This is a genomic window from Rhizobium sp. P2_G9, from assembly GCF_056403475.1.
Window position 1 is genome coordinate 1 of the sequence record NZ_JBFUFK010000019.1, and the last position, 114,488, is coordinate 114,488.

Annotated in this window: 104 protein-coding genes, 1 tRNA gene, 1 pseudogene and 1 riboswitch; of the genes and pseudogenes, 44 read left to right on the top strand and 62 right to left on the bottom strand. The window is 60.4% G+C overall.

Features of this window, described 5'->3' with window-relative positions:
• The first annotated feature begins 262 nt into the window (after positions 1-262).
• Together AC1DYF_RS17160 and AC1DYF_RS17165 are read left to right on the top strand one after the other, a co-directional pair.
• Entirely contained in the window at positions 263-700 is a 438-nt protein-coding gene (locus tag AC1DYF_RS17160; RefSeq protein WP_477877957.1) for a BON domain-containing protein, read from the top strand.
• Positions 701-746: 46 nt separating this feature from the next.
• A complete protein-coding gene (locus tag AC1DYF_RS17165) occupies positions 747-980 on the top strand; it encodes a DUF6894 family protein (protein ID WP_477877958.1) in 234 nt (77 codons plus the stop codon).
• Positions 981-1,188: 208 nt separating this feature from the next.
• Here the strand turns inward: AC1DYF_RS17165 and AC1DYF_RS17170 are convergent, their stop codons facing one another.
• The 3 genes from AC1DYF_RS17170 to AC1DYF_RS17180 all read right to left on the bottom strand — a co-directional run bounded on the left by AC1DYF_RS17170 (position 1,189) and on the right by AC1DYF_RS17180 (position 5,288).
• Positions 1,189-2,484: a glycoside hydrolase family 130 protein gene (locus tag AC1DYF_RS17170; RefSeq protein WP_477877959.1), complete on the bottom strand. Its 1,296-nt coding sequence runs from the start codon at positions 2,482-2,484 to the stop codon at positions 1,189-1,191.
• Positions 2,481-4,808, bottom strand: a complete 2,328-nt coding sequence (locus tag AC1DYF_RS17175) for a glycosyltransferase family 4 protein (RefSeq protein ID WP_477877960.1) — start codon at positions 4,806-4,808, stop codon at positions 2,481-2,483. The genes AC1DYF_RS17170 and AC1DYF_RS17175 overlap by 4 nt, the downstream gene beginning before the upstream one ends.
• A 126-nt stretch (positions 4,809-4,934) precedes the next feature.
• A complete protein-coding gene (locus AC1DYF_RS17180; RefSeq protein WP_477877961.1) occupies positions 4,935-5,288 on the bottom strand; it encodes a hypothetical protein in 354 nt (117 codons plus the stop codon).
• Between the two features lie 561 nt (positions 5,289-5,849).
• On the opposite strand from AC1DYF_RS17180, the gene AC1DYF_RS17185 reads away from it, so the two are divergent.
• Positions 5,850-6,143, top strand: coding sequence for an ElaB/YgaM/YqjD family protein (locus tag AC1DYF_RS17185; RefSeq protein WP_477877962.1), 294 nt, complete (start codon positions 5,850-5,852; stop codon positions 6,141-6,143).
• Positions 6,144-6,438: 295 nt separating this feature from the next.
• Here AC1DYF_RS17185 and AC1DYF_RS17190 read toward each other — a convergent pair whose 3' ends face one another.
• Entirely contained in the window at positions 6,439-7,218 is a 780-nt protein-coding gene (locus tag AC1DYF_RS17190; protein WP_477877963.1) for a LuxR C-terminal-related transcriptional regulator, read from the bottom strand.
• A 1,330-nt stretch (positions 7,219-8,548) separates the two neighbouring features.
• Between AC1DYF_RS17190 and AC1DYF_RS17195 the strand changes: the two genes are divergently transcribed.
• From AC1DYF_RS17195 to AC1DYF_RS17205, 3 genes are all read left to right on the top strand, one after another.
• Positions 8,549-9,670, top strand: a complete 1,122-nt coding sequence (locus AC1DYF_RS17195) for an AI-2E family transporter (RefSeq protein WP_477877964.1) — start codon at positions 8,549-8,551, stop codon at positions 9,668-9,670.
• Between the two features lie 357 nt (positions 9,671-10,027).
• Entirely contained in the window at positions 10,028-10,576 is a 549-nt protein-coding gene (locus AC1DYF_RS17200; RefSeq protein WP_477877965.1) for a sigma-70 family RNA polymerase sigma factor, read from the top strand.
• A gap of 32 nt (positions 10,577-10,608) precedes the next feature.
• Positions 10,609-10,896, top strand: a complete 288-nt coding sequence (locus tag AC1DYF_RS17205; protein WP_477877966.1) for a hypothetical protein — start codon at positions 10,609-10,611, stop codon at positions 10,894-10,896.
• A 699-nt stretch (positions 10,897-11,595) separates the two neighbouring features.
• Here AC1DYF_RS17205 and AC1DYF_RS17210 read toward each other — a convergent pair.
• The 4 genes and pseudogenes from AC1DYF_RS17210 to AC1DYF_RS17225 all read right to left on the bottom strand — a co-directional run bounded on the left by AC1DYF_RS17210 (position 11,596) and on the right by AC1DYF_RS17225 (position 14,830).
• Complete coding sequence (locus AC1DYF_RS17210) at positions 11,596-12,309, bottom strand: Crp/Fnr family transcriptional regulator (protein WP_477877967.1); 714 nt, start codon at positions 12,307-12,309, stop codon at positions 11,596-11,598.
• Positions 12,310-12,612: 303 nt separating this feature from the next.
• Positions 12,613-12,870: a hypothetical protein gene (locus tag AC1DYF_RS17215; protein ID WP_477877968.1), complete on the bottom strand. Its 258-nt coding sequence runs from the start codon at positions 12,868-12,870 to the stop codon at positions 12,613-12,615.
• A 230-nt stretch (positions 12,871-13,100) separates the two neighbouring features.
• Positions 13,101-13,751: a glutathione S-transferase family protein gene (locus tag AC1DYF_RS17220; RefSeq protein ID WP_477877969.1), complete on the bottom strand. Its 651-nt coding sequence runs from the start codon at positions 13,749-13,751 to the stop codon at positions 13,101-13,103.
• Between the two features lie 189 nt (positions 13,752-13,940).
• Positions 13,941-14,830: pseudogene (locus AC1DYF_RS17225) on the bottom strand (LysR family transcriptional regulator).
• 175 nt (positions 14,831-15,005) lie between these two features.
• Here AC1DYF_RS17225 and AC1DYF_RS17230 point away from each other — a divergent pair.
• Complete coding sequence (locus AC1DYF_RS17230) at positions 15,006-15,902, top strand: DMT family transporter (RefSeq protein ID WP_477877970.1); 897 nt, start codon at positions 15,006-15,008, stop codon at positions 15,900-15,902.
• 97 nt (positions 15,903-15,999) lie between these two features.
• Here AC1DYF_RS17230 and AC1DYF_RS17235 read toward each other — a convergent pair whose 3' ends face one another.
• Positions 16,000-17,301 (bottom strand): MFS transporter, encoded by a 1,302-nt coding sequence (locus AC1DYF_RS17235; protein WP_477878062.1) that lies wholly within the window; start codon positions 17,299-17,301, stop codon positions 16,000-16,002.
• 189 nt (positions 17,302-17,490) lie between these two features.
• Between AC1DYF_RS17235 and AC1DYF_RS17240 the strand changes: the two genes are divergently transcribed.
• Positions 17,491-18,390, top strand: a complete 900-nt coding sequence (locus AC1DYF_RS17240) for a LysR family transcriptional regulator (protein ID WP_477877971.1) — start codon at positions 17,491-17,493, stop codon at positions 18,388-18,390.
• A 59-nt stretch (positions 18,391-18,449) separates the two neighbouring features.
• On the opposite strand, the gene AC1DYF_RS17245 is transcribed toward AC1DYF_RS17240, so the two are convergent.
• From AC1DYF_RS17245 to AC1DYF_RS17265, 5 genes are all read right to left on the bottom strand, one after another.
• Positions 18,450-18,653: a hypothetical protein gene (locus tag AC1DYF_RS17245; RefSeq protein ID WP_477877972.1), complete on the bottom strand. Its 204-nt coding sequence runs from the start codon at positions 18,651-18,653 to the stop codon at positions 18,450-18,452.
• Positions 18,654-18,816: 163 nt separating this feature from the next.
• Positions 18,817-19,836 carry a LacI family DNA-binding transcriptional regulator gene (locus AC1DYF_RS17250; RefSeq protein WP_477878063.1) on the bottom strand — a complete coding sequence of 340 codons (1,020 nt, stop codon included), beginning with the start codon at positions 19,834-19,836 and terminating at the stop codon, positions 18,817-18,819.
• Between the two features lie 100 nt (positions 19,837-19,936).
• Positions 19,937-20,941, bottom strand: coding sequence for an alcohol dehydrogenase catalytic domain-containing protein (locus AC1DYF_RS17255; protein ID WP_477877973.1), 1,005 nt, complete (start codon positions 20,939-20,941; stop codon positions 19,937-19,939).
• Between the two features lie 13 nt (positions 20,942-20,954).
• Positions 20,955-21,728: an L-iditol 2-dehydrogenase gene (locus tag AC1DYF_RS17260; protein ID WP_477878064.1), complete on the bottom strand. Its 774-nt coding sequence runs from the start codon at positions 21,726-21,728 to the stop codon at positions 20,955-20,957.
• A gap of 137 nt (positions 21,729-21,865) precedes the next feature.
• Positions 21,866-23,179 (bottom strand): ABC transporter substrate-binding protein, encoded by a 1,314-nt coding sequence (locus tag AC1DYF_RS17265; protein WP_477877974.1) that lies wholly within the window; start codon positions 23,177-23,179, stop codon positions 21,866-21,868.
• Positions 23,180-23,491: 312 nt separating this feature from the next.
• Here AC1DYF_RS17265 and AC1DYF_RS17270 point away from each other — a divergent pair, with 312 nt between their 5' ends.
• The 5 genes from AC1DYF_RS17270 (at position 23,492) to AC1DYF_RS17290 (ending at position 28,586) form a co-directional block, all read left to right on the top strand.
• Positions 23,492-24,478, top strand: a complete 987-nt coding sequence (locus AC1DYF_RS17270) for a tagatose kinase (protein ID WP_477877975.1) — start codon at positions 23,492-23,494, stop codon at positions 24,476-24,478.
• Positions 24,479-24,480: 2 nt separating this feature from the next.
• Positions 24,481-25,755, top strand: a complete 1,275-nt coding sequence (locus tag AC1DYF_RS17275; protein ID WP_477877976.1) for a D-tagatose-bisphosphate aldolase, class II, non-catalytic subunit — start codon at positions 24,481-24,483, stop codon at positions 25,753-25,755.
• 93 nt (positions 25,756-25,848) lie between these two features.
• Positions 25,849-26,721, top strand: coding sequence for a carbohydrate ABC transporter permease (locus tag AC1DYF_RS17280; RefSeq protein WP_477877977.1), 873 nt, complete (start codon positions 25,849-25,851; stop codon positions 26,719-26,721).
• An 11-nt stretch (positions 26,722-26,732) separates the two neighbouring features.
• A complete protein-coding gene (locus AC1DYF_RS17285; protein ID WP_477877978.1) occupies positions 26,733-27,557 on the top strand; it encodes a carbohydrate ABC transporter permease in 825 nt (274 codons plus the stop codon).
• A 21-nt stretch (positions 27,558-27,578) separates the two neighbouring features.
• Positions 27,579-28,586 (top strand): ABC transporter ATP-binding protein, encoded by a 1,008-nt coding sequence (locus AC1DYF_RS17290; protein ID WP_477877979.1) that lies wholly within the window; start codon positions 27,579-27,581, stop codon positions 28,584-28,586.
• A 124-nt stretch (positions 28,587-28,710) separates the two neighbouring features.
• Here the strand turns inward: AC1DYF_RS17290 and AC1DYF_RS17295 are convergent, their stop codons facing one another.
• Both AC1DYF_RS17295 and AC1DYF_RS17300 read right to left on the bottom strand, forming a co-directional pair.
• Positions 28,711-29,349: a septation protein IspZ gene (locus AC1DYF_RS17295; protein WP_477877980.1), complete on the bottom strand. Its 639-nt coding sequence runs from the start codon at positions 29,347-29,349 to the stop codon at positions 28,711-28,713.
• A gap of 125 nt (positions 29,350-29,474) precedes the next feature.
• A complete protein-coding gene (locus AC1DYF_RS17300; RefSeq protein WP_477877981.1) occupies positions 29,475-30,650 on the bottom strand; it encodes a nickel/cobalt efflux transporter in 1,176 nt (391 codons plus the stop codon).
• A gap of 153 nt (positions 30,651-30,803) precedes the next feature.
• Between AC1DYF_RS17300 and AC1DYF_RS17305 the strand changes: the two genes are divergently transcribed.
• Positions 30,804-31,079: a metal/formaldehyde-sensitive transcriptional repressor gene (locus AC1DYF_RS17305; protein ID WP_477877982.1), complete on the top strand. Its 276-nt coding sequence runs from the start codon at positions 30,804-30,806 to the stop codon at positions 31,077-31,079.
• On the opposite strand, the gene AC1DYF_RS17310 is transcribed toward AC1DYF_RS17305, so the two are convergent.
• Positions 31,072-31,467: a YkvA family protein gene (locus tag AC1DYF_RS17310; protein ID WP_477877983.1), complete on the bottom strand. Its 396-nt coding sequence runs from the start codon at positions 31,465-31,467 to the stop codon at positions 31,072-31,074. The genes AC1DYF_RS17305 and AC1DYF_RS17310 overlap by 8 nt on opposite strands.
• 126 nt (positions 31,468-31,593) lie before the next feature.
• Between AC1DYF_RS17310 and AC1DYF_RS17315 the strand changes: the two genes are divergently transcribed.
• From AC1DYF_RS17315 to AC1DYF_RS17325, 3 genes are all read left to right on the top strand, one after another.
• Positions 31,594-31,956, top strand: a complete 363-nt coding sequence (locus AC1DYF_RS17315; RefSeq protein ID WP_477877984.1) for a hypothetical protein — start codon at positions 31,594-31,596, stop codon at positions 31,954-31,956.
• A 398-nt stretch (positions 31,957-32,354) separates the two neighbouring features.
• A complete protein-coding gene (locus tag AC1DYF_RS17320) occupies positions 32,355-32,672 on the top strand; it encodes a hypothetical protein (protein ID WP_477877985.1) in 318 nt (105 codons plus the stop codon).
• Positions 32,673-32,995: 323 nt separating this feature from the next.
• Positions 32,996-34,063, top strand: a complete 1,068-nt coding sequence (locus AC1DYF_RS17325) for a hypothetical protein (protein WP_477877986.1) — start codon at positions 32,996-32,998, stop codon at positions 34,061-34,063.
• A 99-nt stretch (positions 34,064-34,162) separates the two neighbouring features.
• On the opposite strand, the gene AC1DYF_RS17330 is transcribed toward AC1DYF_RS17325, so the two are convergent.
• A complete protein-coding gene (locus AC1DYF_RS17330; RefSeq protein WP_477877987.1) occupies positions 34,163-36,181 on the bottom strand; it encodes a beta strand repeat-containing protein in 2,019 nt (672 codons plus the stop codon).
• A 322-nt stretch (positions 36,182-36,503) separates the two neighbouring features.
• On the opposite strand from AC1DYF_RS17330, the gene AC1DYF_RS17335 reads away from it, so the two are divergent.
• The 3 genes from AC1DYF_RS17335 (at position 36,504) to AC1DYF_RS17345 (ending at position 38,183) form a co-directional block, all read left to right on the top strand.
• Positions 36,504-36,773: a hypothetical protein gene (locus tag AC1DYF_RS17335; RefSeq protein WP_477877988.1), complete on the top strand. Its 270-nt coding sequence runs from the start codon at positions 36,504-36,506 to the stop codon at positions 36,771-36,773.
• Between the two features lie 150 nt (positions 36,774-36,923).
• Positions 36,924-37,403, top strand: a complete 480-nt coding sequence (locus AC1DYF_RS17340) for a hypothetical protein (protein ID WP_477877989.1) — start codon at positions 36,924-36,926, stop codon at positions 37,401-37,403.
• 324 nt (positions 37,404-37,727) lie between these two features.
• Positions 37,728-38,183, top strand: coding sequence for an NUDIX hydrolase (locus tag AC1DYF_RS17345; protein ID WP_477877990.1), 456 nt, complete (start codon positions 37,728-37,730; stop codon positions 38,181-38,183).
• Positions 38,184-38,634: 451 nt separating this feature from the next.
• Here AC1DYF_RS17345 and AC1DYF_RS17350 read toward each other — a convergent pair whose 3' ends face one another.
• The 5 genes from AC1DYF_RS17350 to AC1DYF_RS17370 form a co-directional block, all read right to left on the bottom strand.
• The gene (locus AC1DYF_RS17350; RefSeq protein ID WP_477877991.1) at positions 38,635-39,036 is read right to left on the bottom strand and encodes a response regulator; all 402 of its coding nucleotides are present in this window, start codon (positions 39,034-39,036) and stop codon (positions 38,635-38,637) included.
• Between the two features lie 18 nt (positions 39,037-39,054).
• Positions 39,055-41,070: a sensor histidine kinase gene (locus AC1DYF_RS17355; RefSeq protein WP_477877992.1), complete on the bottom strand. Its 2,016-nt coding sequence runs from the start codon at positions 41,068-41,070 to the stop codon at positions 39,055-39,057.
• Between the two features lie 231 nt (positions 41,071-41,301).
• A complete protein-coding gene (locus AC1DYF_RS17360) occupies positions 41,302-43,701 on the bottom strand; it encodes a PAS-domain containing protein (protein ID WP_477877993.1) in 2,400 nt (799 codons plus the stop codon).
• Between the two features lie 542 nt (positions 43,702-44,243).
• The gene (locus AC1DYF_RS17365) at positions 44,244-44,576 is read right to left on the bottom strand and encodes a hypothetical protein (protein ID WP_477877994.1); all 333 of its coding nucleotides are present in this window, start codon (positions 44,574-44,576) and stop codon (positions 44,244-44,246) included.
• A 205-nt stretch (positions 44,577-44,781) separates the two neighbouring features.
• Entirely contained in the window at positions 44,782-45,006 is a 225-nt protein-coding gene (locus AC1DYF_RS17370; protein ID WP_477877995.1) for a hypothetical protein, read from the bottom strand.
• A gap of 581 nt (positions 45,007-45,587) precedes the next feature.
• Here AC1DYF_RS17370 and AC1DYF_RS17375 point away from each other — a divergent pair.
• Positions 45,588-45,664 (top strand) — tRNA-Pro (locus AC1DYF_RS17375).
• Between the two features lie 214 nt (positions 45,665-45,878).
• Here AC1DYF_RS17375 and AC1DYF_RS17380 read toward each other — a convergent pair.
• The 5 genes from AC1DYF_RS17380 to AC1DYF_RS17400 form a co-directional block, all read right to left on the bottom strand.
• A complete protein-coding gene (locus AC1DYF_RS17380) occupies positions 45,879-47,024 on the bottom strand; it encodes a glycosyltransferase family 4 protein (protein ID WP_477877996.1) in 1,146 nt (381 codons plus the stop codon).
• Positions 47,021-48,271, bottom strand: a complete 1,251-nt coding sequence (locus AC1DYF_RS17385; protein WP_477877997.1) for an O-antigen ligase family protein — start codon at positions 48,269-48,271, stop codon at positions 47,021-47,023. Before AC1DYF_RS17385 ends, AC1DYF_RS17380 begins: the two co-directional genes overlap by 4 nt.
• Complete coding sequence (locus AC1DYF_RS17390; protein ID WP_477877998.1) at positions 48,268-49,836, bottom strand: undecaprenyl-phosphate glucose phosphotransferase; 1,569 nt, start codon at positions 49,834-49,836, stop codon at positions 48,268-48,270. Before AC1DYF_RS17390 ends, AC1DYF_RS17385 begins: the two co-directional genes overlap by 4 nt.
• A gap of 133 nt (positions 49,837-49,969) precedes the next feature.
• A complete protein-coding gene (locus AC1DYF_RS17395) occupies positions 49,970-51,109 on the bottom strand; it encodes a glycosyltransferase family 4 protein (RefSeq protein ID WP_477877999.1) in 1,140 nt (379 codons plus the stop codon).
• Between the two features lie 9 nt (positions 51,110-51,118).
• Complete coding sequence (locus tag AC1DYF_RS17400; protein WP_477878000.1) at positions 51,119-51,709, bottom strand: polysaccharide biosynthesis/export family protein; 591 nt, start codon at positions 51,707-51,709, stop codon at positions 51,119-51,121.
• A gap of 232 nt (positions 51,710-51,941) precedes the next feature.
• On the opposite strand from AC1DYF_RS17400, the gene AC1DYF_RS17405 reads away from it, so the two are divergent.
• Genes AC1DYF_RS17405 through AC1DYF_RS17415 form a run of 3 tightly spaced genes read left to right on the top strand, consistent with a single transcriptional unit; the run spans position 51,942 to position 55,120 of the window.
• Positions 51,942-54,179 (top strand): GumC family protein, encoded by a 2,238-nt coding sequence (locus tag AC1DYF_RS17405; RefSeq protein ID WP_477878001.1) that lies wholly within the window; start codon positions 51,942-51,944, stop codon positions 54,177-54,179.
• Between the two features lie 60 nt (positions 54,180-54,239).
• Entirely contained in the window at positions 54,240-54,614 is a 375-nt protein-coding gene (locus AC1DYF_RS17410; RefSeq protein ID WP_477878002.1) for a nucleotidyltransferase family protein, read from the top strand.
• On the top strand, positions 54,611-55,120 hold the full coding sequence (locus AC1DYF_RS17415; protein ID WP_477878003.1) for a HEPN domain-containing protein: 510 nt from the start codon (positions 54,611-54,613) through the stop codon (positions 55,118-55,120). Before AC1DYF_RS17410 ends, AC1DYF_RS17415 begins: the two co-directional genes overlap by 4 nt.
• Positions 55,121-55,125: 5 nt before the next feature.
• Here the strand turns inward: AC1DYF_RS17415 and AC1DYF_RS17420 are convergent, their stop codons facing one another.
• Both AC1DYF_RS17420 and AC1DYF_RS17425 read right to left on the bottom strand, forming a co-directional pair.
• Complete coding sequence (locus tag AC1DYF_RS17420; RefSeq protein ID WP_477878004.1) at positions 55,126-56,379, bottom strand: GNAT family N-acetyltransferase; 1,254 nt, start codon at positions 56,377-56,379, stop codon at positions 55,126-55,128.
• Between the two features lie 133 nt (positions 56,380-56,512).
• The gene (locus AC1DYF_RS17425) at positions 56,513-56,734 is read right to left on the bottom strand and encodes a DUF2842 domain-containing protein (RefSeq protein WP_477679433.1); all 222 of its coding nucleotides are present in this window, start codon (positions 56,732-56,734) and stop codon (positions 56,513-56,515) included.
• 76 nt (positions 56,735-56,810) lie between these two features.
• Between AC1DYF_RS17425 and AC1DYF_RS17430 the strand changes: the two genes are divergently transcribed.
• Entirely contained in the window at positions 56,811-57,932 is a 1,122-nt protein-coding gene (locus tag AC1DYF_RS17430; RefSeq protein ID WP_477878005.1) for a COX15/CtaA family protein, read from the top strand.
• Positions 57,933-57,942: 10 nt separating this feature from the next.
• On the opposite strand, the gene AC1DYF_RS17435 is transcribed toward AC1DYF_RS17430, so the two are convergent.
• From AC1DYF_RS17435 to speB, 5 genes are all read right to left on the bottom strand, one after another.
• Positions 57,943-58,422, bottom strand: coding sequence for a hypothetical protein (locus tag AC1DYF_RS17435; protein WP_477878006.1), 480 nt, complete (start codon positions 58,420-58,422; stop codon positions 57,943-57,945).
• Between the two features lie 274 nt (positions 58,423-58,696).
• The gene (locus AC1DYF_RS17440; RefSeq protein WP_477878007.1) at positions 58,697-59,440 is read right to left on the bottom strand and encodes an acyl-homoserine-lactone synthase; all 744 of its coding nucleotides are present in this window, start codon (positions 59,438-59,440) and stop codon (positions 58,697-58,699) included.
• Positions 59,441-59,524: 84 nt separating this feature from the next.
• Complete coding sequence (locus AC1DYF_RS17445) at positions 59,525-60,259, bottom strand: LuxR family transcriptional regulator (RefSeq protein WP_477878008.1); 735 nt, start codon at positions 60,257-60,259, stop codon at positions 59,525-59,527.
• 207 nt (positions 60,260-60,466) lie between these two features.
• A complete protein-coding gene (gene argC, locus AC1DYF_RS17450; protein ID WP_477878009.1) occupies positions 60,467-61,399 on the bottom strand; it encodes an N-acetyl-gamma-glutamyl-phosphate reductase in 933 nt (310 codons plus the stop codon).
• Positions 61,400-61,484: 85 nt separating this feature from the next.
• Positions 61,485-62,438 carry an agmatinase gene (speB, locus tag AC1DYF_RS17455; protein WP_477878010.1) on the bottom strand — a complete coding sequence of 318 codons (954 nt, stop codon included), beginning with the start codon at positions 62,436-62,438 and terminating at the stop codon, positions 61,485-61,487.
• A gap of 236 nt (positions 62,439-62,674) precedes the next feature.
• Between speB and metH the strand changes: the two genes are divergently transcribed.
• From metH to AC1DYF_RS17475, 4 genes are all read left to right on the top strand, one after another.
• A complete protein-coding gene (metH, locus tag AC1DYF_RS17460) occupies positions 62,675-66,439 on the top strand; it encodes a methionine synthase (RefSeq protein ID WP_477878011.1) in 3,765 nt (1,254 codons plus the stop codon).
• Positions 66,440-66,509: 70 nt separating this feature from the next.
• A riboswitch (cobalamin riboswitch) is annotated at positions 66,510-66,713 on the top strand.
• Positions 66,714-66,840: 127 nt separating this feature from the next.
• Positions 66,841-68,088 carry an aromatic ring-hydroxylating oxygenase subunit alpha gene (locus AC1DYF_RS17465; protein ID WP_477878012.1) on the top strand — a complete coding sequence of 416 codons (1,248 nt, stop codon included), beginning with the start codon at positions 66,841-66,843 and terminating at the stop codon, positions 68,086-68,088.
• 13 nt (positions 68,089-68,101) lie between these two features.
• Positions 68,102-69,208 (top strand): FAD-binding oxidoreductase, encoded by a 1,107-nt coding sequence (locus tag AC1DYF_RS17470; protein ID WP_477878013.1) that lies wholly within the window; start codon positions 68,102-68,104, stop codon positions 69,206-69,208.
• 2 nt (positions 69,209-69,210) lie between these two features.
• Positions 69,211-69,438 (top strand): hypothetical protein, encoded by a 228-nt coding sequence (locus AC1DYF_RS17475; protein ID WP_477878014.1) that lies wholly within the window; start codon positions 69,211-69,213, stop codon positions 69,436-69,438.
• 78 nt (positions 69,439-69,516) lie between these two features.
• On the opposite strand, the gene AC1DYF_RS17480 is transcribed toward AC1DYF_RS17475, so the two are convergent.
• From AC1DYF_RS17480 to AC1DYF_RS17505, 6 genes are all read right to left on the bottom strand, one after another.
• Positions 69,517-70,062: a DUF3299 domain-containing protein gene (locus AC1DYF_RS17480; RefSeq protein ID WP_477878015.1), complete on the bottom strand. Its 546-nt coding sequence runs from the start codon at positions 70,060-70,062 to the stop codon at positions 69,517-69,519.
• A gap of 189 nt (positions 70,063-70,251) precedes the next feature.
• Entirely contained in the window at positions 70,252-71,727 is a 1,476-nt protein-coding gene (locus AC1DYF_RS17485; RefSeq protein WP_477878016.1) for a DHA2 family efflux MFS transporter permease subunit, read from the bottom strand.
• 174 nt (positions 71,728-71,901) lie between these two features.
• Positions 71,902-75,372, bottom strand: coding sequence for an AAA family ATPase (locus AC1DYF_RS17490; RefSeq protein ID WP_477878017.1), 3,471 nt, complete (start codon positions 75,370-75,372; stop codon positions 71,902-71,904).
• Positions 75,372-76,640, bottom strand: coding sequence for a metallophosphoesterase family protein (locus AC1DYF_RS17495; RefSeq protein WP_477878018.1), 1,269 nt, complete (start codon positions 76,638-76,640; stop codon positions 75,372-75,374). The genes AC1DYF_RS17490 and AC1DYF_RS17495 overlap by 1 nt, the downstream gene beginning before the upstream one ends.
• A gap of 258 nt (positions 76,641-76,898) precedes the next feature.
• Positions 76,899-77,729: a hypothetical protein gene (locus AC1DYF_RS17500; protein WP_477878019.1), complete on the bottom strand. Its 831-nt coding sequence runs from the start codon at positions 77,727-77,729 to the stop codon at positions 76,899-76,901.
• A gap of 81 nt (positions 77,730-77,810) precedes the next feature.
• Complete coding sequence (locus tag AC1DYF_RS17505; RefSeq protein ID WP_477878020.1) at positions 77,811-78,197, bottom strand: NUDIX hydrolase; 387 nt, start codon at positions 78,195-78,197, stop codon at positions 77,811-77,813.
• Positions 78,198-78,517: 320 nt separating this feature from the next.
• Here AC1DYF_RS17505 and AC1DYF_RS17510 point away from each other — a divergent pair, with 320 nt between their 5' ends.
• Positions 78,518-78,823 carry a DUF982 domain-containing protein gene (locus AC1DYF_RS17510; RefSeq protein WP_477878021.1) on the top strand — a complete coding sequence of 102 codons (306 nt, stop codon included), beginning with the start codon at positions 78,518-78,520 and terminating at the stop codon, positions 78,821-78,823.
• A 72-nt stretch (positions 78,824-78,895) separates the two neighbouring features.
• On the opposite strand, the gene rpsI is transcribed toward AC1DYF_RS17510, so the two are convergent.
• The 3 genes from rpsI to AC1DYF_RS17525 all read right to left on the bottom strand — a co-directional run bounded on the left by rpsI (position 78,896) and on the right by AC1DYF_RS17525 (position 80,901).
• Positions 78,896-79,363: a 30S ribosomal protein S9 gene (gene rpsI / locus AC1DYF_RS17515; RefSeq protein WP_477878022.1), complete on the bottom strand. Its 468-nt coding sequence runs from the start codon at positions 79,361-79,363 to the stop codon at positions 78,896-78,898.
• A gap of 2 nt (positions 79,364-79,365) precedes the next feature.
• Entirely contained in the window at positions 79,366-79,830 is a 465-nt protein-coding gene (rplM, locus tag AC1DYF_RS17520; protein ID WP_477878023.1) for a 50S ribosomal protein L13, read from the bottom strand.
• Between the two features lie 234 nt (positions 79,831-80,064).
• Entirely contained in the window at positions 80,065-80,901 is an 837-nt protein-coding gene (locus AC1DYF_RS17525; protein WP_477878065.1) for an EamA family transporter, read from the bottom strand.
• Positions 80,902-81,137: 236 nt separating this feature from the next.
• Here AC1DYF_RS17525 and AC1DYF_RS17530 point away from each other — a divergent pair, with 236 nt between their 5' ends.
• Positions 81,138-81,569 carry a VOC family protein gene (locus AC1DYF_RS17530; protein ID WP_477878024.1) on the top strand — a complete coding sequence of 144 codons (432 nt, stop codon included), beginning with the start codon at positions 81,138-81,140 and terminating at the stop codon, positions 81,567-81,569.
• On the opposite strand, the gene AC1DYF_RS17535 is transcribed toward AC1DYF_RS17530, so the two are convergent.
• Positions 81,558-81,878 carry a hypothetical protein gene (locus AC1DYF_RS17535; protein ID WP_477878025.1) on the bottom strand — a complete coding sequence of 107 codons (321 nt, stop codon included), beginning with the start codon at positions 81,876-81,878 and terminating at the stop codon, positions 81,558-81,560. The two genes, AC1DYF_RS17530 and AC1DYF_RS17535, sit on opposite strands and share 12 nt — an antisense overlap.
• 92 nt (positions 81,879-81,970) lie before the next feature.
• Here AC1DYF_RS17535 and AC1DYF_RS17540 point away from each other — a divergent pair, with 92 nt between their 5' ends.
• Positions 81,971-82,402, top strand: coding sequence for a CoA-binding protein (locus AC1DYF_RS17540; protein WP_477878026.1), 432 nt, complete (start codon positions 81,971-81,973; stop codon positions 82,400-82,402).
• Here AC1DYF_RS17540 and AC1DYF_RS17545 read toward each other — a convergent pair whose 3' ends face one another.
• From AC1DYF_RS17545 to AC1DYF_RS17565, 5 genes are all read right to left on the bottom strand, one after another.
• On the bottom strand, positions 82,403-82,588 hold the full coding sequence (locus AC1DYF_RS17545) for a hypothetical protein (protein ID WP_477878027.1): 186 nt from the start codon (positions 82,586-82,588) through the stop codon (positions 82,403-82,405).
• A gap of 123 nt (positions 82,589-82,711) precedes the next feature.
• Positions 82,712-83,134, bottom strand: coding sequence for a DUF6455 family protein (locus AC1DYF_RS17550; RefSeq protein ID WP_477878028.1), 423 nt, complete (start codon positions 83,132-83,134; stop codon positions 82,712-82,714).
• Between the two features lie 85 nt (positions 83,135-83,219).
• On the bottom strand, positions 83,220-84,134 hold the full coding sequence (locus AC1DYF_RS17555) for a ribokinase (RefSeq protein WP_477878029.1): 915 nt from the start codon (positions 84,132-84,134) through the stop codon (positions 83,220-83,222).
• A gap of 3 nt (positions 84,135-84,137) precedes the next feature.
• Positions 84,138-85,130: a sugar phosphate isomerase/epimerase family protein gene (locus AC1DYF_RS17560; protein WP_477878030.1), complete on the bottom strand. Its 993-nt coding sequence runs from the start codon at positions 85,128-85,130 to the stop codon at positions 84,138-84,140.
• 16 nt (positions 85,131-85,146) lie between these two features.
• Positions 85,147-87,087 (bottom strand): hypothetical protein, encoded by a 1,941-nt coding sequence (locus AC1DYF_RS17565; protein ID WP_477878031.1) that lies wholly within the window; start codon positions 87,085-87,087, stop codon positions 85,147-85,149.
• 285 nt (positions 87,088-87,372) lie between these two features.
• Here AC1DYF_RS17565 and cckA point away from each other — a divergent pair, with 285 nt between their 5' ends.
• From cckA to AC1DYF_RS17580, 3 genes are all read left to right on the top strand, one after another.
• Entirely contained in the window at positions 87,373-89,964 is a 2,592-nt protein-coding gene (gene cckA / locus AC1DYF_RS17570; protein WP_477878032.1) for a cell cycle histidine kinase CckA, read from the top strand.
• Positions 89,965-90,097: 133 nt separating this feature from the next.
• Positions 90,098-90,655, top strand: coding sequence for a DUF924 family protein (locus AC1DYF_RS17575; protein ID WP_477878033.1), 558 nt, complete (start codon positions 90,098-90,100; stop codon positions 90,653-90,655).
• 121 nt (positions 90,656-90,776) lie between these two features.
• Entirely contained in the window at positions 90,777-91,043 is a 267-nt protein-coding gene (locus tag AC1DYF_RS17580) for a ribbon-helix-helix domain-containing protein (protein WP_477878034.1), read from the top strand.
• Positions 91,044-91,053: 10 nt separating this feature from the next.
• Here the strand turns inward: AC1DYF_RS17580 and AC1DYF_RS17585 are convergent, their stop codons facing one another.
• Positions 91,054-91,986, bottom strand: coding sequence for a pseudouridine-5'-phosphate glycosidase (locus tag AC1DYF_RS17585; RefSeq protein WP_477878035.1), 933 nt, complete (start codon positions 91,984-91,986; stop codon positions 91,054-91,056).
• Positions 91,987-92,019: 33 nt separating this feature from the next.
• Positions 92,020-92,961 (bottom strand): carbohydrate kinase family protein, encoded by a 942-nt coding sequence (locus tag AC1DYF_RS17590; protein ID WP_477878036.1) that lies wholly within the window; start codon positions 92,959-92,961, stop codon positions 92,020-92,022.
• A 233-nt stretch (positions 92,962-93,194) separates the two neighbouring features.
• Between AC1DYF_RS17590 and recA the strand changes: the two genes are divergently transcribed.
• The 3 genes from recA (at position 93,195) to AC1DYF_RS17605 (ending at position 98,474) form a co-directional block, all read left to right on the top strand.
• On the top strand, positions 93,195-94,283 hold the full coding sequence (recA, locus tag AC1DYF_RS17595) for a recombinase RecA (protein ID WP_477878037.1): 1,089 nt from the start codon (positions 93,195-93,197) through the stop codon (positions 94,281-94,283).
• Between the two features lie 156 nt (positions 94,284-94,439).
• Complete coding sequence (gene alaS / locus AC1DYF_RS17600; RefSeq protein WP_477878038.1) at positions 94,440-97,094, top strand: alanine--tRNA ligase; 2,655 nt, start codon at positions 94,440-94,442, stop codon at positions 97,092-97,094.
• A gap of 117 nt (positions 97,095-97,211) precedes the next feature.
• The gene (locus AC1DYF_RS17605; protein ID WP_477878039.1) at positions 97,212-98,474 is read left to right on the top strand and encodes a GGDEF domain-containing protein; all 1,263 of its coding nucleotides are present in this window, start codon (positions 97,212-97,214) and stop codon (positions 98,472-98,474) included.
• Here AC1DYF_RS17605 and AC1DYF_RS17610 read toward each other — a convergent pair.
• Positions 98,445-100,124, bottom strand: coding sequence for a SulP family inorganic anion transporter (locus tag AC1DYF_RS17610; protein ID WP_477878040.1), 1,680 nt, complete (start codon positions 100,122-100,124; stop codon positions 98,445-98,447). The genes AC1DYF_RS17605 and AC1DYF_RS17610 overlap by 30 nt on opposite strands.
• Here AC1DYF_RS17610 and AC1DYF_RS17615 point away from each other — a divergent pair.
• Positions 100,108-100,344 carry a hypothetical protein gene (locus AC1DYF_RS17615; RefSeq protein ID WP_477878041.1) on the top strand — a complete coding sequence of 79 codons (237 nt, stop codon included), beginning with the start codon at positions 100,108-100,110 and terminating at the stop codon, positions 100,342-100,344. The genes AC1DYF_RS17610 and AC1DYF_RS17615 overlap by 17 nt on opposite strands.
• Before the next feature lie 4 nt (positions 100,345-100,348).
• Here AC1DYF_RS17615 and murI read toward each other — a convergent pair whose 3' ends face one another.
• The 5 genes from murI to AC1DYF_RS17640 form a co-directional block, all read right to left on the bottom strand.
• Positions 100,349-101,143, bottom strand: a complete 795-nt coding sequence (gene murI / locus AC1DYF_RS17620; protein WP_477878042.1) for a glutamate racemase — start codon at positions 101,141-101,143, stop codon at positions 100,349-100,351.
• Positions 101,130-101,942, bottom strand: coding sequence for an RNA methyltransferase (locus AC1DYF_RS17625; RefSeq protein ID WP_477878043.1), 813 nt, complete (start codon positions 101,940-101,942; stop codon positions 101,130-101,132). Before AC1DYF_RS17625 ends, murI begins: the two co-directional genes overlap by 14 nt.
• Before the next feature lie 66 nt (positions 101,943-102,008).
• Positions 102,009-102,554 (bottom strand): hypothetical protein, encoded by a 546-nt coding sequence (locus AC1DYF_RS17630; RefSeq protein ID WP_477878044.1) that lies wholly within the window; start codon positions 102,552-102,554, stop codon positions 102,009-102,011.
• A complete protein-coding gene (locus tag AC1DYF_RS17635; protein WP_477878045.1) occupies positions 102,555-103,076 on the bottom strand; it encodes a hypothetical protein in 522 nt (173 codons plus the stop codon).
• Positions 103,076-103,696, bottom strand: a complete 621-nt coding sequence (locus AC1DYF_RS17640; protein WP_477878046.1) for a hypothetical protein — start codon at positions 103,694-103,696, stop codon at positions 103,076-103,078. Before AC1DYF_RS17640 ends, AC1DYF_RS17635 begins: the two co-directional genes overlap by 1 nt.
• A 181-nt stretch (positions 103,697-103,877) precedes the next feature.
• Between AC1DYF_RS17640 and AC1DYF_RS17645 the strand changes: the two genes are divergently transcribed.
• Positions 103,878-105,092 (top strand): NADP-dependent isocitrate dehydrogenase, encoded by a 1,215-nt coding sequence (locus tag AC1DYF_RS17645; protein ID WP_477878047.1) that lies wholly within the window; start codon positions 103,878-103,880, stop codon positions 105,090-105,092.
• A gap of 161 nt (positions 105,093-105,253) precedes the next feature.
• Here AC1DYF_RS17645 and AC1DYF_RS17650 read toward each other — a convergent pair whose 3' ends face one another.
• On the bottom strand, positions 105,254-106,207 hold the full coding sequence (locus AC1DYF_RS17650; RefSeq protein WP_477878048.1) for a flagellin N-terminal helical domain-containing protein: 954 nt from the start codon (positions 106,205-106,207) through the stop codon (positions 105,254-105,256).
• A 284-nt stretch (positions 106,208-106,491) separates the two neighbouring features.
• Between AC1DYF_RS17650 and AC1DYF_RS17655 the strand changes: the two genes are divergently transcribed.
• Positions 106,492-107,448 carry an ADP-ribosylglycohydrolase family protein gene (locus AC1DYF_RS17655; RefSeq protein WP_477878049.1) on the top strand — a complete coding sequence of 319 codons (957 nt, stop codon included), beginning with the start codon at positions 106,492-106,494 and terminating at the stop codon, positions 107,446-107,448.
• A gap of 11 nt (positions 107,449-107,459) precedes the next feature.
• Positions 107,460-109,184: an SDR family oxidoreductase gene (locus AC1DYF_RS17660; RefSeq protein ID WP_477878050.1), complete on the top strand. Its 1,725-nt coding sequence runs from the start codon at positions 107,460-107,462 to the stop codon at positions 109,182-109,184.
• A gap of 167 nt (positions 109,185-109,351) precedes the next feature.
• Here the strand turns inward: AC1DYF_RS17660 and AC1DYF_RS17665 are convergent, their stop codons facing one another.
• Positions 109,352-109,927 carry a flavodoxin domain-containing protein gene (locus AC1DYF_RS17665; RefSeq protein WP_477878051.1) on the bottom strand — a complete coding sequence of 192 codons (576 nt, stop codon included), beginning with the start codon at positions 109,925-109,927 and terminating at the stop codon, positions 109,352-109,354.
• A gap of 227 nt (positions 109,928-110,154) precedes the next feature.
• Between AC1DYF_RS17665 and AC1DYF_RS17670 the strand changes: the two genes are divergently transcribed.
• Both AC1DYF_RS17670 and AC1DYF_RS17675 read left to right on the top strand, forming a co-directional pair.
• The gene (locus AC1DYF_RS17670) at positions 110,155-111,663 is read left to right on the top strand and encodes an AAA family ATPase (protein WP_477878052.1); all 1,509 of its coding nucleotides are present in this window, start codon (positions 110,155-110,157) and stop codon (positions 111,661-111,663) included.
• A gap of 339 nt (positions 111,664-112,002) precedes the next feature.
• Positions 112,003-112,608, top strand: coding sequence for a PadR family transcriptional regulator (locus AC1DYF_RS17675; RefSeq protein ID WP_477878053.1), 606 nt, complete (start codon positions 112,003-112,005; stop codon positions 112,606-112,608).
• 87 nt (positions 112,609-112,695) lie between these two features.
• Here the strand turns inward: AC1DYF_RS17675 and AC1DYF_RS17680 are convergent, their stop codons facing one another.
• Together AC1DYF_RS17680 and AC1DYF_RS17685 are read right to left on the bottom strand one after the other, a co-directional pair.
• Positions 112,696-113,061, bottom strand: a complete 366-nt coding sequence (locus tag AC1DYF_RS17680) for an MmcQ/YjbR family DNA-binding protein (protein ID WP_477878054.1) — start codon at positions 113,059-113,061, stop codon at positions 112,696-112,698.
• Positions 113,062-113,133: 72 nt separating this feature from the next.
• Positions 113,134-114,114 (bottom strand): TerC family protein, encoded by a 981-nt coding sequence (locus tag AC1DYF_RS17685; protein WP_477878055.1) that lies wholly within the window; start codon positions 114,112-114,114, stop codon positions 113,134-113,136.
• Positions 114,115-114,488 lie beyond the last annotated feature (374 nt).

The window sequence follows — 114,488 nt, forward strand, 5'->3', positions numbered from 1 at the left end:
CGCCCATCGCGAAGAATGTTCGGCCTCATGTTCCGACACCATTCGAACGGCGCGGGCGCGGACTTCAGGGGAAAATTTGTTCGTCGTCTTGCTTGTCATAGACCCTACTTCTCACGAGTTGGGGTCTCCGGCAAAGCCGGGGCGGTTCATAGCCTTATGGAGACCACATTGGCATGACAAAATCACGCTATCGGTGGTCACTTTTACGGGCGCTACCGGCCGGGGCGATTCAGGTTGCCCAGCCCCAATCAAAGGAGGACTCATGTCTTCCCAGCACTCCCAGAAATGTCGATCAGCCGCATCGTCCAAAATCCTCGATGGCATTCTCGAGGATGCAGGTATGAAGAATTTCCGGAACGAAGCCCAGCAAACGATGAGAATGCAGGCGGCTGCCGTGCTTATCGGGCAGTTCCAGGAATATGGTCCTCACCCGAACGCGCCAGGTGACCGCCTCGAGCCACTTGATTTGGCCGGTTACCCTGCCGCCCCCGAGGCTGGAGATATCGTCTCCGCGGTGGAGAATGCATTCGCCCGTTCGGGCGAGTTGGACAGCAGCTACATATTCGTGTCGGCGTCCGGCCTTGACATCACGTTGGCGGGCTGGGCTTCATCGAAAGCCGAGATCTCTTGCTCTAACGCGATTGCCGCCGGTGTGAAGGGCGTCGAAGCCATTCGCAACGAGCTTTCCACGGCTCTTTAGCCGAGCCAATAGGCCCGGCCGCACCTCACTTACAGGAACCCTGCCCATGCCCAACTACTTTTTCAGTATAACGGATGGTGAGACCGTAACCCACGACATCAGCGGCACGGAGCAGGTCGATCTCGCCGCAGCGCGCCAGTGTGCCGAAGCCGCCGCCAGAAGCATGCTGGCTCAGCAGATCGAAGCGCGCGAAGATCTTAGTCGTGCAAGATTTGAAATCCATGATGCCAAAGGCGCTCTGGTTGACGCTTTTCCCGTGACGGACGCGCTGAAGGCTTGAGGCCGTGAAGAAGGCTCATGAGCAGACCGTCTGCTGGTGAAAAGCGCCGTGGCGGTTGTCGAGCCGGGACTGCTGTTGATGCTGCTGGCTGCATGAAGCCATCAATTTTTCTGCTCAGGATGGAACAGAAGCTTGAGCACGAGCGCCAGGACAATCGGCAGCCCGACCTCGTCGGCGGGGCTTGGCCATCGAGACCCGGCGCGGCTCTCTATACCCCCTCCATGCTGGCCAGAAGCGCCTTGATATCGGTAGTGGCGAAATTGGAAAACGTATCGGATACCGCATAGGGTAGCACGACGAGATCATTGTGACGTATGGCGCCGCAGGTGTAGACGACATTGGGGACATAACCCTCCCGCTCGGTAGGTTCCGGCCGTACCAGCGGCTGCACCGAACGCGCGAGAATCTTTGACGGATCATGCTTGTCGAGCAGGGTTGCGCCGATGGAATAGCGGCGTACGGGTCCGACGCCATGTGTCAAAAGCAGCCAGCCTTCGTCGAGTTCGATCGGCGAGCCGCAATTGCCGATCTGCACGAATTCCCAAGGATATTTCGGCGACATGAGGATGCTCCCGCCATCCCATGTATAGAGATCGTCGGAATAGACGAGATAGAGATTCTCGTTGTCCTGCCGGGCGATCATGGCGAATTTTCCGCCGATCTTGCGGGGAAACAGAGCCATGCCTTTGTTGCGCGCCGCGCTGCCCTTGAGCGGCGTCATGCGGAAGGAAAGGAAATCCGAGGTTTCGAGCAGTTCCGAGCGGATGGCAAGGCCGCTATAGGCGGTATAGGTCGCGTAATATGTCTTTTTCCCCTCATCTTTGAATTCGACGAAGCGCGCATCCTCGATGCCGTTGGATTGGGATGGCGTTATCGGAAAGATAACCCGTTCGCTGATGTCGCTGTCTTGTTCGAATGTCAGGCGGGTGGCATCGTCGTCGGCTAAGGCATCACTGACGGCCGGCAGCGATGCGAGGCGCGCAGGGGTATCGATACGGACAGCGCCGCTCGCGGCGATTTCGCCCGAACGGAAGGTCAGGGACGATATGTGCCCCTCGCCAACCGCCCGCAGGCTGAGGATGAACCGTTGCGCGCCCTCTGAAACGCCTGTCTGGTCTGGATGCATGACGATGCTTGGGTTGAAAAGGGCCGCCGCCTCGAACGAATATTCGTTCATGAAGTAGGCGCCGATCAGTTGTCTTTGCTGCTGGCTGAAGGCGACATGCCCGGAAAACGCCTCTTCCATCGACAGGGCTCGGGCCTCGAAGATGCGTAACAGGTTACGATGCCGCCCCTCGAAATTCTCCAGGACATCGGTAAGCTGGTTCTTTGTTTCACCGGGGTCGAGAGCCAGCACCCGTTCGACGATGTGGTCGGCCCGCGTCTTGTCGGTAGGGTTGAGGTCGCGTGGTTCGGTGGCAGGTTTGAAAGGGCGCACGATCACGCGTGCGGGATCGGGGCGCAGGTAAAGCGCCTGTCGGTTCAGGAATGCCGGATAGGTCAAGAATGCCTCGATGTCGCCTGGACGACGTTGCTTTTGATTGGGGATACCGCGGCGACAGGGATCAGGTTGCCTTGCCATTCATTCTTGCGACTGCGGTAAAGGTGGCGGATCTCGGAGCAGCTGATGAGATAGCAGAGGACGGATTCAGCCCCTCGGTTCTCGTTTGCCCGGTCATTATGCAATCCGTCGCGGCAGCTCCCGGTTTCCGCGTCGACCAGCGAAATTGAAAGGTCGTTGTCACCCGTGAACCAGCCGTATGTCCGAAACGCGGTCTCGCGCCAGTGGTTGTCCCCCGTGACATTCCATGCGGCGAGGCAGGCGGAAATCGTCGCTGTTGCCTCGAGCGGTTGCTGATCGAACGGGCGAGGGGATTTGCCGATATCGAAGAAGCCGTCAGTACCGACCGGCCTGAAATGTCCCCGCGGCGCAGTCTGCTGGGTCATGAGCCATGCCAGCGACCGCAGGCCGGCGTCGACACAATCGGATCTGCCGGTTGCCATGCCCGTTAGGATCAGTGCCTGCGGCAGGCGCGCATTATCGTAAGTAAGGCCTTCCTCGAACCACGGCCTGTCTTTCGTTTCGATCTGGGAGAGCCGTGAAAGCAGCCGGTTTGCAAGCCGGACGCGGAAATCGGCGGCGAAACTGTCCTGCGGTGCGGCTGCGCAATAGGGATCGAGGCCGAGCAGGGTGAAAGCCCATGCGCGGGGTGAGGTGAAGCCCGCGACCGCTGTCAGCGCCTGCGAGAACAGAGCGGCTGCCCAGCGCCGCCGGGCCGCGTCGGTGTCGTTGGATGCACAGGCGCCGAGCGCCCACAACGTCCGTCCGTGACTGTCTTCAGACCCCTGGTCTTCGAGCCATTGCCTGCCGAAACTCATGAAATTGCGGAATCGTCCCGTGTCCGGGTTCCAGGCATGTTGCACGAAGGCGGCGAAACGAGCGGTCATGATATCAGGCATGGGTTTCTCACCGCTCAGGCCCAGGGTGCAGGCCAGCAGAAGGGCGCGGGCGTTGTCATCGACGCAATAACCGTGGGTCCGATCCGGCACGGAATGGACGGCATGCTGCAAAATCCCGGTATCGTCGCACATGGACAGAAAATAGCCCATCTTCACGTCCGGCCTGACGGCGGATGTTTCCCGCAGATTTCCCCTGGGCGCCGATATCCACTGCCTGGATTGGCCGCGCAGGATCGAATTGAAAGTCGCAAGGTATTTTCCCGCAGTCCTCTCCCATGTCATCGACCGGCTGCTTTCATAAGCGCGCTCACGCATGTCCTGGCGCAGCGATGGGTCGCCGAGAACGCGGGCGATCGCCGCGCCGGTGGCGGCCGGGTCGGCGAAGGGAACGAGGATTCCCAATCCGTCGTCGAGCAGTTCACGAGCGTGCCAGTAGGGTGTGGAGACCACCGCTTTGCCGAGGCCGAAACTGTAGGCCAGCGTACCGGAGGTCATCTGCATCTCGTTCAGATAAGGCGTGACGTAGACGTCGCACATCGCAATGAAGACAAGCAGCCGTGCCTGGTCGACGAATTCGTTGAGAAAAATAACCTGGCGATCGACGCCGAGCGCTTTCGCCCTGGCTTGAAGACTCTCGCGGTAGGCTTCTCCTTCATCGCGCATCAGATTGGGATGCGTCGCGCCCAGAACCACATAGACCGCATCGGGGCAGGTCCGCAGGATCGCCGGCATGGCGTCGATCACCACTTCGATGCCCTTGTTGGGAGACAAGAGCCCGAAGGTAAGAATGACCGATTTCCCGCTGAAGCCGAGCTTCGCCTTCGCATCGTCCGGTTGGCTGAAAGCGACATCCGGAATGCCATGGGCGATGACATCGATCTTCGACGCCGGCACCTGGTAAACCGTCTGCAACAATTCGCGTCCCTTTTCCGCCATGACGACGACACGGGAGGAGGCAGTGGCAATCTGCTCCATCACCATGCGCTGCATCGCATCCGGCTTCGACAGAACGGTGTGGAACGTCGTGACGATCGGCATCCGCAAGTGGGATAAAAGTGCCATGACATGGCTGCCGGCCTGGCCGCCGAAGATGCCGAATTCGTGTTGCAGCGACACGATGTCGTACCTGCCCGCATTGAGGTGATCGGCGGCCCGCTCGTAGTCATCGACAATATTGTCGCGGATTTCGAATTTAACCTCGGGCGGCCAGGAATAGATGCGATCGCCATCCCTCATGGCGACGATGCCTGTTTCAATCCTGTCGGGAGACAGGGAAATCGCCCGGCTGAGATCACTCGTGAAGGTGGCGATGCCGCAGCGGCGCGGCAGGGAGTTGCCGATAAAGCCTATGCGCTGAATCATGTTCATAACCGTTTCTCCATATCGGAAATCATGCATCGCTCTCACTTGAGGCGAGAGCGATGCATGATTTCCCTGGCGCTCTTCGCTGGATAAGCGGACGCGCTTTCGCTGTTCAAAAAAATAATGATCGTGTCAGAATGCTTCGCCCGCACACTGCAATTTGCTGACGAAAGTGTCCCTCCGATGCGCGAATCCGGATGCGAACCGCGTGCTGTTTTTTTGAGGGAGAACCCTGACCTTGGTCCGACGAGAATTGGGAATGGAGGAGGGGTCGAGAACGGCCACGCTCCGGATAAGCGCTATGAACAATTCATTTTCTGTAGCAATCCCTTCCTGGAAGCGATCAATCAAAAAGCGAGCGCCGTTCTCCCGTTGTCTGTTGTGCCATGCGGTGGCGACATCGTACATGCCGGCAGTGTCAAGCACGCGGGCGAGCATGTTCAGGTCTTTGGATGTGAGATATTGTCGAATAGGTGCGGAAGACATCGTGTCCTCCTTCGGTTGGGGCTAGGGTTTCAACCCTAAAAAGCAGCGCCCGCTTCAAATGCTGCTAACAACCAACAATGCGCTTACGCGCGGAGATAAGCAAGGAATCATTGTCGTAAACGTGAGTTGCGCTTTCCTTTGGCGTCGGCAGGAAGGGTTTTATCGTGGTCGCCCACAGCGCAACTCTTTGACGTTCCATGTCCTGGCTGGACGTTTATGCGCGAGCGTTTGACGGCCGGTCTCGCATCAACTGGTGGTCGTTGCATCGCCGAACCAGGGGAGGTAGGCGGTCATTGTGCCGCGCTGCCCGGATCCGCAACAAGCCTTGGCACGCCTGGATGACCTGCGACAATAGACATCCCCTTGGATAGGGCCGCCATCACCGCTTAGTCAACCATAGATAGCAGTGGGTCGTCGGAACGCTTGAAGTTCCGGTGCGGCGTTCACTCGTCGAATATCTTCTTGCCGTGACCGAGATCAGGCAAAACATGACCATGCGAGGTCGTGTGGAACAAGCGGTCTCCGCTTCCGTTCAGTTGGAAGATAGCAAGGAGCGCGAAGATGGCAACACAGCAAGAATTGCAGGAACAACTCACAGACCTGAAAGCGGAAATCGTCGACCTGTCGCAGTCGATCGCATCGATTGCCTCGAAAAATGCGAGTGACGCACTCGACTACAGCACACACGGTCTACGCGACGCAGCACATCGCGTCGAAGACCAAGGGCGAGAAATGGTCGCAGTGGTGCGGGACAATCCTGGCACCGCGTCCACCATTGCAATCTCAGCCGGTCTCCTCGGGCTGGCCATTGGATATGTTATTGGCGGAGCTCAGACGTCAACAAGCAGGCGATAAGGTTTTTGGTGGGCGGCAATTGAAACGCACATTGCCGCTATAGAGTTGAAAACCCTGCCCCAATCACCGCCGAATTGTCAAAGCTGGGTCAATGCGAAAGACCTGTAACAGGCCTCGGCGCGGCAATATGATCCTAATCAAATCGGCAGCAGCTTGGCTTCAAAAGACCAAATCAGAGAAAAGCTCCTTGATCGTCAATGAAGTCAATCCTCCTTGCGCGCTCCTATCGTCCGATGCGGAATGGGGAACGTTCGTCGTGAGTGACAGAAAATTCCCCTATCCATTCATGGCGCGCCTAGTTCGTCGGCTGAATATCCATAGGAAAAAGGTCGTTGATCTTATACGCCACTTCCGTGCGGTTGGTGGCTTTGACCTTCCGCATAATGTTGCGGACGTGAACTTTCACGGTACTTTCCCGCATGTTGAGCTCATAGGCAATAATCTTATTGGCCTTTCCGCGGCGAAGAGCATCGACGACTTCGGTCTGCCTCACGGTGAACATGCCCGAAAGCGGGCGGGGCGCCGGGAATGCAGTATTCAGAACATGGCGCATCGAAAGCAGGCTGCTGGCCGGCACGAAGATTCCGCCTGCCATTGCCAGTGCGATCGCCTCGATGCAAACGTCTATGTTCACCGAGGAGGGGATATATCCTTTGGCGCCACATTCGAGCGCTCGCACGATTTCCGCGGGATCATCCGAATCCGCAAGTATGACGATCGGTGCGGCGAATTCCGACGCGAGCGTCTGGATCTCTTCGGCGACCACGCGGTCTGACATTCTGGTGCTGCCGATGTTCAAAAGGATCGCCGCGGGCATCACCTCTTCATCGCGCCTTCGCCATTCCTCCACGGAATCCACCGTCAATACCGCAACATCGGCGCGCGTTGCCGTGATGCATCGCGCAAGGCACTGCCGATCAAGGGCACGATTATCGATGATGACGATCAAAAGCTCACGCGTTCCAGTCGCGGGTGAAATGGACGAACTGCGAACTGTGCTCGAATGATCCAGTCCATTGAGCGGGATAGTCTTCGTCTGAATATTGTTTTCGTCAGTTATCATTGTAGAGTTCATGGCTTTCTCGCTCCGATAACCCAAAAGGTGTTAGATTTGTCGCTCTTGATTATTGAGGTCATTATCTTTTTCACTCGTAACCGCATCATTGCGCCGACGACTCAAGTTCGGAATTAAATAAAATTATCCATTAGTGGTTTATTACATAATCCGAATTGGTGCTGTGGTACAGAGCTATTAATAATAAATTTCTTCATGCGAGATTTTGCGAAAGATAATTCTCCCCGCCTGCGATTGAGCGTACTTTTTGACTTTTTAGGCGCTAAAGATAATCTTCAGGAAATGCATAAAAACTTGATAGCGTACATTATTCAATCCTTTTTTTCGAAGCGCCAATGCGCCCGTCCAATGCGATTTTCAAAAGTCGGCGGTTTAAGGTGAGGTTGATCATTCACGCGGGTGTGCTGATCGTTGCACTATCCGTTGAGCCATCGTGACCCCCAAGAAATGTTCAAGGAGCGTGGCTTTCGAGTGGATCGTCGCACCGTCCACGACCTGTAAAGAAATTGCCCCTCAGCCGGACACGCTGGTGCGCGCCTTTTATGCCGCTTGCCTCACGTTCGCCGATAAGAGAAAATGAGTCTCGTCTGTCGATGCCCGTCGCCTGTCGCTGGCCATCATCGTCATTGGCAAGGGTGGGGTATGATATCGGTTACCCGAGTCGAAAGGGATAAGATGATGGAAAAGCCTAGTTCCAAAGAATTGAAGGTCCTGAACCTTTTTGCCGGCGATGCGATAGTGACCGCTAACTCCCTCTCCAAGGTTGGCTTGAAAACACTTCGCAATATGATGAGCAATGGGTGGATTGAGCGAGTTGACGGATATCGAATAACCGGCCGGGGCAAACGCGTGTTGAACCCAGGGCTCTGTGATTAATTGTCGGCGAGATCCAAGGTCATCAATCGTAACAGCGATCCACTCAAACCCCCGTCCGGCGCTGCCGCAGGCCCAACACTAGGCTCGGTGTCAGGACTGTTTCGATCGCCGGATCTGAACAGCAGGGCTGCAGCTCTATGAGTGGCCCGCGGACCAACGCAAGATATCCTGTTTGCGCATCCATCACGTGGGACGTAGCCCAGGCTCAGGACTATTGCGTGGAACATAAGCGACTGGTCGCAGTTGTCAAAGCGCGTGACAAGGATGTGAGACCCGGGCGTTTATCGCCCCCAGCTACAGTCAATAGTGTGCCTGGAGCCACCATTGCTCGCTGACTTGGCGACTATGATCTGTCACCTCATTCGATTTCGTGGGCGCAAATCTTCCCCTCGACGGTTAATTCCTGCCGATCGTGTCGGCGGCTCTTCGAAGCCCCACTCAAAAGAAAAGTGCCATGTTAGATGAGGACAAAAGAGATTTGACGCCAGACGTTGCTGATTCAAAAGTTGTTTCAGCCACGCAAGCCAAGCCGCTCAACCTGCCTTCCGATCCCATTATCGTTCTGCTCTCGGTTCTGGTTGGGCTCGCCGTCCTCTGCATCGCCTACGTGGCAGCCGAGATCGTATTGCCGATCGTTCTGGCGCTCGTTCTCAAGCTGCTGTTCCAACCGGGCATGCGATTGCTGGAGAAATTGCGTCTTCCGCGAAGCCTTGCGGCATTGGTACTGATCCTTTTCGTCTTCGGCGCCATTGTCGGCATTGGAGCTGCGATCTCCGGCCCTGCGACAGAATGGGCCGCCAAACTGCCGGAGGGGATTCCCAGGCTGCAGGAGCGCCTGAAGTTCCTGGATGAACCCGTCAGAGTTTTGCAGACATTCCTGCATAAGATCGACGGCTTGATGCAACAGGGGTCGGTGCCAGGTGGCGGCTCGGGTGCAACCATTGCTGCTACGCTTTTTGCCGGTACGACACACTTCGCTGCCAGCTTCTTCGAGACGATCATCATCTTGTTTTTTCTGCTCGTATCCGGAAGCACCTTTCTCAGACGCGCCGTCGAAATATTACCCAATTTCAAGGAAAAGCGGCAGATCGTCGAGTTGTCGCAGGATGTCGAGAAAAACATCTCGGCCTACCTGGTTACCATCACCGTGATGAATGCCAGCGTTGGTCTTGCGACGGGCATTGCCATGTGGCTGACCGGACTTGGTGACCCGGTCCTGTGGGGCGTTGCCGCCTTTTTGCTCAACTACGTCCCGATCATGGGACCGCTGCTCGGCGTTGGGATTTTTCTTCTTGCCGGTCTGCTGGTCATCGACACGCTTTGGATGGCGCTTCTGCCGGCGGCGCTTTATTGCGCAATCCACGTTGTCGAGGGTGAGATCATCACGCCTATTCTGCTCGCCCGGCGCTTCACGCTCAATCCAGTGCTCGTGGTCATCGCGTTGATCTTCTGGTTCTGGATGTGGGGCGTACCAGGAGCGATTCTCGCGGTGCCGATGCTGGCAATCACCAAGATCGTTTGTGATGGCGTTCGCCCGCTCGCTGCCATCGGGCATTTTCTAAGTGGTGAGGAGTAATGCAATGCAGCGCCATCATTTTGGCGTTGGTTGAAACCAAGCTGTCGCCAAGAAACGGAGAATGCGATCGTTCCGAGAGTTTTCACAGCTACCTCGGAACCGCCTGAAGGTGATTGAGATTTTTACTTTTACACGAATGCTTTCAATCGATTTTCCGATAGAAATGTCAGAGATTTTTGAAACCGAAATCTCGCCTAAGAAATATTTTTTAGGCTGATTACGAGGGAAATTATGTTGTTTTATTTGGAAAATACCTTGTTTTCCGCATCATCATCGTCGTTGTCCCGCAAATATTTTCCGCGCTGCCTGAACAATACAGGGAATTGTACGTTATCGGACAGTCCAAAGGAGGGTGCGATGATCGATAAACGCGAAGATAATATACTGACGCTTCAACTGCGAGCGGCGTTGGAGCGCGAGTTGTTGAACGTTCGTCCTCTCCTGATGCGCCTGGCGTTACGGCTTTCGCGAAACGGCTGCGACGCGGAGGACCTTGTGCAGACGACGATGCTCAACGCTCTCGGAGCACTCGCGCGGTTCCAACCGGGAACCAGCATGAAGAACTGGACCGGCAGGATCATGAGAAACTCGTTCATTAGCGGCTACCATCGACTTCGCCGGGAGCCGAACGTCGACGATGAGGTCGCCGCGATGAGCGTCCAGGTCGCGCCGTCCCAGGAGTGGGCAGTCCGTTCAAACGAGTTGCGGGCCGCGCTGGACCAACTTCCATCCACCAATCGCGACGCCGTGATCCGGGTCGCGATGGGGCACAGCTACAACGACGTCGCAGCCAGCTTGGGCTGTGAGCTGGGAACGGTGAAAAGCCGCGTCAGCCGCGCGAGACACTCCTTGACAGTGGCCCTGGGCAACGCGTCGAACCACGACGCCTACAGCGCTTGCTTATGAGAAACGGCAGACGATCATCGCAAACCTGCCAAATGAATCTGCCGGGCGATCAGGCCAACTCCCAGGAGACTGCAATGTTGAAATTCACACTCGCTGCCGCGCTGGTCGCGAGCATGTTTGCGATCCCGGCGCTGGCGATGGAAACCACGTGCGACAACGCCTCTATGGGGATGATGAAAACCCAGATGGAAGGCATGAAGGACAAGGCGATGCAGGACAAGGCGATGAAAGAAATGGACATGGCCCGGGTGTCGATGAAGGCCAACAAGGTAAAAGACTGTAAGATGCACATGGCAAAGGCCATGAAGGTCATGAAGTAGCATTCGGTCAGCGGCGAGGTCTCAGAAGGGCCTCGCCATCTTCGGTGTCCAGTTTGCTGGGTGGCGCGAACTTGGTCGTTTTCGCCGTCCGAACGTGAGATCACTCGAATCTGTGCCTATGTCGGGAGGTTTCGTCTGACAGATAAATGCCCGCATGTCCATGGGACATCGAGGTCGCGGCGCTTGACGTATTCCGGGGCGAACTATCTCGACCTTTTGTCTCATTGGAGCACGGGTAGCTTCGCCTGATCCGCGACGCGAGATCGGTCAAAAATCCCCGCCAGGGGGTGCATCGGGTGTGGCGGTAAACCGCCAGAGGAGAGCGGACCCTCACCGTCCTCGTTCGGTCTGCCCTGCACCGGACCACCCGAGCTGCCCCCGCCGACGATAATGGCCGCGATGACCAACGAACATCGACGCGGAAAGGGAGTTTACGCGCCTGAATACTTACGCGCGAGCGATATTACGGTCCGATATCGGACAGAGGATTCGGGTGCTGGCGAGGCCTCAATTCTGCCGATAACCGACTGATGTCCGATACCGGACAAATTTGATAGCGAGATTACTCGGGCTTTGCGATTACCTTTAGCGACACGACGCGAGGCGCGACGGCTTTGCGAGATCGTCCGTCATCACTCCCGTTCAAGGTCTGCCGCAGCCAGCCGCCGGATTGATCGGGACACGCAGCAACCGACCCCGTCAAAAGCCCATGAGGCGCCTGTATTCCGCCTCCGGCGCGCCATACGAATCACCGGCAAATTTGATCAGGCCTGGGCGGTCGAGTACTCTGATGCGGCTGCGTTCGGCCTTGATGAGACCCGTGCCTTCCAGCAAGGGGAGAGCCTCCGTGACGCTCTGGCGGCGTACCGCCAGCATGATCGCCAAAAATTCGTGGGTGAGAATGATGGTGTCGCCGTCCACACGGTCATGGCACATCAAAATCCACCGCGCGAGGCGCTGGTCGACATGCTGGGTAGCGTTGACGAGGGCGGTATACGAGGTTTGCACCGACATTGTCTGCGCATAGCGCGTCAGCAGATTCCGCAATGTGAGGCTCTCGACCATCACAGACGAGAGCAGACCAGCGTTGAGGCGATAACCGCTACCCGCCACCTGCATGAAGATCGAAAAAGGTGCGGACGGTGCATTCAGCACCGAAGCCGTCGACACCATGCCCTCGCGCCCGACGATGCCGATTTCCGCCCGTTGCACGCCACTTTCGAATTCGAGTACGATCGATCCGATTCCGCTCTCGATGAAATAGCAATAATCAGCGATCTGACCCGGAGCTGCCAAAGCAAGCGCACGTGGGAGTTCCACATGTTCCATCTGCGGCGACAGCCGGCCGAAGTCAGCGTCGGACATATTGGCGAGGAGGCGGTTATTGGTTGGAATTCTATCCGGGTAGGCCATCGCTCTTCCTTCATGAGGGCAAGAGCAAATGGGTCTCCTAGCCGTCCACGCCATGGAGTTGTGAACGATAGGACTTGCATACCCGACAATGGTGTCGGGTTTAAGGCCGCGCAAAATCGCTTACAAGGGGAAGGGTGGCTGTTGTCCGATATCGGACACAAGTCGGAGGGCTCTTATCTTCGCCGGACCGCAGGGTTCTGCTGCATGAACAGGTTGAAGATAATTAAAGTCATGGCCTACGTTCGGACCTGCGCGGCATGACCCAGCGGCCTCGCCCCGCCGCATAGAGCGGGGCGACCGAAGTCATGCCCTGCCGGCATTGTCATCTGTCAGCTCGAAAAATCGCATATAAGAAGCCGTCATCGACGCCCAGGCAAGGAACGGCATGAGCATCATTCCGGTAAGAGCCTGTGTCGGCGATAGCGCTGGCTGAGCGTAAGCATTCATCGCGCTATTGTCGATCTGAGGTTCCGCCGATGCTATGTCTCGGGGAGACAGAATTTCTGTTGGCGTGATGATGCCGGTGGGGATGGGTTGTCCGAGGTTGAGTGAATTTTCCATGATCGAGTCCTTTCTTGAACTGCGACGGTGCAACACCACCGGACTTCGAAAGTTCCTACTTTTGTTGCGCTGCAACGGAACTGTTCGCGGGCCATGGGCTGGATCGCGGCGCCCTTTAGGCGACGGCAGGGACATCACTTGAAGACTTCATCATCGGCTCGATCCGTGAGGCGATCGAGGAAGAATTGCGGTGACGGCGGAGCAAGGCGTTCTGTTCGACGGCTCGAATTTCAATCCGCCGACGCGGCGGTGAAAACGGCTTTTTGAGCAGCGAAGGCACGCTTGTAGGCTGGTCGGTCTTCGCCGCGGGCGACATAGGCGGAGAGGTTTGGATAGCCGTCCAGCAGGCCTGAGCTTTTCAATCTGATAAGCACCGAGATCATTTCGAGGTCACCGGCGCTGAAGGCGCCGTCGAGCCAATTGGCATCGTCAAGGCGCGTGGAAAGTTCTGAGAGCCGCGTACGAATGCGTGCCTCGACAAGCGGCAGGCGTTCCTTGTGCCAGCTCCTGTCTCCCTCGGCCAGTATCGCGACTTCGCGATCGACGATCGTCGGCTCCATCGTCGAGACTGCGGCAAACATCCACATGATCGCCCGCGCCCGGGCATCGACATCATCAGGCAGGAGGCCTGCATGGCGCTCAGCGATATGCAACACGATCGCGCCGGACTCGAAGAGCGCGAGATCACCTTCCTCATAAGTCGGGATCTGTCCGAAAGGATGGAGCGCAAGATGCGCGGATTGCTTCATCGCCTTGAACGACAGAAGACGAACCTCGTAAGGCTGCCCCACTTCCTCCAGCGCCCAGCGCACGCGCATATCGCGCGCCAGCCCCTTGCCGCCATCGGGCGACCGTTCAAAGGCGGTAATCGTGATCGTCATCTTTGCTCTCCGTGGCTTGTCCGTCTTGAAGACGCGTGGCGGGACTGGATCCCGACACGGCATGCTCAGGATAGTTTTGGCGGTCCGTGCAAACGGGGCTCAAGGATGTGGCCCTGTGGCTGTTGATGCGTGGTTGCCGGTAAGGTGAAGCATCTTCCGCACAGATTGTCAGTGAACGCCGACAGAAATTCAGCCGACCAGAACCAGCCCGCCATAGCGGCTGACCTCTTTTTCGATCTCCGCAACCAGCGTATCAAGCGCGGGGTTTCGCACCTTTCTGGCGCGGCGCACGACATAGGCGAGTGCTGGCGGCGCCGGCAGGCGATTGGCGATGATCGTCATTTCGGGGCGCAGGTGACGCTCGCTCAACAGCGCCACGCCCAGGCCCGACATGACCGCGGCGACGATGCCCGCCGCGCTGGCGCATTCGAACACCGTCTCGAGCACCAATTCGCCGTCCTGGGCGATGTCCAGTGCCCATCTGCGATAGAAGCACTCGTCGTCGAAGGAGAGGAAGGGTACGGGACCGCTGTCGCGGAGCGGAAAGTCCGCATGCTTCACCCAATGGAGATCTTCACGGAAGAGAACGACATCCGTTGGGCGAACCTCGTGGGCGAACACCTGCACGATGGCCGCATCGAGCTCGCCACGCTCCAGCATGGCCCTGAGAACCAGGCTCATCCGCACTTTCGTGCGGACCGAACATCGGGATGGAGCCGGCGGAAACGGCCGAGGATGCGCGACAGATCGGTCAAGGTCGTGTCTTCGGTCAGCCCAAGCGCGATACGTCCCGCGAGTGGCGTCTTCGTCAGGCTGAGAAGCGCCTCGTCATGCAGGCCGAGAATGCGCCCGGCATAGTCGAGCAGATCTTCGCCGGCGGCGGTGAACATCGCCGCGCCGGCCTTGCGGCTCAGCAGTTCGCAATCGAGGCTGGTTTCCAGCCGTTTGATCTTGTGGCTCACGGCGGATTGCGACAGGCCCAGGGCCTCGGCGGCCCGGGTGACTCCGCCATGGCGCCGTATCGCGTGGAGCGCACGCAAGGCGTCGATTTCCAGACGTCGGCTGTTCAGCTCGGTCATGCCGGCTCGATCCCGTGTGAATGATTTTGGATCGATCATGCCACTGACGAGCGATTTTCGCAAAGGCGTATTCCTCAATCGACATAAAATTCACGCCTCCATCGAAATTTGTCATGTGCAATCGAAGACGCCGCAGCCTATTGCCTGGCTGGTAAACATATCCTCCGAGAGCACCATGACCGACCAGCCTCTATCCCAGCCCATGCCCAATCGGCGCCGTTTTCTGTGGCCGATCATGGCGACACTGCTGGTGATTGGCTGGAGTTCCGGTTTCGTCGGCATACGCTATGCGAGCGAGGAAGCAAGCGTGCCGCTACTCCTGTTCTGGCGAACGCTTTTGTCGGGGGTGATCCTGTTGCCCTTTGCTCTCACCGTAGGTCCGCGCATGCGCCTGCGAAGCGTGCTGGAGCAGATGGTGTTCGGCGTCATGTCGGTGTTTCTCTATCTGGGTGGCTTTGCCCTGGCGATCGAACAGCGCGTGCCGACCGGATTGGTGGCGCTGATTTCCGACCTGCTGCCGCTGGCGATCGCATGCCTGTCGCAACCCGTGCTGGGCGAAAAGCTGAGCCGGCGGCAATGGTTGGGAACGGTGATTGCAGTGGCTGGCGTGCTACTCGTGTCGTTCGATAGCCTGAGCTTCGGCAAGGCGCCGGCATGGGCCTATGGCGTTACGGTGGCGTCGATGCTGGTTTTTGCGCTGGCCTCGGTTCTGCATAAGCGGCGGCCGACGCTACACATGCCGGTGCATCAGAGCCTCTGCATTCATACGCTGACCGGCTCGGTCCTATTCGGTGCATGCGCGATGGCACAAGGCAATCTGGCGCCGCCGATGACGATCAACTTCGCCATCGGCATGGCGTGGCTGGTGCTGTTTGCAACATTCGCCGCCTATTCGATCTATTACACCAGCTTGCGCCTGTTTCCCGTCGCACAAGTCAGTGCCGCGATCTATCTCAGTCCCCCAGTCACCATGCTTTGGGCCTGGGCCTTGTTTTCCGAGCCGCTGACGCCGGCCATGTTCATCGGACTCGCGGTCACACTCGTCGGGGTCTGGCTGACGTCGCGCGGCTGAGGGCGAGGGGGCTCTTGAGGACAAACAGAGACGCTCGCCCTTCTGGGAAACGCCTCTGTTCCGATACCATGAGGTCCGCTTCTTCGGGCGTCGTAACCTATCCGACCACTTCGTAGCGGGCACGGCTCATGCTGACCAGGCTCGCCGCTGCCGCGCAGCCGGCCGATATGACGATGGCGAATTCGAGCGCTATCGACAATGGCAGCGCTGCGAAGATGATCGACATGGAGATGCCGCCGAGGGTCTGGCCGAGGAGCCGTGCTGTGCCTTGCATGGCACCGGCCGCGCCGCTTCTGGCTTTCGGCGCCGAGAGAAGCAGGATGCGGTTGTTCGGCGTCTGGAACAGTCCGAAACCGAGGCCGGCGATCACCGTGCCGATGAGAAACGCAATGCCGTGCGGGTCGCTCGGACCGAAGCCGGCCACCACCAGGCCGAGGGCCAGCAGCGCCCCGCCGATGGCGCAGAGCCATGCCGTCTTGACACGGTTCGCCAGACGTCCCGAAATCGGTGCGATGACCGCAGTCGCGGCAGGCCAGGGCATCATGTAGAGACCGGCCAGAACCGGCGTCATGTGCATTGTGTGCTGCAGGTAGAAGGGCAGCGCAATATAGCTCAGCATCTGGCCGCAGAAGCAGGAGATCGAGGCGATGACCGCCACGCGGAAGGCTGGCGTCGCCAGGAGGTCCGTCGGAATGAGCGGAGTGACGCTCTGCCGCTCGAGGCGTAGCAGCACAACGAGGCAGAGGAGTGCGGCGGCGATGAGCACGGCCCCGCTCACCGGTGCAGTCGCAATCCGGTCGGCGCCGCAGAAGAACAGGATGAACATCAGCGTGTTGGCAAGCAGCGCCCTGGCGTTCAGCCTGCGCCTGACGCCGTCGACTTGACCCAAGAGACCGCCGCCGAGAAGAACGACGATGCCGAGCGGTATATTGACCGCAAACAGCCAGGGCCACGTGGTGACGGACAGGATGGCGCCGGCAATGCCGGGACCGGCGGCGGAAGAGATCGCGATGACCATGGCATTGACGCCGATGATCGGACCCAGCATGTGCTGCGGCAGAGCCGAGCGCAGGTTCATCATCGCCAGAGCCATGATCGCGCCGGCGCCAAGGCCTTGTGCAAAGCGGGCCAGGATCAGCAGCGGAAGATTGGGTGCGAAGGCACAAGCCGCCGAGGCTGCAGTGAACAATGCAACCCCGATCAGGAAGATTCTGCGCGCGCCAAAGATTTCGCCCAGCGCGCCGCAGGGGAGGATGGCGACGAGCACCGCCAGTTGATAGGCCGAGACGACCCAGACGGTACTATGCGCTTCGGAATGCAGCGACAGCGAGATCGAGGGCAGGGCGACATTGGCTATGGCGCCGTCCAGGACGACGAGGACGACTGCCAGCAGCAACATGGCAACGGCCAGGTACCGCCGAGGCAAGGCCAGGCCGTCCTGAGACATTGGTTCAGTGTATGTGAGAGACATGGGAACTCCCGGGGTTTGTTGGATGCCGACAAATTAGGTCTCGCCAACTCCTTGCGCCAGACGCAACGCAGTCAATTGACTGTTGCGTATAGCGCCATGCATGACTAGAATTGCGCCATGTCTGATCTGGATCTCAATCTCCTGGTGGCACTGGATGCGCTGCTGCGCGAGCAGAGCGTATCGGCCGCTGCGCGCCGGCTGGGACTGAGCACATCCGCCATGAGCCGGACGCTGTCACGCTTGAGGACGGCTTTAGGCGATCCGATCCTCGTGCAGGCCGGGCGCGGCATGGTCGCGACGCCGCACGCTTTGGCAATTGCGGCAGAGGTGCATGCATTGAAGGAGGCCGTCGAGACGGTGCTCAGTCCGCCATCGACCGTGGAGATCCGCAATGTACGGCGCCAGTTCACCATCCGCGCCAACGAAGCCTTCGTGCTGATCTTTGCTGCAGGCCTGAGCGCCGCCGTGGCAAATACGGCGCCAGGGGTAAGGCTTCGCTTTGCGCCGCGATCTGACAAGGATGTCCAGGCCTTGCGCGATGCGGTCATCGATCTGGATATCGGCGTGCTGCCGGCCGATAGCGGGGAGTTGCGTTGCCAAGCGCTATTCCAGGACCGGTATGTCGGCCTCGCGAGGGCAGGGCACCCGATCTTCGAAGCCGATCCGATCACGGCCGAGCGCTATTGCGCCTGGGGCCATGTGCTGTTTTCGCCGCATGCGGACTTCACCAGCCAGATCGACATGGCGCTCGCCGAACTGGATCTTGTTCGCGATGTCCGTTTGATCGTGCCAAGTTTTCCGGCGGTGATCGCCGTCGCGTCGGCATCCGACCTGATCGGTTCGGTGCCGAAATCCTATTGCAAGTCCGCCGCGACAGCCGAGATCAGAACTTTCGACCTTCCGGTCTCCGTGCCGGGCTTCAACATCGTCCAGGCGTGGCATCCCCGCATGGACGCAGATCCCGTTCATCGCTGGCTGAGGGCACTGATTTTCGAGACGTTCAAGTCGATGAACTGAAGGCGTGGGCGAGAGACAGAAGGTTCCCTGACATCTCGCCTCCGAGGAAATTGCGGCAATCAAACAGTCGCGATCTCTTTCAGTGCCGATACAAGAACTGCTTGCAGCGATTGCGGATTTCTGCCGGCAAGGCGTTTGACGTCTCCCGTGACGATGTCGAAGCTGCCATTGGCGAATTGTCTTTCGATATCGACAACGGACTCGACATATTCAGGGGGAATCCCGGCCTGCGAATAGACTGTTCGGAGCGAATCTTCATCCATCACCTCGAACCACCGAAAGTGGAGTACGAACTGACCGAGGTCGGGCGCTCACTGATAGGGCCGCTCAAGGCTTTGGCGGACTCGGCGCTTGATAAGCGCGGACACATCGAAGCCTCCCGAACACGGCTCGACGAGGCTCTTTGATCACCATTCCCGATAGACGTCAGGCAGACTTCCGCAACATCAGTTCCGCCTTGAGAAGTATCCGCTCCTGGCTGAGCCTGATATCGTCGATCATCACATCCTCGCCAAGCTTCTTCAGCAGCAGGCCGATGGCGAGGCGGCCGATCTCGTTGTAATTCTGGGCGACGGTGGTGATGGGCGGGCATGTATAGCGCGACAGCGGATGGTCGTCATGTCCGGCGACGCGGATATCGAAGCCCGAGCCATGGCCGATCTTCAAACCTTTTTCCCAGGCGGCGGCAATGACGCCGAAGGCCAAACGGTCGTTCGCGCAGACAATGGTGCGGCTTGGAAAGCCGGACTTCGATTCAAGGATACGGTTCGTTTCCTGAAACGCGAACTCTTCAAAGTCCCATGTCGCGACCTCCGGGGTCTCGACGATCTGCGCATCGAGGCGCAGTCGGTCCATCGCCTCGACATAGGCATTCTTTCTCTCGGTCGCGTTGATATTGACCTTCGGCATGCCAAAGAAGCAGGGCGGCTCGCCGGACCTGCAGAGATAGTCAACGATCAAGCCAAAGCTTTGGCGATTGTCCGTGCCGACGAAAGCCGCTTCGTCATCAAACGGGGTATCGACATAAACCAGGGGAATGTCGCGCCCGAGCTGTTCAAGGGCGGAGTTTCCCGCCTGCTTGCCGATGGGTGCGACGATCGCGCCCGCGACATTCATCGATCGAAAGGTCTTGATCGCTTCCGCCTCGATATCGGGCCGGCCATCGGAGGACAGGACGAAGGCAAGGAAACCCGCCTCGCTGGCGATGGCCTCGATGCGCCGCGTCAGCGCCATGAAGAATGGATCCAGCGAATTCGGAATGACGATGCCGATAATGTTGCTGCGGCGGCGATTGAGGTTGACGGCGAACATGTTGGGACGGAAGCCTGACTTCTTCAGCGCCTCCTCGATCGTATCGCGGGTCTTCTTGCGGACGGACGAAGGGTCGTTGAAGTATTTTGAGACTGTCGGCCGAGACAATCCGACGAACTCGGAAAAATCCTCCATTGTCTTGATCGCCTTGGCCAATCGTCCTGCTCCATCGAGATTCAACACTGATGTCATAAACGCTTGGGCTTCCGGGGAAAAGCGAGAACTCGCGCCGTCCTCAGCCTGCCACGTATTGCACCTTCATCGTGGCTGGATCGCTCGGCTTCTTCAGGAAAAACGGCACCATTTCCTCGAGCGGCAATCGATGGGTGACAAGCCTCAATAGGCGATCCCGGTCGGCGGAAAGGATCGCGAGCGCATCGGGAATGTTGCGATTGAGCGAATGTGAGCCGACGAGCTTGATCTGCCTTCGGAAAATCTGAAATGGCGAAATCGACACGCGTGCGTCGGGCGCGCAGACTCCGAAGACCAGGGCGGTGCCGCCGTCGGCGACGAGGTCGATCATGCCTTCGACCACTTTGGCAATTCCGGTCGCGTCCGCCACCAGATCGAACTCGCGCTTGCGGCCATCGAGATCGGCCGACCCCGAGATGGCCGTGTCGAACCCGAGCCCGGCCGAGAATTCCAGGCGCTGTTCGTTGACGTCGGCGAATGTCACTCTTTCCGTTCCCGCCGCCTGCAGCGCGAGGCCGAGCAACAGGCCAATCGGTCCTGCCCCGTAGACGAGAGCGTTGCGAGGCTGTCTCGCGCCGACGCCTGCGGCTTCAAGGCCGTTCAACACGCATGCCAATGGCTCGGCGAGGGCGGCGAGGTCATACGGCATGTCGCCAATGTCGTGCAGGTGATCGGCGCGGACGGTGCTGAATTCCGAAAAACCGCCATTCTGCGTGACACCATAGGCTTTCAACTCGGTGCAGAGGTTCGTGAGCCCCTTGTTGCAAGCCGAGCAATGGCCGCAGGGAAGGTTCGGGTCCACGGCGATCCTGCTCCCGGGGCGGACGCTGGTCACATCCTCGGCGACAGCGATCACCTCGCCGGAGAATTCGTGTCCCGGCACCAGCGGGAACGCGCCGGTACCGTAGCGGGCATGGAGAACGTCGATATCCGTATGGCAGAGCCCGGCGGCCTTGACACGGACAAGGGCGTGGCCGGGCGGCAGGTCGCCGATGGCGATATCAGCCAATGCCGCCTTGCCCTTTTCGAGAAACTGGATTGCTTTCATCGCAGCCCCCGCCTCAGCTCATCCAATTGCCGCCATCGACATTGTATGTCTGGGCAAGGATATAGTCGCTGTCGGGAGATGCGAGAAACATCGCCAGCCCCTTGATGTCGTCCGGCGTCGCGAAGCGGCCGATCGGCACCGTCTTGGCGACTTGCGCCTTCTTCTCACCTGGCTTGAGGCCTTCATATTCCGCAAACTTGGCGTCGACGACATCCCAATGCTCGCCATCGACAACCCCGGGTGCGATCGCATTGACCTTGATGCCATATTTGACAAGGGCGAGGGCGGCAGACTGCGTTGCCGAGATGATCGCCGCCTTCGAGGCGCAATAGAGGGTGACGAGCGCTTCACCGCGGCGGCCGGCCTGGCTCGCCATATTGATGATCTTACCGCCGCGACCGCGGGAAATCATGACGTTGGATACGGCCTTCATCATGAACAACGGGCCTTTGAGATTGACATCGAAGACCTTGTCGTAGCTGGCCTCGGTGATCTCGTTGATCGGGGCCATGTCGAAGATCGCGGCATTGTTGACCAGAATGTCGATGCCGCCGAAGTCTGCGTCTATTTGCGCGACGATCTCATCGATGCTTGCGAGATTGGTGACGTCGAGCTTGACCGCGGTTGCGGCAGCTCCGATCCCCTTGGCCGCCTCGGTGGCGCGCTCGATATTGATATCCGCGATGATGACTTTCGCCCCTTCGGCGACGAAGGCCTCGGCGAAACCGAGGCCGATCCCACGCGCGCCTCCGGTGATGAGTGCGACCTTGTCTTTCAACTTCATGATGGTTCTCCTGTGCGCCGACGAATTCGGCCGCGCATGCGGCCGTCGGAACTGTTTGGACTGCGAGGAGTCCGACGGCCAGCCGTCAGACTCCCCCCGGGAGGACCCGCGCGGCATGAACCGACCACGCGGGCTAAGGCTCACTTGATGTAGCCGGCGCGAGTCATGTCCTCTTCGATCTGGGTCTGCGAGGTCTTGAGTGCGGCGTCTACAGACTGCTGTCCTGCCAGGGCGGCGCTGATCTGCTGACCGACGAAGGTGCCGATGCCCTGGAATTCCGGGATCGCGACGAACTGGACGCCCGTATACGGGACCGGGTCCTTTGTCGGCTTCGAAGGGTCGGCCGACATGATCGCCTGGAGGACCGTCGCGGCGAACGGAGCAGCCTTCTGGTATTCAGGCAGCGCATAGGTGGACTTGCGGGTGCCGGGCGGGACGGCAACCCAACCCTCGGACTCGCCAACCATCTTCACATAGGCCTTGGACGTTGCCCATTTGAGGAAAGACTTGGCCACTGCGACCTTCTGCGATGTTGCGGGAATGGCGAGATCCCAGGACCAGGACCAGCTGGCTCCGCTCGGAGTCACCGCGACGGGAGCACGGGTGAAGGCGATCTTGTCGGCGACCTGGCTCTGCTTGGGATCGTAAACACGGCCCGCCGCCGAGGTGGCGTCGATCCACATCGCACAATGGCCTGTCGCAAACAGGGTCTGGTTTTCATTGAAACCATTGGCCGTCGCGCCGGGAGGACCGTATTTGGTCATCAGGTCGACATAGTCGGTGATCGCTTTCTTCCAGGCTTCGCTGTTGAGCTGCGGCTTCCAGTCCATGTCGAACCAACGACCGCCATAGGTATTCACCATGGTGCCGAGGAAAGCCATGTTCTCGCCCCAGCCCGGCTTGCCGCGCAGGCAGATGCCATATTGCTGCTTGGACTGGTCCGTCAGCTTTGCCGCAAAGCCCTTGATCTGGTCGTAGGTCGGCTGCTCCGGCATCTTCAGGCCCGCCGCTTCGAAAAGGTCCTTGCGATAAAGCGTGAAGGAGCTTTCGGTATAGAATGGCACCGCGAAGAGCTTTCCGTCGACAGTCAGACCCTTCTTGATCGGATCGAGCAGGTCGGAATAGTCGTAGTCGTCGCCGAGGTCGTCAACGGGCGTGAGCCAACCCTGCTTGCCCCAGATCGGCGCTTCGTAGCCGCCGATGGTCATGATGTCGAACTGGCCGCTCTTGGTGGCGATATCGGTCGTGACGCGCTCGCGAAGCACGTTTTCTTCGAGAACGACCCAGTTGACCTTGTTGCCGGTTTCCTTCTCCCAGGCACTCGACAGCTTCTGCATGATGATCATGTCACCGTTGTTCACGGTGGCGATGTTGATTTCCTCGGCCTGAGCCATTCCCGCCAGCAGGCCTGCCCCGAGGACGGACGCAGACAGCACGCTAAATAATTTACCCATGGCACTCTCCTCCTTAACGAGCGTTTACGCATTTTGATACATGCGTAAACTTTATATCCGAGATATTTTAACGCACGTCAAGTGGTGAGGGCGCCTTCAGGTCTATTGGATCAGCTAAGATGCTCAAAAGCTGTACATAAAAATTGCTTTTGGCCCGCGCTTTTCGGTATTTCTGTCAAGATCAGGCGTTTTTCCGATCTCGTAAAAAAATTTACGCATGTAAAATTTATAATTGACATGAGCGGAAGGTCGAAATATGACGACGCCATCAACCGCAGAAAAGCCGCGGCTCATCGCTCCGTGAGGCAAGGAATGAACGCAGTATCGAAATTGGCGCCAGAGGCCTTGGGTCCCACGATCACCATCGGCGAGATACTTGTGGAGATCATGGGCGTGACCACGGGCGTGGGTTTCCGTGAAGCGCAGCCGTTGGTGGGGCCGTTTCCGAGCGGAGCACCCGCCATCTTCATCGATCAGGTCGCGAAACTGGGTGGCGCCTGCGGGATCGTGTCAGCGGTCGGCGACGACGACTTCGGCTGGCTGAATATCGAGCGCTTGAAGACGGACGGGGTCGACGTCTCGGCGATCGACGTGCTTGCCGACATGCCGACAGGGAGCGCTTTCGTCCGCTATCGACCCGATGGCGCGCGGGATTTCGTCTTCAACATCGCCAGGTCGGCTTCAGCCGGCACCCGGATGACCGCCGCCGCGAAGGCTCTGATCAGTCGTGCCGGCCATGTCCACGTCATGGGCTCGGCCTTCGCCATCCCCGGCATTGCCCCGATCATTCTCGATGCGGTGTCGGTCGTGAAGGCGAGGGGTGGCTCAGTTTCCTTCGATCCCAATGTCCGCAAAGAGCTGATGTCGGAGGGCGGCGAGGCGGCCGCGCAACTGCATGACATCCTGGCCGTCACCGACCTTCTGCTTCCCTCGGGGAACGAGCTCTTCATCGCGGCCGGTATCGAGGGGCAAGATGCTGCAGTCGAGGCGCTTCTGTCTCGCGGCATATCGGAGATCGTACTGAAGCGGGGCGGGGACGGCTCCACGCATCTGAGCCGTGGCCACGGAAAGGTCGACTGCCCCGCATTCGTCGTCGATGAACTCGATCCCACCGGTGCGGGGGACTGTTTCGGCGCGACCTACCTGACCTGCCGCCGCAAAGGCCATTTCCCCGCCGACGCGCTTCGATACGCCAACGCTGCGGGAGCCCGCACGGTGACGCGGCAGGGTCCGATGGAGGGCACCTCCACCTTCGCCGAACTCGACGACTTCATTTCAGCCAGCCAAACGAGGATTTGAACGTGAGCAGACACCTTCTGGCATTCGCGCAATCAAGGCGTGATGGACACCCGACAGGCATCACGTCGGTCTGCTCGGCCCATCCGACGATTCTGCGTGCGGCGATCCGGCGGGCCAGTGAAACCGGGCATCACGTCCTCATCGAGGCGACCTGCAACCAGGTCAATCACCTCGGAGGCTATACCGGGATGACGCCGGAAGATTTCGTGACGCTGGTGGACAGGATCGCCGACGAGGAAGGGCTGGACCGGAGGCTGCTGATTTTCGGTGGTGACCATCTCGGGCCGAACCCTTGGCGCAGAGAGCCTCCCGAGGCCGCCCTGGCCAAGGCCAAGGACATGGTCGCGGCCTATGTCGCGGCCGGATTCAGCAAAATCCATCTCGACGCCTCGATGGCATGTGCCGGAGACCCCACGCCACTGAACGACAGGACGATCGCGGAGAGGGCTGCTTCGCTTTGCGCCATCGCCGAAGCCGCCGCGCGCGACCGCGGCCTGGAGCCGCCCGTCTACATTCTCGGCACCGAAGTCCCGGTTCCCGGCGGTGCCGACCACGTTCTGGACGTGGTGGAACCAACATCGCCTGATGCGGCGGTGTCCACGATCGCAATCCATCGCGAGGTTTTCGAAAAAGCTGGTCTTGCGGATGCGTTCACCCGGACCATTGCCTTCGTCGTCCAGCCCGGCGTCGAGTTCGGCAGCGACAATGTCGTCGAATACGATCCGCCGAAAGCTGTGCGGCTGACCCACGTCTTGGATGGGTTCGAAAATCTGGTCTTCGAAGCACATTCGACCGATTATCAGTCGGAAGCATCGTTGTCGGCGCTGGYCCGAGACGGCTTTCCGATCCTGAAGGTCGGCCCAGGCCTGACCTTTGCCTATCGAGAGGCGCTTTATGCACTCGACATGATCGCCACAGAGCTTGTCCCCGGTTACGGCGCCCGCCCGCTCGCTCGGACGATGGAGGAGCTGATGCTCGCATATCCGGACGACTGGCGCGGCCATTATCACGGCGACGATGTCTCGCTGCGCCTGCAGCGGCACTACAGCTACAGCGACCGCATTCGCTATTATTGGAACAGGCCGGAGGCCGTCGCCGCCGTTGAAAAGCTGCTCGCGGTGCTCGGCGGCCGAAAAATTCCAGAGACGCTTCTTCATCAACACCTGCCCCGACTGACTGGGAAAGGCGTCGACAGCGCCGCTGAGGACATTCTGATCGCCTCTGTCGATGAGGTCTTGGGAAGCTACGACCGCGCGGTTCATCAGCTCAGCGCCTGAGGCCTTGGCCGCTACCGAAACCTGCACGGCAGCATGCGTATCCCGGCGCGCCGGAAGGGCGGGCGATAACCGCCGGGCCGAGAGGAGATGCAGATGGCTACTCAACAAACACGGGCTTTGGCCCGGCTCATGATGGCTCCGTCCGTCGGATTGCTTCTGATCTGGATGATCGTGCCGCTGGCGATGACCCTGTGGTTTTCGTTTGAGAATTACAATCTCTTGAATTCAGCGAAGGTGCATTTCGCCGGGCTCATGAACTACAAGTACTTCTACGGCGATCCGGCTTTCTTTCAGTCGATTTGGAACACGCTTGTCATCGTCGCCGGCGTTCTGGCGATCACTGTCGTCGGCGGCACCGCCATTGCACTCCTGCTTGATCAAGAGATGTGGGGACAGGGCATTATCCGCATCCTGGTGATCTCACCCTTCTTCGTCATGCCGCCCGTGGCGGCACTGGTGTGGAAGAACATGATCATGCATCCGGGCTATGGTGTGCTCGCCGACCTCAATCGCTTTCTGGGGCTGCGGCCCGTCGACTGGTTCGCGCAATATCCGCTGCTTTCGATCATCGTCATTGTCGCCTGGCAATGGCTGCCATTCGCCACGCTCATCCTCCTGACCGCCCTGCAGAGCCTTGACGGGGAGCAGAAGGAGGCCGCGGAGATGGATGGCGCAGGCTTCGCGAGCCGTTTCATCTATCTGACCGTCCCGCATCTGGCCAGGTCCATCACCGTGGTGATCCTGATCCAGACAATCTTCCTGCTCGGGGTCTACGCGGAAATCCTGGTCACCACCAACGGCGGCCCCGGCTACGCTTCCACCAACCTGCCTTTCCTCAWCTATCGCACGGCACTTCTCGGCTACGACGTCGGCGGCGCGTCGGCGGGCGGGGTCATCGCAGTCATCCTCGCCAACATCGTCGCGTTCTTCCTGATGCGCGCCGTCGGCAAGAACCTCGACAAGTAAGGAGGAATGAAATGGCTCGTGCAATTTCAGCCCGCAAGAAGGCGGTCGTGACCATCGCCGCCTCGATCGTGGCCCTGATCATCTTCTTCCCGATCCTCTATACGATCCTCACCTCGTTCAAGCCGGAGATCGAGGCCATCCAGGGATTCAACCTGTGGCCATCCTGGACGTTGGAGAACTACATCGAGGTCGAGACGCAACGTGATTACGTCAAGCCGTTCACGAATTCGGTACTCCTCTCCGTGGGATCGACGATCATCGCAGTTCTGATCGCTGTTCCCGCCGCCTGGTCCATGGCATTCTCACCCACCGCACGCACCAAGGACATCCTGATGTGGATGCTCTCGACCAAGATGATGCCAGCTGTCGCGGTGCTGGTGCCGATCTATCTGTTGTTCCGGGATTTCGGCCTGTTGGACAGCCGGATCGGCCTCACCGTCATGCTTATGCTGATCAACCTGCCGATCGTCGTCTGGATGCTCTACACCTATTTCCGCGRAATCCCGGGTGAAATCCTGGAAGCCGCGCGCATGGATGGCGCATCGCTCTGGGGCGAAATCTGGCACGTGCTGACGCCGATGGCCGTTCCAGGGATCGCTTCCACCATGCTTCTCAACGTCATCCTCGCCTGGAATGAATCCTTCTGGACGATTCGCCTGACAACCACGAACGCCGCGCCGCTCACCGCCTTTATCGCCTCTTTCTCGAGTCCCCAGGGCCTGTTCTGGGCGAAGCTCTCGGCCGCCTCGACATTGGCGATCGCACCGATCCTGATCATGGGCTGGTTCTCCCAGAAGCAGCTTGTCCGCGGCCTCACCTTCGGTGCGGTCAAGTAAGCAACGTCCAGGGAGGACATCATGGGCAATATCCAACTGAAGCAGGTCAACAAGTCCTTCGGCGCCACCCAGGTCATTCCGGGTATCGATCTCACCATCGACGATGGCGAGTTCGTGGTGTTCGTCGGCCCATCAGGCTGTGGCAAATCGACCCTTCTGCGTCTGATCGCTGGCCTCGAAGACACGAGCTCGGGTGCGATCGAGATCGATGGCCGCGACGTGACGCATGAGGCTCCGGCGAAGCGCAGGCTCGCCATGGTGTTTCAATCCTACGCTCTTTATCCGCATATGAGCGTGCGCAGGAACATCGCCTTTCCGCTCAAAATGGCGAAGCTGCCACAGGATCAGATCGACAGGAAGGTGAACGCGGCGGCGCGCACGCTCAACCTCACCAACTACCTCGATCGCCGGCCAGGACAGTTGAGCGGAGGGCAGCGTCAGCGCGTCGCTATCGGGCGGGCGATCGTCCGCGAACCTTCTGCTTTTTTGTTCGACGAGCCGCTCTCCAATCTCGATGCGGCGCTGCGCGGCACGATGCGGCTTGAGATCAGCGAACTGCACCATCAGCTCAAGACCACGATGATCTATGTGACCCACGACCAGGTCGAAGCCATGACCATGGCCGACAAGATCGTCGTGCTCAATGCTGGGCGCATCGAGCAGGTCGGCTCGCCGATGGAACTCTATCACAGGCCAAACAACCTCTTCGTCGCAGGCTTCGTCGGCTCGCCGAAGATGAATCTGATCGGCGGAGCCACGGCGCAGGAACATGCCGCAATCACCATCGGCGTGCGGCCGGAACACCTGTCGATTTCGAAATCCAACGGACGTTGGAAAGGCAGGGTTGGCGTTGCGGAGCATCTCGGGGCGGACACCTTCGTGCATATCCATACGGATATCGCTGACACCATAACCGTGCGCGCAGCCGGCGATACGAACATCGTGCACGGAGATGAGGTCTATCTGACTCCCGATCCGTCCAGGATTCATCGGTTCGACGAGCAGGGCAAGGCTATACGCGATCATTAGAAGCCAGAGGCAGAGGCTGCGGCAGGTGCATGGGCGACTGCCAGCGGAGTCGAGGCCGCTGTCAGGAAAATGTCCTGAGATCAACAGCTTTGAGCGCGTGTTTGAATCAGTAGTGGAGGCGAACCTATGCAGGCGATTTTTGGATCGGCTGCAAGGTCAAGTTGGTCCGCCGGCCGGTCGAGGCCAATAGGGCATCGCGCGCATCGGCCGGCATGGCGGCTATCCGGCGTCGCGCCGTCCGGCGTATCGCGGCAAATCCGGCGATGAACAGGACCGCTTTGCTGGCGATGGCGAAGATCGTCATGATCAGCGCCCATCTGACCAGGTCTTCTTCCAGTGCAAGATAGGCATTCAGTGCCGCCGAAACGAACATCAGGCCGGCCCAGGCAAAGCCCACATAATTGGCGACGTCGGAGGCCGCTGCCCTGGCAATCGGCGGCAGATAGCGGTTCATCCAGCCCGGCTTCAGCATCACCATGCCCACGATCGCATAGATCGCGCTCGGCTTGAACAGCACGAAGCGCGGATCGTCCGTCAACATGGTGGCCGTGCCCGAGGCGATGACCAGGAAAAGGCTCAGCCACTCCATGGCGTCGATCGGCTTTCGCCGGGCAAATTGCACCGCGATCTGGATGACGCCGAGTGCGATGCCGAAGCAGGCCGAAAGCACGGGATTGTGGGTGAGGGAGAAAAGGATGAGAAACAGGAGGCTCGAGGCCAGATCGCTCAGCAGCACTTTGGCGGTGTCAAAGAAAGCTTTCATCCAGCTCGGGCCTTTGCTGCGAATGTTCGCAGCAGATAGGGACAAAAGCCCGCTTCATCAAGAGGTTCATGGCAATTGCGGGACCACCGGATGTTTGGCCAGAATCGGATGCCGTTGCGCAAGACTCAGGGGATGACGGGAGCCGTGACTGCCGCCGTTTCTGCGTGACCGTTCTGCAGGCCGACCAGGCCGGAATATCCCATATAGAGAGCAATCAGCAGCATCAGCACGCCGGATGCATAGGGAAGCCGCCGCGCCAAAGCGCTGAAGCCGGACCAGCGCTTTTGCACATGGCGCACGCTGAGCGACGCGATCACGCCGGCCGACACCATCGTCACGGCAAGCCCGATGCTGAAGCAGAGGACCAGTGCCGCGCCCAACGACAATTGCTTAAGCTGCAGGCAGAGCAGCAGCACCGTGATCGCCGCCGGGCAAGGGATAAGCCCGCCCGTCAGGCCGAACATGATGATTTGCCCTGTCGTGACATTGCGGTTGGTGAACCGCCGCGCAATGTCATTGGCATGGGCGCGCTGGTGGGCGTCCATATAGTCGTCCGCTCCGACATCAAGGCCCCCATGGCTGTGGCCGTCCTCGCGGAACGCCACGTCATAGTCGTGGGTGTGGTTGCCATGGCCAAGGCTGATGCGGGCGGTGAAATCATGCGGCTCGGGGATTTCGTTCAGGCTTTCGAGGTACCCGCCTTTGTCGGCAAAGGTGAAGGCCTGTCGGGCGCCATCAGGCCGTTCCGTCGCCAAGGTAACGTCTTTTGCGGCCCAGCCATGGCCGCTTTCAAAGCGGATGCGGAAGCGCGGGGGCACGCCCACCTCGAACACTTCCAGCGCCATGACGCCGTGCCCGGTGTCGATCTTGCGGATGTCCTCGCCATGATGATGGTGGTGATGATGGTCATGCCCGTGGTCATGGTTATGCGCGTGATCGTGCGCCCCTTCGAGCTTTTGCTCCTGCCAAGTGCGCCAGAGCATCCAGAGCGCAATGCCGGTAACGATTGCCGCCGAGGCGATCTGAAAATACGGCTCCGTGGCTTCCGCATTCATGCCCCGGCCGAGATATAGCCCGCCGAGGGCGACAACCCACACGACCAGCGTATGAGAGAACGCTGCCGCGATGCCCAGCATGATCGCCTGCGAGACGGTGCCTCGCACGGCGACGATGAACGCCGCCATCATGGTTTTGGAATGGCCGGGCTCCAGCCCGTGAAGCGCACCGAGCAGGATGGCCGTGGGGATGAACAGCCACGCATGCGCGGTGCCTTGCTGGAGAAGGTCGGTCAACGAGGACATGGAATGGCTTTCTGGACGCTATCTCGGAATGTCATATAGAGTAGGGGGGTATAGTATGAATTGTCAACTGGCGCAAAATATGATTTGTTTTGGCAGGTTGTTGTGATTGATGCTGTCGGGCTGTGGCCCACATCCCGGCACAAGGAATACCTGATGACCCATACCGTCCGCGAGAAACAGAAGCTGATCAACCGTGTGCGCCGCATCCGCGGGCAGATGGACGCGCTGGAGCGGATGCTGGAAGAGGAAAAGGGCCATACCGAAGTCATGCAGCTGATTGCCGGGATACGCGGCGCGATGAACGGCTTCATGAATGAGGTTCTTGAGGATCATATCCGCATGCATCTGGCGGCCGACGGGCTGACCCAGCCCGAGCGCGATGAGGGCGCTGCCGAACTCATCGACGTCATTCGCGCCTATCTCAAATAGGCGATAGCTTGAACAGCCGCATGCCCCACCAGAGCGACGCCGTTGCGGCAATGATCCAGATCAACAGGATCGCAGCCAGGCCCGCCCGGCTGACCGGGCGGCTCTTCTGCTCCGACGCCCTTGTCCGCAATTCGGCCAGGACATCGGGAGGGATGAGCCGTACTGCTGCCATGATGCCGAGGGGCACGATGATCAGGTCATCGAGATAGCCAAGGACGGGAATGAAGTCTGGAATGAGGTCGATCGGCGACAGGGCATAGGCCGCGACAGCGCCGGCCAAGGCCTTTGCATACCAGGGAACACGGCTATCCCGTGCCGCCAGCCACAGGGCGACGACATCGCGCTTGATTGTTTTCGCCCAGCGTTTCGCCGTTTCGATCCATGTCATGACGGCTCTTAGCATATCAGGCATGGAGGGCCACCGCTGCCAATGTTGCGTGGTCCCACAATAATTTGCCCTTGCCGGGGCTGGAAAAAGTCAACTATCAAAGCATGAATAACTGGAGGGCCTGGAATGAAGCGGCTGACCATCGGCGCTGTGCTGTCGTTTGCCATTCTATCCCTGGCGTCTGCTGCAGAGCGCGAGCATATCGTCCTTTCCGTTTCCTCGGTTTCGGTGAAACCGGGCTACTCGAACGAATCCGTATTGTATATCGAACTCGATCCGGCAAGCGCGAAAGTCTTGGCGGAATTCAGCGCGCGTCACGTTGGCGATCAGGTGTCGATCCTGGTGGCAGGTCACGAGGTTAGCCGCCCGTTCCTTCGTGAACCGCTGAAAAACGGGCAAATGAATCTCACGTGCGACCAAGGTGCCTGTAGCGCCGTCGCAAAGCAGATTGATGATGCCAAGATCATAGCGATCAATTCCGGGCTTTGATCGCCAACTGGACCGGGCTATCCCCATTCCGTAAGAAATCCAGGGTGACCGTTCCTATTGGCTGTTGTCGGGCCTGTTTTTCAACGAAGCGCCGAAAGGGACCGCCTCCCTGAAGACGGCATTGGCTGATTCCGGCCTCTGCCCACGGCGTGGGCCGGAAGCGGTCCCCCCTGCAAGCCGTGGACCCGAAGGTGGCCCGCCCTACGGCTTGCGCCGCCCAAACAGCCAAGGCGACGGTTTGTTCCAGGCTTTTGATTTTCGGTACAGGTCAAAGATCGAAGCCGCACCAAGGAAATCGGATATTAATGCGTTGACCGCCAAGCGCGCAGATGGCCGGTCCAACCGCGCCTCGTCATGGACCATGGCGATTTGCCCGCGGTTCTGCCTATATTCTGTCCATGGCTGAAAAACTCTTCCCCACGCGCAGCAAAACACTCCGGACCGTCAAGGAGGCCGGTTGGCGGCTGCATGCTTTCTGCCTCAATCCGGGCTGCGGCTGGCACGCCGATCTCGATATCGACGCGTTGATCGCCAAGCTTGGCGAATCTCACAGCTCACAGCAGCCGGCATTGGTCCCGTTGCTGGTGTGCAGTCAATGCGGCGGCAAGGACATCGCCGTGGAACCGTCTCTGGCAAGGGATATTCCTGAAGCGCACGCAGAGCGAATCCGCGCGCAGCGGCGTAAGCCTGCCGGCGAGGATTCCACCAGATCATAGGCGGCGCCGGTCGGGACGTTCTCGGAGGCTACAGGTGCCACGATATTCTCATCTCAGACAGCAGGTCCAGCGGGCAGGGACTATCTCCACGACTTCAAGGTCAGGCGCGACAAGATCGAGGTGGATCGCAGCTATTTCAAAGAGGCGATCTTCGTCCGATCGGCGAAGCCGAACACAAACAGGTTCGTGACCTGTTATCTCTCGCACAATCATCGACAGTTCAACGGTTGACCTCGACTTGTGCCATACGCGGCTTGCGTGTTTGGGCTCTAGACGCTACGCATCGCAAAAAGACCCCGGCAATTGCGGAGGATGCGGCAAACTTGAACGTTGTGATTGCGCTTCTCGGCTTTGTGGCCGCGCTGATCGTGGGCTTCTTGCTGCGTGAATTCGGGCGAGCAATCGTCGCGTCGGCGCTCGGCTACAAAATCGTCCCGCTCTCCATCGAAGACGGGGCATCTGCGCTGGGTAGCGTTATTGGACCGGCCTGGTTGGTGATCGGGCGCGGTGTTATTGGAGGCGCGGTGACCGCCATTCCGCCTGTTCCCAATCGCGCTGTCGCTTCCATGATGTTCATTGCCGCAGGCCCATTGGTCGACATTGCCTGGCTCTTTGCCGTCATCGACATTGCCCGTACCTTCGGTCAGACTGGGCATGTCGACGCGGCCATGCTCGGCGCCATCTCCTCTCAACTTTTTCTCACATTCTTCAATCTGGTCCCGAAAACAGGCAGTGCGGGCGGGAGGCGCTGGCCGAACGATGGTCTTCTCCTTTGGAATATCCTGAGTGGCAAGGAGGCGCGAAACGACAAGGCTGCTTATGCCGCAATGCAGGCAGCCTATCCAGTCCAGGGGATACGTGAGGGGGCGATGCTGGGCGTGAGCCAGAACGTTCTCTATCTTCTCGCTAAGCTTGCAATCGCTGGCAATACGGAGCGTGCCGACATATTCGATGCGCTGGCGCATGAGGTCGATCATCTGCCGCCAGGCCCTGCTAAGCTGGTTTTGTTGGATCGACTGGTCACGTATTACCTGGCTCATGATACGCTCGCTCATCTCCAACAGCTGGACCTCTGGTCGCTTGCAGCCTTGGAGCTTAGTCCGGAGCGCGCCACGTTGCGGGGATCGCGCGGCGCTGTCCTGGTCGAACTCGGTCGTTATGATGAGGCATTGGAGAYGCTTGCCAATGCAGACGAAAGCGATGCCTTTAACCGATCCATCAATGCGGCCTTCCGCGCACTCGCCCTTTTCCGCAAGGGCGATTTATCGGTGGCGAAAGCGACCTTCGTAACCGCGCAGGACATAGGCAAGACTATCGACCTTCCAATGGAGATGGTCAGCGAGATCCTCGATCGGATCGGCCGAGAGATTCTGAACGACGGCATGCCGTAAGCAACAGTACAGAGTGAGCCATAGACTATGACGACGCTACAAATGTCTTCTTGCTAGTTAGAATTGGAGCCTGCCAAGGCGCTTCCATCGAACGCCACCTCAAAATATGAAATCGTCCTCACTCAGCCAGCCGAGCCGCATGTGAAGTAGCGTCAGCGTGTCGCCATGGTCGCCCTCGATGACGACGGCCTTGCCGGATTTGTGCATGGCGCTCAGCAGGTCTTCATAGTCGGTGATCGACTTGTAATGCGAAAGATCGATCACGTCGTGATCGTCGCCGGTCACGGTGAAATCCCGAATCGTATCCTGGCCGTAGCCGGTGGAGAAGACGAACGTATCCTGGCCGCCATTGCCGATCAGCGTGTCCTTGCCCTTGCCGCCGTCCAGCACATTGTCACCCGACGCCAGGGTGCCGCTGTCGGGGTCGCCGCCGATCAGCACGTCGTGGTGCTTGCTGCCGATGAGATTCTGGATATCGCTCAGAATGTCGCCGGACGCATCGCCTTTGCCCTGCTGGGCGGTGGTGAGGCGAAGGTCGACTCTGACGCCTTGCGCCGAATTGGCGTAGCTGACGGTGTTCATCTCGCTGACGAGAGAGCCGCCGACCAGATCGTCGGCGCCGGCGCCGCCGACAAGCACATCATTGCCCTCGCCACCGTCGAGATAGGCTCCTTGCGCACCGGCCGCCAACCTGTCATTGCCGCCATTTCCATAGAGCTTGTTGACGGAATTGCCGCCTTCGTCGTTGGAGGCCGTCAGCTTGTCGTTTCCGGCGCCGGCGAAAAATGTCACGGCCTCGACATTCGTCACCACCGTGCCGTCAGACAGCGTCGCGGTCGATGCGCTGAGATTCCCCTTGAACACCATGCTCAGGTTCGAAAAATCCAGCGTCAGCGTATCATGGTCGGCGCCGCCATCGATGATCGCCCGCCCGGTACCATTGTTGGCGTTGACCGACGACAGCGACAGCGCGTCGTTGCCGGCTCCGCCGTAGAGGTGACTGCGCCCGTTGCCGGCGGTCAGACTGTCGTCGCCATCGTCGCCATAGATCGAATCCTGGCCGCTGCCGCCGCTCAGCGTATCGTTGCCGTCATTGCCATGCACGGTCGAAGAATTGACATCGGCGCTTGAGATCACCACGAGGTCGTCGCCGCCTCCGGCCGTGATCGTGGCTGCGCCGGCCATGATGGTGATTTGGTCGGCCTGGTCGAATGTCGTGACATTGATCGACGCGCCGCGCAGCAGCAATGTGTTGGTGCCGTGGGCGCCGGTAATGTCGACCTCGTTCATCGTGTAGCCAGTGGCATTGATGACGAGGTTCTCTATCCCGGCAAGCGTCGCGAAGGTCGCGCCGTCCTTGTTCATCGCCGGATCGAGCGCCATGTTCAGCGCCAACGATACGCCGCTCCAATCGCTGTTGGCGGGGGTCCAGATGAAGGTGTCGCTACCTTCGCCGCCGTCGATTGCCTCGGTGCCGACAGGATCGCCGTTGAAGGAAATCGTATCGTCACCGCCCATACCGTTCAGGGTGCCGGCGTCGAAGATCGTTGCGTCGCCGTGATTGGCTTCGAAACTGTCGTTGCCGTCGCCGCCGATAATGTTGAGCATGCCGGAACCGCCGTGGAAGACCAGCGTCTCGAAATTTGCGAAAATGGAGCCTTTGTTGCCGCCGATGGTCGGCTGGAAAGTCGCCCCCATGACGATCGTCACCGTCGCGCCGCTTCCTTCCAGCGCATCGAGTTCCAATGTGTCATTGCCGTCGCCGCCATCGACGAACTGGCTGGATTGGTCGCTGGATGTCAATGCCGTGGCATAGATGACGACTGTGTCGTTGTCCGCTCCGGCGTCGATCTCGTCCTTGGCGGAATAGGAATAGATGGTGTCGTCGCCACCATTTCCCTTCATGACATTGTGATTGGTCAGATTGGCCGTGTCGTCGCCATAGAGCGTATCGCTGCCCTCGGCGCCATTGAGCGTGTCATCGCCATCGTTGCCGCTGAGCGTATTGCCGCCCGCCGCCGCCGTAATCGTATCATTGCCGTTGCCGCCGGAGACGGAATCGCCTGCCGTGGTGGCCGTGTAAACCTGGTCGCCATCGCCAAGTGTAACCGTCGTCAATTGTCCGCTCCGTCAGGTCGTTGGGCCAACTTCCTGCAAACCGATAATTTGGCAATCGTCCACCATCCCCCTGATCAGGGGGCAGGCGGAGAAGACTAGTGATAATTTGATTAAGAATTCGTGGTGCGCCGTAGTGAGATTTATCAGTCTCCAGGCGCCGCCTCGCTGCATCTTTCCGGAGGTAGGAAGGGGCCAGGCCGCAAGGGCGCCATTGTCGAGGGCAGCCTTCACGGGTTTTTATCTTCCAGCCACTCGTGCGAAGGTCCGAGGAGCTCTACACGACTCACTGAACGACACCGCCTCAAAACACGAAGCCGCCCTTGTGCAGGTCGCTCATATCCGTGTTCAGAAGGGTGATCGTATCGCCATCGCCGTCGATGATCACCAGATCGTGGTTCTGCTCGGTGACGTGATGCTTGATCAGGTCGGTGCGGGAGGCGATGTCTCGCGGAACCGCTCGACCGTGGCGCGGTCGAAGTCGAATGCGGCGAGGGCGCCAGCGGCATTGTCATCAGGCGGCGTTTGCATCGTCACCTCCCGCACAAAACACCCGACCAAGGCTGGCGTTCTCCGACGCGGCGAACAATATTAGCATCAAGGACCGAATTCGGCCGCGGGCGGGATCGAAAGCTCTCGCCGGGCGTTCGGGCAATATGATCACTGAGGTTCGCCGTTGCGACTGTTCTGGCTATGGGTTTTGAGTCTGGTTCTGTGCGTTCCGGCCCAAGCCCAGCCGCCGGAAATGGCGATCCGTTATATCCTGCATGGCATCGAGGCGGACCAGGTCATCATCCGTCCGCAGGAAGGCGTGGTGGGGACTTTCGATCCGCGCGGCGGATCGGGGCTGCGGTTCACGCTCTCCTTCGCCGACGCCGACGATACCCGCCTGGTGTTCGACTACCAATATGCGTTGGACGGCGGCTGCATCATCGAAGCGACGCTGACGACAACGGTGATCAAGGCCAATGTGGAGGACCGAACAACCGTCAAGGCCGTCAGGATGGATTGGACCGGTGTGACCGGGCTGTCCTTCGTCAAAGTGCTGGGTATCAACAACACGATGGTCGACGGAATGAAGGTCGAGTGTCTGACGAGAGGTGAAAATGCCTGCGAAAATCCGCTCGGCGGAACGGCGACATGGAACTGGCCGACCGTGTCGGACGAACGCCAGGCGGTGCTGGCGCTACGCCGGTTTCAGGCGATGTGCAGGGGAAGCGGTTAGGGCGCCCCCGTCGGACCGTCTGCTGGTCTGTCATTGACTGAATCCTGATTTGTGACGCAGAATCAATTTGTTAAGATTCAGGCCGGTTCCAGCCGACGGTGCAGGAGGGTGAGCAAGCGGGGCTTCTCAGACGAGGTTGCAGCGTTCTACACGTCACGCGGCTTTGCGCGCCACGCCCGGGAACTTTCCTGACCTTGACGCCGTTTGACAAATCGCAAGCGCAACCGGAAGATGAGGAAACGGAATGTCGCTTCAGAAATGGCCGGCTGAGGCGACCGATGATATCGAACTGCGCAGTTTTCTTCTCATAAGCGAGTCTCATCGTTGGACAACGACCCGACCCATCTGCAGAATCTGGCGCGCCTGACCCGCATGATCCTCGACGGCAAAGCGCAGGAACAAAGCGGAGCGATCTGTGTGCGCGGCAGCGCCGGCGAGGACAGCCAGGTTCTGTTGATTACCAGCCGCGACACCGGACGCTGGGTCATTCCCAAGGGAAATGTCGAAAAGCGCGAAGATTCAAGGCACACTGCCGCCCGCGAGGCCAAGGAGGAGGCCGGCGTCAGCGGCAGAGTGTCGAAGAAGCCGCTCGGTTATTACACCTACATCAAGAGCAGGGAGGGGCTTGCCTGTCTTGTCTCCGTCTATCGGCTGGATGTCGACAGGATAAGGCCGGACTTCCCCGAGGCCAAGGCACGCCAACTGGAATGGGTCTCGCCTCTCGAAGCCGCAAGGCGTGTCGACGAACTCGAACTCAAGGGGCTGTTTCAACAGATCTGACAGTAGCGCCTGTGCAGATTCTCGCGCGGCTCCCACATTTGTGATGCTGCGGTTTTGTGACAGTCTGCTAATGTTGCCTTGCCCCGTGCCCCGGGGCAAGCAGGATTAACTCCAAAACTATCCCGGCTGCGCTGCGGCCGGGCTTTTTATTCAGCCTGACGGCGATTTCAACGGCAGCGCGATCGGCTTGAGGCTCGCGAGCTCGACACCCTCGCGATCGACAATGACGTGTTCGCCTTCTCTTATGTTGAAGATATACAGTGGCGCAAGCGCCTCAAACTTCTCGGAAACGCGCCGCCGGTAAATTGGTTTCTATCAATCGCGCCGGATAAACGGCTGATTTTGCACTCATCGCGGCGAGCGGACCAAGCCGGTCCGCGATCGCTTCATGCGATCGGTTCACGGCACTGGTTCTGCAGGCGATCGCGATCGAATCCTTTTTCCTGCAGGTTCAAAACTCCAATCCCGCGGCAACACGGTTTTCGATGCGCATGATCAGCCCCTGGATTTTCGCCATGAGCACGTCRAAATCTATCGGCTTGGTCAAGTAATTGTCGGCGCCCGCCCGCAGGCCCTCGATCATCTTTTCGCGATCGGCAAGCGCGGTCAGGAAGATGAACGGCATGTTGGAAAGTTCGGGGTGATTGATCTGCACTTCGGCCAGCAACTGCGTGCCGTCCATTTCCGGCATGGTAATGTCCGATATCACGATGTCCGGTCGATGTTGCAGGATCATCTCCAGGCCATGGCGGCCGTTTTCGGCCTCCAATGTCCGCAAACCGGCATCATTCAGTTCTTCAACGATCAGATCGCGGACCGGTTTTTCATCTTCAATACACAAAATCGTTATCATTTTCGTCTCCTTTATTAGTCACGCGACAGCGCGCTCATCCGCCGTCTCGATCGGCGCTTGCGCCGGTCCCGCGACCGGCAGCTTGACCGTAAACAGGGTCCCGTGACCCTTTTCACTTTCGACGCGGATTTCGCCGCCATGCAGATCGACCACCTGCTTCACCAGATTGAGGCCAATGCCGGTGCCGGCGATCCCCGTTGATGTCCTCGCCCTGAAGTAGAGCTGGAACATCTTTTGCAAATCATCTGAATCGATGCCGACGCCACTGTCACGAACAGATACATAGGCGAAGCCGTCTGCTTCCCAGCCTTTGACGTATATATCCGGCGCCTTGGGCGAATATTTGACTGCGTTGGAGAGAAGATTGGTGAACACCTGATTGACGCCCAGCGGATCGCCCCTCAGCATTTTCGGCAAATTGTCGATGTCGAGATGCAGCTTGTGGCTGGGGGAAACCTCGGACTGCCGGGTCGCGCATTGCAGGACGATGTCATGGATTGGGCAATCGGATATGGTCAGCTTCATGCCGCCGTCCAGCCGGCCCGCGGTCAGGAAACTCTCCATCAGTTCGACCATGCGCGCAACGGCCGAGCGAATCTGGTGGTTTTTCTCGGCGACGAATTCGGCCGTCAGTCCGCCGCTCTTGCGCATCATTCGCTGCGCGGCGCCATCGATGATCGCAAGCGGCGTCCGGAACTCGTGCGAGGTCATGGTGACGAACTGGCGCTGCAGGCTGTTGATATATTTTTCGTGTTCTAGCGCCTGCGCCAGCTTCTCGGCCTGTAGCGCCAGTTCCTCGGTGCGCAGGCGAACGGCCTCTTCGAGCCGGTCGCGATGGCGAATGAGCTCCTGTTCGGCCCGGCGGCGGACGGTGACATCCATGTAGGTGACCACGCCGCCGCCTGTGGCGAGCGGCGACGTGCTGATTTCCAGTACCGTGCCATCCGCACGCTCGCGCAGAAAAGAATGGGTCAGAAACAACCGCGCATGGCCGGCCCGCTCCTGTGCCTGTTCCTCCACATCGCCTGGTCCGTAGTCGCCGCGCGTCGCATTGTAGCGCAGCACGTCGACATAGGAGCAGCCGATGGGGCATTGCTCAGGCGAAACGTCAACCAGTTCGTAGAAACGGTGGTTGGCGAATGTCAGGCGCAAATCTTCGTCAAGCACGGCGATCCCGCCCGGAAAGGCGTCAAACGTGGCATGCAGCAGGCCCAGAAGCCGCTTGTGATCGCTCTGGTCGATGACAAGCTCGACGAAGGTTGCTCTGCCGGAATTCTGCAGCTTCCATATCTTCGTAGTGCCGTCATAAACCGTCTCGTCCCGGCGCAGTCGCTGTGCGTCGAACACGACGCATTCGGTCTTGCCGGCGATCAGCGGTTCGAGCAGCCGTCGGTATTCCTGCACATTCATGCCATGGATGAGGTCGGCCGGCGTCATCCGCATGATCTGGTCGGGCCGATAACCGGTCTTGATCTGGGCCGCGTGGTTCGCCTTGAATATTTCAAGCGTTTCGCCGTCGAACAGATAGATCTCGTTCTCTGAAATGCCGGCGATGTCGGCGAGTTGGGACGTGAGCGCAGCCTTGCGCTTGCTGACGATCACTCTTGCCACGTCAGCGGCGATTTGCAGAAGGACGGCGAGGATTTCCGGCAAGGGCTCCAGCGCCTCAGCCAGGAAGAGCACCACGGTGCCGATCTGCTCGCCCTCGTCGCGGTCGATCAACGAAATGTGGCATGCCTGCTGGCCACCCCTAAGCTCGCAGCGAACAGCAGTGCCTTCATTCGGCTGGACGGAGCGCGGCACGTGCTGCCACTCCATTTGCAAATGAAACAGCAGGGCATGCGGGCTATTCTTGCCATCACTGAGATAGATGGCGGCACCAGGCGAGAGCCCAAGTTCCGGGCAACGGAAAATCATCGACAGCGCATCTTCGAGCGCCTGATTGAGCGTTTTGTCTGAAAATGCGCAGCGCAACACCTTGCAGGATAGCTCAAAGGCCCAATCTGGCACACGGATGATGTCGGGTAGATTCATCTTTGACACGCAGCTTGCAATTCAGAGTTCTAAAATTAACCGACACTAATTAACAGAAGGTCGATTTTCCTCTGCAAATATTCTCTGGTCCGGATCGCGCTTTTCCCTGCAGCATATCGGTTCACGTCTGCGACCCGGTCATCGGCCGGGAACGGAAAGGAGGCCAACCCGACCGCGGGACGGCATCCTGATCCCGGCCGGCGGCCATGACCGGCCGCGCTGGCGCGCAAGTCAGACCGCCAGGGCGCCTTGGTTCTGCTCTTCATTGCCCTTGTCGACGGCGATCGGCAGCCGGAGCGAGAAGGTCGTGCCGAATCCCTTTTGGCTTGCGACCGCGATCACGCCGTCATGGAGCTCGATGATCTGCTTGACGAAGTTGAGGCCGATCCCGGTACCCGCGATCCCGCTCGAACTCCTCGCTCTGAAATAGCGCTGGAACATCCGCGGCAGATCATCGGCATCGATGCCTATTCCTTCATCGCGGACGGTGACATGAATGTTTTCGCCATCCTGCCAGCCGGTGACATAGACGTCTGGGGAATTCGGAGCGTATTTCACCGCGTTGGAAAAAAGGTTGCTGAAAACCTGCTCCAGAGCGGTGCGGTCCGCATAGATGGTCGGCGGCAGTCGATCGAGGTCAAGCAGAAACCGATGGGACCGCCGAATACTCTCCTGCCGGCTGCTGCAAGTGGTAATGATCTCACGCAACGAACACGGCTTGTGAACAATGTTGATCCGGCCATGATCCAAGCGACCGGCGGCAAGGATGCTTTCCATCAATTCCAGCATGCGGGAAACAGAGCTGCGGATCACTTCGGTCTTTTCCGCAATGAATTCAGGTGTGACCGCCTCCTTGCGGCGCACGAGACGTTGCGCGGCACCGTCTATCACGGCCAAAGGCGTGCGGAATTCATGCGAGGCCATGGAGACGAATTGCCGCTGCAGCGTGTTGATGTGACGCTCCTGATCCAGCATCCGCTCCAGTTCCTCGGCCTGCCGTGCGATCTCTGCGGTTCGGGCGCGGACCGTGTCCTCAAGCGTATCACGATGCTGCAGCAGCGCTCTTTCGGCGCGTTTGCGCTCGGTGACATCGACAGCGGCAATCAACGTGGCGGCGCGCCCATCATAGGACAACCGCGACGAATAGATGATGACCTCGACCATTGTTCCGTCTGCCCGCAGATGCAGCCAGGTATGGTTGGAGCCGCCCTCGCTCTCGCCGCTGGCCACGGCCGCCTTGACCTTTCCCCAGTCCTCGGCCGGGCGAATGTCCAGGAGCGTCATCGAAAGAAAACGCTTCCTGTCGTAGCCGTAGTGATCGAGTGCGGCCTGGTTGACGTCGAGAAATCTCAGGCTCTCCCGATCGTAGACCCACATCGGCAACGGGTTTCCTTCAAACAGCAGCCTGAACGAAGCCTCGCGCATCTTGAGATCGGTTATGTCGACGCGGATACCGACGCTGCCGCCTTCCGAAATCCGGCGCTCCTCAATCCGTACCCAGCGGTTTCCCGGCAGGCGCTGTTCGTGGGTGCTTTGCGGCGCGGCATGTCGCGCCAGCCGCTCGGCGAGCCACTCCTCCTCGCGGTCGACCGCCTCGGGATATTGGCCATGCTTTAGCCCGTCACGAAGTCTGTCTTCGAAATGCATCCCGATCGCGAGCCGCTCGCCGTTTTCCAAATAGAGTTGCTCGTAGCGGCGATTCCACAAAACGAAGCGGTCTTCTGCGTCGAACAACGCCAGACCTTCCGGAACGACTTCGAATGCGGCCAGCAGACGGGCATGCGCAGCGCGCGCCTCCTGCTCGGCGCGCTCCGCCTGTGCATGCGCCTCGGCAAGCGCTCTTTCGGCTTGCCAGGCCTGGGTTATGTCTTCGTGGCTGGATACCCAGCCGCCCTCTTTCGTTTTTTGATGATAGCCGCGAATGATCTTGCCGGATTTCAGTTCCTTGATCCAGACTTGCGGGGCGTCGCCGGCATTCGTCGCTTCAGCCCAACGGAGATAGTCCGACTGTGATATCGCGGGAACGGCATCCACGCCGTGCCGCAGCTTCAGGATTTCCTCGAGTGTCTGTCCGGGATGGATGACCGACGGCTGGAGTCCATAGACCTCAGCATAACGATTGTTGGACAAGATCAACTTGCCCGCAGCATCGAAAAGACAGACACCCTGTCCGATACAGGCAAGTGCAGTGTGAAGCTGTTCATTACGCTCGCGAAGCTGCCTGCGCCCGGCGCTCAGGGCAAGTTGGACAGCGACACGGGCGCGGAACTCTTCCGGATGAATCGTGCTCTCGATACAATCGACCGCGCCTGCGGCGAAACCGGACAAACGGCTTTCAAGATCGCCGGCAGGCGTCACCAAGATCACGGATATTTCGGATGTCGCCGCGTTGGCTCTGAATTCTCGGCAGATTTCAACGCCGCTCGTTCCCGCAAAGGCCAGGTCGAGGATAATGAGTTCGGGCCGGCAATGCGCCTCGGCTGCATCCAAAGCTTCGAGGTCTTCGCGTGCCGCGATAAGCTTCGGGTTGTAGCCCAAGAGGGAGCGGTTGATGAGGTCGGAATGCGCAGCGATATCGCTTGCGATCAAAATGCCCTGATGATCAGTGACCAAACTCTGATCTGCGTTCATCGGATACACCTTCTCGATCCTGTGGCCGCCCCGAGGTCAAGGAATCACTGCAAGAACGGTGAAACCCGGCAGATTGCCACTATCGGTTTGCAATCATATTGCCGCGATCTTATTCCGCGACAGTTAAGAGTGACCTTAGATTGCCGATAAAAGCCGCCGTTCGCGCCAAGATTCTCAATGAGGGATTGAATTACGATATTCTTAGTATCGCATGATTGCGGACCGTTCAAACGACAGCCGCGCGGCTTGATCTTGACGCGGACGGCCCGGCAGGAGCCGGGCAATGGCCGAGGGGGGCCACTCGGTAGGGCAAACCGCGTCCGGTGCCCATCGTAGGGGTATGGGCGGCTGCTTGATAAGGAAATGCCCATGCTTTCCTTTGACCCATCTCAATAATAGAACGAAAGTCTAATTTGCACGATAGAGTGCGCTCTACTTTCGTAACACTTAAACTTCTTCTCGTTTCGGCTGTCACAACTAAACCGGGGAAGATGGCCATGACATGGTTCTGAAAACCATGCTCGCTTCTGCCTTTGTCATCGTCACGCCCGGGGCGCCTTTGCCTCGTCAAGCGCCAGGCCGAGAAGGTAGGTGATCCGCTCGTTTCCTTCATCCAAGGCGGCCCGCTGGGCGTCCCTGAGCGCATCGAGCAATGACCGCGGCATGGCTTTCTCGGCTGGGGCAGGATCGGCCGAACGCTGCAGACCTGCGGCGTCACGCCGTGATTGGAGTGCCGTCTGCAGCGCCTCCAAAACCATTTCTTCATCGAAGCCGGCCGCGACCGCTTCATCGATTACTTCGTTAAGCTCCAGCGTTGCGGGCTCGGATATGTTGCGCTCGTCGCCTGGCACATTCACCAATGTCTCGGTTACCATGTCTCATCTCCTTCCCGAGAAGAATTCTCTCCTGAGACGGATGTTCCGTTCGACGGGAAACAGCACATTGGCCTACGCTGTGGGGCGGGATCACCCGAAGCGGAAAATGACCGCACACGTCTCGAAATTGATCACCGGTTTCAGGACAAGGCCATGCGCAGGAATAAACAGCGCAAGCAGCGAATTCGGGAAATTGCGGCGCGCGTTAGTGCCGCCTCAGGGCCGAGAATATGTCCATATGACTTTCGCCCGTGGCCGCCGGCATCACGTTGAGCTGGCCTTCGTCGACCAGTTCGGCAAGGCAATCCTCGAAAAATCCAAGCAGCCGCCCGAGCAGCTGTTCGCGCGTAAGCTGATTGTCCGAAAGGATCGTGGAAACCAGGCCTTGCTTGAAGCCGGCGCGCGCTTCTTTATCGACATAGATAGTCATGGTAGTGCCCCTAACAACAATAGTGTGATGCCAGAGGTTGTGCCGAAGCGCAAAGAGTATATTCTCATATGCTTAATTGGACTGGCAAATTTGACAAACAACAATATCAAGACTGTTGGTATGGTAGATATGGGTCAGAATTCCGAATGGTTGCATCTTACGGAAACGGAAGTAACGGCTCGATTCGACATTTTTTATGCTCGGAAATTCCGAAAATATGCACGAAGTATATTATGTATAACCGAATTTTAACTATATTTCTCCTATATCAGGCAGTATTTATTGCATATCCACGTGAATGGCTCGCTCAAATACACGCATGACTCTTTTTGATACGCACGGTGCAAGGAATAGCGGGCAGGCAGGGTCGCCATGAACGCCGGTTCGGCGCCCGTGCGGTATGGCGCAATACCAAAACCGCTCCCTGCCACCATGCCTTGTTTGGCAAGGAGCGGGCTGGCTGGGCTCAATACCAGTGCCAGCCAAACAATCGTTTATTCAGACCATTGGTTCATTCTTCAAAATCGCTGGATTTGGGACTTGCGCCCCAAGCATCGAAACTATAAACGGAGCGCCACGGCCGGAGTGTAGCGCAGCCTGGTAGCGCACTTGACTGGGGGTCAAGGGGTCGTGGGTTCAAATCCCGCCACTCCGACCACTATATCCTTGATTTCCCTCACATTTTGCCGATGCTCCAAGGCCGCAACAAGGGCCTTAGGGGAACATAAGGGCACCAAATGCCCCGCAATTGGGGCCAAACGTCCCGAACTGGTCCAAAGTGATGCGCGAATGTTCGCGTCCTGCTGACGAGAATCGGCGCACTTACTTGTCTGTCAGACGGCCGGCCTGCTGTCGGCCAGTAAGAATCGGGATTATCCGCCCTGCGCAAGCCCGCGGTAAACTGCCTCGGTCGCATCCACCATTTTATCGAGCGAATAGTCGGTCTTGCGCGCGAGGGCGGCGGTACGCATGGCTTCGTGGCACTGCGGCCGGGCGATTTCGAGCATCCGCTGCGCCAAGTCTGTAACGTCGTCGTCATTTGCGACGATGAAGCCGTTCCTGCCATCATCCACCACCGTCGAAGCGCCGCCGACATCGGCGAGAATCATCGGCAGGCCGGCGGCGGCCGCTTCCAGCATCACATAGGACATCGCTTCGTAACGGCTCGGCATGACCAGCACATCGAAGGCCTGCATGGCGTCGGGTCCCGGAAGGGCGGAAGTGAGATGGATGCGTTTGGCCAAGCCGCTGCTGCCAATCATGCTCCGCATCTCCGCTTCCAGCGGTCCGAAGCCGATCATCGCCAATTCTGTTTGCGGCAGAGCAGCGCCGATGCGATTGAAGGCGTCAAGCAGCCGCTCCGGCGCTTTCTGTTCGGAGAGGCGGCCGACGAAGCCAAAGACGAACGCATCTGGTCGGATGCCGAGCTGGGCGCGAATCTCCTGACGCTGGCCGATGGGCGGCGCCGAGACGCCGTTGACGACTGTATGCAGTCTGTTGTCCGGAATGCCGAGATATTGCACGGCGTGCTGATATTCGTCACGCGAGACGCAGATCAGCGCATCGGTCAGGTATTTTCCAAACAGGCACTCGATGCCGCCAAAAATCTGGCGGCCGCGGGCGCCAAGCGTCGGATCCATGGTGCGGAAGGCGTGCGGCGTATAAACCCGCGGGATATGTCGGCCGGGCATGCGCATGCGGGTCAGCGCGCCGGCCTTGGAACTATGGCCGTGGATGATGTCGAACGGGCCACCGGTTCTGATGATCTTCCGGATCGCCATCCATGCTCGCGCATCGGAAGGCGAGGGGGACCGCGTCATCGGCACGGAATGTATGGCGGCCAGCGGCAATGCTTGAAGTTCTCTAACGAAACGCTCCTCGGCGCGAGTCGGCGAATAGATTGCCGCGACGTGATGCCCGCGTTCGGCCAGTGCCCCGCAAAGATCGAGAAAGTGCCGGCCTGAGCCGCCGCCGCTCGGTTCGAGCACCTGCAGGATTCGCAAGGGAAGATGGGTCATGGGCGAGCCGCAGCGCCGGCGGACCTCTGCCGTTGATATCTGTGCTCCAGCGCCGCGCAGCCCCAGACGATGCCATAGAGCATGAAGTGATGCCGCCAGTGGTCGGTATCGATGACATTGCCGATCAGTTCATGGCCGCAGAGCGTGATCCACGCTGCTACCAGATAGGGCTGCCACGGCCGGTCGCGGAACATGTAGCGGATGCCGAAACCGATCGTGGTCCAGGCAAGCGCGATGTAGGTCGCGAGGCCAAGCCAGCCATAGGTGGTCAGCGATTTCAGCCAGATATTGTGCTCGTCTTCAGGGTAGATGGTGGAGAACACCATCGGCCCGATGCCGAGCGGCTCGCTCATGGCGTTGAGGAAGCCAAGCTTGTGGCGCTCGAACCGGCCGAGCCGGTCGCCGTCATATTCCTGGACAAGCTTGGTGCGCTGCTCGAGCAGGCCGGAGATCGCCGGCGTGTTGAGCGCCACCACAATGCCGACGACGCCAAGGATGACGCCGGAGAGCGCTATGACCAGCACTTTCAGGCGGAAGGCGCCGGACCGCTCCTTGATGAACATGATCAGCACCATCATCATCGAGGAGAAGACGAACATCGCCCAGGCGGCGCGCGAGAACGAGAGCAGCACGCCGAAGGCCAGTATGGCAAGGCAGCCGAGCCGCAGCGGCAGATGTTTGGCCCGGCCGGTCAGGATGCCGTGCAGCAGATAAAGCGATGGCGCCACCAGGAAGGGACCGAACACGTTCGGGTCCTGGAACACGCCCATGGCGCGGTCGTAACGGGTGAAAATGGCAAAGCCGGGCAGGGCGTGAAAATAGCCGATAATCCCGCACATGGCGGTGATCACTGCGGCACATGTCCAGGCGTTGAAGATCAGCTTCAGCCTCCGAGGGTCGTCTTCGATGACGGCTGAGTAGAAGACTGAGGAGATCAGCAGGAAGAAGGTGACGGCGAGATACATTGGCCCGTCGCCGATCTCCGCCATCTGCGTCAGCGACAGCATGCCGCCGGTGATGTAGGTCAGCATGAAGGCAAGCAGCAGTCCGGTCGTGCGCGAGATTTTCAGCCCGATGATGAACCAGAAACCGATCAGCCCGGCCATGAACAGTTCATAGGGTGCCGGCTCGTCGATGACGAAACCCGACAGGAACACGCCGAACGCCATCAGCCCGGAGCCGACCAGCCTTGCGGTGGCCTGTCCGGGCTTGAAGGAAACCGTCTCGGCGTGGACGATCGCGCTCAATAGGCATTTTCCGTGTTGAGCAGTCGGAAGGGCGTCAGGAACAGGATCTTCAGATCGAAGAGCAGCGACCAGTTCTCGATATAGTGCAGGTCGAAGGCGGTGCGGTACTTGATCTTCTCGTCGCTGTCGATCTCGCCGCGCCAGCCGTTGATCTGCGCCCAGCCGGTGACTCCAGGCTTGACGCGGTGACGGGCGAAATAGCCTTCGACGACATCGGCATAGATGCGGTCATGGGTTTGCGCCAGCACCGCATGCGGCCGCGGACCGACGAGCGACAGGTCGCCTCTGAGCACATTGAAGAACTGCGGCAGTTCGTCGATCGAGGACTTGCGCAGGAAGCGTCCGACCGGGGTGACGCGCGGATCGCCTTTGGTGACCGCCCTGGCGGCGGTCGGATCGCTCATGTTCGTGTACATGGAGCGGAACTTGAAGACGCTGATGATCTCGTTGTTGAAGCCGTGGCGCTTCTGCTTGAAGATGATCGGCCCCTTGGACGTCGCCTTCACCGCGATGGCCGCACCGAGCATGACCGGCCAGAGCATGGCGATTGCCACCAGACTGAAGAAGATATCGAAGATACGCTTGGCGACCGAATCCCAATCGTTGATCGGCTTGTCGAACACGTCGAGCATGGCCGTCTTGCCGACATGCGAATAGGCGCGGGGACGAAATTTCAGCTTGCTGGCATGGGCGGCGATGCGGATGTCGACCGGCAGGATCCAGAGCTTGCGCAGCAAGTCGAGGATGCGCTTCTCCGCCGTCATCGGCAGCGAGATGATCAGCATGTCGACGCGCGCCAGCCGCACAAATTCGACCAGTTCCGTCACCGTGCCGAGCTTCGGATAGCCGGCCACCAGTTCCGGCGAGCGGCGGTCGAGACGGTCGTCGAAAATGCCGAGGATGCGGATATCGTTTTCCGGCTGCGCTTCCAGCGAGCGGATCAGTTCCTGCGCCGGCCTGCCGCCGCAGACGATCACAGCGCGGCGTTCGAGCACGCCATTGCGCAGCCAACGCTTCAATGCCCAGGCGAGCAGGTAACGCTGCGCCATGAGATAGCCAAGGCCGGCAATGAACCAGGCGCCAAACCAGAAGCGCGACACGCTCTCGGATGTTTTCAGGAAGAACAGCGTCAGCGCCATCACGGCGAAAGCCATTGCCCAGGCGCCGGCAATGCGGCCGATCACCCGGTATGGCGCCCTGAGAACCGGGATCTGGTAGCAATCGGCGATCTGCAGGAAAAGCACGCTCAGCACCCCGCCGGCGGCGACCACCGGGATGTGCCACAGAAGTGCACTCATATTGTGCAGGTAGAAGAAGTTGACCACGTGGCCGATCAAAAACAGCATCACGAAGTCGAACAGTCTCGCCAGGCCGGTCATCATCGAGGGCGAGAATTTCTCGTCGCGATATTGCGCGGCGACCCGTTTGGCGAAATCGTTGAGTTCGATCGTTCCCGGCTTGACACCCGCGGCGGTCTCGTCGGGGCCGATGGTGCGGATCTCCGAAACCTGCTTGCGCAGGCGTTCGATGTCGAGATCGTCGTCTCTTTCAGGCAGCTGACTCATCACACTCTACTCGATACCAATTCGTCTCGGACACTAGGCGAAATGCCCTAAGAAACGCTTACGCAAGGGGAGGTCGGGCGTGCCGAATTGAGAAAAGTCAGGAGTTTCCACAGCGCCTTGGAGGCGGCTTGCTCTAGCCGGCCAACAGCTCCTGGTAGAGGCCTGTGACGCGGCGGGCCATGGTGATGGCGCTGAATGTCTCGTGGAAGCGGTCGCGGTCGGGTATGTTGCGGGCGCGCCAGCCGGAATCGGTGATGCTCTCGGCCATGACGGCTGCCAGCGCGTCGCTGTTGCCGGCCGGCACCAGCGCGCCACTGTCGCGTCCGAGCACTTCCGAGATGCCGCCGACATTGGAAGCGATCACCGCCTTGCCGGCGGCCAGTGATTCCAGCACGATATAGGGCATGGATTCGGCGCGCGACGGCACCACAACCGTGGGCGCGTGGGTGAGAGCCTCGCGGATGTTCATTGCAGGCCGCATGGTAATGCGCCGGCCGAGCCCGCGCACCGTCATCATCTCCAGATACTTTTCCCGCTGCGGGCCGTCGCCGATCATGACGGCCGACAGCGGCCGCTTGAGGATGCGCTCTGTCTTGGCAAAAGCATCGATGAAGATGTCGGGGCCCTTGAGATCGCGCATCATGCCGACATAGAGGAAATCGGCTGCATCCGGCGCTTCCGGCACCGGGACGAAATCCTCCTCGCCGACGCCGTTATAGATGACCTCGTTGCGGATATCGATCTCGCCGACCTTGGCGATATAGGTGTTGCGCTCGAACTCGCAGACGAAGACGATCGCATCCGTCGCCTTTTCCTGCAGCTTTTCGAGCCGGAACACCGTTCGTCCTGCAAATCCCTCGGGGTTGAAATGCAGGCTGCCGCCATGCGGCGAATAGAGGCGGGAAACGCGATACCTGTTAACCCGCAAGGCTGAGCCGGCAAGCCTGGCCAGGGCGCCGCCCTTGGCGCCATGGCCATGCACTATGTCCGGCTGCAAACTTCTGATCTGCTTGTAACTCCTCCAGAAAACCGGGATGTCCCGCGGCGAGATCGCCCGATCGATCGGTATGCGCGTCAGTCCGAGCGCGAGATGGGGCATGATCCCTTCGAACAACCGGTCCTCATGCGCTCCGCCGGTGGAGCTGTCACAGAGGATGCCGACATGATGGCCAGCGCGGCTCTGTTCTTTGGCAAGATCGCGGACATGGCGGAAAATTCCTCCGACGGGAGAGCGGAAACAATGGAGGATCCTGAGCGGCACGGGGTCCTGCATGAAGAACACCTAGAACAGGCGTTCGCGAACGTAGATCGTATCTCCGGCAAGCACGGAACTGGAAATCGACACACGACCGGTCAGGATATTGCCGTTGACCTTGCGGGTCACGTCGGCATTGGCCTGGTTGGCGCGCGCTGTGTAGCCGCCTGCGACGGCAATTGCGTTCTGGATCGTCATGCCAGGAACATAGGTATACTGACCGGGTTGTCCAACCTCGCCCATGACGAAAATCGAGCGGTAGCGGTCGACCTCGATCGACACGTCGGGATCGCGCAGATAGCCCTGGCGCAGCTTGGCTGCAATCTGACCTTCCAGCTCTTGCAGCGTCCGACCGCGCGCTGGCACGGTGCCGATCAGCGGAAAGGCGATATAGCCGGCCTGGTCGACGGAATAGGTGGTCGACAGATCCTTCTGGTCGAAGACGGTGACGCGCAGCCGATCGCCCGAGTCGACGCGGTAGGGCTGGATCGTTGCTTCCTCGAATGCCTTCGGCGGCGGCCGATAGGACGTGCAGGACGCAACGAAGGCCGACGCCACGACGAGGGCGATCGAAAGTCCGTGCCGGATCGAGAACGACGCTCTGGCGGCGGTCTGCATTCGAAGGAACTCCTGCCGGTGTTGCATTGCGGCATGGTCCGGCGTTTACCGTTTCGGTCCATGCTTCATGCTGCTGTTATCGAACCATTAGGGTTAACAGCTGGTAAAACCGGTGATCGAATTGAGGAATTTCAGCCGATAAATTTGATCGACGTCATTCGGCCCGCCGGGTTAACGCTTCGCTTACCGACTTTGTTTATCTTTGCGCCCGAAGGTTTTGTGGAGTTCGGGCATGTCGACGACGAGGCAAAGTAGCGTAGACGCGGATATTGACCTGGCTGGCCTGTTCCGGGCGATCTGGCGGCGCCGATTGCTGGTGCTGGCAACGACCGTTACCTTTGCCGGCCTTGCCATAGCCGGCACCAGCGTCGTCGCGCCGCAATATCAGAGCGAAGCGCGTATCCTGATCGAGACGCGTGACCCCGATCTCGCCCGCCGACCAACCGATCCGCAGGGGGCGGACCCAACACTCGACGATGCGGGCGTCACGTCGCAGGTGGCGCTGCTGCAATCCGCCGACCTGATCCGCCAGGTGGCCCGCGATTTCAAGCTCGGCGAGCGCCCGGAATTCGATCCGGCCGCCAATCCGTCGATCGTCACGCGCGTCCTGGTGACCGCGCATCTGATGAAGAACCCGCTGGACGTCGAGCCCGAAGACCGCGTCATCCAGGAGTTCATCCAGAAGCTGCAAGTCTATCAGGTCGATAAATCGCGCGTCATCGCCATCCAGTTCTCGTCGCGCGATCCGAAGCTGGCGGCGGCGATACCCAATGCCATCGCCAAGGTCTATCTGTCGCTGCAATCCGGCGCCAAGCTCGACGTGACCAACGAGACGGCCAAATGGCTGGAGCCCGAAATCGCCAATCTGCGTGAAAAGGTGCGCGACGCCGAAGCCAAGGTGGCGCAGTATCGCGCGTCGTCGGATCTCTTCCAGACCGGCCAGCAGAACACCATCTCGCAGCAGCAGTTGACCGATATTTCGCAAGCGCTCGCCAATGTCCGCGCCGACCGTGCCAGTGCCGAGGCGAGGGCGGAGTCCGTGCGCCAGGCGCTCTCTTCCGGCAATGTCGACACGCTCAACGAAGTTGTCGGCTCGCAGATGATCCAGCGTCTGAAGGAGACGCAGTCAAGCATCGAAGGCCAGATCGCCGATCTCTCGACCAAACTGCTCGACGGCCATCCACAGATGAAGGGCCTGCGCTCGCAGCTTGCCGGTATCAAGCAGCAGATCCGCACCGAGACTCAGAAAATCCTCGCCAGCCTGGAAAGTGACGCCAATGTTGCCCGCCTGCGTGAAAAGCAGCTTGTCGGGCAGCTTAATTCGATCAAAGCCGACACGGCCAGTACCGATGAAAAGCAGGTGGGCCTGAACGCGCTTGAGCGTGAGGCGACGGCCCAGCGGCAGTTGCTTGAAACCTACTTGTCGCGCTATCGCGAGGCGATCTCGCAGAAGGACATGAACGCCACGCCGGCCGATGCTCGCGTCGTCTCCTCTGCCGTCGTGCCGACCCGGCCCTTTTTCCCGAAAACCATTCCGATTGTCGTCGTTGCCTCGGTCGCCGGTTTCGTGCTGAGCTCGGTCTTCATCCTGCTGTCGGAACTGTTCTCCGGCCGCGCCGTGCGGCCCGTGGAATATGATGAGGATGAGGACGATGATCAGGCTGAGACTGTCGAGGCACCCGCCGTCGTTCACCAGCCGGTGATCACGACGAAATCAACGGCTGCAGCTGCTATGAAGCCGAAAGCGGCAGTCGCTCGCGACCATGCCGCCCAGCCGGGTGACGCTGCTGCGGTGAGCCTGCTGTCCATGAACGATGGTGAAACCGATCGCATGGCTGCGGCGGCCGACCAAGATCTCGTTTATGCCGAAGCAGACGAGGAATTCTCCATCGCCTCCGTTGGCCGCCACCTGATCGACAATGGCATCAATGTGGCGATCGGCGTGTCTCTGATTGGTGACAATGGCTCCGCAGCCTCCGTCGCACTGGCGCGCATGATCGCCGGCGAGGGCGCCCGCGTGATCCTGCTGGACATGACCGGCTCAGCTTTGCCGACGCGGCAGATGTCGGAACGTGGCAACCTGCCTGGCATTACCAACCTGCTCGCTGGCGAAGCCGCCTTTGCCGACACGATCCACGCCGACCGCCTGTCGGAAGCTCATATCCTGCCGCAGGGCACCGCCGACGCCCGCCGCGCCATGCGCGCCGCCGATCGCCTCGCCATGATCCTCGATGCGCTGGCCCGCGCCTATGATCTCGTGCTGATCGAATGCGGCGACACCGACGTCACCGGCGTCAGCCGCCTGGCCCGCAAGGGCAACGCCGAAATCATCCTCTCCGCAGCCGGAGCGCCGATCGAAGAAATCGAAACGATCGCCGGCAGCTTTATCGAAGCGGGCTATGAGGATGTGGTCCTGATGCTCGGCAGTGCTCCGGCAAACCCGCCGAGCACGGGCCGCAAGGCGGCGTGAGAACGGCTTAGCTCCTGTAGCGTCAGCTCTCGGCTGATGTTATCCTGATTAAAAGAAAACATGTCTTATCAGAGCTTGACGATGTCGGAGCCGGTCGTTCTTCAAAAGCTGGTATCGAAGCGTGCCGCGAAACATCTGATCGATTTTCGTCGCGATGTTGAGCGATCTTTTTCAGGGCGGGTTCGCGATGTCGTCCTCTTTGGTTCGCGCGCCCGCGGTGAGGCTAAACATTCGTCGGACTATGATGTCGCAGTGGTGCTTGACGGAAGCGATGGGCGGCAGGCCGATCGTGCGCTTTCCGATCTTGCTTACCCGCATATCGTCGCCGGCGTTCACATTCGCCCAGTCTCGGTCTCGGCGAGCTCCATGGATAAGCCGAACCTTCCCGCCCTTTCTCAACACATCAAGCGAGATGGCGTTGTGATACCGCGATGAAGAAAAGCAAGAAGGTGATGTTGCATCCGCCGAAGGACAAGAAAGTCAACCGTCCACGGTCGCTACCAACTGAACCGCTCAGCGAAGAAATACAGCTCACCAGGGCTGCACAGGAATTGCGCAAAGCAGTGACGCATCTGCAGGAAGCGAGAACTCAGGCGGCAAATGGCGGAACTCCACATGCCTGCGTTCATTCAGCCTACTATGCCATGCACCATGGCGCCCGGGCAGTGCTGTTTAAGGCCGGCGGCGTTGGCAAAACCAAAGACGTGCCGGCAAGCCACGAGCATGTGATAGAGCACTTCGGTAAGCTGCTCGTCAATGGAGCGGACGCGACCGGTGATCTCGGACGCATGCTAAACCGGGCACGCGGCGAGCGCGTTAGGTCTGATTACGGCCTTGATGACGATGTGACAGAAGAGGAGGCGAAAGAGGCTGCGGCGAATGCTGCCTATTTCGTCGATGGGTGCATAAAACGCTGGGATTTGAAATCGCTTCTAAAGTAGCGACTTCAATCCTCGTCCTTCACCGGCACCGTCTCGCCCTGGCCTTGCACCCGCGTCCGCAGCCGCTGCACGAAGGAGTAGACCGCCGGATTCTGCTTGATCATCGTCTTGAGCTTGGTGGCCATCTCTTCCTTGATAGCCGCCAGCCGGCCGAGCGATGTCACCGGTATGGTGACATTGACCTGCACCGTCTCCTCGCTACACCAGGAACTCTTGAACGCCATGGCGCCGATGCCGAAGTCGAACAGGCCGACATTTTCCTGGTTGTACTGCTCGATCATCAGGTGGAAGAGCAGTTCGCCGGGGCTGGCCTCGATCGCCGGCCCCGTGCCGATCGAACAGAACTGAACGATGATGTGATCGCCCTTGCGCGACAGGCCGGCCACGGCCGGGATCTCGCCGGAAAATTCGCCGCCGGTCATGCGGATCGCATGCATCCTGAGCGGAAAGCCGGTCGCCGTATGCGGCATCCCCACTGCGGTATGCAGGAATTTTCGCGTCTTCGGACAGGCAAATGTGTTGGGCAGGCCGAACTCAGCCAACCGCGCCGCCTTTTGGGTGAAGAACAGATCGAGCAGTTCGTGCCTGTCGGCATCGCTCTCGGCGACGATATGCTCATAGCCGCCCAGTGCTTCGAGTCGGCGATGGCTGACGCTGTACTTCTTGCGCCGGCGCTTGGCGTTGATCTGCGCCAATGTCTCGACGAAGGTCGCCTTCAGCGGCAGCTGGAAGGAACGGTTCTGGTTCTCGACATGCTGCAGCATCGAGAAGGGCAGCACCCGGCTGCGCCAGATGCTAGGCATGTTGTTGAGGATGATGATATCCGCGCCCTTCACATTGTCGCGGATTTCGGCTGAGAAGGCCGCCATCAGTTCCGGCGTCGCAGCGTCAAGGAAAGCGGAAGAGAGAAGCCCGGTATTGACGTTGGCATGGTGCGCGCCGATGAATTCCGCCGTCGTGAACAGCCGGCCGCGGATGATTTCGAGCGGTAGGATGAAGGCGAGCCTGCCGTCGATGCGGCCCTCGACGATCTGCAGCGGCCGCTGGTGCGCATCGACCCAGGCTCGGCACCAGTCGAAACCCTGGTGCAGCGAATTGATATTGTCTTCGGCGAGCGCGCGCCATTCGGCCTCGACCGACTCCATGCGCCGATGCACGGCAACCGAGATCGGGCCGGCGAGCGTCTGAAGCTCCGATGTGCCGACAGCGAGGCCGGGCATAGGGGTGTCGTCGTAGAAATCCACGTCCTTCAATTTCATTTGCCCTGCAGGCACGGCAAAATGCTCCCCTCACGAATTTTTGATCGCGAGAGTTCTAACGCCAAATCCACCGACAAAGAATTAAATGGACCGCCAATGCCTCGGTTTTTGGAAGCAATTGGTTAATGGCAGCTTATTTACCGTCGCTCTTCGGCGCGGGCTTGTGCATCCACTTGATGATCCACATGGCCGGCAGCACCCAGAGCAGGCCGGTGGCAAAGAAATACAGCAGATGAACGGTCCAGTGCGCCCGCCCGAGCGTGGCGGAGGCGACGACGGTGGCCAGAAGCGCGTAGACGAGCACCAGGATGATGATCATCACCGTGCCGATCAGTTTGCGGAGCTTGTCGGGCATAATGTCTCACTGCGTGCGTTTAGGCCTTGCCATGACGGGGTCGCTGTTGCAGAGCTTCGGCAAAAGGATGAGGGCCATGACCGACAGCGCAATAAACCTCGAACCCCGGCTTTTCAAGGAAATTGAACGGATCGATCGCAATCGGTTCGCCATCCGCATCTGGCTGGTCGTGGTATTGCTGTCGATCGCTGCACTGGTCGTGGTTGGCGGCGCGACGCGGCTCACCGATTCAGGCCTGTCGATCACCGAATGGAAGCCGATCCATGGTGTCATCCCGCCGCTGAGCGCCGCCGCCTGGGACGAGGAGTTCAGGCTCTACCAGCAGATTCCGCAATATGCCGAACTCAACAAGGGGATGACGGTCGATCAGTTCAAGCACATTTTCTGGTGGGAATGGGCGCACAGGCTGATCGCGCGCTCGATCGGCGTCATCTTCGCGCTGCCGCTCGCCTTCTTCTGGCTGACCGGCAGGCTTGAGCGCCGGCTGCGCTGGCCGCTGTTCAGTATCCTGTGTCTCGGTGGTGTACAGGGTGCGATCGGCTGGTGGATGGTGTCGTCCGGGCTGACCAAGCGCGTCGACGTCAGCCAGTATCGGCTGGCCACCCATCTCGTCGTCGCCTGCCTGATCTTTGCGGCTACCACCTGGGTCTGGCGGGCGCTGGCGCCGCATACCGGCCGGCCGCTGCAAAGCCGTGCTGCTGCGGCGCTCGCCGGCGTCATCGTGCTCTTCGTCTTCATCCAGCTTTATCTTGGCGCTCTGGTGGCCGGTCTTGACGCAGCGCTCTCCTACAACACTTGGCCGATGATGGATGGTTCTTTCATCCCCTCAGGGCTGAACTGGCATGCCCCCTTCGACAATGGCAAGACGGCGCAGTTCCTGCACCGCATGAATGCCTATGTGCTGCTGACGCTGGCGTTATTCCAATGGCTCTGGCTGGCGATACGCCACGGCGGCACGACACATGCCAATCGCGGCCTGGTTTTCTTCGCGCTGGTCTGCCTGCAGGCGGTGCTGGGCATCACGACGCTGATCCTCTCCGGTGTGACCACCGAGGCTGATCCGGTCGCCCATATCCCGATCGGCTGGGCGCTCGCCCATCAGGCCTGCGCGGTGCTGGTGCTGGGATTTGCCGTCGCGCATTGGCGCGGCCTGACCGGCGAATATCCCAAGCCGACTGGGCTCGCTATGGGACGCTGAGCCGTATCGCTCAGAGCTTCTTCATCGTGAAGATGTGGTTGTTGAGCCCGAAGAGCAGCGTGTTCGCATCGAGAAGATGCAGGCCGATTTCAGAGCAGCCCTGGTAAAGGGTCGGCACCGGCTCGGCAGCGAAGCCGAGCTGTTTGGCGAGTTTCTTCGCCTTGTCCTCGTCATAGGCCGCCGCCGCGTCTTTGGGATCCTGGGCGAGACCGCCTTCGAACAGATCGGCGAACGGCAGGGTCTCTACCGTTATCTCCGTCTTGCCGCAGCCAAGCAAGTCTGGGCCCTTGATCGAATCCTTGGTGATTGTCACCACCTTGCCGTCGTAACGCTGCTCGTCGTCGGTGACCATCGGATGCGCCGGATCTTCCCAGGGGGCAGAGGCGGCGCCTGTGATCTTCCATTTGCCGGCAAAGGGAAAATCGTCGGCATGGGCGAGGGCGGTCGAAGCGGCCAGCAGGACGAGGGCGGCGAGGGGGCGGATTGACATTCACTTCTCCGGATCGGGAACCCGGCTCTGGTTCGGGCATGATTATGACGGGCTAGAGGCCTGACTTAGAGGCTCCTGTGCCGAATTAATGTCGATATGGCTGTCCGGTCAAGGAAAAATGCCGACGCACCTGTCGGCTGCGCCGGTTGCGCACTGTCTGTCGAGTGTTGCCAGCAAAACATGCTTCCCCGAAAGCGGTGACCGGTTTCGAGGAAGCATGCGCTATAAAGCAAATGGCTAAAGCGATGGCAGCGAATCCCAGGGATCGCGCGCCTTAATTGGGTTTGCCGCCGGAGGTTTCCCGCATGGAGGCGAAATCCACCTCGGGCAGGAAGCCGGTCTGGCGGTTGGAATTGGCGGCAAGTCCGGGGACCCGCCACAAAAGCCCGCTGCCGACAACCGGGTTGACCAGTTCTTCATCGATCGCCAGCACGCTCGACCGGATGCCGAACATCTGGTGATGGCGCTCGAGCGCCGCCCGCGTCGCGCCGATATAGACCGGCACCACCGGCACGTCGTTGATCACCTGGGGTGTGTTGAGCGTTTCGACCTTGTAGCCGGTTTCCAGCATCCAGGTCACCAGCTTGGGATGGGTTTCGACGATCATGCCCTTGATGCCGGAGACCAGGCAGAATTCCAGCACGCCGGTGATCAGCACATGCGAGGCCTGCACGTCGCCGAATTTGGCGGCCCTGTCGTCGGAAATACAGCGTGTCCACTCGTAGATGTTGTCAGCTCTCGGCCAGTCGTTGCCTTCCATAATTTCCGGATACACGTCGGAGAGAAGGTGTGGGCGCGAGGTGCGGAGCAGCCTTGTATAGCCGACAATGTCATCGCCACTTGTCACCGCGAGGTGAATGGCGTCGTCGGTGTCAAAGCGGTCCATTTCCCGGCCGTCGTCAGAACGAAGCTCTTTCCATCCGAGCCGTTCCACAAATTGCTTATGACGGAAACGCCAGACTTTTTCCATCAGTTCCGGATAGTCGTCCACATTTTGGGCAGTCAGAACATTCATCATGGCGCAAAACCCCCTAAAAAGGCAGGGGATTTCTTCCATGAAATAGAAAATCGATTCTATAGGTAATTTTACCCTGTTGACAGTCTAGCGAATAAGGCCGGCCCGTATTGTCTCAGCAACGAGTTGGGTACGGTTGGTTGTGTTCATCTTTCGTTGAGCATTTTCGAGAATGTGGGACACTGTCCGTTCCGAAATTCCGAGTATAGTAGATATCTCCCAGGCGGTTTTACCTTCTGAGCACCAGGATATACACTCTTTTTCGCGTGGCGTAAGGTTAACACTTCGTTGCATCAGAGCGTTTTTTCCACCCGTTTTGATTTCTTTCAGCTTGTTGTGCGCGTAAATTGATATCATATGCAGCGCGCCGCGGGCCTCTTTTGAGAGGTCGACGCGGTCTGTGGCGTAAGTTACGATTGCCCGAAAACCGCGAATGGAATGTATTGGCACACTGAATCCATCGACGAATCCGAAGTCGACGGCCTCTCGCATGAACTCCATGCCTTTGCGGTCGACGTTAATTTTTCGTAACTCCTCAGACCATACAAACGCATTGTCCGACAAAAGAGTTCGCTGAATAACTGGATCGATGCGAACATAACTTTTTTCGAGATATCTATGCGACCATTCCTCCGGCCATCCATCCATGAGAATATAGGGGTCAATCTTCTCGTGCGGTTCGGGAATGCCGGAGACGGCGAAGGAATTGAGGCCGAAAAAACTCGTTACCTTGCTGAGTTGGTCGAACGCTTCCCGCTCGGAAGCGATGCCTTCCAGCGTTTCGACAAAATCAAACATTAGATTGGCTATAGCTGAGCGCATGCTGTCCCGTCCCCGACTGACGATTGGCAATCGCGTTCTTTATACCACATCGATTACCAGTTTAGAATACGACAGCCGGTTGAGCAAACAGCTCCGGCTGACATGGGAAACGTGTTGTTACCGACTTGCGCCGAAATGTCCCGTCCACCAGCCTGACGGCTGGCCCGTTTCAACCAACGAAACGGGCCAAATCGCAAGCTGCACGCATCAAGCGCTGAGCATCAGATCCATGTTTTGCACGGCGGCGCCGGAGGCGCCCTTGCCGAGATTGTCGAGCAGCGCCACGAGATTGATATGCTCCCCGCCGGGCTGGCCGAAGACATAGAGCTTCATCGTGTCCTGGCCGGCAAGCTCGACGGCGTTGACGCGCGGCAGCGTGGCGGAAACATCGAGCGGCACGACTTCGACGATGTCCTGGCCGGCATAATGGTCAGCCAGCGCCGCGTGCACGCTCTCCAGCGTGGCACCGGTGGCAAGCGTGTCGACATGCAGCGGAACCTGCACGATCATGCCCTGCGCAAAGCGGCCGACTGAGGGGGAGAAGACAGGGGAGTGCCTGAGCAACCCATGCACTTTCATCTCCGGCACATGCTTGTGCTTGAGCGAGAGGCCATAGAGGAAATGCGGCGCATCGATGTGATCCGCATTGTTCTCGTCTTCCATCTGCGCGATCAGCTGCTTGCCGCCGCCGGTATAGCCGGAAACGGCATTGACGGTGACCGGATGGTCCTCGGTCAGGATGCCGGCCACGCGCAGCGGCCGCACCAGGCCGATGGCGCCAGTCGGATAGCAGCCGGGATTGGCGACATAGCGCGCCGAAGCGATCTTCCCACCCTGAGTCGGGTCCATCTCGGCAAAGCCATAGGCCCAGTCGGGATGAACGCGAAATGCCGTCGACGTATCGATGATCCGCACATTGTTGTTGGCGGCCGTCATCTCGACGGCCTGTTTCGACGCCTCGTCGGGCAGGCAGAGGATGGCTATGTCGGCGGCGTTGAGCAGATCTTCGCGCATCTGAGGATTGCGGCGTTCGGCCTCGGGGATGGACAGAAGCTCGATATCGGCGCGGTCGGCCATGCGGCTGCGGATCTGCAGCCCGGTCGTTCCGTGTTCGCCATCAATGAAGATCTTCGGTTTCATATCCATCATCCCTCATAAGAGCCGGGTTGACGCCGCATATACTGTTGGCATGAACCTATTGCAACAAAGCCTCTGAAATATCGCCTCAGAGGCCCTTGGCATGGCGCTCGGCGCGCAGACCGAGCATGTACATTGCGACACTGGCGCCGGCGATCGCGGTAATGTTCGCGTGATCGTAAGGCGGCGAAACTTCCACCACGTCGGCGCCCTTGATGTCGAGATGGCCGAGCCGCTGCAGCACGGAGAGTATTTTCGAGCTCGACGGACCGCCCGCGACCGGCGTGCCGGTGCCGGGCGCAAAGGCCGGATCGAGGCAATCGATATCGAAGGTGAGGTAACACGGCCGGTCGCCGACCCGCGCATCGATCGCCTCGACAATCTGGCGCGTGGTCATCTCCTCGACCTCGTGGCCGTACACGATCTTGAGGCCGCAATCATCTGGCGCGTGCGTACGGATACCGATCTGGATCGAATGCGCAGTGTCGATCACACCGTCTCGCGCCGCGCGGCCGACGAACGAGCCGTGGTCGATACGCCGTTCCTCGTCGAACCAGGTGTCCTGATGCGCATCGAACTGGATCATCGCCAGTGGTCCATATTTCGCCGCATGCGCCTTCAGTAGCGGCCAGGTAATGTAGTGGTCGCCGCCCATGGTGAACAGGAAAGCGCCAGATTTGATAATCTTCGCCGCTTCCTTCTCGATCAGTCCCGGCGTCTTGTGATGATTGCCGTAATCGAGCAGGCAGTCGCCATAGTCGATGACAGCCATGTCGGCGAAGAGATCGCGGTGGAACGGATATTGCGGATCGTTGTCGAAAATCGTCGACGCCTCGCGAATGGCGCGCGGCCCGAAGCGGGTGCCGGGCCGGTGCGAGACGGCGGCATCGAACGGTATGCCCCAGACCACGGCATCGACGCCGTTGAGGTTCTTGGTATATTTTCGCCGCATGAAGGAAAGCGCGCCCGCATAGGTCGGATCGGTCGCCGCACCCTTGATGGATTTTGCGGTAAAAGCGTTGTCGATGGTCTTCTGCGGCATGATGATCTGATTTCCCCCGAGTCTTCTCAGCAGGGTGTAAGGGGTTTGGCCAGTTGCGTCAAAGGTCAAGGGAATCTCGTTGTCGCAAGCCGATACCGCAACGAAACCGTAAAAGCAGCGTGCTGTCGGGGCGGAGTGAACTGTCGGGTCCGATCAGGGAGGACGAGATCGAATATTGCCAATCCCTCCAAAATCGTATAATCATATAACGATATCTTTATGTGATTGGGTGCTGCATGTCATCTCTCGACCATCTTTTCGATGCGATTGAAGCAAAGCGCACCGACGCCCGGGCGGCCCTCATGGCTCTGGCGCGCGAGCGCATCCTTGTGCTTGACGGCGCAATGGGTACGCAGATTCAGGGACTGGGTTTTGATGAGGCGCGTTTCCGCGGCGAACGGTTCGGTGTCTGCGCCTGCCATCAGCAGGGCAACAACGACCTGCTCATTCTCACCCAGCCCGCGGCCATCGAGGAAATTCATTTCCAATATGCCATTGCCGGCGCCGATATCGTCGAGACCAATACCTTCTCGTCGACCTCGATTGCTCAGGCCGACTACGGCATGCAAGACATGGTCTATGAGCTCAACCGCGATGGCGCGCGGCTGGCGAAACGCGCTGTTCGCCGTGCGGAGGCAATCGACGGCAAGCCCCGTTTCGTTGCCGGCGCGCTCGGGCCGACCAACCGCACGGCGTCGATCTCGCCCGATGTCAACAATCCCGGCTATCGCGCGGTGAYCTTCGACGATCTCCGGACCGCCTATGGCGAGCAGTTGCGTGGCCTGATCGACGGCGGCGCCGACCTGATCCTGATCGAGACGATTTTCGACACGCTGAACGCCAAGGCCGCGATCTTTGCCTGTTTCGAGATTTTCAAGGAGAAGGGCGTCGACCCGCCGGTGATGATCTCGGGCACCATCACCGATCTCTCCGGCCGCACGCTTTCCGGCCAGACGCCGGCCGCCTTCTGGCACTCGGTGCGGCATGCGAAGCCCTTCACCATCGGCCTCAATTGCGCGCTTGGAGCCAGCGCAATGCGGCCGCATCTCGCCGAGCTTGCCGATGCCGCCGACACGCTGATCTGCGCCTATCCGAATGCCGGTCTGCCGAATGCTTTCGGCCAATATGACGAAAGCCCGGAATTCATGGCCGCACAACTGGAGGAATTCGCGCGCGATGGCCTCGTCAACATCGTCGGCGGCTGCTGCGGCTCGACGCCGGATCATATCCGCGCCATTACCTCGGCGGTGGCGAAATACCCACCACGGCCCATCCCCGAACAGCCGAAGCTGATGAAACTCTCCGGCCTGGAGCCGTTTACGCGGACCAGGGACATCCCGTTCGTCAACGTGGGCGAGCGGACCAACGTCACGGGGTCCGCCAAGTTCCGCAAGCTGATCACATCGGGCGATTATGCGGCGGCGCTCGACATCGCCCGCGATCAGGTCGCCAACGGCGCGCAGGTGATCGACGTCAATATGGACGAGGGCCTGATCGATTCGAAACAGGCGATGGTCGAATACCTCAACCTCATCGCCGCAGAGCCGGACATTGCCCGTGTGCCCGTGATGATCGACAGTTCCAAATGGGAGGTGATCGAGGCAGGCCTCAAATGCGTGCAGGGCAAGCCGCTGGTCAATTCGATTTCGATGAAGGAGGGCGAGGAAGCCTTCCTGGATCACGCCAAGCTCGTTCGTGCTTATGGCGCCGCGGTCGTCGTCATGGCCTTCGACGAGGTCGGGCAGGCCGACACACATGCCCGCAAGGTGGACATCTGTACCCGCGCTTACAAACTGCTGACTGAACAGGCCGGTTTCCCGCCGGAGGACATCATCTTCGATCCGAACATCTTCGCGGTCGCCACGGGCATCGAAGAACACAACAACTACGGTGTCGATTTCATCAACGCGACACGGGACATCACCGCGACATTGCCGCATGTGCACATCTCGGGCGGCGTCTCCAACCTGTCGTTCTCCTTCCGCGGCAACGAGCCGGTGCGCGAGGCGATGCACGCGGTGTTTCTCTATCACGCCATCCAGGCCGGCATGGACATGGGCATCGTCAATGCGGGCCAGCTTGCCCTCTATGACCAGATCGATGCCGAATTGCGCGATGCCTGCGAAGATGTCGTCCTCAATCGCCGCGCCGACGCCACCGAGCGCATGCTGGAGATGGCAGAGCGTTTCAAAGGCGCGGGCGCCAAGGAGGCCAGGGAAAAGGATCTCAAATGGCGTGACTGGCCGGTTGAGAAGCGACTGGAACATGCCTTGGTCAACGGCATCAACGAATTCATTGAAGCGGACACCGAGGAGGCACGGCAGAGGGCGGAACGCCCGCTGCATGTCATCGAGGGGCCGCTGATGGCCGGCATGAACGTCGTCGGCGACCTGTTCGGCGCAGGAAAAATGTTCCTGCCGCAGGTCGTGAAGTCGGCGCGCGTGATGAAGCAGGCGGTTGCGGTACTCTTGCCCTACATGGAAGCCGAGAAGGCCGCCAATGGCGGCGGGGAACGCCGCGCGGCCGGCAAGATCCTGATGGCCACGGTGAAGGGCGATGTCCATGATATCGGCAAGAACATTGTCGGCGTCGTGCTCGCCTGCAACAATTACGAGATCATCGATCTCGGCGTCATGGTGCCAGCGACGAAAATCCTCGAAACGGCAAAGGCGGAGGATGTCGATATCATCGGCTTATCCGGCCTGATCACGCCATCGCTCGATGAGATGGTGCATGTCGCCTCGGAAATGGAGCGGCAGGGTTTTGACATTCCGCTGCTGATCGGCGGCGCGACGACGAGCCGCGTCCACACGGCGGTGAAAATCCATCCGCGCTACGAGGCGGGCCAGGCGGTCTATGTCACCGATGCCTCGCGCGCGGTCGGCGTTGTCGGCAGCCTGCTGAGCGCCGATATGAAGCAGGGCTATGTTGACGCCATCCGCGCCGAATACCGCAAAGTGGCGGACCAGCACGCCAGGGCGGAGGCTGCCAAGCAACGTGTCAGCCTGGCCGCTGCCCGCGCCAACGCCCACAAGATCGACTGGGCGAACGACCAGCCGCCAATGCCCACATTTCTCGGCCGACGCGTGTTCGACACCTGGGACCTCGCCGAACTCGCCCGCTATATCGACTGGACACCGTTCTTCCAGACCTGGGAGTTGAAAGGCCGCTATCCGCAAATCCTCGAGGACGAGAAGCAGGGTGCGTCGGCGCGGCAATTGTTCGACGATGCGCAGGCGATGCTGCAGAAGATCATCGAGGAGAAGTGGTTCGCACCCAAAGCAGTGATCGGCTTCTGGCCCGCCAACGCGGTCGGTGATGACATTCGCCTGTTCACCGATGAAAGTCGCAGTCAGGAACTCGACATCTTCTTCACGCTGCGCCAGCAGCTGACCAAACGTGACGGCAAGGCCAATGTGGCGCTCTCGGATTTCGTTGCCCCGCTCTCGTCCGGCAAGCCGGACTATGTCGGCGGCTTCGTCGTCACCGCCGGTATTGAGGAAGTGGCGATCGCTGAACGATTCGAGCGGGCCAATGACGATTATTCTTCGATTCTCGTCAAGGCTCTGGCAGATCGTTTCGCCGAGGCCTTCGCCGAGCGCATGCACGAAGTCGTGCGTAAGGAATTCTGGGCCTATGCGATGGATGAAGAGTTCGCGCCGGATGAATTGATCGGTGAACCCTACCAGGGCATTCGCCCCGCGCCGGGTTACCCGGCGCAGCCCGACCATACGGAAAAGGCGACGCTTTTCCGCTTGTTGGATGCAGAAAACACGGCTGGGGTGAGCCTCACGGAAAGCTATGCGATGTGGCCGGGATCATCGGTCTCCGGCATCTATCTCAGCCATCCGGAAAGCTATTATTTTGGTGTCGCCAAGGTGGAGCGCGACCAGGTCGAAGACTATGCGGCGCGCAAGGGCATGGCTGTCGCAGAGGTCGAGCGCTGGCTCGGGCCGGTGCTGAATTACATTCCGGAACCGACGGCAGAAGCAGCGGAATAAAGCCTCCAGATTGTTGTGGCTACGCCATCGCGCTGTCGCAAATGACGTTGCGATGCCGCATCATCTGTGGTCTCATGAGGATGCTTGAGGTGCCGGACGGTTCTTGGAATCGTCCGGAGAATTGGGAAGCCGGTTAAAATCCGGCGCTGCCCCCGCAACGGTAGCAGAACGTAATTGCGACGGGAGTCCACTGGGCCAACAGCCTGGGAAGGAGTCGCAAGGTCCGAAAGGACGGTTCTGGAGCCCGGAAACCAGCCTCGGGATTTTAACTCGACTGATCGCGGTGGGCGGTCAAGAGGCGGATGGCTCGTGGCGTCGGAAACCCTAATCCGAAGAACGCGACGGCTGCACGTTTCCCTATGTCCACCATGCCCAGTCCTTGAACCCGACGAGGACCGACCATGGATATCCGTTCCGAAATGCTTTCCCGGCTGAAGACCCGCAAACCCGGCTTCAGCCTCGCTCAGCCATTCTACATCGACCCAGACTATTACCAGCAGGACCTGGAGCATATCTGGTACAAGGATTGGCTCTTCATTGGTCACGATTGCGAAATCCCCGCTGCGGGCAATTATTTCACCGTCCAGGTCGGTGCCTATCCTGTCGTCATCCTTCGAGACAACGACGGAAACATCAAGGCTTTCCACAATTCCTGCCGCCACCGCGGTTCGCGTGTCTGCCAGGATCACAAGGGTTCGGCGGCGAAGCTTGTCTGTCCCTATCATCAATGGACCTACGATCTCGACGGATCGCTGCTCTTCGCCCGGCAGATGGGCGAGAATTTCGACAAGACCGGTTTCGGCCTCAAGTCGGTCGCCTGTGAACTGGCCGGTGGCTATCTCTTCATCTCGCTCGCCGACCAGCCGATGGATTTCGCACCGTTCCGGGCGATGATGGAGCCCTATTTCCTGCCGCATCGGCTGCGCGACGCCAAGGTCGCCTACGAGAGCACGATCATCGAGAAAGGCAACTGGAAGCTCGTCTGGGAGAACAACAGGGAGTGCTACCATTGCGCCGGCAATCACCCGGAGCTCTGCAAGACCTTCCCGGAAGCGCCGACTGTCAGCGGCGTCAACGGCGCCAAGGACGATCCGGAAATCGCCGCACACTGGGAGAAATGCGAAGCCGCCGGCCTGCCGAGCGCCTTCGTCATCGATGAGCAAGGCCAGTATCGCACCACCCGCATGCCGCTACTGCGCGAGGCGATCAGCTACACGATCTCTGGCCGCAAGGCGGTGCAGATGCGGCTTTCGGACAATGTCAATATGGATCGGATCGGCACTTTGCTGCTCTACCACTATCCGACCACCTGGAACCACATCCTCAGCGACCATGCCATTACTTTCCGCGTCCTGCCGATCAGCGCCACCGAGACTGCGGTCACCACCAAATGGCTGGTGCACAAGGACGCGGTCGAAGGCATTGATTATCGGCTTGACGAACTCATCCATGTCTGGACCGAGACCAACGACCAGGATCGGCAGATCGTCGAGGAGAATGCGCGCGGCATCCATTCGCCGGCCTATGAGCCAGGTCCCTATTCGGAAATGCWTGAAGGCGGTGTGATCCAGTTCGTCGACTGGTATGCGAGCTTCATGCAAGAGCGGCTGGCCGGCACGGGCAAGCCCGCGCTCCGCTCCGTCGCCTGACCGGGAGGGCACCATGAACATGATGGTGACCGGCGTCACACCAGCGGCTTTGCCGCTCGATCGATCGAAACCGTGGAATTCCGCACGCCAGATGCTGGTCTGCACCAGCGTCGTCGACGAAGCACCGGATGTGAAGACCTTTACCTTCGCCGTCGAAGGGGGAGGCTGGTTCAGCTATGTGCCAGGCCAGTTCATCACCGTGGAACTGCGCGCCAAGGGCGGCGACCTGCATCGCACCTATACGATCTCGTCCTCGCCATCACGGCCTTATGCCATCGCCATCACCATCAAGGCGCAGCCGAACAGCATCGGCACGCGGTGGATGTTCGATAATGTGAAGCCCGGCAGCCGCATTCGCGCCTATGGGCCAAGCGGCCATTTCACGCTGGCGCGCCACGAGGCGAAGAAATATCTGTTCATCTCCGCCGGCTCCGGCATCACACCCATGATGTCGATGCTGCGCTGGCTGTCGGATTGCGCGCCTGGCACGGATGTCGTCTTTCTCAACTCGGCGCGGCGGCCGGAGGAGATCATTTTTCGCGAGGAGCTCGAATTACTGGCCAAGCGGATGGCGAACCTGTCGCTCGGCTTCTTGCCCGAAGGGCGATCCGTCGCCTCGCCATGGGCAGGCCTGATGGGCCGCCTTGACCGCCATAAACTGTCGATGCTGGTGCCGGATTTCATGGGCCGCGAGATCTTCTGCTGCGGGCCGGAGCCGTTCATGAACGCGGTGAGCGGGATCATCCGCGCCGAAGGCTTCGACATGGGGCATTACCATCAGGAAAGCTTCGGTGCGACGTCGATTGCCGAAACCGTCCACAAGCAGGCCGAGGATGTCACGATCGAGGGCAGGGCGGTCGGAACGACCGTCAAATTCCTTGGTTCGAACGAGGAGGCCGTGTGCGAGCCGGGCAAGACCATCCTCGAGACGGCGCGTCTGGTAGGCGTCCGCATTCCTGCCGCCTGCGAATCCGGCATCTGCGGCACCTGCAAGGTTTTGAAGCGTTCCGGCGAGATCGACATGCGCCACAATGGCGGCATCAGCGACCAGGAGGTCGCTGGCGGCTTCGTCCTCGCCTGCTGCTCCAGGCCGCTGACCTCTCTTGAGATCGAGGCGTGATCGTGGGGGAGATCATCAACATACCAGACACGTCCGAGGACATGTTCCTCGCCTGGTTCTTCAAGCTGCCTGACAGCGCCAATGTCGCCGATGCAGCGCGTATCGAAATCGCCCGCATCGACAGTGCCGCGTCACCGTCGGATGAGGTCGCGCGTCTTCGGTCGCTGCTATACCAAGCCACCCTCAACCAACCTGCTGCCTCACGCCAGCGCCGGCGGCAGCGCCATTGATACGCATCGAGGAGAAAACCATGAAAGGCTGCAGCCCCTAGCAAGACCTCTGAGCACGCCAACGATAGTGATCGGCGATCAGAGAAAACTCCAGGCGGATGTCCCCTTCAAGCTTGGATCCCGTCTTTCCGTCTGTTTGCTGACCTGAGCCTGGCGCATGGAATAGCCGTATTCGACCACTTTGACGCCATCGACGACGAACAGCTGCGACTCGTCGAGACCAGGCTGCAGCGCACCGGTAATCGAGACGAATTCGTAGGATTTCGTGATGTGGAACGGTGTCTTCGGGAAAACATGGATAATCTGGTTCGCCGGCGGGGCGGGCATGTGGCTGCAGGCTCCCGCGACCGGCACCAGCAGGAATTCGTAGACCAGATCTCCTTCGCTATCGACCGGCAGGACAAAGCCGGTCAGCTTAATGATCGTACTGTCGTGGTTCCAAGGCAGCGTTTCACCACCCGGCCCAGGCTTGGCCACTTCGGAGAAAGGATCGCTCGGTCCCTGATTGGCAGGCCGCAACTCGCTCCACAGGATTTCCTGCGTTTGCGCACAGACAGCGGATGTCGCGTAGACCAGGCCAAAGGTGACGATTGCACACTTCAGAGGGGTGAGGCGGAGTCGCATGTCTGCATTCCGAGAAGCTGATCTGGCCACAAGGCACGCTGTTCCTTCGAGGCCTCGCGGGGAACTATAGAGCTCCTCCAGCCAATGACAATCGGGTATTTTTGATCGGGCTCCGTCCTCATGTAGGCGATCTCCAGCCTTGTCGCCGTCAGTTTTCTCTACTCACCGATATTTCAGCCGTGGCAAATCTCAGTGCGGTGCGCCTTGACCTCCATTCGCCGGTTTCTTGATGAAAAAAGCAGTGACGACCGCCGCGATCGAGATGATCGCGCCGCAAAGGAACGCCCCGCGTATTCCGGCCGTGGTCGCGGCCGCCGCTGTGACGCCGTCGCCATGGCCGACGCTCGAAGCGGTCATCGTCATGATGGCGACGAAGAGCGCGGTGCCAGCGGCGCCGGCAACCTGCTGCGTGGTGCCGATCATGGCGCTGCCATGCGAATAGAGGTTGGGCGGCAGGGCGCCCAGGCTGGCGGTGAACAGCGGCGTGAACATCAGCGCCAGGCCGATGCTGAGCACGATATGGGCGGCCAGCAGCAGCCAGAACGACGTGTTCGGCTGGATGAATGTCAGGCTCCACATCAACAGGCTGAACAGGATGGCGCCGGGCACGACCAGCGGCATGGGACCATGCTTGTCGAACAGGCTGCCGACCGTCGGCGCGCAAAGGCCCATGATCAGGCCGCCCGGCAGCAGCAGCAGGCCGGTCTGCAGCGTCGTCAGGCCGAGCACATTCTGCAGATAGATCGGCAATAGGATGAAGACGCCGAACATCGACATCATCAGGATGACCATCATGATCGCCGGGATGGTGAAGGCCTTGATCGTCAGGGTGCGCATATCAAGCAGGGCCCGATCCTGCCTCTGAAGCTGCATCTGCCGCAGGATGAAGAGCGCGATGACGAACGCACCCACGATGAGCGGGATCCAGGGCGAGATGATCGGCGGATGGATCGCCGCCTCGCCGAGGCCGCTCAGGCCGTAGACGAAGCTGCCGAAGCCGATGGCCGAAAGCGGAATGGAAACGAGATCGATCGGCGCCGTCTTCGGCTCCGTGACATTGCGCATCTTCCAAGCGCCGAGCGCCAGCGCTGCCAGCGCGATCGGCAGGACCAGCAGGAAGAGCCAGCGCCAAGGGAGTGTGCTAAGGATCAGGCCCGAAATCGTCGGCCCGATCGCGGGCGCCACGGAGATGACGATCGAGATATTGCCCATCGTCTTGCCGCGCGATTCCGGCGGCACCAGGTGCATGACCGTGGTCATCAGGAGCGGCATCATGATTGCCGTGCCCGATGCCTGCACGATCCGCCCGATCACCAGCATGGGAAAGCCCGGCGACAGCGCCGACACCAGCGTGCCGGCACTGAACAGCGCCATGGCCAGCATGAACACGGGCCGCGTATTGAGCCGTTGCAGCAGATAGCCGGTCACCGGGATGACGACGGCCATGGTCAGCATGAAGGCCGTGGTCAGCCACTGCGCCAGGCTGGCGGAAATCTTGAGATCGGTCATCAGGTGCGGCAGCGCCACGCCCATGATGGTTTCATTGAGAATGACCACGAAGGCGGACACCAGCAGCAGGCCGATCACCAGCTTGTTGCGGGCGCTCTGGTCCTCTGTTTCGGGTATATCTTCGGCATTGGAAACGGCTTGGGAATCGAGGGTCATCGCGGTGCCTTCAACGGGTGCTGGAAAGATCGGCGCTCAAAATCTGCGAGCATCACCATGACGCTGCGGTGAGAGACGATCCGACAATCTTGCCAATATTTTTTCGCTCGGGCCGTTTTCAAGCCGAGTTATGCAGGTGATGATCCCGCTCCGGGGACATCGAGTGCCTGCCCCTCAAGGCAGCCGGTGTATAACTACACCAGGAACGACACGCTCGGCAATCTCACAAAGATGCCAATGATGCGTCAGGTAGATCACCTGTCCCACCTTGGCCATTTCGCCGAGCAGGCGGAACACCTCTTCGGAGCGGGGATTGTCGAAACTCTCCATGATGTCGTCGGCGACAAATGGGACCGGCGGACGGAGTGCGGCGAACTCCTCATAACCGGCAAGCCTGAGCGCCAGATAGAGCTGGAACTGGGTGCCGGTCGACATGGCATCGGCAAGCTTCGAACTGCCGTCACCCGACACGCCGATCAGGATTTCCTTGTCCTTGTCGGGTTGCGAGGTAAGGCCTGAATAGCTGCCGCCGGTGATCAGGCGAAAAGCCTCCGAAGCGCGGTTCATCATCGAGCTGCGATGTTTTTCGCGGTAGATATGCAGCGCCTGTTCGGCGGCGAGCGTGCCGGTCCTGAGTGTGAGATAACGTCGCGCCAGATCCTCGATTTCGAGGAAGATGGTGCGACGTCTGGCTTCGATCCGGGCGACCGCGTCGTCGCCGCCGACGGCCTCCAGCTTTTGCCATGCCAGCGACATGTCGGAATAAAGCAGCTTTGCCTGCTCGGTCAGGTCCTCGATGCGCCTGTCCAGTTCCAGTGCATCGCGTTCGGTGGCATTGGCATCGATACCGGCAAGCGTTTGCTCGGCCTCCTCGAAGCTCGCCGCCCGCAACAGCTCGGTGATCTGGTGGCCGAGCGCAACAATCCGCTCTTCCAGCCTCTCCCGGTCCTTCGCCAGGTTCAGGAATGTCTCGACCGTCGCCAAGGAATCCGCATCAAAATAGGCGGTCAATTCGTTCTTTCGCGCGGTGTGGACGGCAAGTTCCTCCTCCAGCCCGCGGCGCCTGGTCTGCTGTTTTTCCAGCTCCGCTTGTTTGTCGGCCCGTAGCTGCGCGGCACGCTTTGCGGTCGCGTGGCGCTCGACCAGCGCATTGGCGGCGGCGAGAGGATCTCCTGATGGTTGGCTCTGGCCGCTTTCGGCAAGCAGGGCAGCGATCTCGCCACTGAACTGCTCCTGGTCACGCTCCATCGCGGCGATGCGCTGCGAGAGATCATCACGCTCCCTTAGCACGGCAGGTAGCGTGACAAGAACGTCGAGCATGGCGCGTACCGCAGCGATCGACCCGGCTTTGTCGGCAAACCACGTGCGTGACAACGCCGCGCCCCAGTCGCGGTCCCAAGTTGAAATGCCGGCATCCGCCTCGCGCAAAACTCTTTCGCGCTCCGCCAGATCACGCGCGAGATCGGCAAGCGCTTTTTTATGCGCCAGTCGGGCCTCTTCTGCAGCCTTGCTCGCGGCAAGCACATCGCTTGCCGCCCGCGCGAGGTCCGGCAGAGGCAGTCCATCAGCGTCGATCCCGGCACCGGCAAGCGCAGTCACCAGCGCGGCACCGTGTTTTGCCAATTCGGCGCGGAGAGCTTCCACCATATCGTCTGCCTGCCGGACATCATCCGAGGCCGCAAGCGCCGTAGCGCGTCTGGTGCTCCACGCCTCCAGCAGGGCAACGCGGTCCACCGCACCGCCATCCTGCATCAACGGCTCGGGCAAGAGCCCGCCGACCCGTTCGGCAAGCGCGTCGTGTTCCGTCCGCGCCTGCACCAGAAACTCCTGTTGCCGCCCGATGGCCGCCGCGGTCTCCGCTTCCGTCTGCCTGAGCTGGCGCAGTTCGGCCAGGTCCTGCGCCCGCGACAGCCGGCCGGCCGATAGCGCGTCGTCCTGCCACATCCGCTCTTCGAATGTCCTGGCGGTGTTGCCATCCAGCGTCACGAGATGCGCTTGCCACGCCGCATTGCGCTCGGCGCGAAGCTTTAGCGCCTCGGCATCGTCTATGGGACCGCCGGCGGTAAAGGCTGCGATACGGGCCTTGGCCAATGCCTGTTCCGTGCTCAGGTCGCGCAGCCTCGCTTCATGTTCGGAAATGCGCCTGTCGATCGCGGTTGCCTGGTTGCGCCAGGCCTCGATCTGTCGCGGTTCTGCAGAGGCCATTTCCCGCAGGGCGTCGGCGTCGCCTGCCCAGGGGGTGAGGTGCGCGAACTGGTTCTCCTGCTTGCGCTTTGCCTGCGCAAATGCGCGCTCTTCAACAGCCAGCCGCGCCCCGAGATCCGTTCCGGTCAGGCGGTTCAGCGCCACGTCGACGCGGCCGAGAAGAGCTGGATCGGCGGCAGAAGCGCCATCCCAGGCTTTACCCTCTTCGCGCAGTCGCTCCAGATTCTCATGGGTTCGGGCGAGTTCACGTTTCGCTGAGGTCAGCTCCGCCTCGACGCCCGAGCGTTTTTCGATCAGGTCGCGGATAATGCCGACCAGCGATGCCGGCAGCAGCAGCGATTCCGGCGCGGTGTGGCCGGTTTGCTCCAGCTCGGCGAGCAGACGGGTGAGCGTGCCGTCCTGTTCGGCGAGCACCAGCCGGCGTTTTGGCAGGTCGCCCTCGGCCGCCAGATAGCGCACGCGTGCCTGATCAATCATGTCCATATGGGCGGCGATCGACAGCGCCTTGTCATCGATCACGATCGCCTCGATCTCATCGGCAAGCTGCCGTGTCGAAAGGTCAATCGTTTCGACAAGCGCCTGCAGGCGCGTCTCGTCCCGCAGGAGCACCGGCAGCAGCGCAAACCATTCTGCCGGCGGCCGTGGCAGGTCGCCCAATTCGGCCGCCTCGGTTCTGAGCCGTGCGAGCTCCAATGTAGCGGGCAGCGCGCTGAGCAGCCGGGACAGTTGCTGATGGCGGGTTTTAGCATCGGCCAGCTCGCGCGTGGTGGCGCCATAGGCGGCGTCGGCTTGTTCATGCGTGTTCTTCAGCGCCTGATAGGCGGAGGCCAGGGTGTCGATGGCGTTGCGGTCGTTCTTCAGACCCTCCAGCGCGCGCTTGAGTTCGGCGAGCTTTGTGCTGGAAGAACGCTTCCTGTAGATCGTGCCGGCCTCGTCGGCGGCTGTGACCAGCGACCGGCTCAATCCAGCGAGGCCCGAACTGGCCGAGAACAACAACTCGCCAAGTTCGCCCCGGCTCTGGATAATGGCATTGCCGCCATCCTTGAGCGACTGGTCGTCCAGTGAAAACATGGTGCGATAGGCCTCGCGGCCGATGCCGCTGAGGGCGCCGGCCAGCAGTGCCTCGTTGATGGGCTGGCCGCGCTCATCGACGAGACTGCCGGTCCTGAGTTTGAGCCGCGCCAGTTCATGCACCTGGCCGTCGAATTCGAGCCGTGCGCCGACTTTCATCGTGTTGTACGGATGCAGGAAATTATAGCCGCTACGCTCGGCGATGCCGTAAAGCAGATCGAGATAGGCGGCGAAGGTCGTGGACTTGCCGGCCTCATTCAGGCCGTAGACGATGTGCAGGTCCGGCTTGTCCGGCCTGGCGGCGCCGAAATCGATCGAATGATCGGTGAACTTGCCGTAGCGGGTGAGATCGAGCCGGTTGAGGCGCATCAGCTCTCCCCTTGATCGACGGCCTTCATGCGGGCGGCGATGTCCTCGGCGCCATCGGCGAGCAATGTGTCAACGAAGCCCTCGAAACTCGCTGCGTCCCGACCGGCGAAGTCGCGGCTTTCCGGCGGCAGATCGGCCAGCAGCTCGCGCACCATTTCCCTGACCTCGTCGCGAAAGCCGGTGCGGGCCATGACCTCGTCACGCATCAGTGCGCCGAGTTCGATGATCGGATCGGCAGCCGATGTCTCGGCGCTGGCCATAGACGTCTCGACGGCAAGCTCCAGCTTTTCGATCCAGGTCCGGCCGATCCGGTCGCCGCGCTGCTCTGCCTCGGCCAGCATCACGTCAATGTCGCGCCGCAATTGCCAGGAAAGCGGGGTCCGGCCGTATAGCCTGAGGCGGGCGACCAAATGCGGCGAGGCGACCCTCGCACGCTCAGCCCCGAGCGCCGCTTCGATCGCCGCGACCGCATCGCGCCATTCGCCAATCCCGGTGAGGTCGACATCGACCCGCTCGAACTGCGCCACGCTGGTCAGGCGTTCTTCGACATGGACCGAATGGTCGTCGCCAATGGTGACCAACGACACGGTCTTGGCTCCGGCTTCGTTGATGTCGCGACCCTGCGGCATGCCCGGCATGATCACCGTGGCGGCGCCGGGATGCTGGTTGCGCTGGTGGATATGGCCGAGTGCCCAATAGTCGAAGCCCGACGCATGCAGGTCGAGCACGTTGCAGGGCGCATAGACGTCATGCACGGCAGAACCGGCCAGGCTGGTATGCATGACGCCGATATTGGCGGCGCCCTGCACCGGCGCCTTGAATTTCGGCAGCAGCGGCTCCGGCGCATGCGGCTTGGCAAAACTCAGCCCGTGAATCGCAACGGATAGGTTGCCGCTGGTGATTTCCACCGCTTCGGCATGGCCGGCGAAGATCTTGACCGTCGGCGGCAGCACCAATTCTTTGGAGATCCTCGACATTGCGTCGTGATTGCCGCGGATCTTGTAGACACGGATGCCGGCCTGGTGCAGCCGCTCCATCTGGCTTTCCAGGAAACGCGCCGTTTTCATCGATGTCTGCTCGCCATCGTAGAGGTCGCCGGCGATGATCAGCGCGTCGACCTGTTCATCGAGGCAGAGATCGACGATCGCAATCATCGCCTGCCGGCTGGCATCGCCAACCATGTCGGCGAGTTCGGCATTTCGAAGAGCCAGGGAGCGCAGCGGGGAATCGAGATGCAGGTCGGCAGTGTGGACAAAACGAAACGGCATTGAGTCTGCTTCATACGGCGGTGACGCCCGGCATGCCGCCGGGCAGGTCGTTCCTGCCGATCATAGTGAAGGTGTCGAGGGTATGGCTAGTCTTTTCGCCATAGGCATGCGCCAATTCGGCGTCCAGGGGATTTCACTGATGCATCAGCGGACGTCGGTGATCGCAGCCAGCCGAGCCTCTCCGAGGCAATCCGCAAACTCGAAGATGATCTCAGTTCGATACCGATCTTCAGGAGTCATCGCAGCGATGCCAATCGATCAGCCGGAGACGAGGCCTGTGTCCATCCGGCCCGAAGACACGGCCTCAGGCAGACCGGCCGAGGCGAGGCGCTTCAGCGCTTCTGCGACGCTCACCCGCCGATAGGTCTCTGTCGCCAAGCCATCCGTCTTCAGCGCCTGCCGGCGTGCTCCGGCGCGGGCGCGGTCCTCATCAGTCACGTCGGCATCGCGCTCGATCAGCCATTGCAGATAGGTGTCCTCGGTTTCCTTGACCGGGCGGCCGGTGACCGGGGCTGCGCGTTGCATGCGCGTCTGGTCGACCGGTCTCAATGCCTGGTGGGGATTGTATTCGGTGCGCTTATCGGTGCCCGAGATCGTCACATCGCCATCGGCAATCCGGCCCGTGGCGTTGTAGACGAAAGCCGATGCGATGCGGTCGAAGGCGGCGTCCTCTTCTTTCGGCCGATGGACGACGTCGCGCGTCGGTCGGTCGGGAACCGCGAGCCGGGTGATGCCGCGATCGTTGATGGCATCGAGTATCTCGCGATGGTCCGTGGTCCTGAGGATGATCTCGCGCCGGGCCGGCCAGAAATCGTAGGGCGCATGGGCGCCATGGCCCTTGCCGACATGGAAGGCATAGATTTCCGGATAGACGGCAAGCGTCGTCCGGCGCGATGGCTTGATGTCGTAATAAGCCATCATCGCCGATTGCAGGAGATGTGTCGCGCCAATACCGCCGAAGGTTTCGTCGATGACCAGGCCGAAGCGGTCATGCGGATGCCAGTCGGGAAACAGCGCCGCGATCGATGCGGGTTGTCCATCGATGGCGATATCGAACATTTCCGTCTTCAACAGTGACGCGACATGCATTTCGATCCGTCCTTCCCGTTGGCAATGCTTCCGGACAATGGCCGAGCGTGCCGTGACTGTCCAGATGCAAGGAGGTCCGGGCTATCCCACCCGTTTACGGTATTCCGGGAGGATGTGATCCGCTGTCAGCGGCGCGAAGGGAGACACCCATCGAACCTCTTCGATCTCCGCCGCAGGACGAATGTCGCTCCGCTCCGTTCTGATGACAAAGACGTCGGCGAGAACCATGTGCTCCGGCTCATTGGCCGCCTGCGCCTCGAACTGGCCGAGCGCGGTGAGGGCATGGGCGTCAACGTGGAGTTCGAGCTCTTCGCGCAATTCCCTCACAAGGCAATCTGCGGGCGTTTCCCCCGCATCGATTTTCCCACCCGGCTGCATGAAGGCGTCGGTTCCACGCTTGCGCACCAGCAGGGTCTGTCCATCAGGCCTGACAAGCAGAGCCGCTGCAATTCGTATGGTTTTCATCATCTCATCCCACCCTGTCGCGCTTCATGGCTCTGTGAGCGTGCGACGCCATTCAATCAATGCGGATAGCGCTTATCATGCAGTCTGTCGTGGTCAAAAGCTGGCGATGAGTCTCGCGGTCGCGCCATTGGATCAGGGCATGTCATCCGCCTGCCGCAGGCCGATCGCAATGCCTGGAAAACAGGCATCCGGTTGCTCGAAACCGAGCAAATGCGCAGACAATGAACAATTGTAAGCTGCTGATAAAATTCATGAAATTTCTTCGCTCCCGCTTGGAACCAAATGCCGTCGAGATGGTTTTGGAGGGGCTGAAGGAGTGCAACATGAAAACCATCGATATTCCCTGGCATCAACCGATTGTCGTCAAATTGCAGAGCGGCGCCGAGCGTCGTTTCGCTGGCGCCTACGATGCGCTCGATTTCCTGGAAAACGAATGGCCGCTCCGCCATGGACGCCACTATGACAGCGCCAAAAGCCTTTGCCGCGCCGCGCTTAACCGCACGATTTCGTCGGAAGTTGCGCGCGAAGCCTTCATTGCCTCCTGCCTGGAGGCGGGGCTGGATTGCATGTCCCGGGTAGACATTCCGTCACGCGCCGTGACCGGTCGCCGCTTCGGCGCCGCGGCATAGCAGATAAGAAATCGCATAAGAAAAGGCCGGGCGAAAACCCGGCCTTTTGAATGTCCGAAATTCGAAAGCAGCTTAGCGCTTCGAGAACTGGAACGAGCGACGTGCCTTGGCGCGGCCGTACTTCTTGCGTTCGACGACACGGCTGTCGCGGGTCAGGAAGCCGCCCTTCTTCAGGGCTCCACGCAGGCCCGGTTCGAAATAGGTCATGGCCTTGGAGAGACCGTGACGCACAGCACCGGCCTGGCCGGACAGACCGCCGCCGGCGACGGTGGCGATGATGTCGAACTGGCCATCACGTGCCGCCGCCACGATCGGCTGGCGCAGGATCATCTGCAGCACCGGGCGAGCGAAATATGCGGTGTAGTCCTTGCCGTTGACGGTGATCTTGCCGGAGCCAGCCTTGACCCAGACGCGGGCGACCGCATCCTTGCGCTTGCCGGTGGCATAGGAACGGCCGAGGGAGTCGACCTTGCGGACATGCACCGGAGCCGAAGCTTCAGTCGTGGTGGCGATATCCTTGAGGGCAGAAAGGTCAGCCATGCTCAGCCTCTTTTCGTGTTCTTGGGGCTCAGTGCGGCGACGTCGAGCGTGACCGGCTGCTGGGCTTCATGGGGATGGGTGGCGCTGGCATAGACGCGCAGGTTCTTCATCTGGCGACGGCCGAGGGGACCACGCGGAACCATGCGTTCAACGGCCTTCTCGAGCACGCGCTCGGGGAAGCGGCCTTCGAGCGTCTGGCGCATGGTGCGCTCCTTGATGCCGCCCGGATAGCCGGTATGCCAGTAGAATTTCTTGTCGGTGTACTTCTTGCCGGTGAAGACGACCTTGTCGGCATTGATGACGATGACGTTGTCGCCATCATCGACATGCGGGGTGAAGGTCGGCTTGTGCTTGCCGCGCAGATGGTTGGCGATAATGGTCGCGAGACGGCCGACGATGAGCCCTTCGGCGTCGATCAGCACCCACTTTTTCTCGACCTCTGCCGGCTTCTGAACGAAGGTGGACATTTGTCTTATCTTTCGTGTTCGATCCCCGATGCCGGAGGCAAGGGGCGTTTCTTGTTGCTTGCTTTGCAGCCGTTTGAGGATGCAAAAAAGAAGCTGCCCGGATGGGGCAGCGTCTGGCGCGGCTTATACGGGAAGCGAAAAACACCGTCAAGATGATGTTTTCACCAAGCTATAAAAATAGATTATATAAATCAATGGCATAGATATGTGGTATTATATAACCACAAAATCTGACTAACCGAGTTTCATCGTCAGTGCCCCGGCAGCGATCAACGCGCCTGCAACATAGCGCCAGGGGCTGGCTTTCTCCTTGAGGATGAAGATCGAGATCAGCAGTGCAAAGAAGATCGACGTTTCGCGCAGCGCCGCAATCGCCGCGATCGGCGCCCGCGTCATTGCAAACAGCGCCAGGCCATAAGAGGCCATCGAGCCGGCGCCACCGAACAGGCCGCGCCGCCATGTCAGCCGCACATGCAGCAGCACCGGCAGGACGCCGCGCATGAAAAAAGCGAAGGTGAACAGCGGGATCGGTGGCAGGATGCTGATCCAGATCGTATAGGAGATCGGATTGCCCGCCAGCCGCGCGCCGATGCCGTCGACATAGGTATAGCCCGATATCACCACGGCATTGGCGAGTGCCACCCAGATTGCCTTGCCATGGCCATGACGAAAGTCGAGCGCCATGGTCAGCACGCCGACACAGATGAACATCACGCCGGCGAACATCATCGGCGACAGATGTTCGCCGAGGATCGTGCCGCTGGTCGTGGCGACGATCAACGGCGCCACGCCGCGCATCAGCGGATAGACCAGCCCGATATCGCCATGCCGATAGGCGGCCCCGACCAGCTGGTAATAAGTGAAATGAATACAGATGGAGCCGAGGATGAACGGCCACGCCGCCGCATTCGGCATGGGAAAGAACGGCAGGCAGCAGATCGCCGTCACCGCGGCCCCAAGCGCGATCATCGTCGCGTCGAGCTGCTTGTCGACACCCGATTTCACCAGTGCATTCCATGTGGCGTGCAGGGCTGCAGCAAACAGGACAAGAAGAATGAGGCTGAGAGGCATGATGATCCGGTGACGGATGGTGGACGCGCCGGAATCACGGGAATGCAAGGCCGACTGCGCAGCTTTCTGCGCCAACATCGCGCGATTGTCAAAAAACTGTCATATTCGGATCGTCCGGCGCGCGACGCGTTTTGTTCTCATCGATCAATGGATTTGATTTCAGCATTGATTCATTTCGATGGATGAGGTACAAAAAAAGAACAAAAAATAAACATTAAGAGATTTAAGAGGTCGCCGTGTCGTTGGACCGTCGCATTTCATTGATCACACTCGGCGTTGACGACATCGATCGCGCCACTGCCTTCTATGAAAAGCTTGGCTGGACGAAATCGCCGGCAAGCCAGGAGGCGGTCACCTTCATCCAGTTGAAAGGCACGGTGCTCGGGCTATTTTCGCGTCAATCGCTCGCCGAGGATGCGCATGTCGAGAATACAGCCAAGGGATTTTCGGGCATCACGCTCGCCCATAATGTCTCCAGCGAGCGCGGTGTCGATGCGGTCTACAAATTCGCCATTGCCTGCGGCGCGACCGAGGTCAAGAAGCCGGAAAAGGTCTTCTGGGGCGGCTATTCCGGTTATTTCGCCGACCCCGACGGGCATCTCTGGGAAGTGGCCTACAATCCGTTCTTCCCGCTCGATGCCGAAGGGCATGTGCGCCTACCGGAGTAGGCAGCCGCCGAAATCGTCGCAATCGCCGGTGACGCAGTGGCGCACCGGGCAGCGGTCGTTGTCGCGCGATGGAATGAGCACGCGCTCCGTCACCTGGTGCGAGGCGCAGAACATGTCGTTGCGCACATAGCGATCGTAGAGCGTCAACCCGTTCTTGCGCGGCGAGGGATAGCGGAAGATCGCCGCACCTTGCTGGTCGATAATCGATTGGATGTCGCCGCAGCTGTGGTCAAGCGCGGTATAACGGGAAATCGCCGATGTCGAGGTTGCCGAAAGCGCCAGCATCGCCACGATGATAAATTTCGTCATCCACTTTCCTCCCGGAATCCTAATCATTATGTGAATCTGAGAGTCCCGATAAGAAAATATATGCACCGCCCGCAAGTGGCAAGGAGCCGTCCATGACACACGACAATTATGCGCCCGGTTTGATCCGCGACATCCTGAAATCCGTCAGGACGATCGCCGTGATCGGCGCCTCGGCCAATCCGTCCCGGCCGAGCTATGGCGTCATGCGCTTCCTGTTGAGCAAGGGCTATCATGTGATTCCGGTCAATCCGGGCCATGCCGGCCAGGAAATCCACGGACAGCCAGTCGTGGCGCGGCTTGCCGATATCGACGAACCGGTCGACATGGTCGACATCTTTCGCGCCGCCGATCAGCTGCCGGTGGTCGTCGACGACGTCCTGGCTATGAAGACGCTGCCGAAGGTTCTCTGGGGCCAGCTCAGCGTGCGCAACGACGCCGCCGCCGAAAAGGCGGAAGCGAAAGGTATGACGGTGATCATGGACCGCTGCCCGGCGATCGAGTACCCGCGGGTTATGGCGGCGTGATCACCCGTTCCTGCTGCTGCGCGCCCTGCCGACGAGTTGATAGGCGGTGACGCCGGATTCTGCGGCTTCGTCGCTGACATGCCGAAAGTCCTGGTCGACGAGTTCGTCCAAGCGCTCGTCTTCGCGATCCCGCCACCAGTCCACCAGCCGTGAAACGACGTTTTGTGCCAGCTTTGCAATGCTCATGGAAATACCCCTTATTTCCCGGAAGCGTAGCAAAGCTGATGGTTGCATGCATTGATTCTAATCAATCACGGCGGTGTGATTTCAACACCCCCGTAGCCTCCGCACCCGGTCGGTGAATGACGCTCATCCCACGCGCACGGCCGGCGCTGTGCGCAGTTCGTCGAGCTGTTCTGCATTCGGGCAATAATGGGCATAGCGTTCCGCCGCCCGGCCGTGGCGCAGGTCATGGCGGCAGTCGCCCTTGGCGCCGCATTGGGCGCAGACCGCCATCATATCGTGGAAGAAGTGGCGCTCGGTTCTGTCCGCCGCGTCGGGATCGATGTTGAGCGCCTTCATCATCTCTCCCAATTCGTCGGCGGCATGCCGACCAGCCTTGATGATGGCGATCAGGTCATAGCTGCTGACGCCGCAATCGGCGGCCACTTCGGCGAGGTCATCTGCGCTGAGGTTGCTGATTTCCTCCAATGCGTGGTTGGCCTCTTTGCGGTTCTGCCACCAGGCGGTGAGAGCCGAAATAATGCTTTGTGCCGAGAGCGATGTCGTCATGGCCAGGACCTCCGTGAAATCACAGGGGAGTCTGCCACTCGTCCGGCGCCTGGCCTTGATCTCGATCAACGGCTCTTGCGGCCGATCATTGATCGTCCTCGCCCAGCCGGGCGCGAATGTGGAGCGGTCTTATGCCGGCACGCTTGTCGACTTCGGTCGACACATAGATCGCGCCTGCTGCCTGCGCATAATGGATCGCCGCCTCGAATGCAGAGCCGGAGGCCAACTGGTTGGCAAGCGCGCCGATGAAGAAATCGCCGGCGCCATGCGCCGATACCACCGTGGCACGGAAGGCCGGCTGATATTCGGCGCGGCCGCCGGCCCGCATGTGGACCACCCCTTCGCCTCCGAGCGTGATGACGACGTTCGGCACCCGCTCGCAAAGTGCTGCCGCAGCAGCGACAGCACTTTTCACATCTCCTACAGGCTCACCGGTCAACACGGCAGCTTCGCCACGGTTGACGACAAGGATGTCGACGAGGCTTGCCAGGTCGTCTAATAGCGGCCGGGCAGGGGCGGCGTTGAGGATCACGCGTGTACCTGCAGCCCGCGCCTTCTCCGCCACGGCGATATTGGCCGCATCGGTGATCTCATTCTGCAGCAGCAGGATTGCAGTGTCCGCGGGAATACCGAGGTGATCGGCCACAAACGCCTGGTTGCTGCCCGACACCACCACCGCCCCATATTCACCCGACGGCATGACCACGGCCACGCTCATGCCGCTCGCCGCGCGCGGATCAACCTGCAACAGCGAGGTATCGATGCCCTGCGCCACGAGATCCGCTTTGACAAAGTCGCCTGCGGCGTCTTTGCCAACCCGGCCCGCCATGAACGTCTTCGCGCCGTTCTGCGCCGCGGCGACGGCCTGATTGCGGCCTTTGCCGCCGGGGACATAGCCAACCTTGGAGCCGAACAACGTCTCGTCGAGATAGGGCAGGCGCTCGGCATTGACAACGACATCATAGTGCAGCGATCCGGCCACCAAGATCGTCTTCGCCATGCATCAGCTCCCTCTGTAGACTTCCTCGAGAATGATGCGCTGGCTGATCGCCGCGTCCTGTTTTTCGATAGCCTGCATCAGTGCGGTATTTTCGGCAAGCCGTTCAGCGATTGTCATCAGCCGTTCGGCGGCGAGAATGTTGGTCCGGCATTCCTCGACCGGGTCGAGGCCACCATGGTCCGGGAAAGTGTCGAAATAGATCGCCCGGTCATAGCCGGATTTCATCAGTTCGATGAGAAGCTCGATCGTCTGCACCGGATGCACGGTTCCGATCATCAATCCGTCGTCGCGCTTGCCGTAGCCGTCGTTGAGATGGACGCCGAGAATGCGCGAATGACGCGCCGCCAGATGTGCGGAATGCGCCGGCATCTCGTCGGCGAACAGCACATGGCAGAAATCGAGCGTGACGCCGAGGTTGTCTGCTCCGGCCTCGCGGATCGCCAGCAGCGTCGTGCCGATATCCGGCATCAGCGCATAGGAACGCGGTTCGTTGGGCTTATATTCGATGGCGATGTCACAGCCGGAATCGTGATCGGCGACGGCTCTCAGGGCTGCGATCGTGTCGTCCCACATCCGCTTGTAGTCGCCCTGGAGGGCATAGTCGAAACCATCCTGGCCCATCCACAATGTCATCAGGTTGGCGCCCATGCCACGCACCGCATCGATGCCTCGCTTGGTAATATCGAGCGCCGCCTGCCGGATCTTGGCGTCGGGATGGGTAAAGGCGCCGAGCTTGAAGCCGGGATCGGTGTAATAGCGCATCGCGCCGCCGTTTAGCGTCAGCCCGAGGTCGTCCATACGGCTCTTGAGGTCAGCTGGCGCGCTATCGGCAAAATGGTCCGGATAGTTGAGGTCGGCGGCGTTGAGCCCTTCGACTGTCGCGGCACGTTCCAAGAGGTCAAGAGTGGTGACCCGATTGCGGCCCGGCCAATAGGTCGCCGCGTCCATCTTGAACGCGTTCAGCCGGGCTGCGAAAGTCCTGGGCAATCTGCGCATCGGGTCTGGCTGCCGGTCACAAAGCGTCGTTTTTCTTGTTCAGACTGATCTCACCCAGGCGGCGCGCCATATCCTGCTCGATCGACAGTCCGGGCACCGCCCCGGTGATCGGCTGGGTGTCGCGGCGGACCGGATCGACCGAGGGCGTGCTAAAACCGTCGCGCGGTTCGGGCGTCACACTTGGTGCTGGGTAGTGATCCAATACGCCGTCGGCTTCGAGTTCCGCTTCGAGCAGTTTTTCGAAATCGCTTGCCAGCCGCTCCTGTGTCTTCAGTCCGGCGGAGTCGTCCAGGACGGTCTCCACATGCCGGGCCTCCTCGGCCAGTTCGGCGACGGGTGGCTCGACGATTGGCCATTGCGGCTGCCGGATGAGCGGCTGCTGCTCCGCGTCGTTCTGCTGCAACGGTTCCTGGGCGGACTGCAGCGACGCCGATTGCAGCGCCTGGCGCTGCTCGGCCTGGGCGCGGCGGGCGGCTTCGAAACGCGCCATCGCTTCCGCGCGCGCCGCGGCAAGCCGCTCGGCTTCCTGGCGTGCGGTTTCGGCACGCTCCGCTTCGGCTTCCTGCTCCGCCCTCTGTCGTTCAGCCTGCGCCTGTTCGGCCCTCTGCCGCTCCATCTCGGTCCGGTGTGCCTCCATCCGGGCTTGCTCCGCCCGATCGGCTTCAAGCCGCTGTGCTTCCGCACGCTCAGCCTGCTGGCGCGCGGCTTCGGCACGTTCAGCTTCGACCTTCGCCTGCTGGGCGGCACGTTCAGCCTCGACCCGGGCTTGCTGTTCTGCGGCCGCCTTGGCCTCTGCGGTGCGCTCCGCTTCCTGTCGCGCCGCCTCGGCGCGGGCCGCCTCGATTTTAGCCGCCGCCTCGGCCTTGCCGGCCTCCAGCTGTTCTTCCAAAGCGCGGATCATATCGTCGCTGCTGGGCATGGCAGTGTTGCGGCTTGGCGGGCTGGCGAGCACGCGGTCTCTGGCCTGATCAAGAACATTTTCAGCATGCACCGCAGCGGTTGACGGCACCGCCGCTTCGGTCTGGGGCGCCTTGGCCGGATCGGTGGTTACCGCCGCCGCGGCATTCGCACCGGCTTCCACCGCACCTGCAGTGTAAGGGCTGGCGCCATTTTTCGCCGCTTCTGCAGCACGCAGCGCCTGCCGCTCGGCCCGCCTTTGGTTGCGTTCGGCATCGTCTTCACGGGTCGCGGCATTTTGTGCATCGCCGTTCTTGGCGGTCTCCGCCGCTCGCTGGGCCTGACGCTCGGCACGTCGCTGATTGCGCTCGGCTTCATCGGCGCGGTTGGCTGCAGCTTCGCTGGGACGGAGCGGAACGACTTCACCCTTCGTCGCGGTGTCGTCCTTGCCGGCCTCTGCGGCGCGTGCTGCCTGACGCTCGGCGCGGCGTTGCTGACGTTCGGCATCTTCGTCGCGCGCCTGCCTGTCACGCCGTGCCTCAGCCTGGGCCGCAGTGGCTGCTGCCGCTGCAGTAGCCGAGGCCTCAGCAGGGCGTTGCGCAGGCGCTGCAGGCGTGGCTGTCGGCTTCTGTGTCAAGACGGGCTGTGGGCGCTGAGCGGCTGCTGCCGGTCGCTCGACCGCCGCTGCGGGCCGCTCGGCGGTTGCTGCTCGCTCGGCGGCTGCGGGCCGCTCCGCAATCGCTGGTCTTTCGGCTGCCGGTTTGGCCTCACGCGGGCCGCCAATGCCGGTCTCGATGACGATATCCGTCGGCCCGCCGATCATGATCAGGTGCTCCATATCGTCGCGCTTGATCAGCACCAGCCGACGCTTGGCGTCCACCGCCGCTGCGTCCATGACCAGCAGCCTATGTTCGCGCGCCCGGCCGCCCTTGACGAACAGTGGCGCATTGCGGCGGCGCAAAAACAGCAGCACGGCAATGAGCACGAGAAAGGCGATGGCGACGCCACCAATAGCATAGAGAAGGCGAGGAGCGAGATCGGGAGCCAATCCGTCGAGCATGGCCTGTCCTTTCCGGAAGCATTCGGCCGGAAGCCGACGCGTCTTGCTGCGCTTTCCGGCCCAAAAAGGTAACTATTACCTGTCATTGACGGCATTTTTCCGGCTTGGCAAGCGAATTCGCCGGTTTTCCCCACGCAGGCTTGATGGCCTTCGGCGGCTTTTCGGACCGATTCAACGGTGAATCATCGGTCGAGCCGCTTTTTGCCGGGGCGTCAAATTGGTAAGGATGAGTCGTGGACCCTGCCATGGACGATTGTGTTGTCATGGTGCGTATCTGAGGACCGGATGACCAGACCAAACGAGGCGACCGACTTTTACAAGCCCATGGTTGAAAACTCCCAGCGGCCGGGAACAGTGTTGCGCCTTATCCTGCTGGCATTGGTCCTGATCGCCACCGCCGCCGCCTTCGTCGTTTTCCGGGATCGGCTCGACAATGAAATGGTGCTCGGTATGCTCGGCGTCTTCGCCATGGCTGGCATCTTCTTCATCGTCTCGGCGATCATCGGCTTCGTCGAGGTCATGCCGCAGAACCGCAGCGATCTAGTGTCTCGCGCAATCCTCAATTCCAGCCCCGACGGTGTGCTGATCACCGACCGCAAGGGCCGGGTCGTCTATGCCAATGCCGCTTATGGCCGGCTGACCGGTGCCGATTCGGCCGCTGGCGCGCTGTCGATCGAGCACCTGTTGTCGCGCAACCGCGAATCGACCGAAGCCGTCTACCGGCTGACCAATGGCCTGATGGAGGGCAAGGCCGGTCACGAGGAATTCCGCTTGCCCCGACCCCTCGGCCAGAGCGATGCAGTCAGTTCCGCTTGGTGGTATCGGCTGCGGGCTCGGCCGGTCAGGGTAGAGGACGAGCCCGGCGGCCCCTTCTTCCTTTGGCAGGTCGCCGACATTACGGCCGAGCGCGACGAGCAGGAACAGTTCTTCCGCGAATTGCAGAACGCCATCGATTATCTCGACCATGCGCCGGCCGGCTTCTTCTCCGCCGGCCGCAAGGGCGAGATTTTCTATATCAACGCGACGCTGGCCGACTGGCTCGGCGTCGACCTGACCAAATTCGAACCGGGCGCGCTGAAGATCGGCGACATCTGCGCCGGCGAGGGACTGACGCGGCTCGAAACCATTCATCCGGAGCCCGGCCAGGTCCGCACCGAAACGCTCGATGTCGATTTCCGCAAGGCGAGCGGCCAGAGCCTGCCTGTGCGGCTCGTCCACCGTGTGTCTGCGAGCCGGGATGGCGCGCCGGGTGAAAGCCGCACCATCGTCATGCAGCGCAGCCACGAGGAAGCCGGCCATGAGGACGACTCCTCGGCCAATATGCGCTTCAACCGCTTCTTCAACAACACGCCGATGGCGATCGCCTCGGTCGACGGTGACGGTCGTATATTGCGCACCAACACGCAGTTCCTGAAACTGTTTGCCGGGCTGACGCAACGTGAGGACGGTTCCAACTCGCTGTTTGCCATCGTGCCGGACTCCGATCGCGAGCGCCTGCAGACAGCGCTGGACGCTGCCAAGGGCGACAAGGTCGACATCGAGCCGGTCGAGGCGCGCCATCCGACCGACGAAGGCCGCCATTTCCGCTTCTACGTCAACGCCGTCATCGACCAGTCCGATGAGGCGCCGGAGGAGGCTGCCATCGTCTATGCCGTCGAGACGACGCAGCAGAAGGCGTTCGAGACGCAGATGGCGCAGACCCAGAAGATGAATGCCGTAGGCACGCTTGCCGGCGGCATTGCCCATGACTTCAACAATGTGCTGACCGCGATCCTGCTCTCCTCCGACCATCTGCTGTTGCAGGCCCGGCAATCGGATTCGAGTTTCGCCGATCTCATGGAGATCAAGCGCAACGCCAATCGTGCCGCAGTGCTTGTGCGGCAATTGCTGGCCTTCTCACGCAAGCAGACGCTGCGGCCGGCGATCATCAACCTGACCGACGCGATCGGCGACCTGCAGATGCTGGTCACCCGGCTGTTCTCCGGTACCAAGGTCAAGCTCGAGGTCGAATATGGCCGTGACCTCTGGCCGGTCAGGACCGACATTTCCCAGTTTGAACAAGTGATGGTCAACCTCGCCGTCAACGCCCGCGATGCCATGCCGGAGGGCGGCACGCTTACGATCCGCACCCGCAACGTGCCGGCCGCCGATGCGGGTGCAATGAATTTCCGCGGGCTGACAGCCGAAGACTTCGTCCTGATCGATATTGCTGACAACGGCACCGGCATCCCGCCCGAGATCATGGACAAGATCTTCGAGCCCTTCTTCACCACCAAGGAAGTCGGCAAGGGGACCGGTCTCGGCCTCTCCATGGTCTATGGCATCATCAAGCAATCGGGTGGCTATATCTTCCCGGAATCGGAAGTCGGCAAGGGCACGACCTTCCACATCTTCCTGCCGCGCCATGTGGCGCAGGAGAGCACGGCGGATAGTGACAATGCCTCCAAGACCGCTGCCGAGCAGCAGCGTGCCGCCTCGGCCGCGACCGACGATGTCGACCTGACCGGCAAGTCGGCGGTCGTGCTTCTCGTCGAGGACGAGGACGCCGTGCGCCGCGGCGGCAAGCGCATGCTCGAAACCCGCGGCTACACCGTCCACGAAGCCGGCTCCGGCGTCGAGGCACTCGACATCCTCGAAGAGCTCGACGGCCAGATCGACGTGGTCGTCTCCGACGTGGTCATGCCCGAAATGGACGGCCCGACGCTGCTCGGCGAAATCCGCAAGCGCTATCCGGATATGAAATTCATCTTCGTTTCGGGCTTTGCAGAAGATGCCTTTGCTCGGAATCTCCCCGAAGGGTCGAAATTCGGCTTCCTGCCAAAGCCTTTCTCGCTCAAGCAATTGGCGACCACAGTGCGGGAAGTGCTCGATAGCTGAGCAGGTTCCGGAAAAGTGTTCCGCGGTTTTCCGACAGGAACCTGCGACAAACAAAAGGCTTCAAGCGATGAATCGTTGGCTTTGCCAACGAAAGTCTGATTGATACGGTAAGCATTGCGAGGGGGGATCGCGCATGTCTGAGCCGCTGGATATCGTTTCAGCCCGACAGATTCTCGATTTCTGGTTTTCCGAGACGGTCGAACCGGATTGGTTCCGCGTCAATCCGGCGCTTGACCAGCAGATCAGGCAGCGCTTTGGGGATCTCTATGAGCTGGCGCGGGCAGGGGAATTGTCCGATTGGCTGCAAAGCGGCGAGACGGCGCTCGCGCTGGTGATTCTGTTCGACCAGTTCCCGCGCAACATGTTCCGCGGCACGCCGCGTGCTTTCGAGAGTGACGAAATGGCGCGCGCCGTCAGCCGGACCGCGATCGACAGGCATCTCGACCGGCAGCGAAGCGCCAAGGAGCGCAGCTTTTTCTACCTGCCGCTGATGCACAGCGAGGACCTTCTCGACCAGGTCGAATGCGTCCAGCTCCATCGTCGGATGAAAGACGACGAGAATCTGAAATATGCCATCGAGCACCACGACATCATCGCCCGCTTCGGCCGTTTTCCGCATCGGAACAAGGTGTTGGGGCGGAGAAACAGCGATGATGAAGAAGAGTTTTTGAAGACCCACGAGGGGTTTTGAGCGGCCGCAATCGCCTTTGCTGCATTTGCCGAAACTGCGTTCTCCAAGAAGCTGCAGATCCTATCCAATGTTGTAAGGATGGGGAGAAACAGGGAGTACAAACATGCGCTCGACTCCGCGAATGAGCATCACCTTGCCGTTAGAGATGGCGAATATGGTGAAGTCGCGTGTTGCCAGGGGCGACTTTGTTTCTGAAAGCAAGGTTTTACAGGAAGGCTTGTGTGCTCTGCAAAAGCGCGAGAATGCCGTCGAACACTGGCTTCGCACGGAAGTCGCCGCCGCTTACGACACCTACAAGGCCGATCCCACCCGCGCCAAGCCCCTCGATGAAGCATGGCGAGATGTTGAGACAATGATGGATGCCATTGACCGGGAGCTGACGCGGTAAAGCGCGTCTCTCAATCCCGATGCAGCAGCGCCACCGCGATTCTTGCTGCCACGCGTGCATTATTCTCCACCAGCGCAATATTGGTCGCGAGGCTCCGTCCGCCCGTTAGGTGGAAGATGCTGTTGAGCAGGTAAGGCGTCACGGCCTTGCCAGTGATCTCGTCTTCCTCGGCATTGTCCAGTGCCCGCTCGATATAGATGTCCATCTCGTCGCGCGCGATTTCGTCGGCTTCCGGCACCGGATTGCCGATCAGCATGCCGCCATTGATGCCGAATTCGTCGCGCTTGTGCTGGAAGCGCGCGATCGCGGACGGGCTATCGAGCCGAAGCGGGCTTTTCAGCCCCGAATTGCGCGACCAGAAAGCCGGGAACTCGTCCTGGCCCATGGTGACCACGGGCACGCCCTTGGTTTCCAGCACTTCCAGCGTCTTCGGAATATCGAGGATCGCCTTGGCGCCAGCACAGACGACGATCACCGCCGTGCGCGCGAGCTCTTCAAGATCGGCGGAAATGTCGAATGTTTCCTCGGCTTTGYGGTGTACGCCGCCGATGCCGCCGGTGGCGAACACATGGATGCCGGCGCGCGCCGCAGCAATCATCGTCGCCGCCACCGTCGTCGCACCCGTCCGGCCCTCGGAAATGGCAAAGGCGAGATCGGCGCGAGACAGTTTCATCGCATCCGGCGTCCGCGCCAGCTGCTCAAGCTGGGTGTCTTCCAGGCCGACATGCAGCACACCGTTGAGGACGGCAATCGTCGCCGGCACCGCGCCCTCGGCCCGGATGATGCTTTCGACGCTGCGTGCCATCTGGAGATTGCCGGGATAGGGCATGCCATGGGTGATGATCGTCGATTCCAGCGCCACGATCGCCTCGCCTGCAGCCTTCGCCTCAGCCACTTCGGTGGAATAGGAAACCGGGAAATTCGGCGTGGCGTGGCTGTTCATGGCGGCGTCCTGGGCTGGTCGTTGGATGACGGCTTACAACACTATTTCCGCCGTCGGCACAAGGGCGAGCGTGTCCATCAAGAGTTCGCGGCTTAACGTCTCGGCCACCGCCATTTCGCTGGCGAGCGCCAGTCGCGCCGACGCAGCCCCCATCGAAACAGCATCTCCAAGCGGCCGGCCCTCGAACACGGCGTGCAGGAAGCCTGCGGCAAAACCATCGCCGGCCCCGGTCACGTCGCCGATCGCCTCCAGCGTCGGCGGCAGCAGCGTCGCGGCCTGTTCGCCCTGCCAGGCGATCACTTCGCGCTGGCCGCGGGTGATCACGCCCGCCTTGAGCCCCGCCTTGCGCAGGATGGCCGGCCAGCGGCGGAAATCGCCGACCTCTTCCCCCGTCAGCGCCCGCGCCTCCGCCTCGTTGATGAACAGATAGTCAAACAGACCGAGCAGGCCAGCATAGCGCACCACTTTCGGCGGCGAAATACCGATGCCGGCCAGCGGCTTGCCGTGCTCCCTGGCCGCTCGTCCAACCGTGGCGAGGGTCTCTGCCGGCAGATTGGCATCGGTCAGCAGAAAATCGGCGGCATCGATCTGGTCTCGCACCTGCCGCACCTGCAGCCGGCGCGGCACGAAGAGCCGGTAAAGCTCCATGTCCGCCAGCGCGATCACCAGATTGCCGTCGCGCTCCAAGATGGCGGTATAGGTCGGCGTCCGCCGATCGAGGAAGGTGAACGGTCGATCGATGACGCCCGCAGCCTCTGCCGCGATACTGACGGCTTCACCCTCCGCATCGCCGCCGCGCGGCGAAATCAACGTCACCCTATGTCCGAGCCGGGCGAGATTGCGGGCGGCATTGAAGCCGCCACCGCCGGCCTCCTCCTTCCATGCTCCGGGATTGGAGGCGCCGGGGGCGGTATCGCCGGAGATCCGGCCGCGCCGGTCGATATGGGCGCCGCCCAGGACGAGGATGGAGGTCATGCGGAAGGCCTTGTTACAATCGACTCACCTTAACGGCTTTCCGGCATGAGAAGCAAGCCGCGAGCGCTCGAAGCCTTTGGAAACAAACACGAAAACAAAAATAGAACGAAAGTCGAAAAAATATTCCGGATCAATTGGTTGCGCGCCACTTGCAGAATGAGAACAAATAGGGTACGAATAACTCCAGCAGAACAGATTGCTTCAATGGCGCGGATAACTTAAAGGTGGATCGAATGGCCCAGAACACGTTGCGACTCGTTGAGGAAAAAGCGGTGGACAAGAGCAAAGCCCTGGATGCGGCACTTTCCCAGATCGAACGCGCGTTCGGCAAGGGTTCGATCATGCGGCTCGGTTCGAACGAGAATGTCGTCGAGATCGAGACCGTTCCCACCGGCTCGCTTGGTCTCGATATCGCGCTTGGCGTCGGTGGCCTGCCAAAGGGCCGCATCATCGAGATTTTCGGGCCGGAAAGCTCGGGCAAGACCACGCTGGCGCTGCAGACCGTTGCCGAAGCCCAGAAAAAGGGCGGCATCTGTGCCTTTGTCGACGCTGAACATGCGCTTGATCCGGTCTATGCGCGCAAGCTCGGCGTCGATCTTGAAAACCTGCTGATCTCGCAGCCGGATACCGGCGAGCAGGCGCTTGAAATCACCGATACGCTGGTCCGCTCCGGCGCTATCGACGTGCTGGTCATCGACTCGGTAGCGGCGCTGACGCCACGGGCTGAAATCGAAGGCGAGATGGGCGACAGCCTTCCGGGCTTGCAGGCCCGCCTGATGAGCCAGGCATTGCGCAAGCTCACGGCCTCGATCTCGAAGTCGAACTGCATGGTGATCTTCATCAACCAGATCCGCATGAAGATCGGTGTCATGTTCGGGTCGCCGGAAACCACCACCGGCGGCAACGCGCTGAAATTCTATGCCTCCGTTCGTCTCGACATTCGCCGCATCGGTTCGGTCAAGGAGCGCGATGAAGTGGTCGGCAACCAGACCCGCGTGAAGGTCGTCAAGAACAAGATGGCGCCGCCCTTCAAGCAGGTCGAATTCGACATCATGTATGGTGAAGGCGTTTCCAAGACCGGCGAACTGGTCGACCTCGGCGTCAAAGCCGGCATCGTTGAAAAATCCGGCGCCTGGTTCTCCTACAACAGCCAGCGCCTCGGCCAGGGCCGCGAGAACGCAAAACTTTTCCTGCGCGACAATCCGGATCTCGCCCGCGAAATCGAATTGTCGCTACGCCAGAATGCCGGCCTGATCGCCGACCGCTTCCTGCAGAATGGTGGTCCCGAGGCGGGTGACGACGACGAGGCGCTGGAAGCCTGATCCGTAGATATCGTCGGATTTTCCGATCCGGCCCGGCGCCTTGCGGATTGCAGGCGCCGGGCTTTGTTTTTCTGGACATCGGCAGGGGCGGGCGATACAAGCGCTTGGCTAAAATCCGGGCAAACCGGTCATTTTCTGAGGGATGAAGGGCATACGATGAGTGGCGTCAACGAGATCCGGTCTGCGTTTCTGGACTATTTCCGCAAGAACGGACATGAGATCGTCGCCTCGTCGCCGCTCGTGCCGCGCAACGACCCGACGCTGATGTTCACCAATGCCGGCATGGTGCAATTCAAGAATGTCTTCACCGGCCTGGAGTCTCGTCCCTATTCCACGGCGTCGACGGCGCAGAAATGCGTTCGCGCCGGCGGCAAGCACAACGACCTCGACAATGTCGGCTATACCGCGCGTCACCACACCTTCTTCGAAATGCTTGGCAATTTCTCCTTCGGCGACTATTTCAAGGAACGCGCCATTGAGCTCGCCTGGAACCTGATCACTAAGGAATATGGCATCGACCGCAACCGGTTGATGGTCACCGTCTACCATACCGATGATCAGGCCTTCGATCTCTGGCGCAAGATTGCCGGCCTGCCGGAAAGCCGCATCATCCGTATCCCGACCAGCGACAATTTCTGGGCCATGGGCGATACCGGCCCCTGCGGCCCGTGTTCTGAAATTTTCTATGACCATGGCGACCATATCTGGGGCGGTCCTCCCGGTTCGGCCGACGAGGACGGCGACCGCTTCATCGAGATCTGGAACCTGGTGTTCATGCAATATGAGCAGGTCACCAAGGAAGAGCGGATCAACCTGCCGCGGCCGTCGATCGACACCGGCATGGGCCTGGAGCGCATCTCGGCGCTGCTCCAGGGCAAGCATGACAATTACGACACCGACCTGTTCCGCGCCCTGATCGCCGCCTCGATGGAGGCCACCGGCACCGATGCCGAGGGTGAGCGCCGTGCCAGCCACCGTGTCATCGCCGACCATCTGCGTTCGTCGGCTTTCCTTATCGCCGACGGTGTGCTGCCTTCCAATGAAGGCCGCGGCTATGTGCTGCGTCGTATCATGCGCCGCGCCATGCGCCATGCCGAACTCCTGGGTGCCCGCGAACCCTTGATCTGGAAGCTGGTTCCGGCGCTGGTCGGCCAGATGGGCGCTGCCTATCCCGAACTTATGCGCGCCGAAGCGCTGATCACCGAGACGTTGAAGCTCGAGGAGAAGCGCTTCCGCACGACACTGGAACGTGGCCTGGGCCTTTTGAACGCAGCCGTCAGTGGCCTGAGCGAAGGCTCGGAACTCGACGGCGAGACGGCCTTCAAGCTCTATGACACCTATGGTTTCCCGCTCGACCTGACGCAGGATGCGCTGCGCCAGAAGGGCATCGGCGTCGACACGGAGGCCTTCGCCAAGGCGATGCAGCGCCAGAAAGCCGAGGCCCGCGCCAATTGGGCGGGTTCCGGCGAGGCAGCGACCGAGACGATCTGGTTCGAGCTCAGGGAAGCCCATGGTGCCACCGAATTCCTCGGCTACGACACCGAGCGTGCCGAAGGCGTGGTGTGTGCGCTCGTGCGTGACGGCAAGTCACTGCCGCAGGCCTCGGCGGGTGAGAAGGTGCAGTTGGTCGTCAACCAGACGCCGTTCTACGGCGAATCCGGCGGTCAAATGGGCGATAACGGCCTGATCACTTTCGAGGGTGGCCGCGCTGTTATCACCGACACGCTGAAAAAGGGTGATGGCCTGTTCGTGCATTTCGCCGAAGTTTCCGAAGGCGTGCTCAAGCCGGGCGATGCGATCGTGCTGGAAGTCGATCATTCCCGTCGCGGGCGGCTGCGCTCCAACCATTCGGCCACCCACCTGATCCACGAGGCGCTGCGCGAAATCCTAGGCACGCACGTGGCGCAGAAGGGTTCCTTGGTGGCGCCGGAGCGGCTGCGTTTCGACGTCTCGCATCCCAAGCCGATCTCGGCCGAAGAAATGAAAGTGGTCGAGCAGCTTGCCAATGAGATCGTCGTCCAGAACGCACCGGTGACGACGCGGCTGATGAGCGTCGATGATGCGATCGCCGAGGGCGCGATGGCGCTGTTCGGCGAGAAATATGGCGACGAGGTCCGCGTCGTGTCGATGGGCACGGCCAGGCATGGCGACAAGGCCGGCAAGCCCTATTCGGTGGAGCTTTGCGGCGGCACGCATGTGCGCGAGACCGGCGATATCGGCCTGATCCGCATCCTCAGCGACAGCGCGGTCGGTGCCGGCGTGCGCCGCATCGAAGCGCTGACCGGCGAGGCGGCGCGCGATTATCTGTCAACCCAGGACGAGCGCATCAAGTCGCTTGCGGCAATCCTCAAGGTGCAGCCGGACGACGTGCTGACTCGTGTCGAGGGGCTGATGGAGGAGCGGCGCAAGCTGGAGCGCGACCTGGCCGACGCCAAGAAGAAACTCGCCCTTGGTGGCGGCTCCGGTGGCGGTGACGGATTGCGCGACATCAACGGCGTGAAATTCCTCGGCCGCGTGGTTACCGGTGTCGAGCCGAAAGACCTGAAGAGCCTCGCCGACGAAGGCAAGAAGACGGCAGGATCCGGCGTCGTCGCTTTCATCGGCGTTTCCGATGATGGCAAGGCGAGCGCTGTGGTGGCCGTCACCGACGATCTGACACCGCGCTTCAGCGCCGTTGATCTTGTACGCATCGCCTCGCAGGCGCTTGGCGGCAAGGGCGGCGGCGGCCGCCCCGACATGGCGCAGGCCGGCGGCCCGGATGGCAGTCAGGCCGAAAACGCGCTGGATGCAGTCGCAGCCGCTCTCGGTTGATCTGGCAATCTATAAAAAGTGCCGGGATATCCCATTCCGGCACACCGGGTTTCGCCTTTTTTAAATATTGAAGCCTACGACTTCTCCGAGTGCACGCTCTAGATCGGAGAAGCTGCGTTGGCTGTCGTTCTGAATATTTCGACCATCATGATCTGCACGGCGCTGATGACGCTGGTCGTTGCGATGGCGCTGACATTCATCTGGATTTTCGAGAAGCGCGAGCAAGCAATCGCATGGTGGTGTGCCAGCATGTGGGTAGGGACGCTGGCCTCGCTGATCCTGGCTTTGCGCGGCATTGCGCCCTGGTGGCTGGCGATCGGGCTGGGCAATGGTCTGGTCTTCCTCGCCTATGCGTTGATTTCGGCAGGGTTCGCGTCATTCCGCGGCGTGAGGATGGGGCTGCCGGTCATTTTGCTGGGCGCCATTGTCTGGTTCATTTGCAATTTCGGCTTCGAGTCGATCCGCTCCGATGTCAACAACCGCATCATCGTCAGTTCGCTGATCATCCCCTTCTATTGTGTCTTCGTCGTTCGCGACACCATGGCGGTGTGGAAGGAGGAGCGCCTTCCCTCCGCAATGGCGGCGTGTCTGTTCTACGCCAGTCACGGCATTTTTTACCTGCTGCGGATTCCGCTTAGCATTTTCTATCCGGTCTCGGACATCGTTCCCGGCCAGCCGTCGACATGGTTCGCAATCACGACGCTTGAAGCTTTCGTGCATGGCATGCTGATTTCCTTTGTCTTCGTATCACTCATCCGCGAGCGGACGGAGCGGCGTTACCGGCTTGCGGCCGAGATCGACAGCCTGACCCTGGTATCGAGCCGCCGGTTTTTCGTGTCCGAGACGCGCGCCGCCTTGGCCCGCCGGCCGAAATCGGCCTTCATGGCAGTCTTGGATCTCGATTTCTTCAAAAGCATCAACGACAGCTATGGTCACATGGCGGGCGACAAGGTGCTGCAATCCTTTGCCGCGCATGTGTCGCGCAGGCTGCAGCCTGGCATGATCTTCGGCCGTCTGGGTGGTGAGGAATTCGGCCTGTTCCTGCCGGATTGTTCGGAGGCCGACGCTGTCGAATTCCTCGAAGACCTGCGCGCCGCCGTGGAAGCGCTGGACATTCGTTTCAACGGCAATGTGCTGAAGGTCACCACCAGCATCGGCGTTGCTGGCGTCGAGGAGGCCGGCCCCGATTTCGACCATCTGATGGCGGGCGCCGACAACGCGCTCTACCTCGCCAAGAATGGCGGCCGCAACCGGGTGAGTTGCTTCAGAATGGCCATGCGGCTGGAGAAGATCGTCGAAGGCGGCGAGGAAAGCCGCCTCAGTCTTAGTAAGAACCGCGTCAGCCGCCTCTCAGTGCGCAGCCGCCCCGGACGCTATTGACGCTTTCGAAGCGGCAATCGCCTCGTCGATCGTGTCGAAGAAATGCACATGCGGTTCATTGAGCTTGTGCGCCTGCAGCATCGCGCGCGCATCGGCGCTTGCACCTGAGATCACGAAGCGCATGCCTCGCCGAGCCGCCTTGCGCGCCGTGCCCTCGATCACATTGGCCGCGGTCGAATCGATGAACGGCACTGCCGAGCAGTCGAGGATGAACACCTTGGCGGTGTCGGCGATGCGGTCGAGCACGCTGCCCACTGTCGATGCAGCGCCGAAGAAGAACACGCCATTGATGTGATAGGCGACGATATCCGGATCGCTATAGGGCAGGGGATGCTCTTCCGTCTCGCCATTGCCGAAGGCGACGCGCGCCGCGGCGCTGACTTTGATCGTTCGGCCCATCCGGTCGATGAACAGCACCGCGCCAAGCAGGAAGCCGGCGAGGATGCCTTCGGTCAGGTCGCGGAAAACCACGATCCCGAAAGTGACGATCAGCACCAGCGCATCACCGCGCGACGAGCGCAGCAGGGCGGCGATCGCCGGCTTTTCGACCATGTTCCAGGTGACTGAGGCGAGCACACCGGCAAGGGCCGCGAGTGGGATATAGCTGGCGAGCGGTGCGAGGAAAGCCATGAACAGCACCACGAACAGCGCATGCACCATGCCCGATATGGGGGTGGCGGCGCCGGCGCGCACATTTGTCGCCGTGCGGGCGATTGTGCCGGTGACACAGATGCCGCCGAACAGCGCCGAGCCGACATTGGCGATGCCCTGGCCGACGAGTTCGACATTGGAGCGGTGACGCCGGCCGGTCATGCCGTCGGCAACGACGGCGGACAACAGCGACTCGATCGCCCCGAGCAGCGCGAAGGCCAGCGCATCCGGCAACACGGCCAGCACCTTGTCGGGCGAGAGATTCGGCAGGTGGGGCAGCGGCAGGGTGTTCGGTATGCCGCCGAACTTGGTGCCGATCGTTTCGACCGGCAGATGCAGCCCCCAGCCGAGCAGGCTGGCAACACCGACGGCAATCAACAGGTTCGGCCAGTGCGGTCGCAAGGCCCTCACGGCAAAGACGATGAATATGGTCACAGCAGCCAGCAGGCAGGCCGACGGATTGAGCGTCGCGCGCGCATCGAAGAGCGCAGCCAGCTTCGGGATCAGGTTGCCCGGTTCCTTGGCCAGCGTCAGCCCGAGCAACTGGCTGATCTGGCTGGAGAAGATGATGACGGCAATGCCAGCGGTAAAGCCGACCGTCACCGGATAGGGGATATATTTGATATAGGAGCCGAGCTTCAACCAGCCGGCAAGCGCCATGAACAGGCCTGACAGCGCGGTGGCGAGGATCAGTCCATCGACGCCGTGGCGGGCTACGGTCGCGGCGACCAGCACGATGAAGGCGCCGGCGGGACCGCCGATCTGGTGCCGGCTGCCGGAAAAGGCAGAGACGAGGAAGCCGCCGACGGCGGAGGTGTAGAGGCCCATTGCAGGCGTCACGCCGGAAGCGATGGCGATGGCCATGGACAGTGGCAGCGCGACGATCGCCACGGTCAATCCGGCAATGATGTCGGCCTTGGCCTTGTCGAGCGTGTAGCCCTCGTGCAGGACCGTCCAGAGTTTGGGAGAGAAAGGCGGATCGGTGAGTTGGATATCCATCGGCGGGGCTCGGAATCAGGTTGCGGATTTCGCTGGCATCGAAGCCTACGCCCGCGCCTGCGAACAACCTTTGATAATTGTCAACGCCGCCGAATTTTTTTGCCGCTTCCACGGTGGAAGCGATGATGGACTGCCGAAGGCGGCAGCAGGGCCGTTCGCAGTCAAGGCGCTCGCATCAGAGCTGGCGGGATTAATGGCTGTGTTCCGCGCTTGCCACTGAAATCCTAGACGCTCAATCCAAACCCCTGCATCAGCCGGCGCGTGGAAAAATCCGGCCTGCCGGAGGTGAGCACGGCGCGATCGGCATGGGCTGCTGCCTCCAGGCCATCGAGCGCCGGCACCAGCCGGCGTGCCTGGCGCGCGATCGCTTCGGCGGGGTCGATCCAGTCGACGGGCCAGGGTGCAAGTCGCCGGAAGACATTGCCCATGAAAGGATAGTGCGTGCAGGCCAGCACCACGATATCGGTCTTGCGACCGTCCTCTTCATGGAAGCACTGGTTGATTTCCGCCGCCACGTCGGCGTCGGCAACGCTCTCGCCGCGGATATAGGCTTCCGCCATGCGCGCCAGATTTTCCGAGCCGACCAGCCGCACGTGGCATTGGCTGGCGAAGGACTGGATGAGATCGCGGGTATAGGCGCGCTTGACCGTGCCGGGTGTCGCCAGCACCGAGATCAGGCCTGAGCGGGTGCGCTCCGCGGCGGGCTTGATCGCCGGCACCGTGCCGACGAAAGTATGGTCGGGAAAAGCGGCGCGCAGGTCGGCGCCGGCCAAAGTGAAAGCGGTGTTGCAGGCGATGACAGACACTTCGGGCTGATAGTCGCGCAAAAAGCCATCGAAGATGGCAAGCAGCCGCTGGCGCAATTCCGGCTCCGCCCAGTTGCCGTAGGGGAAACCGGCATCGTCGGCGATATAGACGAAATTCCGTTCCGGCATCAGCACGCGCAGTTCGCGCAGCACGGTCAGCCCGCCAATGCCGGAATCGAATACCAGAACGGGCTTTGCGCTATTCGTCGTCATGGTCGAACTCATCCGGATTGCCGGCGCCGCGCGGACGCTTGCGCGAGAACCGGTCGAGGGAGGAAATGACACCGCGCACCACCTTGATCTCGGGCGAGGTGAACGCGCGACGGGAGAAGACAGCGCGCAAGTTGTCGATCATTTTCGGCTTTTTGTGGTCCGGCCGGAAATAACCGCGCGCATCGAGCGCCTCCTCGATATGCTCGTAGAGGCCGATCAGCTCTTCCTTGGTTGCCGGCCTCTGGTCGACGGCCTGGAACGGCGTCTCGTCTTCGGCTTCCATGCTTTGCTTSATCCATTCGTAAGACATAAGCAGCACGGCCTGGGCGATGTTGAGCGAGGCGAAGGCGGGATTGACGGGGAAGGTGACGATTTCGTCGGCGAGCGCCACGTCCTCGTTGGAAAGCCCGGATTTCTCGCGACCGAAGAGGATGCCGACTTTCTCGCCGGCGTCATATTTCGTCTTCAACGTCCGCGACGCGACGATCGGCGAGCGCACCGGCTTGAAGCCGTCACGCACTCTGGCCGTCGTCGCATAGACGAAGTTGAGGTCGGCGATCGCCTCTTCGAGGGTAGGATAAACGATTGCGCCGTCGATCACATGGTCGGCCTTGCTGGCAGCGGCGCGAGCCTTGTCGCTCGGCCAGCCGTCGCGGGGCGCGACAAGCCTGAGTTCCGAAAGCCCGAAATTGGCCATGGCGCGCGCCACCATACCTATATTCTCGCCAAGCTGGGGTTCGACGAGGACGATCACCGGCCCGCCGATGATCAGTTCGAGTTCGCTATTGGTGCCGGACATTCTCTGCCTTCATGTGATTTTTCGGCTCCCTCGCATATTTTGCAGCGACATGAAAGCGGCCAGCAATCAACGCGGCGGTTCGTAAAGCCGGTCCGCCTGGTTTTGAGCGATGTTGGCCATCAATACCTTGATCGAATCCTTCTTGCCATTGTCCTCATAAGTGGCGATGTCGTCGATAACGTCACGTCCGTCCTGCTGAATGATATCGATATAGATTGCCGTGCGCTCATTCGGATCGCCGCCGTCAAAGCAGCCGAAATGGGCAAAGGAAACTTCGTATTGGCGCATCGGACCGTGAGCCTCGAACAGATGCATATCGATCTTGTCGGGCGTGCAACTGTCCTGCGCTTGAACGATGACGTCGAAATCGAATGGTGTGTCGCCGTTTTGGTAGATCGGATGCTTCATTGCCGCCCGGTAGAGTTTGACGAAATCGGCGCTATAGAGGCGCTTCAGCCGGTCCTCGCTGAAGATCGATCCGAGCTTCGGCTCCTTGACCGACCAGAAGGTTGTGGTGACATCCATCACCTCATGGATGGGAGAGGGAATGTCATCCGCGAGCGCCGGCGAAGCCAGTGACAGCAAAGCGAGGATCGCGGCGCCGGCCCGCATCTATTGCTGGCCGCTCTTGATGATGTCGTTCATCTCCGCCATCAGCGAATCCCATTTGCCGTCATTGTTGCGATGGATGTCGTTAATGACGGGTTCGCCATCCTCCACGACAACGTCGAACTTTAGCTGGCTAATTTTGTCCCGACTCGCATCATCGGCGCAGGTCCACATCTTGAAGCTGGCATCGACTACGGTGACGCCATCCTTTTCGTCCTCGCCGGCAACCTTGATGTCCTTGAGCGGGCAGCCGTCCTGGCTCGAGGTGATCACGTCATAGTCGAATGGCGAATCGCTGCCGTCATAGACCGGATATTTCGAAGCCTGCTTGTAGGTCGCGACGAATTTCTTGGAGAAATCACGATCGATCTTGTCGAAATAGTCGGGGCCGTTGGCGTCGGTCGTCTCCCATCGCGCCTTGGCGATGTCGATGATCCGGTTGACCGGCTCGATCGCCGTGCCCCCGGCCAAGGCCGCAATCGGGASGAAGGCCGCGAACACGGCGATTGCCGACAGGTGCCTCATTACTTGGCCGGCTCCTGTACCTTCTTCTGCTGCTGATCCGGGGTCGTCTGATCCTGGTCCTGATCGGAAGGATTATCCTCTTCGTCCTGCGGCATCTGGCCGCCATTCTTGGCGAGGTCCTGCATTTCCTTGAGCAGCGAATCCGGCTTGCCGTCGGTGATACGGTGGATGTCGGAGATCACCGGCTTGCCATTTTCCGTGATCACGTCGAAATGATCCTCCGAGATGGCATCCTTGTTCGGATCGTCGTCATAGCAGGTCATCAGCTTGAAGGTGACTTTGACGTCGGTGACACCGGCCGCTTCAGCCCCGGTGGTGATATTGACTTCCTTGAGCGGGCAGCCGTCCTGGCCATTGGTGATCACGTCATAGCCGAAGGGGCCGCTCGCTTCGTCATAGATCGGGTGCTTGGCCGCCTCGCGATAGGCATCGGCAAAGGCTTTGCTGTAGAGCGCGTCGAGCCGCGAAGCGTCGAAATAGTCCTGGCCCTCGACTTTGGGGTCGTCGTTCCACAGCGCCACGGCAAGATCCATTACCGCCTTGACGGGCGTTTGCGGATCGGCGGCCAAAACAGGCGAACCGATCATGAGAAAAAGGACGGCGGTCAGTGCCCTGTACATGGAGGTTCCTGTCTGTTGATTCCGGCGGATGGACGTGAGGGAAACAGAGTTTGAAAATTCCGTCAATTCGATGGCGCGCGGCAATCAATCATTTGCCTCTTTCGTCTGCGGTGCTATAGCCGGACATCCGCCATGCTCCGGCCGCACACTCCCACCGCGGCGAAACCAAGAGGTAGATTTCATGAGCAAGATCAAGGTTGCAAACCCCGTTGCCGATCTCGACGGCGACGAGATGACCCGTATCATCTGGCAGCTGATCAAGGACAAGTTGATCCATCCCTATCTCGATCTGGAAATCGATTATTTCGACCTCTCTGTGGAACACCGCGACGCCACCGCCGACAAGGTCACCGTCGATGCGGCCAATGCGATCAAGAAATATGGCGTCGGCATCAAATGCGCGACGATCACGCCCGACGAAGCGCGCGTCAAGGAATTCAACCTCAAGGAAATGTGGAAGAGCCCGAACGGCACGATCCGCAACATTCTCGGTGGCGTGATCTTCCGCGAGCCGATTATCTGCAAGAACGTGCCGCGCCTGGTGCCCGGCTGGACGCAGCCGATCGTCGTCGGCCGTCACGCCTTCGGCGACCAATATAAGGCCACGGATTTCAAAATGCCCGGCAAGGGCAAGCTGACGATGAAGTTCGAGGGCGAGGACGGCACCATCATCGAGAAGGAAGTCTATAAGTCTCCGGGTCCCGGCGTCGCCATGGGCATGTATAATCTCGATGAATCGATCAGGGAATTCGCCCGAGCCTCGCTGATGTATGGCCAGATGCGCAAATGGCCGGTCTACCTGTCGACCAAGAACACCATCCTCAAGGTCTATGACGGCCGCTTCAAGGACATTTTCCAGGAAGTCTTCGAGACCGAGTTCAAGCCGGAATTCGACAAGCTCGGCATCGTCTATGAACATCGCCTGATCGATGACATGGTCGCCTCGGCGCTGAAATGGTCCGGCGGCTACATCTGGGCTTGCAAGAACTATGACGGTGACGTCCAGTCCGACACAGTGGCGCAGGGTTTTGGTTCGCTAGGCCTCATGACCTCCGTGCTGCTGACCCCGGATGGCAAGACCGTGGAAGCCGAAGCCGCCCACGGCACCGTCACCCGTCACTATCGCCAGCATCAGAAAGGTCAGGAAACCTCGACCAACTCGATCGCCTCGATCTTCGCCTGGACCCGCGGTCTCGCCCATCGCGCCAAGCTCGACGACAATGCCGAACTGGCAAAATTCTGCGCAACGCTGGAAAAGGTCTGCGTCTCGACCGTCGAGTCCGGTTTCATGACCAAGGACCTGGCGCTGCTCATTGGTCCTGACCAGCCGTGGCTTTCCACCACAGGCTTCCTCGACAAGATCGACGAGAACCTGAAGAAGGCGATGGCAGCCTGATCTGCCGCACATCGTGACTGCAAAACCCGGCCTCGTTGGGAGCCGGGTTTTTCTTTCTCTCGGATCTGATGCTCGCGGGCCGCAACCGGCAGCGGCGTCGATATCTTACCTGCTCCGGTGACGGAGCAAGATGTTCGGTCCTCTGTTTTCGGGGCTCTTTATCACTGCAGCAACCGCAGCATATTCAGCGGCGTGGCATTGGCTACCCCGAGCGCCGTGCTGGCAAGCGATTGCTGTACATCGACAGCCTTGATCTTGGACGCTGCCTCGTCGAGATTGGCATCCACCAGCCGCCCGACGCCTTTATCCTGCGTATCCTGCAGGTCCACGACGAAGGAGCTCTGCATCTTGATGCGCGAGGCGAGCGAGCCGAGGCCGGCGGCGGCATCGGTCATGGCCATCAGCATCCGCTCGGTCACACCGAGCATTTCGTCGACCTGACCGGCGGTGGTGTTCTGGTCGAGCTTGAATTCGGTATGGGCCGGCGTGTTGCGGCCTTTGATGATCACCCAGTCGGTGGAGGCGCCCTCGGCGGCCGCATAGGCTGCATTGGTCAGGATGCCGCCCTGGCTGTTCTCGTCGATCAGATGGTTGGTGCCCACCGCGTTGATCATTGAATAAGTCAACAGCTTCACAGACACCGTGCCGTCGCCATTGCGGCTGAATGAGCCCACAACCTGATGATCCTGGTCGTCGGCCGCACTTGTCCGGTCGAGCCAGTTGACGCCGTTGAACTGGGAGGAATCGACGATCGAATAGAGCTGCTGGCGCAACTCGGTCACTTCATTGTTGATCTTGACCTTGTCGACGCCGGCCTCGCGGGCGTCGACAAGTTTGTCCTTGATCTGCTGCACCACCCAGATGGCATTGGTCATGCCGTTATAGGCAACGCCCACGGCAGCCTCGCCCATGCCGAGTGAATCCTGCGCAGCGGCCAGCGCCTTGTTGTCGGATTTCATCGTGGTCGCGATCGACCAATAGGCCGTATTGTCCTCGGCGGTCTTGACCCTCAGGCCGGTGCTGAGCTGCTGCTGGGTAGAAAGACGTGTAGCGTCGATCTGTCGCAACTGCGCGACGGCGCCAATCGCGCCCGCGTTGGTCATTATGCTGGTCATGGCGACTTCCGAACTCAATACTTGGACGATACAAATGCCTGACTGTCCCGGATTCCGTCGGCTGAGCGTCATGCAACGATCGGCGGAAACTTATCCTGTATGGTTAATATAGGATGCAGGGACATGCTTAAGACCGGGTTAAATGGAGGACGGGAAAATGGAAAATTGCCGAACTTCAAGCTCCTTCAATGTCGCCTGATTGACAAATTTATCGATAATTACAGTCACTTATAGGATAATTACGAACCGGATTCGACGCGCCGGAAGCGAAAGGGAACCAAGAAATGTCGAAACGGCTGCGTGAACCGGAGGAACAGCGGGCACATGCTCGCGGCTGCCTGCTTGGTCAGCTTGCGGGTGACGCTCTCGGCAGCCTGGTCGAGTTCCAGAGCGCGGAGCAGATTCGTGAGAGCTACCCGAATGGCGTGCGCCTGCTGGCCGACGGTGGCTGCTGGAGCACCATAGCCGGCCAGCCCACCGATGATTCGGAGATGGCGCTGGCGCTCGCTCGCACGCTTCTCGAACACGGTGCTTACGTCCAGGATGCTGCGCGCGATGCCTACCGGGCCTGGCTCGATTCCGTTCCCTTCGACGTCGGCATGACGACGTTCAACGGGCTAAGATATATGCCTGATCATGAAAGCCAGGCCAATGGCGCGCTGATGCGGATCAGTCCGCTCGGCATTTTCGGCGCCAATCGCCCGGTTGACGAGCTCGCCGAATGGGCGAGGCGGGATGCCTATATCACCCATCCCAACCGCGTCTGCGTCGACATCAACGTGCTTTTCGTGCTGGCGATTGCACATGCCATTGCAGCGCCGGTGACCGCGGAGGAACTTTACGGAATGATCGACGGCTGGTCTGCCGAATGGTCGGTCAGGCCAGAGGTGCGCGAGGTAGTTCGCGCCGCGCGCCACGCGCAGCCGCAAGACTATATCACCCATCAGGGCTGGGTGCTGATCGCTTTCCAGAACGCGCTCTGGCAATTGCTGCATGCGCCCAGCCTGGAAGAGGGAGTCGTCGACACGGTGATGCGTGGCGGCGATACGGACACCAATGCCGCGATTTGCGGTGCCCTGCTGGGTGCGGTCCATGGTCATGGCGCCATTCCGGCGCAATGGGAGACGAAAATCCTCACCTGCCGGCCGGAAAAGGGCAGGCCCAATGTCCTGCGCCCGCGGCCATCCATCTACTGGCCCGTCGACGCGCTCGACCTGGCCGAGACCCTGCTCGAAGATTGACAGGCGACCACATGACCCATCTCACCATCCTCATTCTTGGCGGCTATGGCATCTTCGGCGGCCGTCTCGCCGATCTGCTTGCCGATGATCCACGGCTGACGCTGATTATCGCCGGTCGCTCGCTCGACAAGGCTCGGGCTTTTTGCCAGGGACGGACCGCTACGGCCCGGCTGGTACCGGCGGCGCTCGATCGCAACGGCGACGTCGAGAGATCACTTGACGAGATGCGGCCCGATATCCTTGTGGACGCGACCGGCCCGTTCCAGGTCTACGGTGATGATCCCTACCGCTTGGTCAAAGCCTGCCTGCGCCGTGGCGTCCACTATCTCGACTTCGCCGACGGGAGCGCCTTTGCCAGTGGAATGCGCGGCTTCGATGCGGAGGCCAAGGCGAAAGGCCTGTTTGTCTTGTCGGCGGTCAGCAGTTTCCCGGTGCTGACGGCAGCCGTCGTCCGCCATCTTGGCGCGGATTTCGCCGCGGTCACCGATGTCGAGGCCGGCATCGCGCCATCGCCTTTCGCGGGCGTCGGGCCGAATGTCATCCGCGCGATCGCAAGCTATGCAGGTCGGCCGCTGCAGTTGCGCCGAAATGGTCGGTCGCAGACCGCTTTTGGAATGACCGAGTCTCGGCGCTTCGTCATCGCCGTACCCGGGCATCTGCCGCTCCATTCCCGACGTTTCTCGCTCGTCGATGTGCCCGATCTCCGGATGATTCCCGATGCCATGCCCGAACTGCAATCGATCTGGGTCGGTGCCGCACCGGTGCCTGAGATTTTTCTGCGTGCGCTGAATGGCCTCTCCGCGCTGGTGCGGCGAAAACTCTTTCCGGGGTTGTTGTGGCTGGCGCCGCTCTTCGATTTCGTCATCAACCACTGCCGTTGGGGCGAGCATCGGGGCGGCATGTATGTCGCTGCGGATGGGATAGGTCGGGACGGCAAAGCACGCCGCGCCGAATGGCATCTGCTTGCCGAAGGTTCTGACGGACCGCTCATCCCGTCGATGGCGATTGCGGCCATCATCGGCAAGGCTTTGGCCGGCGCAATGCTGCCACCCGGCGCCCGTGTCGCCACGGAGGCGCTGGAATTGGCCGACTACGATGCCGTCTTCGCTGGCCGAACGATCCATACCGGCATCCGCGTGCCGATGGCCCAGGCAGAGCCGCTTTACCGTCGCGTGCTGGGTTCGGCCTGGGAACATCTGCCGCAACCGATCCAGGACCTGCATTCGGTCGCGGACGAACGGCATTTTTCCGGGCGCGCCGCAATCGATCGCGGCAAGGGATGGATCGGGCGCCTGCTTGCAGCATTCTATCGCTTCCCGGCAGAAGGCGCGGACGTCCCTGTCGCTGTGACGCTCAAACGGCATGACGACGGCGAACGCTGGCAACGCAGTTTTGCCGGAAAACTATTTTCCAGTTGGCAATATGAGGGCCAAGGCAGAGGCCGCCATCTGGTCGAAGAGCAGTTCGGCCCCGTCACCGTCGGCCTCGCGCTCGTTCTCAACGACGACCGGCTGAACTATGTCGTGCGGCGATGGTCATTCCTGGGCATTCCGATGCCACGCTTCTTGGCGCCCTGCGGCACGACCTTCGAATATGTCGCGCAAGGCCGCTTCCATTTTCATGTCGAGATCGCCCATCCCTGGTTCGGCCTCATTGTCCGTTATCGCGGCTGGCTTGAGGACGCACTAAAGTCGCCGGCGAATTGCGAGGCCGCGCCCGACCGGAAAGATGTATAATACCAGTCTGTATCGAGTGTGGGCTGCCACAATCGATACAAGGGGGTGACAGACTTCCACAGCCGGCCGGCTGGCTTCGATCTTCGAGCCGGTTGTCAAACGGCTACCAAGCTCGATCATTGCAAAAGCACGTGTGGAAGCTGGTAGCGCGGCGAAAAACCCAGTCCTCAGGCCAGGGCCGCGTTTGGCGGCTCGGCTGGACCTTTTGATTTCGCAACGCCTCGCACAAAATCGTCGACAAACGAGGCGAGTGACGCCCAATCGGTGAACTCGTAATCGCGGCTGGAATCCACCGGGGCGCCGCGACTGTCGGCAAGTCGGCGCGCCATCCAGCGCTTGAAAAAGTCATATTCGATATAGCGCAGCGCACCTGCAGCGTGATGGACGAGCGTCGGCGACCAGCCGCTCTCAGCCAAAAGCCGTTCGGCAATCCCTTGTGCTTCGGTCCGTTCGTCTTCGTTCTGGCTGACGATCGACAGCGACACCGAGACGAAGGCGGACGGAACGGCATTGAGCCACTCAGCTTCGCGACGCACGAAATCCGCGAGCGCGGACGGGTAGCGGCTCGCATGGATCAGCGCGCAAAGGATGACGCCGTCGGGCTGTTCGAGCGTATGTTCGTACATGTCCGAGATGTTCATGATGAGGACGCGGTCGCCGCCGTTTTCGATCGTACTGGCGATCGTCTCAGCGATCTTGCGCGTCTGGCCTTCGACGGTCGTATAGGCGATGAAATATTTCATGAGCCTGTCTTTCACGTTGATCGGCAGCTTGCGCTTGAGGCCTGCCTTCGGCTTTGACGGAGATCAATCACCCGTCATTTTTGTGAAATCGCGCAAGCCCCAGCATTTTGTCCCACGCCTGCTGATAGTCGGATTGGGCGCCACAAGCCTGTGGGTAGCGTCCATTTCGCTCGCGCGATCAGGCGAATCCTTGCTATGACAGCGATTGGCGGACGACGAGGAAGGCAATGACGGCAGGCATCGATATGGGCAAGGGTTCGGGCGGCGAACGCTCGATGCTCGATCTTGAGGAATTGCTGGCGACGCGCCTCCTGGTGCAAGGCAATTCCGGGTCGGGCAAGTCGCATCTCTTGCGCCGCCTGCTCGAACAATCCGCCGGCTGGGTGCAGCAGGTGATCGTCGATCCCGAAGGCGATTTCGTCACGCTTGCCGATCGCTACGGCCATGTGGCAATCGAGGGCGAACGCACCGAGGCGGAACTCGTCGGTATCGCTGCTCGGGTGCGCCAGCATCGCGTCTCTTGCGTACTGTCGCTCGAAGGTCTCGACGCCGAAGAGCAGATGCGCATGGCGGCGATCTTCCTCAATGCCCTTTTCGATGCCGATCGTGATTTCTGGTATCCGGTTCTGGTCGTCGTCGACGAAGCCCAGCTCTTTGCACCGGCGGCAAGCGGCGAAGTGGCCGACGAAGTGCGGCGGCTGTCGCTTGGCGCCATGACCAACCTCATGTGCCGCGGGCGAAAGCGCGGGCTCGCCGGTGTCATCGCCACCCAGCGGCTCGCCAAGCTCGCCAAGAATGTTGCCGCCGAAGCCTCGAACTTTCTGATGGGCCGCACTTTCCTCGATATCGACATGGCCCGCGCCGCCGACCTGCTCGGCCTCGATCGCCGCCAGGCGGAAATGTTCCGCGACCTGCCGCGCGGCTCCTTCGTCGCCCTTGGCCCGGCGCTGACCAAGCGGCCGGTCAAGGTCGAGATCGGCACGGTCGAAACCTCCGCGCGGTCGTCGAGCCCCAAGCTGATGCCGCTGCCGGAGGCGAGTGCCGATGCCGCCGATCTGATCCTGACGCCGGATCCGGCCGAATTCGCCAGGCCGATCCCGCGCTACATCCAGCCGGCGCCGCGCCCGTCGACCGACATCATGGCCGAGCTATCCCGTCCGCGCTCCGAGGAAACAGAGCCTGTCGAGACGCGTCCAAAACGCGCTGAACTGACGCCGGAAGAGCGCGACGAATTGATCGCTGGCGCGCTTGCCGATGTGCTTGCCGGCGCCGACTCCGCCTTCCGCAGCGATGCCGAACTCTACCAGGATTTCCTTGTCCGCTGCCGCATCCGGCGGCTCTCGGGCACCACGGTATCGCTGCCGGATTTCCGCTTCCGGCTTGCCGTGAACCGCTCCGGCGCCGACGAGGAGATGCAGGCATCCGAAGCCTGGGGCAGGGCACTCGAGCTCAGCCATGCCGTCGCCGATGACCTCAAGGCCGTGTTCCTGATGCTCGCCAATGCCGCGCTATGCGGCCATCCATGCCCCTCGGACGCCGCCATCGCCCGTAGCTACGGCACCCATTCGGTGCGCCGCGCCCGCCGCCTGATCGGCTATTTCGAGGAGCAGAGCCTGGTCGTCGTCCACCAGGACCGCGCCGGTCACCGGATCGTCGCCTTCCCGGATCTCGGCGTCGAGACCGCACCGGGCAACCCCGATGCGCCCGAGGTTGAAGGCCGGCTTGCCGCCGAGTGAAACCCAAAACCATTGCAGACGAGACGCCGCCGCGTGTTGCGGCAGCCCCTTTTCCATTTACCAGTCAGCTGCTGGCGCGAAGTAGATCAACGTTGGTGACATCGCCGATCTAGGCAAAGTGCGTGCCGCTAGCCTCTGCGATGGGTGTGACTGCCTGCTAGTTGAATTCGAGATTTATCCGTCCCCAGAACGCCGCATGCAGGCTCTTCTTGGCGGCCGCCAAGAAGAGCGATTTCGGCTTGCCGAGAAAAAGATATAAAAAAGATATATCGAAACCTTGAAATCCGACGCTCAAAAAGATATATCGAAATCGTATCGAAACACGATTGGAGATATCAGATGTTTGGACATTTCAGAGGAAGATGCGACAACGGCGGCCATGACCGCTTCGATTTTGCGCGACGGAGCGGTTTCGGCCATCCGTTCTTCAGCCACGACGAGGACAGCGGCTTCGGTCCCGGTCCTGGCGGGCCGTTCAGCCGCGGTGGGCGCTTCTTCGAACACGGCATGCTGCGGCTTGTGATCCTGGCGCTCGTCGCCGAACAGCCGCGCCACGGCTACGAAATCATCAAGGAACTCGAAGAGCGGACATCAGGCCTTTACGCGCCGAGCGCCGGCGTCATCTACCCGACGCTGACGCTGCTCGAAGAAACCGGTGACATCGAGGTCCAGGCGACGGATGGAGCCAAGAAGCTCTATACCGCCACCGAAGCCGGGCGGGCGACACTTGAGGAAAATCGCAAAGCGATAGACGCAGTGTTCGCACGCTTCGAGGCGATCCGGTCAGCCGCCAAGCCGGAGCGCGATCCGCGCATCATGCGCGCCATCGACAATTTCCGGACGGCACTGGCGATGAAGGCGCGCAGCGGCAATCTCTCGACGGAGCAGATCAGCACACTGACGAAGCTGCTCGATGAAACCGCACGCAAGATCGAGGAAATCTGACCATTTCCTCGACCAAAGTCCCGGGCGCCCGGGACTTGCCATTATCGGGCAGCCGTCGAATCGTTTGGATAATAGAGCGACGGGCGCTTAATCGATCTCGATGCCCAGTTCCGTCCGCACTTTCTTCGTCAGCCCTTTTGCGACCAGCTTGTAGGACCGCCGGATATACGTTTCGAGATCGTCCCGTGGCAGTTCGGCCTTTTCCGCAACCGTTATCCATTGCCGTTTGGCGAAATAGGGTGCCTGCTGGATGTCATCCATGGCCGTGAGGATTTCGAATGTCTCCTCGGTGCATTTGAACACGATCTGCTCGCCGCGGCCACCCCATTGGCTGAGCAGCGTAAACACCTTGCCGCCAACCTTGGCGACCCGCGATTCCCACTGGTCGACGAATGTGACGCCGGCGAGCGATCCCGCAAACGCGTCGAACCCTTTCTTCTCGAACAGCGACATAGGACCTCCCGATTCTGTTTTATGTCAGCTTGGCGCAGCCACGACCCGTGTTCAATCGGAATCGAGATGCCGTCAGCCGTGTGCGACCTTCTCGTTGCGCGTCGCCCACATCGAGCCGAAAACGCCGGCCGCCAGCAGCGCCATGGTCACGCCAAGCGACAGCATCGGCGGGATCTTGGCGATGCCGAGCATGTCGGCAACGAAGATCTTCGAACCGACGAAGATCAGCACCGCGGCAAGCGCGTATTTCAGATAGGCGAAGCGATGCACCAGAGCGGCAAGTGCGAAATAGAGAGCACGCAGGCCGAGAATGGCGAAAATGTTGGACGTGTAGACGATGAACGGGTCGGTGGTGATCGCGAAGATCGCCGGGATCGAGTCGACGGCAAAGACGAGGTCGGCGAGTTCGACCATGATCAATGCCAGCAGCAGCGGCGTGATCAAGGTCTTCAGTCGACCCGACTTCGGGTCTGCCTCACGGACGGCAAATCGCTCGCCGTGCAGCTGTTGCGTTACCGGCAGATGCCGGCGCAGGAAGGTCAGCACCGCATTGTTTCCGAGATCGGTCTCATGGCCCGACGAAAACAGCATGCGAATGCCGGTGATCACCAGGAAACCGGCAAACAGATAAAGAACCCAATGAAAATTCTCGACGATCGCCGCCCCGCCGGCAATCATGATGCCGCGCAACACGATCACGCCCAGAATGCCGTAGAGCAGTACCCGATGCTGGTATTGGCGTGGGATGGCAAAATAGGAAAAGATGGTGGCGATGATGAAGATATTGTCCATCGCCAGCGATTTCTCGACCACGAAGCCGGTGAGATATTCAAGCGCCGGCTGCTGGCCGGATTGATACCAGACAAAGCCGCCGAACATCACGCCGACCGTGATATAGAAGGCGGAAAGCCCGAGGCTCTCCTTGATGCCGATCTCGCGCGAACTCTTGTGGAGCACGCCGAGGTCGAGCGCCAGAAGGGCGAGCACGAGCGACAGGAACACGGCCCACATCCAGGCGGGCGTGCCGAACAGATCGAGATTAAGGAAGTGCATCAGTCAACCAGGACCGGGCGGCGGTTGGCTTGCAGGACCCGACATCACGTGATGCCCGGAATTCACGCCAGAGGGGCCCGGATCCTTGGTGCCCATCGCAATTGGGAAGCGTGCGATCGGCTTTCAAGGGCGGGGGCAGGAATTTCCCGCTCAAGACGTTGACAATTCTGAAACAAGCTCATAGAAGCCGCTCAACTCCGGGCCGCAATGCCCGGTGTTTCGTTTCTTTTGGCCTGCAAGCCGGAGGAAGCAGAGCATGTCCCGTGGCTTCTCCATTCGCGAATGCGAGAAACCTGTCAGAGGCGGCCGCAAGGCAGTCTCAGAGGAGGGCGTGTTTCCTTGAACAATAAGCGCGGTTTTTGACCGCTTGATAA

Excerpts from the sequence above, each read along its gene's own strand:
- AC1DYF_RS17160 (WP_477877957.1), top strand. The coding sequence starts at position 263 with ATGTCTTCCCAGCACTCCCAGAAATGTCGATCAGCCGCATCGTCCAAA.
- AC1DYF_RS17165 (WP_477877958.1), top strand. The coding sequence starts at position 747 with ATGCCCAACTACTTTTTCAGTATAACGGATGGTGAGACCGTAACCCAC.
- AC1DYF_RS17175 (WP_477877960.1), bottom strand. The coding sequence starts at position 4,808 with ATGAACATGATTCAGCGCATAGGCTTTATCGGCAACTCCCTGCCGCGC.
- AC1DYF_RS17180 (WP_477877961.1), bottom strand. The coding sequence starts at position 5,288 with ATGTCTTCCGCACCTATTCGACAATATCTCACATCCAAAGACCTGAAC.
- AC1DYF_RS17185 (WP_477877962.1), top strand. The coding sequence starts at position 5,850 with ATGGCAACACAGCAAGAATTGCAGGAACAACTCACAGACCTGAAAGCG.
- AC1DYF_RS17190 (WP_477877963.1), bottom strand. The coding sequence starts at position 7,218 with ATGAACTCTACAATGATAACTGACGAAAACAATATTCAGACGAAGACT.
- AC1DYF_RS17195 (WP_477877964.1), top strand. The coding sequence starts at position 8,549 with ATGTTAGATGAGGACAAAAGAGATTTGACGCCAGACGTTGCTGATTCA.
- AC1DYF_RS17200 (WP_477877965.1), top strand. The coding sequence starts at position 10,028 with ATGATCGATAAACGCGAAGATAATATACTGACGCTTCAACTGCGAGCG.
- AC1DYF_RS17205 (WP_477877966.1), top strand. The coding sequence starts at position 10,609 with ATGAATCTGCCGGGCGATCAGGCCAACTCCCAGGAGACTGCAATGTTG.
- AC1DYF_RS17210 (WP_477877967.1), bottom strand. The coding sequence starts at position 12,309 with ATGGCCTACCCGGATAGAATTCCAACCAATAACCGCCTCCTCGCCAAT.
- AC1DYF_RS17215 (WP_477877968.1), bottom strand. The coding sequence starts at position 12,870 with ATGGAAAATTCACTCAACCTCGGACAACCCATCCCCACCGGCATCATC.
- AC1DYF_RS17220 (WP_477877969.1), bottom strand. The coding sequence starts at position 13,751 with ATGACGATCACGATTACCGCCTTTGAACGGTCGCCCGATGGCGGCAAG.
- AC1DYF_RS17230 (WP_477877970.1), top strand. The coding sequence starts at position 15,006 with ATGACCGACCAGCCTCTATCCCAGCCCATGCCCAATCGGCGCCGTTTT.
- AC1DYF_RS17235 (WP_477878062.1), bottom strand. The coding sequence starts at position 17,301 with ATGTTGCTGCTGGCAGTCGTCCTCGTCGTCCTGGACGGCGCCATAGCC.
- AC1DYF_RS17240 (WP_477877971.1), top strand. The coding sequence starts at position 17,491 with ATGTCTGATCTGGATCTCAATCTCCTGGTGGCACTGGATGCGCTGCTG.
- AC1DYF_RS17245 (WP_477877972.1), bottom strand. The coding sequence starts at position 18,653 with ATGGATGAAGATTCGCTCCGAACAGTCTATTCGCAGGCCGGGATTCCC.
- AC1DYF_RS17250 (WP_477878063.1), bottom strand. The coding sequence starts at position 19,836 with ATGGAGGATTTTTCCGAGTTCGTCGGATTGTCTCGGCCGACAGTCTCA.
- AC1DYF_RS17255 (WP_477877973.1), bottom strand. The coding sequence starts at position 20,941 with ATGAAAGCAATCCAGTTTCTCGAAAAGGGCAAGGCGGCATTGGCTGAT.
- AC1DYF_RS17265 (WP_477877974.1), bottom strand. The coding sequence starts at position 23,179 with ATGGGTAAATTATTTAGCGTGCTGTCTGCGTCCGTCCTCGGGGCAGGC.
- AC1DYF_RS17270 (WP_477877975.1), top strand. The coding sequence starts at position 23,492 with ATGAACGCAGTATCGAAATTGGCGCCAGAGGCCTTGGGTCCCACGATC.
- AC1DYF_RS17290 (WP_477877979.1), top strand. The coding sequence starts at position 27,579 with ATGGGCAATATCCAACTGAAGCAGGTCAACAAGTCCTTCGGCGCCACC.
- AC1DYF_RS17295 (WP_477877980.1), bottom strand. The coding sequence starts at position 29,349 with ATGAAAGCTTTCTTTGACACCGCCAAAGTGCTGCTGAGCGATCTGGCC.
- AC1DYF_RS17300 (WP_477877981.1), bottom strand. The coding sequence starts at position 30,650 with ATGTCCTCGTTGACCGACCTTCTCCAGCAAGGCACCGCGCATGCGTGG.
- AC1DYF_RS17305 (WP_477877982.1), top strand. The coding sequence starts at position 30,804 with ATGACCCATACCGTCCGCGAGAAACAGAAGCTGATCAACCGTGTGCGC.
- AC1DYF_RS17310 (WP_477877983.1), bottom strand. The coding sequence starts at position 31,467 with ATGACATGGATCGAAACGGCGAAACGCTGGGCGAAAACAATCAAGCGC.
- AC1DYF_RS17315 (WP_477877984.1), top strand. The coding sequence starts at position 31,594 with ATGAAGCGGCTGACCATCGGCGCTGTGCTGTCGTTTGCCATTCTATCC.
- AC1DYF_RS17320 (WP_477877985.1), top strand. The coding sequence starts at position 32,355 with ATGGCTGAAAAACTCTTCCCCACGCGCAGCAAAACACTCCGGACCGTC.
- AC1DYF_RS17340 (WP_477877989.1), top strand. The coding sequence starts at position 36,924 with ATGGCGATCCGTTATATCCTGCATGGCATCGAGGCGGACCAGGTCATC.
- AC1DYF_RS17355 (WP_477877992.1), bottom strand. The coding sequence starts at position 41,070 with ATGAATCTACCCGACATCATCCGTGTGCCAGATTGGGCCTTTGAGCTA.
- AC1DYF_RS17360 (WP_477877993.1), bottom strand. The coding sequence starts at position 43,701 with ATGAACGCAGATCAGAGTTTGGTCACTGATCATCAGGGCATTTTGATC.
- AC1DYF_RS17365 (WP_477877994.1), bottom strand. The coding sequence starts at position 44,576 with ATGGTAACCGAGACATTGGTGAATGTGCCAGGCGACGAGCGCAACATA.
- AC1DYF_RS17370 (WP_477877995.1), bottom strand. The coding sequence starts at position 45,006 with ATGACTATCTATGTCGATAAAGAAGCGCGCGCCGGCTTCAAGCAAGGC.
- AC1DYF_RS17380 (WP_477877996.1), bottom strand. The coding sequence starts at position 47,024 with ATGACCCATCTTCCCTTGCGAATCCTGCAGGTGCTCGAACCGAGCGGC.
- AC1DYF_RS17390 (WP_477877998.1), bottom strand. The coding sequence starts at position 49,836 with ATGAGTCAGCTGCCTGAAAGAGACGACGATCTCGACATCGAACGCCTG.
- AC1DYF_RS17395 (WP_477877999.1), bottom strand. The coding sequence starts at position 51,109 with ATGCAGGACCCCGTGCCGCTCAGGATCCTCCATTGTTTCCGCTCTCCC.
- AC1DYF_RS17400 (WP_477878000.1), bottom strand. The coding sequence starts at position 51,709 with ATGCAGACCGCCGCCAGAGCGTCGTTCTCGATCCGGCACGGACTTTCG.
- AC1DYF_RS17405 (WP_477878001.1), top strand. The coding sequence starts at position 51,942 with ATGTCGACGACGAGGCAAAGTAGCGTAGACGCGGATATTGACCTGGCT.
- AC1DYF_RS17410 (WP_477878002.1), top strand. The coding sequence starts at position 54,240 with ATGTCTTATCAGAGCTTGACGATGTCGGAGCCGGTCGTTCTTCAAAAG.
- AC1DYF_RS17415 (WP_477878003.1), top strand. The coding sequence starts at position 54,611 with ATGAAGAAAAGCAAGAAGGTGATGTTGCATCCGCCGAAGGACAAGAAA.
- AC1DYF_RS17420 (WP_477878004.1), bottom strand. The coding sequence starts at position 56,379 with ATGAAATTGAAGGACGTGGATTTCTACGACGACACCCCTATGCCCGGC.
- AC1DYF_RS17425 (WP_477679433.1), bottom strand. The coding sequence starts at position 56,734 with ATGCCCGACAAGCTCCGCAAACTGATCGGCACGGTGATGATCATCATC.
- AC1DYF_RS17430 (WP_477878005.1), top strand. The coding sequence starts at position 56,811 with ATGACCGACAGCGCAATAAACCTCGAACCCCGGCTTTTCAAGGAAATT.
- AC1DYF_RS17435 (WP_477878006.1), bottom strand. The coding sequence starts at position 58,422 with ATGTCAATCCGCCCCCTCGCCGCCCTCGTCCTGCTGGCCGCTTCGACC.
- AC1DYF_RS17440 (WP_477878007.1), bottom strand. The coding sequence starts at position 59,440 with ATGATGAATGTTCTGACTGCCCAAAATGTGGACGACTATCCGGAACTG.
- AC1DYF_RS17445 (WP_477878008.1), bottom strand. The coding sequence starts at position 60,259 with ATGCGCTCAGCTATAGCCAATCTAATGTTTGATTTTGTCGAAACGCTG.
- argC (WP_477878009.1), bottom strand. The coding sequence starts at position 61,399 with ATGAAACCGAAGATCTTCATTGATGGCGAACACGGAACGACCGGGCTG.
- speB (WP_477878010.1), bottom strand. The coding sequence starts at position 62,438 with ATGCCGCAGAAGACCATCGACAACGCTTTTACCGCAAAATCCATCAAG.
- AC1DYF_RS17470 (WP_477878013.1), top strand. The coding sequence starts at position 68,102 with ATGAACATGATGGTGACCGGCGTCACACCAGCGGCTTTGCCGCTCGAT.
- AC1DYF_RS17480 (WP_477878015.1), bottom strand. The coding sequence starts at position 70,062 with ATGCGACTCCGCCTCACCCCTCTGAAGTGTGCAATCGTCACCTTTGGC.
- AC1DYF_RS17485 (WP_477878016.1), bottom strand. The coding sequence starts at position 71,727 with ATGACCCTCGATTCCCAAGCCGTTTCCAATGCCGAAGATATACCCGAA.
- AC1DYF_RS17490 (WP_477878017.1), bottom strand. The coding sequence starts at position 75,372 with ATGCGCCTCAACCGGCTCGATCTCACCCGCTACGGCAAGTTCACCGAT.
- AC1DYF_RS17495 (WP_477878018.1), bottom strand. The coding sequence starts at position 76,640 with ATGCCGTTTCGTTTTGTCCACACTGCCGACCTGCATCTCGATTCCCCG.
- AC1DYF_RS17500 (WP_477878019.1), bottom strand. The coding sequence starts at position 77,729 with ATGCATGTCGCGTCACTGTTGAAGACGGAAATGTTCGATATCGCCATC.
- AC1DYF_RS17505 (WP_477878020.1), bottom strand. The coding sequence starts at position 78,197 with ATGATGAAAACCATACGAATTGCAGCGGCTCTGCTTGTCAGGCCTGAT.
- AC1DYF_RS17510 (WP_477878021.1), top strand. The coding sequence starts at position 78,518 with ATGAAAACCATCGATATTCCCTGGCATCAACCGATTGTCGTCAAATTG.
- rpsI (WP_477878022.1), bottom strand. The coding sequence starts at position 79,363 with ATGGCTGACCTTTCTGCCCTCAAGGATATCGCCACCACGACTGAAGCT.
- rplM (WP_477878023.1), bottom strand. The coding sequence starts at position 79,830 with ATGTCCACCTTCGTTCAGAAGCCGGCAGAGGTCGAGAAAAAGTGGGTG.
- AC1DYF_RS17525 (WP_477878065.1), bottom strand. The coding sequence starts at position 80,901 with ATGCCTCTCAGCCTCATTCTTCTTGTCCTGTTTGCTGCAGCCCTGCAC.
- AC1DYF_RS17535 (WP_477878025.1), bottom strand. The coding sequence starts at position 81,878 with ATGACGAAATTTATCATCGTGGCGATGCTGGCGCTTTCGGCAACCTCG.
- AC1DYF_RS17540 (WP_477878026.1), top strand. The coding sequence starts at position 81,971 with ATGACACACGACAATTATGCGCCCGGTTTGATCCGCGACATCCTGAAA.
- AC1DYF_RS17545 (WP_477878027.1), bottom strand. The coding sequence starts at position 82,588 with ATGAGCATTGCAAAGCTGGCACAAAACGTCGTTTCACGGCTGGTGGAC.
- AC1DYF_RS17550 (WP_477878028.1), bottom strand. The coding sequence starts at position 83,134 with ATGACGACATCGCTCTCGGCACAAAGCATTATTTCGGCTCTCACCGCC.
- AC1DYF_RS17555 (WP_477878029.1), bottom strand. The coding sequence starts at position 84,134 with ATGGCGAAGACGATCTTGGTGGCCGGATCGCTGCACTATGATGTCGTT.
- AC1DYF_RS17560 (WP_477878030.1), bottom strand. The coding sequence starts at position 85,130 with ATGCGCAGATTGCCCAGGACTTTCGCAGCCCGGCTGAACGCGTTCAAG.
- AC1DYF_RS17565 (WP_477878031.1), bottom strand. The coding sequence starts at position 87,087 with ATGCTCGACGGATTGGCTCCCGATCTCGCTCCTCGCCTTCTCTATGCT.
- cckA (WP_477878032.1), top strand. The coding sequence starts at position 87,373 with ATGACCAGACCAAACGAGGCGACCGACTTTTACAAGCCCATGGTTGAA.
- AC1DYF_RS17575 (WP_477878033.1), top strand. The coding sequence starts at position 90,098 with ATGTCTGAGCCGCTGGATATCGTTTCAGCCCGACAGATTCTCGATTTC.
- AC1DYF_RS17580 (WP_477878034.1), top strand. The coding sequence starts at position 90,777 with ATGAGCATCACCTTGCCGTTAGAGATGGCGAATATGGTGAAGTCGCGT.
- AC1DYF_RS17590 (WP_477878036.1), bottom strand. The coding sequence starts at position 92,961 with ATGACCTCCATCCTCGTCCTGGGCGGCGCCCATATCGACCGGCGCGGC.
- recA (WP_477878037.1), top strand. The coding sequence starts at position 93,195 with ATGGCCCAGAACACGTTGCGACTCGTTGAGGAAAAAGCGGTGGACAAG.
- alaS (WP_477878038.1), top strand. The coding sequence starts at position 94,440 with ATGAGTGGCGTCAACGAGATCCGGTCTGCGTTTCTGGACTATTTCCGC.
- AC1DYF_RS17610 (WP_477878040.1), bottom strand. The coding sequence starts at position 100,124 with ATGGATATCCAACTCACCGATCCGCCTTTCTCTCCCAAACTCTGGACG.
- murI (WP_477878042.1), bottom strand. The coding sequence starts at position 101,143 with ATGACGACGAATAGCGCAAAGCCCGTTCTGGTATTCGATTCCGGCATT.
- AC1DYF_RS17630 (WP_477878044.1), bottom strand. The coding sequence starts at position 102,554 with ATGCGGGCCGGCGCCGCGATCCTCGCTTTGCTGTCACTGGCTTCGCCG.
- AC1DYF_RS17640 (WP_477878046.1), bottom strand. The coding sequence starts at position 103,696 with ATGTACAGGGCACTGACCGCCGTCCTTTTTCTCATGATCGGTTCGCCT.
- AC1DYF_RS17645 (WP_477878047.1), top strand. The coding sequence starts at position 103,878 with ATGAGCAAGATCAAGGTTGCAAACCCCGTTGCCGATCTCGACGGCGAC.
- AC1DYF_RS17650 (WP_477878048.1), bottom strand. The coding sequence starts at position 106,207 with ATGACCAGCATAATGACCAACGCGGGCGCGATTGGCGCCGTCGCGCAG.
- AC1DYF_RS17655 (WP_477878049.1), top strand. The coding sequence starts at position 106,492 with ATGTCGAAACGGCTGCGTGAACCGGAGGAACAGCGGGCACATGCTCGC.
- AC1DYF_RS17660 (WP_477878050.1), top strand. The coding sequence starts at position 107,460 with ATGACCCATCTCACCATCCTCATTCTTGGCGGCTATGGCATCTTCGGC.
- AC1DYF_RS17665 (WP_477878051.1), bottom strand. The coding sequence starts at position 109,927 with ATGAAATATTTCATCGCCTATACGACCGTCGAAGGCCAGACGCGCAAG.
- AC1DYF_RS17670 (WP_477878052.1), top strand. The coding sequence starts at position 110,155 with ATGACGGCAGGCATCGATATGGGCAAGGGTTCGGGCGGCGAACGCTCG.
- AC1DYF_RS17675 (WP_477878053.1), top strand. The coding sequence starts at position 112,003 with ATGTTTGGACATTTCAGAGGAAGATGCGACAACGGCGGCCATGACCGC.
- AC1DYF_RS17680 (WP_477878054.1), bottom strand. The coding sequence starts at position 113,061 with ATGTCGCTGTTCGAGAAGAAAGGGTTCGACGCGTTTGCGGGATCGCTC.
- AC1DYF_RS17685 (WP_477878055.1), bottom strand. The coding sequence starts at position 114,114 with ATGCACTTCCTTAATCTCGATCTGTTCGGCACGCCCGCCTGGATGTGG.